The sequence below is a fragment of the Mesorhizobium sp. M0778 genome (assembly GCF_040320105.1).
Taxonomy (GTDB): Bacteria; Pseudomonadota; Alphaproteobacteria; order Rhizobiales; family Rhizobiaceae; genus Mesorhizobium.
On sequence record NZ_JAMYPA010000001.1, the window covers coordinates 1 to 111605 of the forward strand.

The window sequence follows — 111605 nt, forward strand, 5'->3', positions numbered from 1 at the left end:
GACGATGCTCATGGGTGCCTCCTGGAAGCGAGACCATGGAGCAAAGGACGTGCGGGCGTTGTGCGGAAAACCGCAAATGTTGTGCTGGATGCCGTAGACAGGCTGGCCGGACAGCACCCCCCTCTGGCCTGCCGGCCATCTCCCCCTCAGGTGGGGAGATTGGACGTCACTTCAGCTTTCGCCAATCTCCAAAGTTGTCGAGTGAGCTTTGCTTGCGAAGCTACCAATCTCCCCCCTTGAGGGGGAGATGGCCGGCAGGCCAGAGGGGGGTGGGCGGGAACTCAGCGTGGAGCGATTAACGCCGCTAGTGCCTCCTCATCACCTTCGGCGCGTGGCCATGCTCCTCCCGGAACGCGCGGGCAAAGCTCGACATCGAGGCGAAGCCGCAGGCCAGCGCCACGTCGCGCACCATCAGCGTCGAATGCGCCAGCAGGTCGGCGGCGCGCTTGAGGCGCAGACGGCGGTAGTAGCCGTTGGGCGAGATGCTGAGTTCGGAGCGGAAATTGCGTTCGAGCTTATCGGAGGAGACGCCGAGCTTGTTGGCCAGTTCCGCCATGCCGAGCCGCTCTTCGACCGCATCCTCCATGATGGCGATGGCCGACAGCACCAGTTCGTTCTGCACGCCGGTCCGCAGCCTGAGCGGCATCAGCTTGCGGTCGACGCTGGAGCGCAGCGGGCTGTGCACGAACCATTCGGCGACGCCGGCCGCAAGCTCGGCGCCATAATCGTTGGTGATGATCTCCAGCATCATGTCGAGACTGCCGACGCCGCCGGCCGAGGTGAAGCGCTTGCGGTCGATGACATAGAGATCGCGCCTGAGCTCGATATCCGGAAACGCTTCGATGAAAGCCCCCTGGCTGGTCCAGTGCAAGGTGCAGGCATGGCCGTCGAGCAGGCCGGCCCGAGCCAGGAAGAAGGCGGCATCCGCCACCGCGCCGATATGGGCGCCGCCGCGCAGGCTCCTGCGGATCCAGCTCACCGCATCGTGCGCGACGAGATGATCGGCATCGCCGCCCGAGCAGACGACGACACGATCGACCTTCGGCGCGTCATGGGCGGCAAAGCCGGGCTGGATGACGACGCCATTAGAAGCCTCGACCGGGCCTTCGGTGGCGCCGACGATTATCCAGCGATAGCAGTTCCGCTTCGCCAGCACGTTGGCGGCGCGGAGCGGCTCGATCACCGAGCTGAACGCCATCATCGGAAAGCCAGGGAAGACCAGGACGGCGAAGGTGAGAGGGGCTTCGCTTGCCGTCGGTTGGTTGCGTTGTCGGTTGTTCATAGCTTCCGGAGCCGGGAGGATCGGGTCGCTACAATTCAGGCAGAATTGGCCTGGGTCAACGGAATAGCGTGCGGGGCGCGACACAGAACAATTGTCGCTTGTCGGTGATCCTTCACCCCCCTCTGTCCTGCCGACGTCTCGCAAGGTTTCTTGTTACCGGGCTCAACTCGCCAGCGCCTGATCCAGATCCGCAATCAGATCGTCGCCATCCTCGATGCCGGCCGACAAGCGCACCAGCGAATCGGATATCCCGATCTCCGCGCGTTTTTTCGCCGGGATCGAGCCGTGCGTCATCAGTGCGGGGTGCTCGATCAGGCTTTCGACGCCGCCGAGGCTTTCGGCCAGCGTGAACAGTTGCGTGTGCTCGAGGAAGCGCTTGGTGCCGGCGAGGTCGCGGTCGAGCTCGATGGTGATCATGCCGCCGAAGGCGTGCATCTGCCGTCTGGCGATGGCGTGCTGCGGATGGCTGGGCAGGCCGGGATAGATAACACGGCGGATGTCGGGGCGGCTTTCCAGCCAGTGCGCGATCTTCTGGCCGTTCGACGAATGACGCTCCATCCTCAGCGCCAGCGTCTTCAGGCCGCGCAGCGCCAGGAAACTGTCGAATGGCCCGGAAATGGCGCCGATGGCGTTCTGCAGGAACTTCAGCCGATCGGCGAGATCCTTGTTGTCGCCGACCACGGCGACGCCGCCGACCATGTCGGAATGGCCGTTGAGGTATTTCGTCGTCGAGTGAACAACGATATCGATGCCGAGCTCCAGCGGCCGCTGCAGATAGGGGCTGCAGAAAGTGTTGTCGGCGACCGACAGCACGCCTTTGCGCCTGGCCAATGCCGCGACGCCTTCGAGATCGACGACACGCAGCAGTGGATTGGTCGGCGTCTCGACCCAGAGCAGCTTGGTTTCCGGGCGGATCGCCGCTTCGACCGCGGCAAGATCAGTGAAGTCAACGAAGTCGACCTGGAGGTTGGCCGAGCGCTTGCGCACCCGCTCAAGCAGCCGAAACGTGCCGCCATAGATGTCGTCGGTGGCGACGATGTGGGCGCCGGAATCGAGCAGTTCGAAAATAGTGGCGATCGCCGCCAGCCCCGAAGCGAAGGCGAAGGCGGCTGTGCCGCTTTCGAGGTCGGCCACAGCGCGCTCGAAGGCAAAGCGGGTCGGGTTCTGGCTGCGGGCATATTCAAAACCCTTGTGCACGCCCGGGCTCTGCTGGCCATAGGTCGAGGTCGCGTAGATCGGCACCATCACCGCGCCCGTCGTCGGGTCGTGGCTCTGGCCGCCATGGATGGTGCGCGTCGAGAAGGCGAGGCGGTTCCTGCCCGATACGGTGGCTTTGACGGTCATCGGGCGCGCCTCAGATGGTTGATCAGGTCGATACGGGTTATCAGGCCAATGAATTCGTCGCCATCGAAGACGATAGCGACCTCGTTGCGGTCGAACACCGGCAGCAGCGCATCCAGCGTCTGGCTGGCCTGCAGCGTGTGCAGGGTAGAGGTCATGGCCGTACTGACCGGGGCCTTGAAGCGGTCCCAGCGGCTGTCATAGGGGCCTTCGACCTTGGCCAGGATATCGCTTTCGTCGATGATGCCGACGAGCTTGCCCTCGTCCAGCACCGGCAGCTGCGAAACATCCGAGCGGCGCATGCGGCCATAGGCGTTGAGCAGGCTTTCGTCGGGGCCGACATACACGGTGTCGCCGGTGCGATGCGAGCGCATCACCAGATCGCGCAAATCGCCATGCTGCTCCTGCTCGGCAAGGCCCTGTTCGGCCAACCAGAAGTCGTCGAACACTTTCGACAGATACTTGTTGCCGCTGTCGCAGACGAAGGTGACGACGCGCTTCGGCACGGTCTGCTCGCGGCAATAGCGGAGCGCCGTCGAAAGCAGCGTGCCGGAAGACGAGCCGGCGAGGATGCCTTCCTTCGAAAGCAGGTCGCGCACCGCCAGCATGCTCTGCTTGTCGGGGATGGAATAGGCCTTCCTGACCAGCGACAGATCGGCATTGGGCGGGACGAAATCCTCGCCGATGCCTTCGACGGTCCAGCTTCCGGCCTCTACCATCTTGCCGGTCTTGATCAAAGGCGCCAGCACCGAGCCGACCGGATCGGCCAAAATCATCTCGGTCTTCGGCGAGACTTTCGCGAAATAGCGGCCGAGCCCGGTCAGCGTGCCGCCGGAGCCGACACCGACGACAACCGCGTCGACGTCGCCTTCGAGCTGTTGGAAGATTTCCGGTCCGGTCGTGGTTTCATGAGCCAGCGGATTGGCCGGGTTGGCGAACTGGTTGGCATAGAAGGCGCCGGGCAGCTCGACGGCGATCTTTTCGGCCATGTCCTGGTAATATTCGGCATGGCCCTTGCCGACATCGGAGCGCGTCATGCGCACTTCGGCGCCGAGCGCGCGCAAATGCTGGATTTTTTCGCGGGACATCTTGTCGGGAACGACGAGGATGATGCGGTAGCCCTTGGGGATGCCGACCTGGGCGAGGCCGAGACCGGTGTTGCCGGCGGTCGCCTCGACGATGGTGCCGCCGGGCTTCAGTCTGCCCTGTTTTTCGGCGGCGGCAATCATCGACAGCGCGATGCGGTCCTTGATCGAGCCGCCGGGATTCTGGCTTTCGAGCTTGATGAACAGCCGGCACTTGCCGATGTCGAATTTGGTCAGCTCGACGACCGGCGTCTGCCCGATCAGATCGAGAACCGAGGCATAGGGCGGGCGCAAGCGGGACGATGCGTCGTCCGGTGCCACGATCTTGTGCTTGCTCATGTCAGATGCTCCGTTGCCAGAATGAGCAACCGCCCTGGAAGACGGCAACCTACCGTCTTTTCCAGCCGTTTGCAGTTGTAAAGAAGATAGATCGTGCCAATCCGGCCGCCAGCAGGGGAATGGAATTTCGCGAAAGCTTCGCCAGCCTCGAGGCTGGGCAAAAGATTTGCAGAACCTGCTTAGGGTTCAGGCGATCGCGGCCTGGGCTTCGATCTCGATCAGAAAATCCGGATTACCGAGGCCGGCGACGCGCAGCACTTTGATGATCGGGGCACGCCGCGGTTTGCCCAGAAGGCCATCCAGGCGCCGAAGGCCGGCCCTATGTCCAGGTCGCCGGCGATATAGACCGAGAGGCTGACGAGGTCTTCAGGCTTTGCCCCACCGGCTTCGAGCACCTTTGCCAGGTTGGAGAGCGCCTAAGCGGTCTGCGCAGCGAGATCGTCCCTGGCGACGATCCGGCCTTGCGCGTCGACCCCATTCTGGCCGCCGACCAGCACGATGCGCGCGGATGGCGGCAGCGACACGCCTTGCGAATAGGCCGGGTTGCTGTGCATGCCCTCGGGGTTCAGCCTTTCGATGGTCACTGCGCTTTTCCTCCTCAGCGAAAACTATACCGCGGCCGCCTGGCCGTCCGTAGGGTCGCACGGCACAGAACGGCAATCGTGCGGCCGTTTCAACGCACCATCTCGTTCGTTGCCGCCGCTGATTCCGCCATGCTACCCGGCGCTGGTCGAACAGCAATGCAAGGAATGGCCGATGAAGATTCTTGCCTATGACAATTTCAAGCCCGGCGTCACGCTCGACGACCTGCGGCCTTATTTGCGCGACGAAGTGTCGAACGTCTGGCGGCTCTGGAAGGCGGGGATCGTGCGCGAGAATTATGCGCGCGGCGATATTGGCGGCGTCATCATCGTCTTCGAGCTCGACAGCGTCGCGGAAGCGCGGCGCTACACCGAGGACTTCCCGCTGTCCAAGGCCGGGCTGCTGGAATGGCACTTCATCGCCTTTGACGCGCCATTGCCGCTGGAATTCCTGTTCGACCCGACCGTCGACATCGCCAAGCCGTGGGACCGGACGGCGGCATGATCCGGTCGCGCGACGGGATCGAAATCCCGGCCAGCCTGGCTGAGTGGTGCGATCCGCGCCGCACGGCGCTGGTGGTCTACGACATGCAGGTCGGCATCTGCCGCCAGGTGGCCGGCGCCGCCACCATCGTCGAGCGCACCGGCACGGTGCTGGAAGCGGCGCGCGTGGCCGGAATGCGGGTGGCGTTCACGCGCCATCTGTCGCTGCCGCGCAAATGGATGGGCGCGACGCAGCTGCGCACCGCCATGGCCTGGCAGCGGCGCGACAGCCCCGACACAGTTGAGCCGTGGTTCCCGCGCGACGCCGAAGCGACGCGGATCGTGCCCGAGCTGGAACCCCGCGATGACGAGGCGGTGTTCGACAAGCTCACGATGTCGGCCTTCGATTCCACCGCGCTCGGCTTTGCCTTGCGCGATTGCGGCGTGCGCACGATAGCGCTCGCAGGCATCGCCATGGAGATCGGCATCGAGCCAACCGTTCGCCAGGCGACCGACAATGGCTTTGTCGCCGTGGTCATCGAGGATGCCTGTGGCTTCGGCAACCGCGAGGCGCGCGACCGCTCGATGGCGACGCTACGCTTCCTCGGCGAAGCCGTTGTCACCGATGTCGCCAGCTTCTGCAGCGCGCTTGCCGGACCGGGTTGAGGACAGTCGGCTTGCTAGAGCGATCCACCCTTTCACGCAAACGTCGAACCGCTCCATCGCTTTGTCTCGCAATTGCGGACAGAAAACCGCTCCGCGCTTCCCGGAATTGATCTAGGTGGCTGCGCTATCGGTGCGAAAACGCGCGCCCTCGGCGCGGCCATGCACGCTTCCCCAGTCGTAGAGCGCCTGGAGCGCGGCGGCGAGATCTTCACCGCGCCCGGTCAAGGCGTAGCGCCCCTTGCCGTCGGGCGACATCTCGAGCGTGACGAAGCCGATCTCGACAAGCTCGGCCAGGCGCTGCGTCAGCATCTTGTCCGAGAGCGAGGGGATCAGCCGGCGCAGGTCGGAATAGCGCATCGGCTGTTCCTTGACGTGCGCCAGGATCACCGTCTTCCATTTGCCGCCGAGCGCGTCGAGCGCGAACTCGACCGGGCAGCCGTAGAGTCTTCCGCGTTGGGTCATGCGCCATGGTAGGCAAGGCATGGTGACGACGGAAGCAGAATTCGCCCGGTCATCTGGCCAGGGGTCGCGGCTCACGGCCTCGCCGGCCACAAAATCCAGGGAGGAGAACGAAGATGAGCGTACGCGACGCCAATCCGGTCAACGCGCAACAGCCGAAACGTGTGGCGATCGTCATCGCCAACCCGGCTGTCTCGACCACCACGGGCTGGCCGGTCGGCTTCTGGCGGAGCTAGCTCCCGCACCCCTGGTTCGCCTTCACCGCGAGGTTATGCGGTCGAGATCTTTTCACCCAACGGCGGCGGTCTTGCATCCGAAATTGCGTCAAGACAAAGGGGGCCTTATCCGAGCAATCGCTTGCTTAGCCGCGCACACTGCACGCGAATATCGGGAATGGCGTCGATCTCGAAGAAGGTGCCGCGCGTCAGCGGCCCGACCGCCAAAATCTTGGCCGATACTGTGCCATCGCCGGCGATGACCTCGCAGTCCGCGGTCACATCGAGGCCGAGCCGCAGCGGATCCGGCCGTGCCAGCCCACGGTCGACCAGCGACCGCACCACGCTGTTCGAGGTGGTCGAGATATCCCTGGCGATGCCGGTGCAATCATAGATGCGGGCGACATCGAACCTTTCGAGGCGCTGCGTGTGGCGGGACTGGACCTCTACGGTGTAGCCTGCGGCGATGTCGACGATGCGGCCGGCGACAAGCCGGATGCGGCCGGCCTGCACCGCCTCCGTAACGCGGGCGTAGACTTGCGGCGCCATGCGATGGCGGTGGATGTCCCACCACGCCTTGGTGTGCTCGACAAAGCGGCGCTTGGCCGAGGACGGCCAGTTCTGCCAGATCTTCTGGTTGAAGGGCCTCAGACCGTCGACGACGTCGCGCCAGTCGATGCCGGCCTTCTGGTTTTCCCGGATCAGGTCGCGGAACCAGCCGACGAAATAGGAAAGCTGGGTGCCGAGCGGGATATCGGCAACGTCGAGCTTGATGGGATTGCCCTTGCGATGCGGCGAAGGCAGCAGGCCGCGCCGCGACACCGCGACGATCGCGCCGCGATGACCGCGCTGCTCGAGCGACAGAAAGGCATCGACCATGCTCAACCCCGTGCCCAGCACCAGGACTCGGGCTTCGGGGTCGAGCGCGCTGTCGGCCTCGGATCCCATCCTGATCGCGTGGCCCTGCCCCGCCCCCGGCTCCTCGTCATGGCCGGTCGCCAGCACGGCAAGATGCGCAACCACGCTGGTGCCGTTGGCCAGCGCCACCTCGACGCCGGACGCGGTCGGCGAGATCGACAGGCTCTCCTCGCGGATCAGGCGCAGCCGGCCCGTCTGCTGCTCACGCGCCTCGAGTTCGTCGAGCAGCTCCTTGAGATAGCGGGCGTAGACGCTGCGCGGCGCATAGACCGGTGCCTGTTCCGGCGTTGCCAGGCCGCGTTCAAGTAGCCAGCGCGAGAAATTGCCGGGATCGTCGGCATAGGCGCTCATGCCCAACGCGCTGACATTCAGCACATGGGCTGAGAGCAGCGTTGAATAGGCCATGCCTTGCCCAAAATGCGGGCGTTTTTCGACCAGGCTGACGCGGAGATCGGGATTGGGCGACTTCAGCAGATGCGCGGCAAGCACGACGCCGCTGGCGCCGCCACCGACAATGATGATCGAAGTTGGAATGATCGAATTTGCGCGTCCGGTCATGCGCGCACCAATTGTCTTGGGAGCCATTGGTTCCGGAATTCTCGGGTCAGGCTTTGTTGATTCAGGCCTGGATTTTCAACGGCACCGAAAGGTCTTCGTCGCCGGCGATGTCGCGCATCTCGGCGAGGCTGCGCTGGTCCAGCACCTCGGCGATGGCCTGCCGGACCTCCAGCATCAGATGTCGGACTTGGCATGTCGCCTCGTTGCAATCTTCGCAGCGCTGATACTGGGTGCGGCTGGCGCAAGGAATGGGGGCAAGTGGCCCGTCGAGCACGCGCACGACGTGCCCGACCTTGATCTCGTCCGCTGGGCGCGCCAGGCGATAACCGCCCTCCTTGCCCTTGCGGCTCTGGACGAAACCGGCATTGCGCAATTCGCCAAGGATGGCATCGAGGAACTTTTTCGGAATATTGTTTGCGCGGGCGATGTCGTTGACGAAGGCGAGCTGTCCAACCGGCAGGCGCGCCAGATGAACGAGCGCCTTGAGGCCGTACTTACCTTTTTTCGTGAGCATAACCCGAACGTTTCTCTGTCATGCGATGACCCAAGGCCATCGGTTGCGAAACGCCTGGCGTGCCTCCCCGCCGCGTCCAAGCTGTCACTACAGATAAATTCTAGTGACATGATATACAAGCCAAGAAACGTTGATTTTGTTTCGTTTTCAAGCCGCAATGGCCATTTTGGCCGGGGCTTGTGGCCCTACGAGCACAGGAGCCGCCGCCAATGGGACACCGGCAAACTGGCCGGCGACAGGAATGTCCCGACCGGCCGACAGCAGCTTCTGTCCCTGAATTTGAAGGCCAAAGCATGCCGCGCGCGGCAACAAGGAGGGTGGCGTCGCTCATCGTCCTCTCCAATCCTTCAATGTCCATAAGAATACTAGACTTAACCCCGAGCACAGGAAATTCACTTTCAATTGTTCGGCCGTTCGCAGCATGGATTTGCCGGTGACCGGGCCAAAACGGAAAATTCTTGTTTGCGGCTGATGGCGCAATCACCGGTCGCTCCAACGGACAGCGAAGCCAGAGGCGAGGTGGAGCCAAGAAGGCAATTGAGGTGCTGCGCCATTGTTCAAAGCAGCGACGCAGCGGAGACCCGAGGATCGATGCCGCTATACTGACCAATGAATGCAGATCCAATAGTGCGCGCCATTCCGTCTCTGTTTCGGCTGACCTGACCGTCAACAGACCTTAGGCCGAGGCCCGCTGCAGCCGCCATATCCGCCTTCGCGCCGCGCCACTGACGGCTTTTTTCTAACAAGACGGCAATGGTTGGAAGGATTTAACTCTACAAGCCTTATAGACTTAGCTGACTATGAGGGAGCGATCCGATTTTTCTCTTTTCAAGGAGCCTTTCATGTCCACTATTTCGCGACGCGTCGTTCTCCTGTCCTCGGCGGCTCTGGCTGGTGCCGGCTTTCTCGGCCCAGCCCATGCGAAGGACCTCAAGATCACTATCGGCTACCAGACGGTCGTCGAACCCTCGAAGGTGCCGCAGGCCGACGGCGCCTATGAGAGCGCGACCAAGGCGGCAATCGACTGGCGGAAATTTGATTCCGGCGCCGACGTGATCGCCGCCGTCGCTTCCGGTTCGGTCGACATCGGTTATGTCGGCTCGAGCCCGCTGGCGGCGGCGGCGAGCCGCGAGCTTCCCATCCAGACCATCTTCATTGTCGGGCTGATCGGCGAATCCGAGGCCCTTGTCGCCCGCAACGGCGCCGGCATCGAGAAGGTCGCCGACCTTGCCGGCAAGAAGGTGGCGGTACCCTTCGTCTCGACGACGCATTACAGCCTGCTTGCGGCGCTGAAGCATGAGGGTGTCGAGCCGAAGTCGGTCGATATTCTCAATCTGCGGCCACCGGAGATCGCGGCGGCATGGGCGCGCGGCGACATCGACGCCGCCTATGTCTGGGATCCGGCACTCGGCCAGATCAAGACGTCGGGCAAGGTCGTGCTGGATTCCTCGCAGGTCGCCGCCTGGGGCGCGCCGACTTTCGACGCCTGGATCGTGCGCACCGACTTCGCCGAAAGGAACCCGGAGGCGGTGCGCGACTTCGTCAAAATGACGGGCGCTGCCTATGCCGAATTCCTGGCCAAGCCGGATCAATGGTCGGTGTCCTCGCCGCAAGCGGCCAAGATCGCCAGGATCACCGGGGCCAAGCTCGAAGACGTGCCGCAACTGCTGAGGGGCTATGTCTTCCCGACGCTCGAGGAGCAGGCCTCGGACAAGTTCCTCGGTGGCGGCACGGTCAAGGCAGTCGAGGCGACGTCGGCCTTCCTCAAGGAGCAGGGCAAGATCGACGCCGTGCTGCCGGATTATTCGAAATACGTGTCGTCGAAATATGTCGGCGAGGCGCTTGCCTCGAATTAGCGACCGCTCAATGCGCGCGTCCTCCCTTCCCTGACGCGCGCGTTGCCTGCAGATTCAGAATATCGGCGACGCCACATGACGCATCTCCTGCTCGACAAAGTCTCGATTCATTATGAAGGCCAGCCGGCGCCGGCCGTCGAACGCGTGTCGATTGACGTCGCCAAGGATGACTTCGTTGTCCTGGTCGGCCGCTCCGGCTGCGGCAAGACCTCGCTGCTCAATGTCGCTGCGGGCCTGGTCGAGCCTGTGCGCGGCAGCGCCACGGTAGGCGGCAGGCCGATCACGGCGCCAGGCTCGGACCGCGCCGTCGTGTTCCAGAACGACGCGCTGTTTCCGTGGCTGACCGCGCGGGAAAATGTCGCCTTTGCGCTCAGGCTGCGCGGCGTCGGGCCAAGTGAACGGGCGCGGCGCGCCGATGCGCTGCTGGCGCTGGTGAAGCTCGACGGTGCCGGCGACAAGCGCATCTGGGAGCTTTCCGGGGGCATGCGCCAGCGCGTCGGCCTGGCCCGGGCGCTGGCGGCCGAGCCGCAATTCCTGCTGCTCGACGAGCCGCTGGGCGCGCTCGATGCGCTGACACGGGAACGCATGCAGACAACGCTGCTCGATCTGTGGACGGCAAGCAATGTCGGCGTGCTGATGGTGACGCACGGCATCGAGGAAGCGCTGGTGCTCGCAACCCGCATCATTGTGCTGGCTCCCGACCCTGGGCGGGTGGTGCGGAGTTTCGAAACCGGCTTCAGCCGGCGCTATGCAGCCGGCGAGGCCATTCGCAGCATCAAGGCCGATCCCGCCTTCGCCGCGGCGCGCGGCGAGCTGACCGATGCGATCTTCGAAGGAGAGGCAGCATGACCGTTACCTCCTATACCGAGCGGCCGCAGCGCTCCAAGGCCGACGACGGAGCCGACGCGCTGTCCGTGCCATGGTCGCGGTCGCGGCCGAGACGCAGCCGCGTTTCGGCCCGCATGGTCAGCGCGATCACTGTTCTGGTGGTGCTGGCGGCGTGGGCACTGTCGGCCCGCCTGCAATTGGTGTCGCCGGTTTTCCTGCCGTCGCCCGTGGCAGTCTGGAACAAATTTGTCGTCGTCGCCCGTGACGGCTTTGTCGACGCGACGCTGCTCCAGCATATCGCCGCCAGTCTGTGGCGGGTATTTGCAGCGCTGATCGCGGCCGTTTTCGTCGGCGTTCCCATCGGGCTGGCTATCGGCATCAGCATCATAGGGCGCGGCATCTTCGATCCGCTGCTCGAATTGCTGCGGCCGATCCCGCCGCTGGCCTATCTGCCACTAATCATTATCTGGTTCGGCATTGGCGAGCCGTCCAAGATCCTGGTGATTGCCATCGCCATGCTGGCGCCGGTCGCGCTGTCGACGGCATCGGGTGTTCGCGGCGTCTCGCAGGAACGCATCAATGCGGCACGCGCGCTTGGCGCGACCCGCACGCAGCTTGTCCGGCACGTGATCCTACCCAGCGCACTGCCCTCGATCCTGACCGGCCTGCGCATCGCGCTTGGCGCCGGCTGGTCGACGCTGGTTGCCGCCGAGCTGGTGGCGGCGACGCGCGGGCTCGGCTTCATGATCCAGTCCGCCGCCCAGTTCCTCGTCACCGACGTGGTGGTGATGGGCATACTGGTGATCGCGGCCATTGCCTTCGTGCTCGAATTCATCATCCGCAGGATCGAGCGGGTGCTCGTCCCGTGGGCGGGGCGGGAGTGACCGGATCGGAGACGTGACGATGCCCCATTCCACCGCTGTGCTGCTTGCGCGTTTCGGCCATTGGCTCCGCCTGATCAAGGCCGGAGACAAACAGCCGCCTGAGGACGAACGCAAAGCGCCGACGCCGGTGCATCTGGACGCGGAGCGCAACCGCTTACCGCCGCGCGACGAAAGTTTCTACTGGGGCTGGCAATACTGGTCGCGGTGACCGGCCGCCACAGGTCCGCTGTGCGCTGCTCTGGCGGGAGCCTGAGGATCGACGCCTGCTCAAACGCGCGAACGGTTCGCCCAGGCCAGGCCGGCCAAGCCAACCAGCGCGGTGACGATGCCGACATAGAGCCATTGCGACTGGCCGGTCATGAAGCTGCCGCCGATAAGGCCGATGCCTTGCAATGACCACAGCACGCCGATGGCGAGCACAATCAACGCCAGCAGATTTTTGATCAATCTCATTGCTAAAACTCCTTTCCAAGTCGATCATCGGCCGCGCTCCTGCCGGAATGGAACAGCGAAAGAAGCGGCCCGGTCAGGCCAACTTCTACTTAGATGCAAATCTCTGATCTTGTGCAAGACGTGCTGAGGTCGATGCGAAGATCATCAAAGAAGCTGTGCCTTGCTGCGGAAACTCTCTGACAAATTGTTTCGCACCGACTCCAAACGTGTAACATTGTCATGGAACCGACAGATCATTGCCGCATTTGCTGCCTCATTCGCCTCTAACCGCTGCGGGTCTGTCAACGGAGCCAGTCCCCAACACATGAACAAAAGCAACCAGACCGCGCTTGCCGCGGCCATGATCGCGGCTGGCCTGATGGTCGGCGCATCCACTGCCAGCGCCGCCGCTCAGTGCGGCCGTGCCTCCTGGTACTCACTGCATTCCAGAACCGCTTCCGGCGAACGCATGAACCCGTCGGCGCTGACCGCAGCGCATCGCAGCCTGCCGTTCGGCACCAAGCTGAAGGTGACCAACCGCAACAATGGCCGCAGCGTCGTCGTGCGGATCAACGATCGCGGCCCGTTTATCAGGGGCCGCGTGCTCGATCTGTCGAAGGGCGCCGCCAGCCAGCTCGGCTTCATCAGCTCGGGCCATACCGCCGTCTGCATGGCACGCGTCTAACAGTCAGAGCGCCAGGCCGGACACCTCCTCCGACGATCGCACCGATAGGCGTACCCTTGGCTACGCCTTCGCAGGTGCACATTGAGCCGGCTGTTGCCGTTGAAGGCGGATTCCCAACATCTTGGACGAAAGAATGAGCATAAATCACGCAAGTTGACGTATTGCATCGCAGCAAATTGTTGCTAACCTCCCGCAAGACAAGGCTCGGCGCTGCTCGTCGGCCCTTCGATCGCAGTCGGCAGCGGGGTTCTCGATGTTCTACCAGCTTTACGAACTGAACCATGCCGCCTTGCAGCCGGCCCGCCTCTATGCCGATGCGGTGCGCCTGTTCTACTCCAATCCGCTCAATCCGGTTTCACACACGTCCTGGGGCCGCTCGGTCGCGGCAACGGCCGAATTGTTCGAACGCACGACACGCCGCTACGGCAAGCCGCAATTCGGCCTGACCAAGACCGTGGTCGACTGGAAAACCGTCGAGGTCAGCGAACGCACCGTCTGGTCGCGGCCGTTCTGCAATCTGGTCCGTTTCGAGCGGGCTGTCCCGGCCGGGCGCCGGCCGGATCCGAAGCTGTTAATCGTCGCACCGATGTCGGGCCACTATGCGACGCTGTTGCGCGGCACGGCCGAGGCGATGCTGCCCTATGCGGACGTGCATATCACCGACTGGGTCGACGCCCGGATGGTGCCGCTTGCCGACGGCAGCTTCGACCTCGACGACTATGTCGACTACATTGTCGACATGCTGCATGCGCTGGGACCCGACACCCACGTGATGGCGGTGTGCCAGCCGTCGGTGCCGGTGCTGGCGGCGGTGGCGCTGATGGAAGCCAAGGGCGATCCTTTCGTGCCCTCGACGATGACGCTGATGGGCGGCCCGATCGACACGCGCCGCAACCCGACGGCGGTCAATTTGCTGGCCCAGGAAAAGGGCATCGACTGGTTCCGCGACAACGTCATCATGCGCGCGCCCTGGCCGGTGCCGGGCTTCGGCCGCGAGGTCTATCCCGGTTTCCTGCAGCTTTCGGGTTTCATGAGCATGAACCTGGATCGCCACATCATCGCCCACAAAGACTTCTTCATGCACCTGGTGAAGCATGACGGCGACAATGCCGAGAAGCACCGGGAATTCTATGACGAATACCTGGCGGTGATGGATCTGACGGCAGAATTCTACCTGCAGACCGTCGATACCGTCTTCGTCCGCCAGGCCTTGCCCAAGGGCGAAATGACGCATCGCGGTGTGGCGGTCGACCCTTCGGCGATCCGCAATGTCGCCCTGTTCACCGTCGAGGGCGAGAACGACGACATCTCCGGCCTTGGCCAGACCAAGGCGGCGCACGACCTCTGCATCAACATTCCGGCCGACAGGCACGCCCATTACATGCAGCCGGCGGTCGGCCATTACGGTGTGTTCAACGGCTCGCGCTTCCGCTCCGAAATCGTGCCGCGCATCGTCGATTTCATTACCAGCTACGGCCGCCAGAACCGTGTTGCGGTGAAGCCCAGGCTGGTCAGGACCGGCAAGAAATAGGCGACCAGCGATGATGCCCGTCAATCCGCATCAGGTCGGTCAATGCCAAAATCATCGGTTGGCGGGGCCGTGCGGCCGGTCGACCTGTTGCACAATAGTCGCGTTGGCGCCACGCAGGTAACCATGCCGCAAAAATCAATCCATCCTCATAATTGACACCGACTGTAAATACCCCTTAACGTTTCGTTAACAACAAGGGACAAGCGGGGACAATGATTTCCTCACCAATGGCGAGAACGCTACGCCTGTGCGCGCTGGCTGGACTTACTGTGGCGGCAGGTTGGGCCAGTTCGGCCTCGGCAGCCAGCCCGATGATAACAGGTGGTCCGACGTCGCAGCCGATCGGCCATTATGATTTCTGCAAGACCTACCCGTCGGAATGCTCGATCCGCCCGAAGGATCTGTCGCCCGCCAGCATGACCGGCTCGCTGTGGCGCAAGCTGCTCAGCGTCACGGTAAAGGTCAACGCCGCCGTCAAGCCTGAGAGCGACTTCGACATCTACGGCAAGGACGAGGTCTGGGCCTATCCCGACAAGGGTGTCGGCGACTGCGAGGACTATGTCCTGGAAAAGCGCCGTGAGCTGAACCGGCTGGGCGTCTCGTTTGCCGATCTGCTGATGACCGTCGTGCGCAAGCCGGATGGCGAAGGCCACGCCGTGCTGACGGTGCGCACCGACAAGGGCGACTACATCCTCGACAATCTGACCGACCAGGTCCGTTCCTGGGACCAGACCGGCTATCGTTTCCTCAAGCGGCAGGCGATCGACAATACCGGCCGTTGGGTCTCGATCCGCGGCGGCCAGCAGGTTCTGGTCGGCTCGGTCCAGTAACAAAGCAACTCATTTCGGCCGGTTCAGCGCGGCGCGGAGCGACGCAATGATGCGGCGAAGCTCGGCTTCGTCGAGCTTTTCGATGTTGTCGGCCAGGAGATTGGCAAGCTCGGTCGCCGCCGGGCTAAGGCCGGACGTGTCGAGCTTGACGCGCGGATGCGAGGTTTCGGCCAACCGCGCCAGTTCCTCGGCGTCGTCCCAAATGATGTTGAAATAGCCGATGATCTTCTGGATCAGCGTCCAGCTCGGCGCACCGCGGCGGCCGTGTTCGAGCGCCGAGAGATAGGCTGCGCTGACGCCGATCGCCTTGGCCATGTCCTTCTGGGTGACGCCGCGCTCGTTTCGCAGCACGCGAAGCTTTTCGCCGAACGGGGTCACGAGCACATCCTCACTGGCGCATCCTCATGGGCGCATCCTCAAGAGCGCGCCCGCCGCAGACGGACGTAAAGCGCGCCCGAGCCGCCATGATTGCGGGCGGCATGGTCGTGGCTGGAGACAAGGGGCCGGAAGGCGGGCGTCGACAGCCATGACGGCACGGCGCGTCGCAAGACGCCGTCGCCGCCCGACGAGGAGCCCTTGCCGGTGATTACCAGGACATAGCGGATGCCGCCGGCATGCGCCCGGTGCAGGAAGGAAAACAGCAGCGAATAGGCTTCGTCCTGGGTCAGGCCATGCAGGTCGACGCGGCCCTCGATCGGCAGCCGGCCCTTCGACAGCTTGTCCAGCGTCGGTTCGTCGAGTGCGTGGGAAACATGCTGCGCCTTCGGTTTCGCGGCTGCGGCAGCATTGCCCGCGACCTGTACTGGCGGCGGCGCCTGCCTGGTTTCGTCGATCTCCGGCCCAAGCTTGGGAATATCGACGGCGATCTTGCCCTTCAGCGGCTTTGCCGTGCGCGCCACCAGGTTCCACAGGACCCGGTCGTCCTCGCTCAGCCTGTCGATGCGCCGGGTCATCGGTCTGCTCCTGAAACCAGCGGCCGGGGGATCAGCGCATAAAAATCGGCGGCGTTGCGGATAACGCCGGCGATCTCGCCGGCCGCATCGCCCGACCCAGCGAACAGATCGCCGCGGGCCGGCCCGATGATCGCCGAGCCGGTGTCCTGTGCGATCATCAGCCGCCGGAACGGTTTTTCGTCGAAGGCGGTCAGCGACGGCGCATCGATATGGAAGGGCGTGCCGAACGTGTGCAGCAGCCGGTCGACGGCGATCGAGCGGCCGGGTGTCAGCGGCACCTTGGCGGCAGCGACCGGGCCGAGCTCCGGGTCGTCGACGCCCATCTCGCGGAAGAAGATGTAGGAGCGGTTGCGCCAAAGGATCTCGTCGACGCGCTCCGGACGCGCCTTGAGCCAGGCACGGATCGACTGCATCGTCACTTTTTCCAGCGGGATCTCGCCTTCGTCGCTCAGGATCTTGCCCGGTCCGGTAAAGCGCTGGCCGGATTTGGCGGCATAGGTGACGCGGCAAAGCTCCCCGTCGGTCATGTTGAGCCGCGCCGCGCCCTGCACGTGGATGAAGAAGGCATCGACCTTGTCGGCGAGCCAGGCGATTTCCAGGCCTTGTCCAGCGAGCGCGCCGCGTTCGATCTCGCCGCGGTCGAAATATTCGACCGGGTCGTTCGGCGCCGCACGAGCGAAGGCAAGATAAGGATCCATGCCGGAAGGACGATTGCCATCGTCGATGTCGACAAGGTCGGCCGGGCGGGTTAGCAACGGCACCGAAAATCGTCGCGTGCGCACCGGCGAGGCGTCGACCTCCGGCTCGTAGAAGCCGGTGACGAGGCCTGGGCCGCCGTTTTCCGCCCCTATATGGGCCGGCACAAAGTAGCGCTCGAAGAAGCTTCGGGCCTCCAACCGATTCGCCGGCGAAACGGTGCGCGCTGCGGCATAGGCTTCGGCAAAGGCGCCGAAATCGACGCCGAGCGCGCCGGAGCGGTAGGGTTTCGTCAGGACATGAAAGGCCGAGCGGCGAAAGGCGTCAAAGGCAGGGAGTTGGTCGTCCTCGTCCCAGCCCGGCAATTCGCCAAAGGACTTTTCGCTGAAGACTCGAGAAAGCGACACGACAGCCCCCGCCGCCGTCCAGTTCAGTCTTCTTCTTCGGTGGCGACGAGCTTCCAGTTCGGATCGCGCGAGCGCGCGTCACGAGCGAAGGTCCAGACGTCCTTGACCTCGGCGACGGTCTCGGGATCGCCGTCAATGACGGCGCCGGCCTTGTCGCGGGTCGCTGAAATCAGTTCGCTGACAATGCGCAGCGTGATGTGCGCCTCGCTGCCCTTCATCTCGGCCGAAACGATGTCGGCCTTGTCGATGCCGACGAAGGAGGACTGGATTTTTTCGGCTTTTGCCTCGCGGTCGCCGATGGCCGCGACAAAGCCGTCATAGACCTCGCGCGACAAAAGGTTCTTCAAGGTTTTGCGGTCGCCATCGGCGTAGGCCATGACGATCATCTCATAGGCCATCTTGGCGCCGTCGACGAAGGTCTTCGGGTCGAAGGTCGGATCATTGTCCTTGATCGCCCGCAGGCCCCGGTTGAGATCTGTGTCGGGCTTGGCAAAGGCGTCGATCGCCGTATAGGCATCGGCCGCCGGCTCTCCCGCCAGCCGCTTGCGCGGCAGCGAAACCACGTTCTCGGGTTTCTGGGCGGCATCCTTGTCGTTCTTGCGCCCTGCCGTATATGGATCGAAGGGCGGGCGTTCGTTGCCCGTGCGTCGGCCAAGCACGTTGCGCAGCTGGAAGAAGATCACCACCGCCGCAATCAGAAAGAAAATTGTGCCGAAGTCGAAGAAGCCCATATCTTGCGCCAATCAATCCCTGCTTTGGCCGGACCAGCGGCCAAGCAAGGGCCGCGATCACATAGCGTTCAGTATCCAAAGCATATAGAACGCATGGCGCAATCATTCAAATCAAAGGCAGCCATACCTATCTAACAGCTCTGGTGCCAGCGGCGATTGCTCGCCGGCCGGCAAAACATCGAAACGATCGGTCAAGATTTGCGTATCTCGCTGCTTCCCCTGTTTGTTCTTGCGCTTCCGCTGCTGGAGATAGCCGGTTTCGTCATTGTCGGCCGCCAGATCGGCGCGCTGGCGACGGTCGGGTTGGTGCTGGCCTCGAGCGTCGCCGGCGCCTTGCTCCTTCGACACCAGGGTTTTGGCGTCATGGCCAGGGTCCGTGCCGAAATGGATGCCGGCCACGATCCGAGCCGCCAGCTTGCGCACGGCGCCATGATCGTTCTGGCCGCGATCCTTTTGATCATCCCCGGCTTCATCTCGGATATTTTCGGCATTCTACTGTTCCTGCCACCGGTGCGCGATCTTGCCTGGCGGATGCTGAAAGGCCGCATCGTGCTGGCCACCGATTTCGGCGTTGGTTTGCGGGCAAGGCAACGCGGCAAGACCATCGATCTCGACGACGGCGACTATTCGCGCGCCGACGACCATGCGCGCGGGCCTGACTCTCCGTGGCGCCGCCTCAAGGACGAGTAGCCGCAAGGCAACCGGCGTCTTTTGCAAACTTGTCTTGTCGTGCCGGCCATGATAGCGAACGCCCGAATTTCAATCCGGTCAGCAACGCTGCCCAGGCAAAAGGATCACAGCTTATGGCCAGCAACGACGACGCCCCGACCGGCGCAGCCAACGGTAATGGAAATGCGGAGCAGCCTTCGCTCAACGTGCTTGCGCAATATGTGAAGGACCTGTCCTTCGAAAGCCCCGGCGCGCCAAACTCGCTGCGCGGCCGCGACAAGGCCCCCGGCATCGCCATCAACGTCAACGTCAACGCCAACCCGCTTTCGGACAAGCAGTTCGACGTCAATTTGACGCTGAATGCCAAGGCGTCGTTCGACCAGGAAGTGCTGTTCAATGTCGAACTGGTCTATGGCGGCGTCTTCTCCATCAGCGGCTTCCCGCAGGAGCACATGCTGCCGATACTGTTCATCGAATGCCCGCGGCTGCTGTTCCCGTTCGCCAGGCAGATCATTGCCGAGGCAACGCGCAATGGCGGCTTCCCGCCGCTGATGCTCGACCCGATCGATTTCGCGCAGATGTTCCAGCAGAAGCTGGCCGAGGACCAGGCCGCCGCCAAGGTCAAGGTGAGCTGAAGGCGTTTGTGTCTCGATAGCGTTTGAGAAACCCCGCCTTGCGCCGGGTTTTTTTATGAGCCGCTGGCGGGACAGTGCCCCCTCTGGCCTTCCGGCCATCTCCCCCTTAAGTGGGGAGATCGGAACTTCACGTCAGCCTTCGCCAATCCTTCATCGTCGCAGGAATGAGCGAGGCGCTGGGACTGCCAATCTTTCCCACTGAGGGGGAGATGCCAAGTGGTGGCTAAAAGGGCAGGACAGAGGGGGCGACGGATCACTCCGCTCAAAATCACTATGCCGCGGAACTCGCTTCCCGGCCGATGCGCAGCCAAAGCGCCTTTTCGCCGAGGCTGCCAACCATGCCCGCGTGTGCAGCGCGCTCGGCATCGGTCAGGCGCGAGGGCAAGGCGATGGGCCTGACGCCGATCGAAATGTCGATGTCGTCGACATTCTGTCGTCCGCCCGCCGGCGTCATGATGCTGTCGAGGATGAGGCTGGCCTGCTTGCCGCCGATAAGCTCGATATAGACCTCGGCCAGCAATTCCGAATCGAGCAACGCGCCGTGCTTGGTGCGACGGCCATTGTCGATGCCATAGCGGCGGCAGAGCGCGTCGAGCGAATTGGGACCCATTGGATGCTTGCGGCGCGCCAGCGCCAGCGTGTCGACGATCCGTCCGGGATCGATGGCCGGATGGCCAAGCCGGCCGAATTCGAGATTGAGGAAGCCGATGTCGAAGCCGGCATTATGGGCGACCAGCTTGGCGCCGTCGATGAAGGCCAGGAACTCCTCGGCGATCTCCATGAAAGTCGGCTTGCCTTGAAGATCGGCGGCGCTAATGCCGTGCACGGCCTGCGCCTCGTGATGAATCGGGCGGCCTTGTGGGTTGATGTATTTGTGGAAGGTGCGGCCGGTCGGAAAGCGGTTGACCAGCTCGATGCCGCCAAGCTCGATGACGCGGTCCTCGCGCGTGTCGAGGCCGGTGGTTTCCGTATCGAAGATGATCTCACGCATCGAATCAGTCCATTGGTTCCGCGTCATTCTAGCCGAATCACACCCGGAACAAAATGGCAACAAGTAATGTGGGCTGCAAGCCTCTTAACCCGGCCTGGCTGCTTTATCCCCGACTAGTTCGGCGACGATCGCATTGACAGCCGCGCGGGCGGCGTCAAAGCCCTGGCCGGTGTCGACGACGAAGTCGGCGCGCCGGCGCTTTTCGGCGTCGGGAACCTGCCTGGCCAGGATCGACGCAAACTTTTCCTCGCTCATGCCCGGGCGCGCCAGCACGCGGGCGCGCTGGATCTCGGCCGGCGCGGTGACGACCACAACCTTGTCGACGCGATCGCGGCCGCCGGTCTCGAACAGCAGCGGTATATCGAGCACGGCAAGTGGCGCGCCGGCGGCACGATTTTGCGCCAGAAAGGCATCGGCGTCGGCACGGACCAGCGGATGGATGATCGCTTCCAGCCGTTTCAGCGCGGCGGCATCGCCGAGCACCCGTTCGGCCAACTTTGTGCGATCGACCGCACCGGATCGGGTGGTCCCGGGAAAGACCACCTCGACCATTGGGGCGGCCTTGCCGGCATAGAGGCGATGCACCGCCTCGTCGGAATCATGGACCGGCACGCCGGCCTCGGCAAACATCTTTGCCGTGGTCGACTTGCCCATGCCGATCGATCCGGTGAGGCCGAGCACGATCATGGCTTCGCGCCGATATCGGCAATGATCATTTGCCGCAGTTCGGCGGTGACCTGCGGCCTGGTGCCGAACCAGCGCTCGAAGCCGGGCACCGCCTGGTGCAGCAGCATGCCGAGCCCATCGACGGTCTTGAGGCCGCGCGCGCTGGCTGCGGCGAGCAACGGCGTTTCCAGCGGAACATAGACGATGTCGGTGACGATGGCGCGGTCGGGCAGTCTGCCCGGATCGGCGGACAGGCCTTCATTGCCATGCATGCCGAGCGCTGACGTGTTGACCAGCAGGCCGGCATCTTCGAGCAATTCACCGGCCGCCGCCATGCCATGGGCGGAGACGCCGGCACCGAAGCGGTCGCGCAGCTCCTGCGCCCTCGCAAGCGTCCGGTTCACGATGCGGATATCGTTGACGCCGCGCTGCTTTAGCGCATGGATGACCGCGCGAGCGGCACCGCCGGCACCGAGCACAACGGCCGGGCCGTCGGCCGCCCAACCCGGTGCATACTCGTCCAGATTGGCGGCAAAGCCATGGGCATCGGTATTGCCGCCCCACAATTCGCCATCCTCAAACCACAGTGTGTTGACCGCACCGATTTGTTCGGCCGCGTCGTCGCGGCGCGCCGCCAATGCGAAGGCGGCCTCCTTGTGCGGGATGGTGACGTTGCCGCCGCTATAGCCTTGTGCCTGCAGCGTTTGCAGGAATTCGGCAAACGCTTCTGGCGCAACGTCAATGGCCTCGTAGACGCCGTCGATGCCGTATTTCGCCAGCCAGTAGCCGTGGATCTTCGGTGACCTGGAATGGCCGATCGGGTGGCCGGTGACGAAGGCTTTTTTCGAGGCCTCAGCCATCGATCGCCCCGAGCTCACGCAGCTTGGCCAGCACCGGCAAAAGCGGCAGGCCAACAATGGTGAAGTAGTCGCCCTCGATCTTTTCGAACAGCTGGATGCCCTCGCCTTCGATCTGGTAGGCACCAACGCTGGACAACGCCTTGGCGCCGACGCGCGCCAGATGGCGGCCGATGAAGGCCGGATCGAGCTTGCGCATGGTCAGGCTGGCGATGCCGACATGCCGCCACAGAACCTGGCCGTCACGGGCCAGCACGACGGCACTGTTGAGCTGATGCGTCTTGCCCGACAACGCCAACAGATGACGGCGCGCGCCTTCCATGTCGGCCGGCTTGTGGAACAGCTCGTCGCCGAGCGACAGCGTCTGGTCGCAGCCGAGCACCAGGGCGCCGGGCTTGCGCTCACTGACTTCGGTGGCCTTGGCCTCGGCAAGCACTAGGGCGACGTCCTCCGGCGACACGCCGCTATTTTGCAGCGGCGCCTCCAGCGCACGTTCGTCGACAGAAGCCGGAACCGCTTCGACCACAACGCCGGCATTGACAAGCAGCGCCTTGCGGAACGGGCTGCCCGAGGCAAGGATGATTTTTTCGGCCATTTTTTTCGCCCGTTTTCTGGCGCTCACTAGGGTGTGTCGAGATTCAGGCAGGCCGCGCCGAGAGTGGTGGCTTCCGAGAACCGGAGCGGAGTGTACTTAAAGTACGTGAGCACCGGAAGCGCGGGAAGCCGCCGTTTGCAGGCCGGCATCACCTGAATATCACACGCCCTAGCGCGTCTTGCCGCGCAGGGCAACGATAGCCGCCGCGGTCTCCTCGATCGAACGGCGGCTGACGTCGATCATCGGCCAGCCATGCCGTGTGCAGATCTGGCGGGCGTAGGCGAGCTCTTCGGCGATCGCGGCGCGGTCGACGTAATCGGTCGGCTCGTAGGCGCTGTTGCCGAGAACGCGGTTCTGCCGGACCTGGGAGATGCGCTCGGCAGTGGCGATCAGGCCGACGATCAGTGGCCTCCTGGCGTAGACCAGGCTTTCCGGCACCGGCACGCCGAGCACGATCGGGATGTTGGCGGTCTTGATGCCGCGATTGGCGAGATAGATGCTGGTCGGCGTCTTCGAGGTGCGTGAGATGCCGACAAGCACGATATCGGCATCGTCCATATTGGCCGGCAGCTGGCCGTCATCATGCTCCATGGTGAAATTAAGCGCGTCGATGCGGCGAAAATATTCGGCGTCCAGCACATGCTGGGCGCCGACGCGGCGGCCGGCCGGCGTGCCGAGATAGGACTGGAACACCGTGAGCACCGGCTCCAGTACCGAGACGCAAGGCAGGCCCATCGCCGCGCAGCGTTCATCGATGCCACGGGCAAGCTTCTGGTCGACGACGGTGTAGAGGATGATGCCCGGCTCCTCCTCGATGTCCTCGAACACTTTCGTTACCTGCTTTTCGGTGCGGATGAGCGGGTAGATGTGTTCGATGGCGCGCGCATCCTTGTATTGCGCGGAAGCGGCGCGGCCGGCGGCCAGCAGCGTTTCGCCGGTGGCGTCGGAAATCAGGTGAAGGTGAAAGAAGCTCTGCGGTTTGTTCACAGGATACATTCCAGGCTGTGGGCCGATGTGGATAAGCCGGGCGGAAAACTCGGCCACCGCCAAACGACTGTATCAGATGCCGGTTTGTCCACAATTCGATGTGCTGTCGGCTTCTTCGGGCGGTTGGGGACAAGTCCGGGGACTGAGCTTTTTGCCTTCGCTTCATCCACAGGGGCAAGTTCCTTGGCCTGGCGGCAACGCATTGACTCCAGTCGGAAATTCCCGGCTTTCCACAAAGTTATGCAATCCCGTTGGAGAAGCGCGCGACAATATGCTGGCTGGTCTTTTCCAGGGCAAAGCGGGACAGGAGACAACCACCACAACCAACAGACTCTTAGAATCATAAGATTCCTAAAAATAGTATATTTAATTATAGGGAAGCCTGGAAAGGCGAGCGCTCAATGCCTCAAGACCGGATCGTGCTGGACGTGTTGAGAGGCAAGGCAGCGTTTCCGCCGCCGCTCTGGGTGATGCGCCAGGCCGGCCGCTATCTGCCGGAATACCGGGAGACGAGGAGACGGGCCGGATCGTTCCTCGATCTTTGCTACGACCCGGATCTCGCCGTCGAAGTGACGCTGCAGCCGATCGAACGCTTCGGCTTCGACGCATCGATCCTGTTTTCCGATATCCTTGTCGTGCCGCATGCACTCGGCCGCGACGTGCGCTTTGAAGAAGGACGCGGCCCGCTGCTGACGCCGATCTCGGCTGCGGAGATCGAGGCTCTCGACGGCGAAATGTTTCACGTGAATCTCGAGCCGGTCTACGAGACGGTGCGGCGGCTGCGCGCCAGACTGCCTGATGAAACGACGCTGATCGGCTTCTGCGGTGCGCCCTGGACGGTGGCGACCTACATGATTACCGGCCATGGTACGCCCGACCAGGCGCCGGCCAGGCTGTTCGCCTATCGCGAGCCGGCGGCCTTTCTTCGGCTCCTGAAAGTGCTTGCCGATCATTCGGCTGCCTATCTGATCCGGCAGATCGAAGCCGGCGCCGACGTGGTGCAGATCTTTGATTCGTGGTCCGGCGTGCTCGACGAAGCGTCTTTCGAGTTGTTCTGCGTCCAGCCGGTGGCCGAGATTGTCCGGCAGGTGAAGGCTGTCCATCCCGACGTTCCGATCATCGGCTTTCCCAAAGGCGCCGGAGATCACTACCGGAGCTATCGCCAGACGACCGGCGTGACCGGGCTGGGCCTCGACTGGACCGTGCCATTGTCGACTGCGAAGGAATTGCAGCGTGACGGCGCCGTGCAAGGCAATCTCGATCCGCTGCGGCTGGTGGCGGGCGGCAAGGCGCTTGCCGACGGCGTAGGGGCGATCCTGAAGGCGTTAGGGGACCGGCCGCTGATCTTCAACCTCGGCCATGGCATCACGCCGGAGACGCCGCTCGCGCATGTTGAGCAGATGGTCAAACTGGTGCGGAGCGCGTCGTGACGATGATGGGCGCAGACAATGCGAACAGCACGAACAGCGGTAGCGGGGCGATGCGCCGCGCGGCAATCGCGATCGCCATTTTCCTCGTGCTGGCCGGGCTGCTGTTTCTCTTCGGGCCCGATGATTTCTATCCCTGGGCAAAGGCGATCCATGTGATTGCCGTCATCTCCTGGATGGCGGGCATGCTCTATCTGCCGCGCTTGCTGGTCTATCATGCCGATGCCGAAAAAGGCTCCGTCCAGTCGGAGACCTTCAAGGTGATGGAGCGCCGCCTGCTGCGCGGCATCATCAATCCGGCGATGGTGATCACCTGGGCGTTCGGCCTGTGGCTCGCCTGGAAAGGCTTTGGTTTTCAAGGCGGCTGGCTGCATGCCAAGATCGCTGCGGTGGTTGGCCTGTCGGCCGTGCATGGCTATCTCGCCGGCGCCGTCCGGAAATTTGCCGAAGACCGCAATGAAAAACCGGCAAGGCACTGGCGGATCGTCAATGAGATCCCCACATTGCTGATGATCGTCATCGTCGTCCTGGTTATCGTGAAACCATTCTGACGTATTCGGTGCCCGCAAAAGGCGGCTTGCTCTTTCACCCGACCGACGATAAAAGACGGGTCTTCCTTCCCGTCATGCGCCGCCCGTCATCGCTTTCGGCCGCGCCCGGCATTTGTCGCATCCCGCCGATATTTTTCCCAAAGCTCATTCAGAGTCCGTCCATGCAAGAAATGAAACTCACCGAGTTCAAGAACAAGAAACCACCAGAGCTGATCGCCTATGCGGAATCGCTCGAGGTCGAGAACGCCAGCGTCATGCGCAAGCAGGAGCTGATGTTCGCGATCCTGAAGAAGCTGGCGGCACAGGATATCGAGATCATCGGCGACGGCGTCGTCGAAGTGCTGCAGGACGGCTTTGGCTTTCTGCGCTCGGCCAACGCAAATTATCTGCCAGGTCCCGACGACATCTATATTTCACCCTCGCAGATCCGGCGGTTTTCGCTGAAGACCGGCGATACGGTTGAAGGCCCTATCCGCAGCCCGAAAGAGGGCGAGCGCTATTTCGCGCTGCTCAAGGTCAACACAATCAATTTCGACGATCCGGAAAAAATCCGCCACAAGATCCACTTTGACAACCTGACGCCGCTCTATCCGACCAAGCGGCTGAAGATGGAGATCGACAATCCGACCACCAAGGACATCTCGCCGCGCGTGATCGACCTGGTCGCGCCGATCGGCAAGGGGCAGCGTGCGTTGATCAATGCGCAGCCGCGCACCGGCAAGACGGTTCTCATGCAGAACATCGCCCACTCGATCACCGCCAACCATCCGGAATGCTATCTGATCGTGCTTCTGATCGACGAGCGGCCGGAGGAGGTTACCGACATGCAGCGCTCGGTGAAGGGCGAGGTGATCTCGTCGACCTTCGACGAGCCGGCGGTACGCCATGTCCAGGTTGCCGAGATGGTGATCGAAAAGGCCAAGCGCCTGGTCGAGCACGGTCGCGACGTGGTGATCCTGCTGGATTCGATCACGCGTCTCGGTCGCGCCTACAACACCGTCGTGCCGTCATCCGGCAAGGTGCTGACCGGCGGTGTCGACGCCAACGCGCTGCAGCGGCCAAAGCGCTTCTTCGGCGCCGCCCGCAACATCGAGGAAGGCGGCTCGCTGACCATCATCGCCACCGCGCTGATCGACACCGGCAGCCGTATGGACGAAGTCATCTTCGAAGAGTTCAAGGGCACCGGCAACTGCGAAATCCAACTCGACCGCAAGGTGGCCGACAAGCGCATCTATCCGGCCATGGACATATTGAAGTCCGGCACCCGCAAGGAAGACCTGCTGGTTTCCAAGCAGGATCTGCAGAAGATCTTCGTGCTGCGCCGCATCCTGGCACCGATGGGAACAACCGACGCCATCGAGTTCCTGATCGACAAGCTCAAGCAGACCAAGACGAATGCGGACTTCTTCGATTCGATGAATACGTAGGGTTGGGGGCTGGCCGTTGCCTTCGTCATCCTCGGGCTTGGCCCGAGGATCCATGCCGTGAGCTCTACCGGAGAAAGCAGCGGAGCAGAATTTGCGCCGTTGCAGCGCGCGAAAGTCACGGCATGGATCCTATGGTCTGCGCTGCGTCGCTTCGCTCCTTGCTTCGCCATAGGATTACGAATCCTATCTTCGGCGCAATAACCCTTCCAGCTCTTCAGCTTCCGTTACCACCGGCAGGCAGACCTGCCCCGTGCACAGCCAGGCGCCGGGCTCGGCCGTTGGCGGCAGGACGCCGCCCGGCAAGGCCGGCAGGTTTGTCGCCGAGCCAACAGGCACGACGATGTCCACCCGACGTGGGTCCGGATTTCGATTCGCAACCGGAACAAGCCTTGGATTCTCGGGTTTATCCACGATCACTAGTTTCAGCGGTTCGAGCGCCAGGGCACAGGCATTGACGATTCCTGCCTGGCCATAGGGCTGGTGCTCCGCCCGCCCGGCCGCATGCTCGGCGACTGTCCAGGCTTTTTCCCAGAGTTCGAGATCGCGGGTCAGCGACGACAATCGGACCATGGCTTCGATGATCTGCCCAGTGGCGGAAGGAATGGCCTCGTCGACATCGCCGCGGATGCGGATCGGCACATCCGTGCTGTTCGATGCGGTCAGATAGTAGCCGGTCTTGTCGCTGTCCCGGTGCCAGAGATCGAGTTGCTCAATGAAGTTCCCGGCGCGATCGATATAGTCGGGATTGCCGGTCGCCTCGAACAGCGAGACCGCCGCATTGGTCATGGCGGCATAGTCGCTCGAAAGAGCCGGGAACAGCCTCTTTGCGCCGAGCATGGAATGCGACAGACGGTTATCGCGCCCGGCAGCCGCAATGGCGGCAAAGGCCGCTGCCGCCGCTACGATCCAGTCGGATCGGCCAAGCGATCGCCCGACCTCTGCAAGCGCTGCGATCATCAGACCATTCCAGTCGGTCAGTGCCTTGCCGTCACGCCCTGGCCGGATGCGCTGTGCCCTCGCCGCGAGCAATTTTTCTTTCAGCGGGACGAGCTGTTGGCGGTCGATCACACTTTGCGTCTGCTGGGCTTCTGTCTGGCGGATGATCGGCTTGCCCTCCCAGCCGTGCGGGTCGGCAAGTGTGAAGTAGTTGAAAAACAATGCTGATTCGTCATCAAGGGCAAGCTCGACCTCATCCTTGCTCCAGGTATAGAACAGCCCTTCTTCCCCTTCGCTGTCGGCATCGAGACTGGCAGCGAAGGCACCGCCCTCGACCCGCATTTCGCGCAACAGCCAGGCAATCGTCTCTTCGATTCGCAACCGGAACAATTCCTTGCCAGTTGACGCATAGGCCCAATTGCACAGCCGGACGAGTTGGGCATTGTCGTAGAGCATCTTTTCGAAATGCGGCACCAGCCATTCGGCGTCGGTCGAGTAGCGACTGAGGCCACCGCCGACATGGTCGTAGATGCCGCCGGCCAGCATCTTTTCGAGGCTGAGGAGAACGGCGTCACGATGGGCTGCGGTGCTGTCGCGCAGCCAGGACAGCCAGAGGCTCTGCATGAACGGCGCGTTGGGGAATTTGGGTGCGCCGCGCAGGCCGCCCAGCTCGCGGTCGATCATGCCGTCAATGCCGTTGGCGAGCTTCGCTAGCGTGTCGCTGTCGAGTACGGCCTTGGCATGGCTGCCCGCCAGCCGCGCCTCGACATGCGTAGTCAAACCGTCGGCGCTTTGGTTAACGCTTTCTTTCTTCTCCCGCCAAGCCTTGTCGACCGCCTCCAGCACCTGGACGAAGCCCGGGCGCCCGTAGCGGGCTTCGCGAGGGAAGTATGTGCCGCCCCAGAACGGCTTGCCGTCCGGCGTCAGGAACATGGTCAGCGGCCATCCGCCCTGCTCGCCCATCGAGGACAGCGCCGCCATGTAGATCTGGTCGATGTCGGGGCGCTCCTCGCGGTCGACCTTGATATTGACGAAGAGACGGTTCATGACGGCGGCGACGCCGTCGTTCTCGAAGCTCTCATGCGCCATGACGTGGCACCAGTGGCAGGCAGCGTAGCCGACTGACAGCAGGATCGGACGCTGCAGCGCCTGTGCTTCGGCCAGAGCGGCAGGCGACCATGGCCGCCAGTGCACCGGATTGCCGCTGTGCTGCTGCAGATAGGGACTGGCCTCTTCGGCAAGCAGGTTTTGTGCAGGCAATGTCACGGCGCAACTCGTTGGTGGATTGAACAGGCATAGCTAGGGCGCTTCGGCAGAGCGGGCAAATGATTTCAAAAGACTCCATCGTGGCACTGTCGAGCGGGCGCCTGCCGGCCGGCATTGCGGTGATCCGAATTTCGGGGCCGCAGAGTCGATTCGTAGTCGAAACGATTGCCGGATCGGCCGTGCCGAACCGCGTTGCTAGCTATCGCAAGTTACGGGCGCCGGACGGATCGGTGCTGGACAGCGGCCTGGTCGTCTTCTTTGCCGGTCCCGACAGTTTTACCGGCGAGGACGTTGCCGAGTTCCATGTGCATGGCGGACGCGCCGTCGTGGCGAAGATGCTGGAAACGATCACCTCCTTCGACGGCGTCAGGCATGCCGAGCCGGGTGAATTCACCCGCCGCGCCTTTGTCAACGGCAAGCTCGATCTGGTCGAAACCGAGGCGCTGGCCGATCTCATCAATGCCGAAACCGAGGCGCAGCGGCGCTTTGCCGTGCACAATGCCGAAGGCGTGCAGAGCGAACTCTATCTGGGCTGGCGCCGACGGCTGATCCACGCCCGCGCGATGATCGAGGCCGAGATCGATTTTGCCGACGAGGACGACGTGCCGGGTTCGGTCGCCGACACAGTCTGGTCCGACGTGCGGGCCATGATCGCCGAGATCGAGCGCCATGTCGCCGGCTTCCGCGCTGCCGAAATCATTCGCGACGGGTTCGAAGTCGTCATCCTCGGTGCGCCGAATGCCGGCAAATCCAGCCTGTTCAACGCTCTGGCGCGGCGCGAGGCGGCGATCGTCACCGATGAGCCGGGCACGACCCGCGACTTGCTGGAGGTGGTGCTGGACCTCGAAGGGGTGCGGGTCCGGGTAACCGACACCGCCGGTCTGCGCGAGGCGCCCGGCAAGATCGAGGCGATCGGCATCGAGAAGGCCAGGGCCAAGGCGCACAGTGCGGACCTGCTGTTGCTGCTTGAGGAGATGGCTGAGCCAATGGCGATCGGTGTGCTGCCGGGCGCCATTCCGGCGCTGAGGGTCGGAACGAAGGTTGATCTTCTGAGGGCCAAATCACCCTCGCCTGCGGCGCACTACGATATCGCTATCTCGACGCAGGACGGCACGGGAGTGGCCGAATTGCTGGACGAGATCGGGCGGCACGCCGCAGCGCAGATCGGCCAGGCCGGCGATATCCTGCCGTCGCGGCTGCGGCACGTCGAGCTGCTCAATGAGACGAAACGCTTCCTGCTTGCGGCAGCGGCAAGTAGTGACCGCGGACAGGAATTGCGCGCCGAGGAACTGCGCCTGGCGGCGGATCGGCTCGGACGGATCGTCGGCGCGGTCGATGTCGAGGATATGCTCGACGTGATCTTTTCGCAATTCTGTATCGGCAAGTGACTCACGTGAAACATTGGGAAGAATACGCCCCAGTGATTCACGTGAAACGCTGGGCGGTCAGTGGGGGCATTGTTTCACGTGAAACGATTCGCTGTGCAAATGTCGCAGGTGCTGCAGGTTGAGGGGGTTAGGTGCGGCCCTCGCCTTCTCCCCCTGTGGGAGAAGGTGGCCGAGCGAAGCTCGGTTGGATGAGCGGTGTTCCAGCTTGGCACCGACGGTGCTCCGTCCAGCACCCCTCAACCGTCTTGGCGCCGCGCGCCAATCCACCTTCTCCCACAACAAGGGGAGAAGGAAGACAGGGCAGCGCCGGGCGTTCTCTATCTGCAATGGTCAGCGCAGTTATGCGCCTGAAGCCTCTCTGTTCTTGACAGCTCGTCCGGGCGGGCACATGTGTCGGCAGATTTGAATCGGAAGATACAGATGACCAATCGCTATGATGTGGTTGTGGTGGGTGGCGGCCATGCTGGGTGCGAGGCGGCCAGTGCTGCCGCGCGTGCCGGCGCCAGAACCGCGCTGGTGACGCTGCGCTTCGACACGATCGGTGTGATGTCCTGCAACCCGGCGATTGGCGGCCTCGGCAAAGGCCATCTGGTTCGCGAGATCGATGCCATGGACGGGCTGATGGGGCGCGTCGCCGATGCGGCCGGCATCCAGTTCCGTCTGCTCAACCGTCGTAAGGGGCCAGCGGTCCGCGGTCCGCGGACGCAAGCCGACAGGAAGCTCTATCGGCTCGCCATGCAGGCGGCAATCCGGCAGCAGGCCGGCCTCGATGTCATTGAAGGCGAGGTGCTGGACTTCGACATCAATGACGGGGAAATCGACGATGGGCGCATCGCGGCGGTGCTGCTGGCGGATGGAAGCTGGCTCGCCTGTGGCGCCGTGGTGCTGACGACCGGCACCTTTCTGCGCGGGCTGATTCATATTGGCGAGAAGAAAATCGTCGCCGGCCGCATGAACGAGCAAGCGAGCATCGGCCTGTCGGCGACGATGAGCCGCGCCGGCGTCAGGCTCGGGCGGCTGAAGACCGGCACGCCGCCGCGGCTGGACGGCAGGACGATCGATTGGGCGTCGCTTGAGAGCCAGGCGGCGGATGAAGATCCCGTGCCGTTCTCGCTGCTCACCGACCGCATCGAAAACCCGCAGATCCATTGCGGGATTACGCGCACGACCAATGTCACGCATGAGCTGATTCGCGCCAATCTTGGCCGCTCGGCTATGTATTCGGGGTCAATCGAAGGCGTCGGGCCGCGTTATTGCCCGTCCATCGAAGACAAGATCGTCAAGTTCGGTGACCGCGAAGGCCACCAGATTTTTCTGGAGCCAGAAGGGCTCGACGACGACACGGTGTACCCGAACGGCATCTCGACCTCGCTGCCCGAGGACGTACAGCTCGACATCCTGAAAACCATTCCGGGGCTGGAGCGGGCAACAATGCTGCAGCCCGGCTATGCCATCGAATATGACCATGTCGACCCACGCGAACTCAAGCCGACGCTGGAAACCAAGCGGATCGCCGGGCTTTACCTCGCCGGCCAGATCAACGGAACCACCGGCTACGAGGAGGCTGGCGCGCAAGGGCTGCTTGCCGGCTTGAATGCAGCGCGCAAGGCGTCGGCGAGCGCTGAAATCGTGCTGAGCCGCACCGAAGCCTATATCGGGGTGATGATCGACGATTTGACCAGCCGCGGCATCGCCGAACCCTACCGGATGTTCACCTCGCGGGCCGAGTTCCGGCTATCGCTGCGGGCCGACAACGCCGATGAGCGGCTGACGCCGCTGGCGATGAGACTAGGGATCGCCTCGCCGGGGCGGATGCAGCGGTTCAACAATGTCGTGCAAGACCTTGATAAGGCGCGGCAGCTCGCCCTCGGCACCACGATGACCCCGAATGAGGCGGCGCGCCATGGGCTCGAGATCAACCGGGACGGCGTACGCCGCTCGGCCTATGAGTTGCTGGCCTATCCCGGCGTCGACATCGCCTGGCTGGGGCGCATCGAACCTGCTTTTGGCGCTATCGACGCCAAAACGGCCGAACGTCTTGAAACGGAAGCCAAATATTCCGTCTATCTCGACCGCCAGCAGGCCGACGTCTCGCAAATCAGGCATGAGGAGAGCCGGCTTATTCCCGAGTCGCTCGACTTTGCTTCTGTTCCCGGCCTGTCCAATGAGTTGAAGCAGAAGATGCTGGCACGCCAGCCGCGTTCCATCGCTGACGCGCAGCGTATGGAAGGCATGACGCCGGCGGCGCTGGCGATTATCGTCGCGCATGTCCGCAACGCCGAGGCGGCCGCGCGAAAGCAGGTCGCGTGAGCGCTGCGTCCTGGGCGAACCTGCAACAGGCAGCAGGCCCGGTTTCACGTGAAACATTCGGTCGTCTGGTCGAGTTCGAGGCCGTCTTCCAGAAATGGAATCGCCGGATCAATCTAGCCGCGCAATCGACGCAGGACGATGTCTGGCGCCGCCACATCCTCGACAGCGCGCAGCTGGCGCGAATCAAACCGGACGCGAAGCGCTGGGTCGATCTCGGCTCCGGCGGCGGTTTTCCCGGGCTTGTGCTGGCCTTTCTGCTGGTCGAGCGTGAAGGGGCCAGCATCGACCTGGTTGAAAGCAACCGGAAAAAAGCATCGTTCCTGCAAGCGGTCGTCGGACAGTTCAGCCTGCCTGCCAAGGTCATCGCGCGGCGCATAGACGACAGCTATCCTCTTGTTCCTGCACCACAAATCGTCACGGCCAGGGCGCTTGCGTCGTTGCCGACCTTGCTCGACTTGGCGGCGCCGTGGCTGACGAAGGGCGCGCGCGGCCTGTTTCACAAAGGCCGGGATTACCGCGCCGAAGTGGCAGAAAGCGCTCAACGATGGTCTTTCGATCTGGTAGAACATACCAGTGTAACCGACGCGCAGGGCGTCGTTCTCGAAATATCCGACTTGCGACAGCACCCTGGCTAGTGACCGGCGACCCCGAATGAATTTCTGGCATAGACCCATGATGAAGAACGGCCCCCGAATCATCACCGTCGCCAACCAGAAGGGTGGCGTCGGCAAGACGACGACGGCCATCAATCTGGCCACCGCGCTGGCCGCCATAGGCGAACAGGTGCTGATCGTCGATCTCGATCCGCAGGGCAACGCCAGCACCGGGCTTGGCATCGACCGGCGCGACCGCACCGTCTCCTCCTATGATGTGCTGACCGGCGAACTCGACCTGGAAGCGGCGGCGATCCCGACGGCGGTGCCCGGCCTGTCGATCGTGCCGTCGACACTCGACCTGCTCGGCATCGAGATGGAAATCGCCTCGGCGCCGGATCGGGTGCTGCGGCTGCGCAATGCGCTGCGGGCTTCGGCCGAGCGTTCGGCCAATTTCGGCTATGTGCTGATCGACTGCCCGCCCTCGCTCAATCTGCTGACGCTGAACTCGATGGCCGCGGCCGATTCGGTGCTGGTGCCGCTACAGTGCGAGTTTTTCGCGCTGGAGGGCCTGAGCCAGCTTTTGGAAACGGTCGAGCAGGTGCGCCGTTCGATCAACCCCGATCTGACGATCCAGGGCATCGTGCTGACGATGTTCGACGGGCGCAACAATCTCGCCAACCAGGTGGTGCAGGATGTGCGGGCGCATATGGGCGATAAGGTCTATGAAACCGTCATCCCGCGCAATGTCCGCGTTTCCGAGGCGCCGTCCTATGGCAAACCGGCGATTCTCTACGACCTCAAATGCTCGGGCAGCCAGGCCTATCTGCAGCTTGCTTCGGAAGTGATCCGCCGCGAGCGCAAATTGCGTGCCGCCTAACAGTAGCCAACAAGCGATTCGATACCGAAACGATCTGGACGGACGATGAACGAAGACCCTTCGAGAAAGAGACTGGGCCGGGGATTGGCGGCCCTGATCGGCGAAATCGATCGCCCGGCGGCACCGGAAAAGCCGGGGCTGGCGGCCGACGGCAAGGTGCCGATCGAGTTCCTCAGCCCTAACCCGAAAAACCCGCGGCGGCATTTTGGCGACGCCGACCTGACCGACCTCGCCCAGTCGATCCGCGAACACGGCGTGGTGCAGCCGGTGGTGGCGCGGCCGTCGAAAACCCAAACGGGCCGCTACGAGATTATCGCCGGCGAGCGTCGTTGGCGTGCGGCGCAACGCGCCGGGCTGACCGAAATCCCGATCATTGTGCGCGATGTCAACGATCGCACGGCGCTCGAACTGGCGATCATCGAAAACGTCCAGCGCACCGACCTCAACCCGGTCGAGGAAGCGCTGGGCTACCAGCAGCTGATCGACGACCACGGCTATACCCAGGCCGATCTCGGCCAGGTGATCGGCAAGAGCCGCAGCCATGTCGCCAACACGCTGAGGCTGCTCAAGCTGCCCGACGTCATTCGCGACATGCTGGTCGATGGGGCGCTGTCGGCCGGCCACGCCCGTACCTTGGTGACGGCCGACGACCCGGCCGGGCTCGCCAAGCGGATCATCGATGAGGGGCTTTCGGTGCGCCAGGCCGAGGCGCTGGCGCAGATGCCGGTCGGCGCGCCGGCGGCAAAACGCCAACCCGCCGCACCGCCGCAAAAGGATGCCGACACACTGGCGCTGGAGCGGCAGATGACCAGTACGATCGGCATGATCGTCACGATCGAGCACAACCAGCGCGGCGGCGTGATCAGCGTCGCCTACCGGACGCTGGAGCAGCTTGACGAGCTTTGCCGAAGGCTGAAGCGGGAGTAGGTAGGTTGCCAAAATGCCCGGGATCTTTAGCCGGCAAATAAATTTTTGTCCTAAGACTTGGCAGTTCCGTCTTCTAATAGGAGAACAACCGCGCCGGTGATTGGCGAAATCGCTCGAAGTGGTTAATCTCCCCCCTTGAGGGGGAGGTGGCCGGCAGGCCAGAAGGGGTCGTCTCACATCAAGCGCCCACGTCGTCTGTCGTCGCGGAAGGCGCTGGCGTTCCACGCGCTGTGACCCCTCTGTCGCCTCGGCGACATCTCCCCCTCAAGGGGGGAGCTCAGGTGCGCTGCGCCAGCCTTGCGCTTTCCACGGCAATGCCGAGCAGCGCCTGCCGTGCCAGCGCGATCGACAGATCGGGCCGCCGGCGCGTTTGCAGCACCGCCGTCTGCAAGCGGGTCAGGGCGCGGCCGAGCGCCTCGCTGCTCCAGCGTTCGAGGGCTTTCTCGACCAGCTTGCGCCTGGAGAAAAACACCGGCGGGCGCGCCGCGGCTACGACCGAAGCGGCATTGCGGCCGCCGGCGTCCATCAGGCCGCGCATCGCCTGGATCGTCTGCAACTGCCGCATCGCCGATGAAAGCACCAGGAAGGGCTGGCCGCCAGACTGGCAATGGCGGGTGAAGGCGCTGTCGAAGTCGGCGATCCTGCCTTCGAGCAGGGCGTCGACGGCCGCATCGAAGGAGAGGCCGGAGACATCGCCGGATGTCGCCTTGACGTCGTCGAGGCCGATTTCGGCCTGGCCATGCGCATAAAGCACCAGCTTTTCGATCTCGCCGCGCGAGGCCAGCCGGTCGCCGCCGAGGTTGCGGCGCAGCGCCTGCCGCGCCTCCAGCGTCATCGACATGCCAGCCTTGCGCAGTTCGTCGTCGATGACCGTGTCAATGTCCCTGGCCTCATCGGCGTAGCAAGGCAGAGCCATGGCATTGTCCGCCGCCTCCACCACGCCGCGCAGGCCGACGCCCTTCTTCAGGTCACCGGCCTCGATCAGGATAATGGCATCGCGCGGCGGCTCGGCGGTCAGCGCCCTGACGTCGTCGGCAAGCGCCTTCTGAGCGCCGGCATTGCGCACCCATAGCAGGCGCCGCTCCGAAAACATCGGCACGGTGTGCGCCTCGTCGAGCAGGCGGCCCTCGTCGCGATCGACCTCCGATCCGTCCAGCCTGACCACCGAGAACGGATCGTCGAGCGGCAGGCCGGTCCTGGCGGCAAAGGCCTTTGCCCGCTCGGCGACCAGCCCGCGATCGGGACCGTAAAGCAGCACGATCGAGACGCGCGGATCCGGCTTCGCGAGCCATGAATCGACCTCGTATGCTTTCTTCTGTGCCATGGTGTTGTGGTTAGCATGGCGAGAGCTCCGGGTGAACCACAGGCGCCGGCCTGCTAGTTCTTGTCCTCGGGGGATTGCAGGATGCTATCAGGCTTGAACGAAGTATCGGCAGCACCGAGGCGTTCATAGTCCGTCATTGCCGCGTCAAGCGATTTGTCTTTCTCGACCGACCACAAAGTCACTGAGGCCAGATAATTTGTGAAGGCGTTCTGCTCTCTTGCGAAAATGGCGGCCAAACGCGAGTCGTTTTGGAAAAAGCGATCGAGTTCCTGTTTGATTGCAACGTCATTCTTCGCCAGCGACCGTATAGCCCATACAGCCGATGCCACCGTCATCACACGCATCATGTCTTTTGATGCCTGGCTCTTGGGGCACCCATATTTCCGGCATGCAGCGACAATCATGATATTCTCGGGGCGACCTGGAGCCACCGCACCCGCGAATTTCCCCATAACAAGGCCGATGCGGATTGCGTCCGCCGCGATGCCGTCACGGCTGGTTCGAAGATTTTCCAGAATATGATCTATGTAGGACAAGTCTCCTGTCGCCATATAGGCGCCAAGCAGCAGATCATTGTCCAACGGGACAAAGAGGGGTGTCAACGTTTTCAAAGGCATGGCACCGGGGGATGCTGCATCCTCCAGCTTTCGGCTCGACGCGAAACGCCGCGCTTCGTCCGTGAGACCAGCCTTGTGCAGAGCGGCCAGATAAAGGTCAGCCGCGCGATCGGAGGGCACGCCATCCAGCAGTTTTCGTCGCATCTCCGGCGAGCCGTCGAACAATGCAGCGAAAAACCCGGTTATCGTTCCGTTTTCAGCGCTGGACGGAGCTTGATCCAAGGTTGTGATAAGCCGGTCAATGCAGGCAGCATCCCTCGTGCGATAGTACGTGCCGATGCAATCGTCCGACTGAGCGAAAGCTGGTCGACCGGATCCAACCAGAAAAGCTACAATCGCCAAAGCGACGACGGCCCTCGATCTGCCTTGCATTCCCGCCTCTCTCACAACGATGCCGTCAGGATAAGGTCCTGAATGGTAGGCGCAACTTGAATCGCTGGATGTGCGGGCTCGTCAAAGGCAAGCTCACCCCGGGACATATCGTCTGTTGCGGCAATCGTCGGCAAATTTCTGCTAAGTTGCGTGCTGCCGTCCAACATCGACAAGAAATTTCGCAGACACATCTTCATCTTGTGCGCGGCAGGCTGCATCGGCGGGAGCCGAAGGACCGAAGCCCTGCCCGACGAATTGGCACTGGTCCGGCGGTGTGCAAATATCGCGCCGGGCAACAGTGGAGGACCGAGATCATGGCCGATGCCGGAATGTTGCGCTTCCATGTTCCGGAGCCGGAGGTGCGGCCGGGCGGCACGCCGGATTTTTCAGACGTGACCATCCCCAAGGCCGGCTCGGTGCCGCGCCCCGAGATCGACGTCGATCCGCGCACCATCCGCGATCTGGCGTTCTCGATCATTCGTGTGCTCAACCGCGCCGGCGAGGCGGTCGGGCCGTGGGCCGGCCTGCTTTCCGACGAGGAACTGCTGGAGGGGCTGCGCCATATGGTGACGCTGCGCAGCTTCGATGCGCGCATGCAGATGGCGCAGCGCCAGGGCAAGACCTCCTTCTACATGCAGCATCTCGGCGAAGAGGCGGTGAGCTGCGCCTTCCGCAAGGCGCTGGCGCCGGGCGACATGAATTTTCCGACCTATCGGCAGGCTGGGCTGCTCATCGCCGACGGCTATCCGATGGTCACGATGATGAACCAGATCTATTCGAACGAGGCCGATCCGCTGAAAGGCCGACAGCTGCCGATCATGTACTCGTCGAAGGAGCACGGCTTCTTCTCGATCTCCGGCAACCTGGCAACGCAGTACATCCAGGCAGTCGGCTGGGCGATGGCTTCGGCGATCAGCAATGACCAGAAGATCGCCGCCGCCTGGATCGGCGACGGCTCGACCGCCGAGTCCGACTTCCATTCGGCGCTGGTGTTCGCCTCGACCTACAAGGCGCCGGTCGTGCTCAACGTCGTCAACAACCAGTGGGCGATTTCGACCTTCCAGGGCATCGCCCGGGGCGGCTCCGGCACTTTTGCTGCCCGCGGACTGGGCTTCGGCATCCCGTCGCTGCGCGTCGACGGCAATGACTATCTCGCCGTCCATGCGGTGGCCAAATGGGCGGCGGAGCGGGCGCGCAACAATCTCGGGCCGACGCTGGTCGAATATGTCACTTACCGCGTCGGCGCCCATTCCAGCTCCGATGACCCGTCGGCCTACCGGCCGAAGGCCGAGTCCGACGCCTGGCCGCTCGGCGACCCGATCGTCAGGCTGAAGAACCACCTCATCCAGCGCGGCGTCTGGTCGGACGAACGCCACGCCCAGGCCGAGGCGGAAATCCTCGACACGGTGATTTCGGCGCAGCGGGAGGCCGAGCGCCACGGCACGCTGCATGCCGGCGGCAAGCCCTCGGCGCGCGATATGTTCGAGGGCGTCTATGCCGAGATGCCGCCGCACCTCAGGCGCCAGCGCCAGCAGGCGGGAGTCTGACCATGCCGCGACGGACCATGATCGAGGCAATCCGCGACGCCATGGACGTGTCGATGGCGCGCGACGGGCGTGTCATCGTCTTCGGCGAAGATGTCGGCTTCTTCGGCGGCGTCTTCCGCTGTACGCAAGGCCTGCAGGCGAAATACGGCAAGAGCCGCTGCTTCGATGCGCCGATCAGCGAATCCGGCATTGTCGGCGCGGCCATCGGCATGGCCGCCTACGGGCTGAAGCCTTGCGTCGAGGTGCAGTTTGCCGACTATGTTTATCCGGCCTATGACCAGATCGTCTCGGAAGCGGCGCGGCTGCGCTATCGATCGAACGGCGACTTCACCTGCCCGATCGTGGTCAGGATGCCCACCGGCGGCGGCATTTTTGGTGGCCAGACCCACAGCCAGAGCCCGGAGGCGCTGTTCACCCACGTCTCCGGGCTGAAAGTCGTGGTGCCCTCGAACCCGCATGACGCCAAGGGCTTGCTGATCGCCGCGATAGAGGATCCCGACCCAGTGATCTTCCTGGAACCGAAGCGGCTTTATAACGGACCCTTCGACGGTCATCACGAGCGGCCGGTAACACCATGGTCGAAACACGAGCTTGGCGAAGTCGCCGACGGCCATTACACGGTGCCGCTCGGCAAGGCGGTGATCCGCAGACAGGGCGCTGCGGTCACCGTACTTGCCTACGGCACGATGGTCTATGTCGCCCAGGCGGCGGCCGAGGAGACCGGCATCGATGCCGAGATCATCGATCTGAGAACGCTGCTGCCGCTCGACCTCGAGACGATCGTCGCCTCGGTCAGCAAGACCGGGCGCTGCGTGGTCGTGCACGAGGCGACGCTGACATCGGGGTTCGGCGCCGAACTTTCGGCGCTGGTTCAGGAGAACTGCTTCCACCATCTGGAGGCGCCGGTGGCGCGGGTCACCGGCTGGGACACGCCCTATCCGCATGCGCAGGAGTGGGACTATTTTCCCGGTCCTGCGCGGCTAGGCCGCGCGCTCGTCGAAACGATGGAAGCCTGAGGGGGAAGACGATGGGCGAATATGTCATCAAGCTACCCGATGTCGGTGAAGGCGTCGCCGAGGCCGAGCTGGTCGAATGGCAGGTCAAGGTCGGCGATCTCGTGCGCGAGGACGCCGTGCTGGCCGCTGTGATGACCGACAAGGCAACGGTCGAGATTCCCTCGCCCGTCGATGGTGAGATCCTCTGGCTGGGTGCGGAGATCGGCGACACGGTGGCGATCGGCTCGCCCATCGTGCGCCTGAAGGTGGCCGGCGAGGGTAACGTCAAGCCGCCACGGGACGTTGAGGCGGGCGCCAAGCGTACCCCCACCCCTAACCTTGCCGGGGCGAGCCACGGGTCTCGCCCGTCCTTCGGACCCCCACAAGGGGGAGGGGGACGAGCTTCGGCTCCCAAGGCCGACGCCAAACCAGTCCCACCTCCGTCAGGAAGCGCTTCTGTGCGCGAAAGTGAGCCGGCAACGGAATTCCCCTCCGGCGGGGGTACTGCGCCGATCTCCGGCGCGCGGCGTCCGGAGGGCGAAAAGCCGCTGGCCTCGCCGGCCGTCCGCCTCAGGGCGAAAGAGGCCGGCATCGACCTGCGGCAAATTGTGGGGAGCGGCCCGGCCGGCCGTATCCAGCATGAGGACATCGAAGCTTTCCTGGCGCGCGGACCCGGGCCCGCCAAGATCTCCGGGCTTGTCCGCAACGAGGCGGTCGAGGATATCAAAATAGTCGGGCTCAGGCGAAAGATCGCCGAGAAGATGACGCTGGCCAAATCGCGCATCCCGCACATCACCTATGTCGAAGAGATCGACGTCACCGCGCTCGAGGATTTGCGCGCCGCGCTCAACAAGGAGAAGCGGCCGGGCGCGGACAGGCCGAAGCTGACGCTGCTGCCGTTTCTGATGCGGGCGATGGTCAAGGCGATCGCCGACCAGCCAAACCTCAACGCGCTGTTCGACGACGAGGCGGGCATAATCCACCAGCATGGCGGGGTCCATATCGGCATCGCCGCGCAGACCCCGTCGGGGCTGGTGGTGCCGGTGGTCAAGCACGCCGAGGCGCGCGACATCTGGGATTGCGCAGCCGAGGTTGTCAGGCTGGCTGAGGCGGCAAAATCCGGCACGGCGACGCGCGACGAGCTCTCTGGATCGACCATCACCATCACTTCGCTCGGGGCCATGGGCGGTGTGGCGACGACGCCTGTGATCAATCATCCGGAAGTGGCGATCCTCGGCGTCAACAAGATGATGATGCGGCCGGTGTGGGACGGCACCCAGTTCATCCCGCGCAAGATGATGAACCTGTCCTCCAGCTTCGACCACCGCGTCATCGACGGCTGGGACGCTGCGGTGTTCATCCAGCGGATAAAGGCGCTGCTGGAAACGCCAGCGCTGATTTTTGTGGATTGAGGAGATGAATAGAGGATCGCAGGGGCGCAGGATGAGAGCAGTAGCGATCCTTCGCGCCCCCCTCTGCCCTACCGGGCATCTCCCCCTCAAGGGGGGAGATTGGCCGTCATCCCGCCTTTCGCCAATCTCCAGCTTTGCAGGACTAAGCCGAGCGCGAAAGCTGCCAATCTCCCCCCTTGAGGGGGAGATGTCCAGTAGGACAGAGGGGGGTGCTGTCCCGCCGGCTCGTCGAACTAAGGTGCCATGATGAAGGAAATCTCCTGCAAGCTGCTCGTCATCGGCGCCGGTCCCGGCGGCTATGTCTGCGCCATCCGCGCCGGGCAGCTTGGCATCGACACGGTTATCGTCGAGTTCGGTAAACCGGGCGGCACCTGTCTCAATGTCGGCTGCATCCCGTCCAAGGCGCTGATCCATGCGGCCGAAGAGTTCGAAAAGGCGTCGCACTTGGCCGGCGGCAAGAGCCCGCTCGGCATTTCAATCGCAACACCATCGATTGATCTCGAAACGACCATCGCCTGGAAGGACGGCATCGTTAGCCGGCTTAACAGCGGCGTTGCCGGCCTGTTGAAGAAGGCCGGGGTCAAGACCGTGCACGGCTGGGCGAAATTCCGTGACGGCAAGACCGTCGAGGTCCAGACCGAAACCGGGATGCAGGTGGTCCGCGCCGAGACGGTGGTGATCGCCACGGGCTCGGCGTCGGTCGAATTGCCGTCGCTGCCCTTCGGTGGCCTGGTGATCTCGTCCACCGAAGCGCTGGCGCTGAGCGAAGTGCCGGAAAGGCTTGCCGTCGTCGGTGGCGGCTACATCGGGCTGGAGCTCGGCATCGCCTTCGCGAAGATGGGCGCCAGGGTGACCGTGGTCGAGGCTTTGCCGCGCGTACTGGCGCAATATGATGCCGAACTGACCCGGCCGGTCGTGAAGCGGCTCGCCGAGCTCGGTATCGAGGTGCTTGTGGGCGCCAAGGCCAAGGGGTTGTCGACCAAGGGCGATGCGCTGCTGGTCGAGACGAAGGACGGCAAGAATGCCAAGATCGTTGCCGACAGGATTCTGGTCACCGTCGGGCGCAAGCCGGTGGTCGAAGACTGGGGGCTGGAGCAGATCGATCTCGACATGGCGGGAAAATTCATCCGCATCGACGACCAGTGCCGCACCTCGATGCGCGGCATCTTTGCCGTTGGCGACGTCACCGGCGAGCCGATGCTGGCGCACCGGGCGATGGCGCAAGGCGAAATGGTCGCCGAGATCGTCGCCGGCCACAAGTGCAGCTGGGACAAACGCTGCATTCCCGCTATCTGCTTCACCGATCCGGAGCTGATCACCGCAGGCCTGTCGCCGGAGGAGGCAAAGGGGCTCGGCGGCGAAATCAAGGTCGGATTGTTCCCCTTCGCCGCCAATGGCCGGGCGATGACGAAGATGGGTGAGGAGGGCTTTGTCCGGGTCGTTGCCCGCGCCGACAACCATCTGGTGCTCGGCATCCAGGCGGTCGGCCAAGGCGTGTCGGAACTGTCGACGGCCTTCGGCCTGGCCCTGGAAATGGGCGCGCGTCTGGAGGACATTGCCGGCACCATCCACGCCCACCCGACGCAAGGGGAGGGTTTTCAGGAAGCGGCGCTGAAGGCGCTCGGGCGGGCGGTGCATATTTGAGGGCAGGGTGATCTCCCCTCTTGAGGGCGAGATAGCCGGCAGGCCAGAGGGGGTCGGTTCGACTGGATTCGACCTCCCTTACGACAGTCGGAGGTTAGCGCTCTACGCGAGGCGACCCCCTCTGTCGCCTTCGCCGACATCTCCCCCCTCAAGGGGGGAGATTACGCAGCTCAACCCGCCAGTCGGCTAACCATCTCGTGCTGCGCGTAGGCGCGGCCGAAGCGGTTGGCCAGGAAGGCGTCGAGCGCGATGTCCTCCTGCTTGATGAAGCCCTTTGCCGGCAAGGTGCCATCGGCCAGCATGTCGAGCACGGCGCAGATGGCGGAGGCAGTGGTGATCTGGATGGCGCTGCGTACCGTATCGCCGACACGCCTGGCGTAGATCTTGTTGGCGTAGGTCTCCTGCAGCAGGCGGCCGTTCTTGCGGCCGCTGACGGTGACGAAGACGATGACGACGTCCTGCAGCGTCGCCGGCAGGGCGCTTTCGAAAATGTCCTTCAGCACGTCGCGGCGGTGGCGCAGGCCGAGGTCGTTGAGCAGCGCCTTCATAATCGCGGCGTGGCCGGGGTAGCGGATGGTGCGGTAGTTCAGCGTCCGCACCTTGCCTTTCAGCGTTTCGGCCAGCGTGCCCAGCCCGCCCGAGGTGTTGAATGCCTCGTAGCTGACGCCGTCGAGCGAGAATTCTTCACGCTCTTCCAGCGGCGGCACTTCGACCAGCTCGCCTTCGACGATCGCCTCACAAGGCTCGCAATATTCGTTGATGACGCCGTCGGTGCTCCAGGTCAGATTGTAGTTCAGCGCATTCGACGGGTATTGCGGCAGCGCGCCAACCCGCATGCGCACGCTTTCCAGCGTGTCGAAGCGGCTGGCGAGATCGTTGGCAACGATCGAGATGAAGCCCGGCGCCAGCCCGCATTGCGGGATGAAGGCGCTGTTGCCGGAGCGCGCCAATTCCTTGACGCGCCTGGTGCTGACGACGTCCTCTGTCAGATCGAGATAGTGCACGCCGGCGCTGGCCGCCGCTTCGGCGATGCGCGTGGTCAGATGGAAGGGCGCAGCGCTGAGCACCGCGAACTTGCCGGCCAGGGCGGCTTCGAGGGTGCCGACGGCCTCGATGTCGAGTTCCAGCGTCTCTACGCCGGCCGGCAGTTCGGCCGCGCCGAGCTGCGCAGCCGAGCGGTCGACCAGGGTGACATGGTAGTCGCCCGTGGATGCCAGCATCTCGGCTATGGTCGAGCCGATCTTGCCGGCGCCGACGACGATGATTTCCTTCATGACCGGTCCCTCGCACCAATATTAAATAGACGGCTAGAATCGCAGCTTGCCTGTCGAAAGGAAGCGTGGGATTGTGCAAAACGCAGTCTCTGTTTGATCAATGCGCCGGCAAGGTTCGTCGAAATGCTTAGTGATGCCGACCAGGCGCTGCTTTCCCTGCTGCGCATCAATGCACGCGCCTCGACCGCCGAACTGGCGCGGCGGCTGGGCGTCTCACGGACGACGGTGCAGAGCCGGATCGAGCGGCTGGAGCAGCGCGGCACCATCACCGGCTACGGCGTCAGGCTTTCGCCGGATTACGAACAGGGACTGGTGCGGGCGCATGTCCTGCTCACCGTCACGCCCAAGCTTGCGGACAAGGTGGTGCGCAGCCTGCAGGCGCTGCCGCCGGTGCGGACGCTGCATTCGGTCAGCGGCAATTTCGACATGATCGTCATCGTCGAGGCGCCGTCGATCAGGGATCTCGACACGCTTCTCGACCAGATCGGCGCCATGGACGGGGTCGAGCGGACGTCGTCGTCGATCATCCTGTCGACGCGGATCGATCGCTGAGCGGGCTGGTGTCGCGGGTCAAGACGCTGGCGGGACAGCGCCCCCCTCTGCCCTGCCGGGCATCTCCCCCTTTTGGGGGGAGATCGGCAGCTTCGCTGGCAGCGCACCTTTTGCAAGGTCGGTGGTTGGCGAAATCAGTGATGACGGCCAATCTCCCTCCTTGTGGGGGAGATGCCAAGTAGTGGGAAAGAGGGCAGGACAGAGGGGGGCGCGAAGGGTCACCGAGCGTGGTGACCAAGCTGGCGCTCCCGCAGCAAAGCGATATAGCTTCCAAAATGTTGGATGAGAACCGCGGTGGCAGGCATAAGGGCGGTTACGCAAGATTTCCAGAGGAGGCCTCCTTGCCCAAGCAGTGTTTCGGAAAATCCCATGTGCCGTTGTCGCCGGCGGTCAGGGCCGGCGATTTCGTCTATGTCTCCGGCCAGGTGCCGGTCGGCGGCGACGGGCTGGTGGTCAAGGGCGGCATCGCCGAGCAGACCGAACAGGTGCTGTCGAACATCAAGGCGGCACTGGCGCTGGCCGGCTGCACGCTGGACGATGTGATCAAGACCACGGTCTGGCTCGAGGACGCGCGCGACTTCGGCATCTTCAACACGGTCTATGCCCGGCATTTCCCGAAAGATCCGCCGGCACGCACGACTGTGGAGTCACGGCTTATGATCGACATCAAGATCGAGGTCGAAGCCGTCGCCTACAGGCCGGCCTGACGGAAAAGCGGAGACAGGCGCAATGCAATTCGATCTCCTGATAAAAGGCGGCCGCCTCATCGATCCGGCGTCCGGCCTCGACGCACAACGCGATCTGGCGATTGCCGACGGCCGTATCGCCGCGATCGACACCGAAATCCCCTTCGAACGTGCAGCCCGCGTCATCGACGCCACGGGCTCCATCGTCGCGCCCGGCCTGATCGACCTGCACAGCCATGTCTATTGGGGCGGCACGTCGCTCGGCGTCGATGCCGACCGGCTTGCGGCGAAGAGCGGCACCACCACCTTCATCGATGCCGGAAGCGCCGGCGCCGGCAATTTCCTCGGCTTTCGCCGCCACGTCATAGAGCGCTCGAAAGTCCGCATCCTGGCCTACGTCAACATTTCCTTTGCCGGCATATTCGGCTTCTCGCAGACCGTGGCGGTCGGCGAGTGCAGCGACCTCCGGCTCTGCGAACCGCGCGAAACGGCGGCGGCGGCGCGCGAGCACGCGGACGTGGTTGTCGGTGTCAAGGTCCGCTCGGGTCGCCATGCCGGTGGCACCAGCGGCATCGCGCCGGTCGATCTCGCGCTCGAAGCCGCCGACAAGGCCGGCCTGCCGCTGATGGCGCATATAGACGAGCCGCCGCCCGGCCGCTCGGAAGTGCTGCCGCGGCTGCGCAAGGGCGACATCCTCACCCACTGCTTCCGGCCGTTTCCCAACGCGCCGGTCTTCGCCTCGGGGGCGGTGCGGCCGGATATGCGGCTGGCGCGCGAGCGCGGCGTCATCTTCGACCTCGGCCACGGCATGGGCTCGTTCGATTTCGAGGTGGCCAAAGCGATGCTCAGCGAGGGTCTGGCGCCGGACGTGATCAGCAGCGACGTGCATCTCTACTGCGTCGACGGGCCGGCCTTCGACATCCTGGTCTGCATGTCGAAACTGCTGGCGCTCGGCATGCCACTGGTCGAGGTGCTGCGCGCCGCAACGCAGCGGCCAGCGGAAGCGATCGCCAGGCCAGATCTCGGCAGGCTGGCGATTGGCGTGGTCGGTGACGTCGCGGTGCTGCGTCTGCGTCCAGGCCACTTCACCTTTGTCGATTCGGTCGGCGCCTCGCTGGTCGCCGAGCAAAGGCTGGTCTCGGCCGGCATCGTGGTCGGCGGCACCTGGTGGCCGAACGAGGCGGTGGACGATCTCGGCGAGACCGAACGCTTCGAAGCGCATGCGCACGACACGCATGTCGAGGTGGCGAGCCGGCATTTCGGACATAGCCACGATTGACGGCGATGTGGCTCCCCTTCTCCCCTTGTGGGAGAAGGTGTCGCCGAAGGCGACGGATGAGGGGTGCTCCAGCTTGGCACCCACGGCGATCCGTCCAACACCCCTCAACCGTCTCGGCGCTACGCGCCGATCCACCTTCTCCCACAAGGGGAGAAGGGAAAGGCGGCCCTATCGCACCGGCGCTCCATAGACTGGCGTCGGAATGCCTTCCATGCGCGCCTTGATCTGCAGCGCCACGAATTTTGAATAGAAGCGCGACAGCGCAAGATTGCCGCCGTGGAACCACAGCGCTTCCTGCGCTGTCGGCTTCCACATGTTGCGCAACTCGCCTTGCCACGGACCCGGGTCGCCTTTCACGCCCGAGCCAATCCCCCAGCACGGCCCGACCTTGTCGGCGACTTCGCGCGAAACGATCGCCGCCACTGTCTCGTTCATCGAGAGATAGCCGGTGCAGGCGATGATTGCGTCGGCCGCCAGTTCCGTGCCGTCGTCGAAGAGGATGCCTGTCGGCGTCAGCGACTTGATCCCGACGCCGCTACGGATGCCGATCTCGCCGTCGATGATCAGATCGCAGGCGCCGACGTCGATGTAGAAGCCCGAGCCGGTGCGGTAGGCCTTCATCAGGAGCCCAGTCTCGTCGTCGCCGAAATCGATGGCGAAGCCGGCGCTGCGCAAGCGGTCGTAGAAGGCAGCATCGCGCGCCTTGATGACGTCGTAAAGCGCCCGCTGGCCTTGCGGCAGCAGCGCGAACGGCGTCGAGGCGACGATCATGTCGGCCTTTTCAGTGGTGATGCCGCGGGCCAGCGCCTTTTCCGAGAAGATCTCGAAGCCGATCTCCATCAGCGTGTCCGACTTGACCACCGTCGTCGGCGACCGCTGGACCATGGTCACCTCGGCGCCGCTCTCCCAGAGATCGACGCCGACGTCATGGCCGGAACTTGCCGCGCCGATGACGGCGACCCTTTTGCCGCGGAATTTCTCGCCGCTGGAATACTGGCTGGAATGCAGGATCTCGCCGTTGAAGACCTCGGCGCCCGGCAGGTCGATGCGCCTGGGCGGGCCATAAGCACCGGTCGCGAAGACGATGTGCTTCGGCTTCAGCGTGATGCGCTCGCCGGCGCGGTCGAGCTCGACCGTCCAGACCTTTTCGGTCTCGTCATAGGAGGCACTGACGCATGTCGTGGAGGTCCAGTAATTGAGCTCCATGACGCGCGTATACATCTCCAGCCAGTCGCCCATCTTGTCCTTGGGCGTGAACACCGGCCAGTTCTCGGGAAACGGGATGTAGGGCAGATGGTCGTACCAGACCGGGTCGTGCAGCACGAGCGAGCGATAGCGCTTGCGCCAGGAATCGCCGGCCTGGGCGTTCTTCTCGATGACGATGGCCGGCACGCCGAGCTGCCCGAGCCGCGCCCCCAGCATGATGCCGCCCTGGCCGCCGCCGATGACCAGGCAATAGGGCTGCCGGCTAGCGCCGAGGTCACGCGCCTCGCGGCGCCTCGCCTCCAGCCAGGTCTCGCGTTCCGGGTCGGCCTTGTGGCGGACGCCCAGAGGCCGCGCCGGGCCCTTGCGCTCTTCAAACCCCTTGAGATCGGTGATCGCCGTAAACAGCGTCCGGCACTTGCCGTCCCTGAGGCGCATGATGCCTTGGCCCCACGCCGATGACGTCTCGAAAGAAAACCAGGCCTCGATGGTGCCTTCGTCCGAAGTCGCTTCGCCGCTGAGCTGCCATTGAGCAGGCCTTGTGGTTGCCAGCGTCGCCGCCAGCATCTCGCGGATCGCGGCCGCCCCCTCCATCGTCTTGATGTTCCAGGTGAAGGTCAAAAGATCGCGCCAGTAGCAGTCCTCGACGAACAGATTGGTTGCGGCCTCGACGTCGCCTGCTTCGAGCGCTCGCGCAAACGAACCGAGCCAGGTGGCCGCCTGTTTCGACGGTGAGATGTCGAGCATCTATCCTCCTCGTCGACCAAGAGTGCCAGAAGCCGCGCAAAATTCGGTAGGGCCAGTACAAAATTCAGAAGGGATCGTAGCCATCTACTCCCGTTATAACGGCTCCTCGGCGGTTGCCAGGTGGGACCATGATTTCCGTGCCGTTGTCAAATCTGACCCGAACCGTGTCCTCCAAGGCTACTTCTACAAGTCGCGTTCCGACCAAAGCCCAGATTAAGCTTAAATCGCCGCTACGGTTATCCGGTTTTATCCAGACGTCAGGCCCTCCGTCGTAGGCCACCTTGAATAAAGTCCAGAGTTGGACGGTAACGCCAGCAAACTCCAAGTGCACTGAGTCGTTCTCGAGAAGCACTCTGATCAGCTCGTTTCCAACCCACGAGTCACGCATAGCGCATCTTCTAGCAACCTTTCTCCCTGCTGTCAGGCCCGCGCGCGGGCCTGATCCGAACCGCTATCCAGCCATGCAAGATCGTCCGGCGAAAGTGAGATGTCGAGCGCCTGGAGGCTGTCTTCCAATTCGTCGAGCGAGCGGGGCCCGATCAGCGGGACGGACGGGAAGGGCTGCGCCAGGACGTAGGCGAGCGCGACGTGGATCGGGCTTTTGCCCAGCCGCTTGGCGAGCTCGATGGCACGGTCGCGACGGCCGAAATTCTTGTCCGAGTACCAGACCCGGACCAACTCCTCATTGTCGCGCCGGTCGCGGCCGGCGCGGTCGGTGAAGAAGCCGCGCCCCTGGCTCGACCAGGCGAAATTCGGCATCTGCCGGGCGGTGAGCCAGGCCTTCCACGCGTCGCTGGAGGAGGTGACACAGCCTGCCCAGATCGGCTCCAGCATCTCGGCCAAGGAGAAATTGTTGGAAAGCGCGCCGGGCTTCTGCTTGCCGGTGCGCTCGGCATAGGCAATCGCCTCGTCCATGCGTTCCATCGTCCAGTTCGAGCCGCCGAACGGACCGCGGATGCGGCCGGCCTTGACCTCGCGGTCCATCGCATCGACGAATTCGTCGACCGGCACGTCCGGATTGTCGCGGTGCATGAAATAAACGTCGATATGGTCGGTCTGCAGCCGCTCGAGTGACTGGGTGAGCTGCTTGCCGATGACGTCGGGATAGCAGAGCGGCGAGTGCGCGCCCTTGCCGATGACCACGGATTGCTCGCGCACGCCGCGGTTTTTCAGCCAGTGGCCAAGCAGGGTCTCGGTATAGCCGGAACCGTAGACGAAGGCCGTGTCGAACAGATTGCCGCCGGCCTCGAAATAGGCGTCGAGCAGGATGGCGCCCGACGAAAAGGTGCGGAAATCCTCGAAGCCGAGCGCCAGGCACGAGGCCCGCCGCGGCAGGCCCGGAATGCTGCGCTTGGGGATGGCGGTCCCGCCGGAGCGCAGCTTCCGTCCGGAGATCGTGTTGACGCGCTTTGCCGGTTTCTCGATGTCGTATTCGAGCCCGATCGCGGCACGCCATTTGTCGAGCACGCGCAGATTGCCGAGACTGTCGGCCCAGCCCATGCCGGGCCAGGCGAACTCCTGCTTCCCGCCGAGAATGGCCTCGCCGGCGGCGTCGACCTCGAACGCGTAAAGCCAGCCGTCCTCCTTGACCTCGACCACCTCGGTGTAACCCGGACGGATGATGCGGATTTCGCCGGTGCCGCCTTGCTGGCCGCCGGCATACCAGAAATCCGCGACCTCGATGCGGCCTTTGCTGCCGAGAATGCGCAAGACATTGTCCTGAGCGAGCGAGATGCTGCAGGAGACTTCCGCGACGATGCCGCCCGGAAAATGCAACAGCGCCGACGCCCATTCGTCGACACCGGATTGGCCGAGATGCGCAGTACCCACCACTTTGTCCGGCTCGGCGAAGGGCTTTCCCGCCGCGGCGCCGGCAATCAGCCGCGCCATCGACACGGGATAGCCGCCGACATCGAGGATGCCGCCGCCGGCAAGATCCTTGGCGTAAAGCCGGTGCTCCGGCATGAAGCCCGGCATGGCGAAGCCGAAGCTGGATTTGATCATCTTGATCTCGCCGATCGCGCCGGCACTGATCAGCTCGACCAGCTTGGCCGTCTGCGGATGCAGCCGGTACATGAAGGCTTCGCCGAGAAAGGTGCCGGCCTTTCGCGCCGCATGGATCATCGCGTCGGCCTCGAAGGCGGTCAGGCCAAGCGGCTTTTCGCAAAGCACATGCTTTCCGGCCTCGGCTGCCTTGATCGCCCATTCGGCATGGCTCGGATGCGGCGTCGAAATATAGATCGCGTCGACATCCGGATCGCCAAGCAAAGCCTCGTAGCCGTCGAGGATGCGGGCGCCGGGGAAAGCCTCGGTGAGCCCGGCCTTGCCGGGATTGCGCGCCCCTAAGGCGACCAAGGTGCCGGTGCGCGAATGGGCGACGCCGCCGGCAAAGGCCTTGGCGATGTTGCCGGGCCCGAGAATGCCCCAGCGAATTTTTTCTGGTTTGGAAGTCATGTCAAATCTCCGTGGGGTGGCCGCGAGCAATCGCGATCGGACAAAAGAAAGATGGGTTAGCGAATGCGTGCGCCGGTGGCGTCGAAGAGAAGCGAGCGGTCGGCCTTGATCGACACCACCAGGTCGTCGCCGTTGGCGCGATGCCGCGAGGCCTCGCGCTCGATGATCAGTTCTTCGCGCCCGCCCCCGGTCCCGGAATTGGCATAGACATAGCTCACCGATCCCAAGTGCTCGGCGACGTCGGCCTTGAGGGTAAGGTCGCAATCGCCTTGGCCGGCGTCGAAGAAATGCTCCGGCCGCACGCCGAGCACGACATCGCCGCCTATCGCAGGCAAGGCATCGGAAAGCGGCTTGCGCAGTCGCACGCCGCGATGGTTGACCAGCTCCACGATCGCCGCGCTGTTGTCGGTTCCGACCACTTTCGCCGCCAGAAAATTCATCTTCGGCGAGCCGACGAAGCCGGCAACGAAGCGGTTGGCGGGGTCGTCGTAGAGATCGAGCGGCGCGCCGATCTGCTCGATATTACCGGCGTTGAGCACGACGATCCTGTCGGCCAGCGTCATCGCCTCGGTCTGGTCGTGCGTCACATAGACCATGGTAACGCCAAGCTCCTTGTGAAGGCGCGATATCTCGACGCGCATCTGCACCCGGAGCTCGGCATCGAGATTGCTGAGCGGTTCGTCGAACAGGAACACTTGCGGCTCGCGCACGATGGCGCGGCCGATGGCGACGCGCTGGCGCTGGCCGCCCGACAATTGCCGCGGCCGCCGCTTCATCAGCTCGGCGATGCGCAGGATTTCGGAAGCCCGCTTCACCCGCCGCTCGGTATCTGCCTTGGGGTTGCCGGTCATTCTCAGGCCGAAGCTCAGATTCTGCTCAACCGTCATGTGCGGATAGAGCGCGTAGGACTGGAACACCATGGCGATGCCGCGATCGGCCGCCTCGACGTCGTTCACCACCTTGCCGCCAATGGCGATCTCGCCGTCGCTGATGTCCTCGAGCCCGGCGATCATCCGGAGCAGCGTGGACTTGCCGCAGCCGGAAGGGCCGACGAAGACGACGAATTCGCCGTCATCGATATCGATATTGGCGCCGTGGACGATCTCGAAGACGCCGAAGCGCTTGATGACGTTTTTGAGTGTGACTGCCGCCATGCTGATCCTTACTTGATAGCGCCGGCGGCGATGCCGGCGACGAAATGGCGCTGCAGAAGCACGAACACGACGAGCATTGGCGCCGTCAGCATCACCGCGCCCGCCATGATGCCGCCCCAGGACACCTTGGTGAGACCGATCAGCGTGCCGAGCGCCACGGGCGCGGTCATTGCGCCCGGCTTGGAATTGATCAGCAGCGGCCAGAGATAGTTGTTCCAGGAGGCAAGGAACAGGATGATGGCGAGCGCTGCCAGCATCGGCCGCGCCAGAGGCAGTGCGACGAACAGGAATATCCGCCATTCCTTGACGCCCTCGACCTTGGCGGCGTCGAACAGTTCGTGCGGCATCATCGAAAAGCTCTGCCGCATGAAGAGCACGCCCAGCGAATTGAACAGCGGCGGCACGATCAGCGCCACCCAGGTGTTGGCGAGCTTGAAGTCGCGCGCCACCATGATGAATTGCGGGATCAGCACGACCGCATAGGGCAGCGTGATGGTGCCGAAGATGATGGCGACGACCATGCCCTTGCCGAAGAAGTTGTAACGCGCCAGCGCCCAGCCGGCCATCGAGGTCAGCATCACCGACAGGAAGGTGTAGGTCACCGCCACCGAGACGGAGATGCCGATGGCACCGATGAAATTGGTGCCGCGCTGCAGATTGCTGACATTGTCGAGGAAATTGCCGTGCGGCAAAAGCTCGATGTCGGGGCTGAAGATGCCGTTGTCGGGCATCGTGGAAAAGACCACCATCATCCACAGCGGAAACAGCCAGACCAGCGCCAGCGGCGTCAGGAACAGATGCAGCGCGATGCTGCGGCCCAATCTGGCCTGGGAACGGCCGACCCGGGAATGGCTGATTGGGGAGCGCGAGGTCATTTCGGTTCCCTCGTCAGCCATATCTGCACCAGCGAAATGGCAATCGCCAGTCCGGCCATGGTGTAGGCGATGGCCGAAGCGTAGCCGAAATTGAGCGACCGGAAGCCTTGGCGATAAAGCAGCAGCCCGAGCGTTTCGGTGCCGCCGCCCGGCCCGCCGCGCTCGGTGATTAGGAAGGGCTCGGTGAACAGCTGCATGGTGCCGATGATCGACAGCACGGCGCAGAACACGATGATCGGCTTGAGCAGCGGCAGCGTGATGTAGAAGAACTGTTTGACCTTGCTGACCCGGTCCAGGGTCGCCGCCTCGTAAACATCCTCGGGGATGGACTGCAGGCCGGCGAGCAGGATGATGGCGTTGTAGCCGGCCCAGCGCCACGTCACCGCCATCATGATGACCGCCATCGCCGGGGTGACGTTGGTAAACCAGTCGACGTTGGGCAGGCCGATGCTGTTCAGCAATTTGTTGATGATGCCGTAGTCCAGATTGAACATCAGCCGGAAAACCGCCGAATAGGCGACCTCGCCGACCACGACCGGCGCGAAGAAGGCAAAGCGGAACAGGCCACGCGCCTTGAGCAGCGGCGAGTTCAAAAGCACCGCCATCACAATCGCTAGCGAAATCATCACCGGCACCTGGATGACAAGGATCAGCAATGTGTTCTTCAAGGCATTGAAGAAGGCCGGATCGCCGATCAGCCGGCCCCAGTTGAAGGTCGGCGCGAACCGCCACGGCACGGTGCGCGTCGCCTGGAACGAGATCAGGAAGGAATCGATGATCGGCCACAGCCAGAAGATCGAGAAGATCAGCAGATAGGGCGCAAGGAAGCGATACGCCGTGGCGTTCTGGTAGCGCATCGTTCTCCTCCTTTCTGCTTTCGCCTGCTGGGGCGCGCGGTGTTGATGTTTCAGGTGATGCGGCGCCGCAAACGGCGGCTTGTTCGAAGGCCGGTGCCGCCCCTCATCCGCCTGCCGGCACCTTCTCCCCGTAAGTGACGGGGAGAAGGGGCTGGGCCGCAACGCTGGTGACCCCCTCTCCCCGTTCTTCACGGGGAGAGGGTAAGGGTGAGGGGCAGCGCAAGCGCCCGGTAACTGACTCTGGGATCATTCCGTGTCAGATCACGACTTGACCGGCAGGCCGGTCGCCGCGGCGATCTGGCTTGCGGCATCGTCGAGCGCTGCCTTGGCGTCGGGATAGCCCCCGGCCAGATATTTGGTCTGCACCGCGCGGATGATGATTTCGGCGTCGCTCTGGAACGGCGTACCGCGGCTGGGGACGACCTTGGGCAGGGTGCCGAGGATGTCCTTCCACACGGCTTGGCCACCCCAATAGGGCAGGCCCTCGGAGACATAAGGGTCGTTGAGCGCCGAAATCAGCGACGGCACCAGGCCGAAGCCTTTCAGCATGGTGATCTGGCCCTCATTCGTCCCTAGCGTGTATTTCAGATAGGCGTAGGCGGCTTCCTTGTTCTTCGACACCGAGGTGATGGCGAGCGAGGAGCCGCCGAGATTGGCGGCGCGCGGACCGTCGGCGGTCAGGCTCGGCATCAAATAGACGCCCCATTTGCCTGTCCCATCGGGCGATTCGGTGCGCACAGTGCCTTCATACCAGCCGCCATACATCTGCGTGGCGACCTTGCCGGCGGTGTTGTTGGTGATCTTGGTGCTCCAGTCGGCAGAGGAAATGATGCCGGCGTCCTTCATCTCCTTGATCTTGGTCATGGCATCGACGCATTTGGGCTGGTTGACCGTGATCGATTGACCATCGGCGGAGAAGTAGGCGCAGCCCTGCTCGTTGGAGATCATGCGGAAGAATTCGGAATCGCCGTTGAAATCGGCGTTGGTCATCGTGACGCCGGGATTGGCGGCCTGGATCTTCTTGGCGGCAGCGATGAAATCGTCCCAGGTCCTGATCGAGGACGGATCGACGCCGGCCTTCTCGTAGAAGTCGCGTCGGTAGAACATCGCCACCGGCCCCGAATCCCACGGCATCGCATAGGCCTTGTCGTCCACCTCGAGCTCGGTGCGCTTGAAGGCGGGGAATTTTGCCTGGTCTTCCGCGGTGTAGCCGAGCGTGTGCAGGTCGACGAAGCAATCCGGGAACTGGCTCCAGTAGTTTTCCGCTTCGCCGTTCTCGATCGTCACGATGTCCGGCAGGCCCTCGCCACCGGCGGCACAGCCGGCGATCGACTTGTCGTAGGTCGGCTGGTTGCCGAGGTCCTCGACCGTGACCTTGATGTCGGGAAACTGCTTGTTGAAGCCCGCTATGGTGGCCTTCAGCGACGAAGCGGCGATATTCCAGCTCCAGATCGTGATTTCACCGGACTGCGCAAAGGCCGGGCTGGAGCCCAAGGCAAGCGCGAGCGCGGCGCAGGTCAATTTTATGCGCATTGAAATCCTCCCATTTCAGTTGCTCTCTGTTTGCGAGCGTGGCTAGACTAGGCCTCGGGAAAGCCTTGTCCGCGACAAAGGGAATAAGAAATGAGCGGAAAGTAAGATGCCGGAAAGGCCGTTTTACCAGCCTGGCGCCAGCAGCGTGGAGGGCCTGCCGCTGCTGCTGCAGATGTTTCACACCCAGCCCCTGGTGATGCTCAAGCCGCATTGGCACGCCCAGGTCGAGGTGAATTTCATCGTGCGCGGGGCCGTGCATTACCGCATGGACGGGCACGAGCTTTCGCTCTCTGCTGGCGACATGTGTCTGTTCTGGGGCGGCCTGCCGCACCAGATGGACGAAGCCTCCGACGATGCCATCTATGCCGGCGCGCATCTGCCGCTGGTGCATTTCTTCCGGCTGCATTTGCCGGTCGACGTCCGCAACAGGCTGATGACGGGCGCGACGCTGGTAACCGACGCCACCGACCGGTCGGACGACCACAATTTCGAGCGCTGGAACCGCTATGCCCGCTCCGGCGACCCGGTCAAGGCCGAGCATGCCGTCAACGAGCTTTTGCTGCGGCTGGAGCGGGTGCGCTTCGAGCCTTACCGGCTCGCCCCCGAAACCCCGGTCGAACAGGAGATAGGCAGTCCCTTCGATCAGCAATCGCTGCGCAATGTCGGGCGCATGTGCGACTTCATCGCCGAGAATTTCCTCTACGAGATCGATTGCGTCGACATCGCCGCGGCGGCCGACATCCATCCCAAATACGCCATGAGCATCTTCAAGAAATCGACCGGCATGACGCTCAACGAATATGTGAATCTGCTGCGCCTCAGCTACGCGCAGGCGCTGCTGATGCATCAGGATGCCAATGTACTGCGCGTCGCCATGGAATCGGGCTTCGGCTCGCTCAGCGCCTTCAACAAATCGTTCCGCAAGCTTGCCGGCATGTCGCCGTCGGATTTCCGCAGGGGCGTGGCCGGCGCCAGGTAAGGACACCGGCTGGATTCAGCCTATAGTCCCCAGGCGCCTCGGCAAGCGGTTCATCGGCAGCGGCCCGTTCGCGGTGATCAGGAACTGGTCTTCGAGATTGAAGCTGGCGAGACCGTCGATGTAGAGCGGGATCTCGAATGCCAGCACCATGCCGGCTTCGATCACGACATCGCTGTCGGCCGAGATGAACGGCCATTGCTCGGAAAACACGGAATGGCCGACGCTGTGGCCGAAATGGCCGCGGCGATAGGAACGCAGGCCCTGGCGCGCCAGGCTTTCGCTGGCGGCGCGATGCACGCCGGCGAACGGCTTTCCGGGCATAAGCGCGGCAAGCCCATCGGCGAAGGCGCGCTCGGCTATCGCATGCAATTCGGCCTGTTCGGGCGACGGCGGCCCGAAGGTGAAATTCCGCGACATGTCCGAAGCATAGCCGTTCACGCTGCAGACCATGTCGGCCTTCAGCGGATCGCCGGCGGCGGCGACCGCATCGGCGCTTTTTGGGCGAGCGCCCAGCGTGACGTATTCGGCCGTCGCGATTTGTTGCGATAACCCGGCGGCTGCATCGGCGATGCCTTGCCGGTAGAGCGCGACCAGATCCGACTGACGCATGCCGACCGCTGCATGCTGCTGCAGCCGCGACAGGCCGGCTTCCGACAGGACGATGCCCTGCTGCAGAAGGTCGATCTCGCTTTGCGATTTGATTGCCCGCAGCCTGTCGAGGATCGGCGAGCCGTTGACCAGGGCCGTGCCGGGCAACATCGCCTGCATCGCGGACAAATCGCTGGCCGAGACAAAATCCAGCTCGATGCCGAGCCTTGCACGCTCCAGCCCGAATTCGGCGAGCATCGTCTTCAGCTCGCGGACAGAGCGGGCAAGCTCAAAGGTCGCTGGACGTGCAAAACCGGGGGCGCGGCCAACCAGGCCGGCCTCGATGCGCTGCGCAACGGGCCGGCCGGCCGTCGCCGGCTCAAGCGACGCGGATTCGATCCAGATCGGATGCGTGCGCACCACGGCATCCGCCACCGCTGCCCGGAGCTGGGCAGCCTGGAAATCGGCAACCACTACGCCGATCGGCAGGTCGTCTCGTCTCGGGATGACCACGAAACCGGCGCCGGCCCGGCGGAACAGGCCGGCCGGGCCGATCCAGGCGCCGGTGGCATATTGGAATGCCTCAGGCTCGCAAAGCACCAATGCCTCGATATTGGCACGCTGCATCAGGTCTGTTGCGCGTTCTCGGTCGACAAAGCCCGTCACGGGATCTCCTCGCATGCAATCGAATCCGACGCCGATGCGGCGGCGTTTGGCCTCAGCGTAGCTTCAGGGCCGCTGTGGAGCAGCTTTTTTCTGGAAGCGCTGTTGACCTGCCGACCCTAAAAGCGCGTTGCGTTCGACCGGCCTCATGCGACGCGCTTCAGGTTCTTGTTTCATGCATGTCGGTGTCGCAAAACCGCTGCACAGTTTTGCGCGACATGCATCAAAGGCCTTGAGAGTTCGAACGCCAGGCGGGGAAACGAAAAAAAGCCGCGGCGAACCACGGCTTTCAACGCGACAAGTTGTCAGTTTCGAATGCTTACTCGGTTTCGTCAGAGGTGTCGTCGGCAGTGTTTGCCGCGTCTTTCGCGGCCTTCCTATCCAGCGCTGCCTGCAAGGCCAGGGTGGCCTGCGGTGAGGCCGGTGTCGTGGCAACGACCGCCATTGCATGAGCAACTCCGGTCGTCGACTTGTCCTTGGCCGCGGCCGAGGTGGCGGCTCCGTGTCCCTGCGAGCCGGCCCCAGCCGAGTTTCCGCCGTTGCCGTGGCTGCCGCCATTGCCGTTCCCGCCGCCATTGCCGCCGGGGGCAGCGAGGACCGGAGACGCGACAAGGGTGAGAGCGGCCGCCGCTGCGAATAGATAGGTGCGCGTTTTCATAATTCCTCCTTCGAGTGGCCCTCCCGCCAGGATGGGTTCCAGTGAGAAACGTGAGGACTTTCCAAAGTGGAGCCCGCTGTCCAACAAGTTCCGTTCAAATAGAGCATTCTGCAAGACGGACCTTGGTCCGAGGACGACACGCAAAAGTCCTGAATTCTATCTGCAGCGTACTTGGCGCGACCGCAGCGCCTGCTGGCAAGTGCGTCCTGTGCCGCCCAAATGCGAAAAAGCCGCGGCGGACCGCGGCTTTTCGATGCTTGATTTCCCTTGAGAGAAACTGGAGCGGGTGAAGCGATTCGAACGCTCGACCCCAACCTTGGCAAGGTTGTGCTCTACCCCTGAGCTACACCCGCTCGCGCGGCTTTCGGGCCGCAAGCCGCGCCTATATGGCTGAAGAGCGCGGCGATTGCAACAGGGAATTCGCAGGCTTTTTGCTTCGCCGGCAATGCGGACAAGCCGTCCCGCGACACGTCGCAAGGCAATCACCCCTGCATTGCGCGACGGGCTTGTCTTGGCCGCATCATTGGCCGTAAACGGCGTAGGCCGAACAAGCCGTTGAAAGCGGGCCATCAGAAGAAAGACCGATGCCGAAGACCGAAGCCGACCTTTTCGCCTTTCTTGCCGGACTCGGGATCGAGGTATCGACACAGCGGCATCCGCCGCTGTTCACTGTCGCCGATTCGCAGGTGCTGCGCGGCGAGATCGCCGGCGGCCACACCAAGAACCTGTTCCTCAAGGACAAGAAAGATAATTTCTTCCTGGTCAGCGTCGGCGAGGAGGCGGTGGTCGATCTAAAGCAGATCCATCATCTGATCGGCGCCGCGGGCCGCGTGTCTTTCGGCCGGCCGGAGATGCTGATAGAGCTTCTCGGCGTCGTCCCGGGCGCGGTCACCGTTTTCGGGCTGATCAACGACACGGAGCGAAGGGTCAAGGTCGTTCTCGACGAGGAGCTGATGAGCCATGCTGTGGTCAACGCCCACCCGCTGACCAATGAGGCGACGACTTCCATCGCCGCCACGGACCTGGTCAAATTCGTCGAGGCAACCGGACATGATGCTGTTATCTTGAAAGTCTCGGCATGATCGCCACATGGGTGACTGAGACCGGGGTGACTGAGACCGGGGTGACTGAAACCGGGTTCTGAAGAAGGATGTTGCGCCCGTCCCTTGGCCGGCGGCGCGACCGAAAGGGCGACGAGATGAGCGATAGCAACCCCTTTGGCGGGCCATTTGGCAGCAATGGCGGTCAGTATGCCACCACCGTGCAGTATGGCGGCACCGATGCCGCGCGTGAGAAGGTCGCACTTGCGGAGGTGCCGGCCGACGTCATCAGGGACACCACGACCGCTGGATTTGCCGCCGACGTCATCCAGGAATCGCGCCGCCAGCCGGTGCTGGTCGATTTCTGGGCGCCATGGTGCGGCCCCTGCAAGCAATTGACCCCGCTGCTGGAAAAGGCGGTGAAAGCCGCCGGCGGCAAGGTCAAGCTGGTCAAGATGAACATCGACGACCATCCATCGATCGCCGGCCAGCTCGGCATCCAGTCGATACCGGCGGTCATTGCCTTCAAGGACGGCCAGCCGGTCGACGGCTTCATGGGCGCCATTCCCGAGAGCCAGATCACGCAATTCATCCAGAAGGTCGGCGGCAAGGATGGTGGCGCACCGCAAGTGGCCGAGGCGCTGGCCGCGGCCGCCGAGGCGCGCGAGGCCGGTGACGTGCAGACCGCGGCCGACATCTACGACGCTATCCTGGAACAGGCGCCGGAGACGATCGAGGCGATCGCCGGCTTGGGCGATCTGCTGTTCGAGGCCGGCGATACCGAAGGTGCCGATGCGATGCTGGCGCGGGCGCCGGAGGCAAAGAAGGATGCGCCGCAGCTCGCCGCGCTGCGCGCCAAGATGGCGCTCGCCGCGCAAGCAGCAGTGCTCGGCAATCCGGCGGAACTGGAACGGCGGCTGGCCGAAAATCCCGGGGATCACCAGGCGCGGTTCGAGCTTGCGATGATCCAGAACGCCAAGGGTGATCGCATGGCGGCGGCCGACAATCTGCTGGCGATCATCAAGGCCGACCGCTCGTGGAACGACGATGGCGCCAGAACCCAGTTGCTGCAGCTCTTCGAGGCATGGGGCATGACCGACGAGGCAACGCTGTCGGCACGGCGCAAACTGTCGTCGCTGCTGTTTTCCTGAGCCGGCGCAGACTGTTTTGTCCGGCGGGCTTGCGGTCGGCGGCGGCTGCGCCAGATTAGGTTTTCGGACGGCATTCGATTTCGGGTTTCCGGTGTCGCGCCTTGTGCCGGCCGGGAGGAGACGGGTTTGGTGCGCTTCCTGACGAAGCGATCGGAGGATTGAGGTGCAGGCGGGAAACGCGCATTACCGACTCGCTGCGGACTTACCGTCGACCATGCCGATCTTTCCGCTTGAGGGCGCATTGCTGCTGCCGGGAGGCCGCATGCCGCTCAACATCTTCGAGCCGCGCTATCTGCAGATGGTCGATGAGGCGATAGCCGGGGCGCGGCTGATCGGCATGATCCAGCCCAGCCTCGACGGTGCGCTGCGTCCCGACGGCGAGCCGGAACTCTGCAATGTCGGCTGTGCCGGGCGCATCATCGCGCTGTCCGAGAGCGGCGACGGTCGTTATCTGATTTCGCTGCAGGGCGTGTGCCGGTTCCGCATTGTCCAGGAACTCACCGTCAGGACGCCGTTTCGCCAGTGCCGGTTGGCACCCTTTCTCACCGATCTCGACGACGACCAGGCGGAAGCCGAGATCGACCGGCCGGCGCTGCTCAAAGCGTTTCGCGCCTATCTGCAGGCCAACGATCTGGAGGCCGACTGGGAAAGCGTCAGCCGCGCCGAAAACGCCATGCTGGTCAACGCGCTGTCGATGATGGCGCCCTACGGGCCGGCCGAGAAACAGGCGCTGCTCGAAGCGGCCGATCTAAAGACACGTGCCGAAACGCTGATCGCCATCACCGAAATGGCGCTGGCGCGCGACAATGAGGATTTCGGTTCGAGTTTGCAGTAGGCTCTTGCCTTCTCCCCTTGTGGGAGAAGGTGGATCGGCGCGTAGCGCCGAGACGGTTGAGGGGTGCTGGACGGAGTGCCGTCGGTGCCAAGCTGGAACACCCCTCATCCGACCGAGATTCGCTCGGCCACCTTCTCCTACAAGGGGAGAAGGGAAGTCCGCGCGCGAAACCCCGAAGCGGTTGCCTTGTGGAAGGACGGATCGAATGGCGGATGGACGTGACGGGAACAGGACTGTCGATCCCAAGCTGCTGGAACTGCTGGCCTGCCCGCTGACCAAGGGGCCGCTTGCCTGGGATCCGGAGCGCGGCGAGCTTGTCTCGCGGGTGGCAAAGCTTGCCTATCCGGTGCGGGACGGCATTCCTATCATGCTGCCATCGGAGGCGCGGGTCATCGCCATAGACGATGCCATGCCACCGCCGCGCCTGGGTGGCTCGGAATAAGGGCCGCTCCGCAGCGATCCTTCGCGCGCCCCTCTGTCCTGCCGTCATCAAATTCCGCACCGCAGCAACGCTCTGACGAAGACAGGGGGCCTATTGAAAATTGCGTCCCTTGGGCATGACCTTCTCCGCCTTTCCCAATAATTCCGTTTGCGCGATGCTGCCCGGCCGAGCCTCGTCTGTACGGCTCGAAGGCTCAGGTCCTGCCTCTTCCAGCAGCACCGACAGCCACGGCGTCAGATCCTCGACCTTCTCGGCGACGATATGGATGACGTCCGATTCCGATTGCAGCTTGCCGGTGACGCGGATGAGACGTGCGCCCATGACGATGGGGCGGAAGCGGTCGAAAGTCCTTTCCCAGAAAATGATGTTGGCGACCGCATTCTCGTCTTCCAGCGTCAGGAAAATCGCCTTGCCATTGCCCGGCCGCTGCCGCACCAGCACGAGGCCGGCGACCGAAACGCGCCGGCCGTCCCGCACCTGGCCGAGCCGCGCATTGGGCGTGACGCCGGACCGATCCAGCCTTTGACGCAGGAAGGCGACCGGGTGCGCCTTCAGCGACAGGCCGAGCGAGCGGTAGTCGTGGACGACGTGCTCGCCGAGCGGCATTGTCGGGAGCCGGGTTTCAGGCTCGAGATCGCGCAAGCGGATCGCCGGCTGATCGAACAGCGGCAGCTTTTCGGCGGCACTCTTGCCGTCGAGCGCGCGGACCGCCCATAGAGCGTCGCGGCGGTTCAATCCAAGCGAGCGGAAGGCGTCGGCCTGCGCCAGCTTTTCGATCTCGTCGACGTTGAGGCCCGAGCGCAGCCAGACATCGCGCACGGATGTGTAGCCGTCGCCGCGCCTCACCACAAATGCTTCCATGCGCTCCTTCGACAGGCCTTTGACCTGGCGAAAGCCAAGCCGGACGGCATGGCTGGTCCGGATGACACCGCGCATTTGAACATGGCGGTCGAGAATGCGGGCCGGATCGAAAGGCGATTGCTCCAAGGCGCAATCCCAGCCGGAAAAGTTGACGTCGACCTCTCGGATCTCGACGCCATGATCATGCGCGTCGCGGACAAGCTGAGCCGGCTGGTAAAAACCCATCGGCTGGGAATTCAGAATCGCGGCGCAGAACACGTCGGGATAGAAGGTCTTGAACCAGCAGGAGGCATAGACCAGCAGGGCGAAGGAGGCGGCATGGCTTTCGGGAAAGCCGTATTCGCCAAAGCCCTCGATCTGCTTGAAGCAACGCTCGGCGAAGTCTTTTTCGTAGCCCTTGGCAACCATGCCGTCGACCATCCTCTTGCGGTAATTGCCGATCGTGCCGGTGCGCTTGAAGGTGGCCATGGCGCGGCGCAATTCATCGGCCTCGCCCGGCCTGAAGCCGCCGGCAACGATGGCAATCTTCATTGCCTGTTCCTGGAACAGCGGCACGCCCAGCGTCCTGCCGAGTATTTTTTCCAGTTCCGGCTTCGGGTATTCGGGCTTTTCCTTGCCTTGCCGGCGGCGCAGATAAGGGTGGACCATGTCACCCTGGATCGGGCCGGGCCGCACGATTGCCACCTCGATGACGAGATCGTAGAAGTTTTTCGGCCGCAGCCGCGGCAGCATCGACATCTGCGCGCGCGATTCGATCTGGAAGACGCCGATCGTGTCGGCGCGGCAGATCATGTCGTAGACATGTTTGTCCTCGGCCGGGAGAGTGGCCAACACATAGGGTTGGCCATATGCGTCCCGCGCCTCGGGATAATGATCCTGGAGCAGGGTGAAGGCGCGCTGCAGGCAGGTCAGCATGCCGAGCGCCAGCACGTCCACTTTAAGGATTTTCACCGCGTCGAGGTCGTCCTTGTCCCACTCGACCATCTTGCGCTCGTCCATCGCCGTCTTGACGATGGGTACGATCTCGTCGAGCCGGTCCCTTGTGATGACGAAACCGCCGACATGCTGCGACAAATGGCGGGGAAAGCCCATGATCTCGTTGGCGCATTCGATCACATGCCTTGTCGAGGGATCGGTCTGATCGAGGCCGCCGGCTTTTGTCTCCTTTTCGCCGAGCTCCGAGGTCGACCAGCCCCAGATCGAACTGGACAGCGCGCTCCGGACGTCGTCCGACAGGCCCATCGCCTTGGCCACTTCGCGCACCGCAGAGCGGCCGCGGTAGCTGACGACGGCGGCGGCCAGCGCGGTGCGCTTGGTGCTGTATTTGGAATAGATGTACTGGATGACCTCCTCGCGCTTTTCATGCTCGAAATCGACATCGATGTCGGGCGGCTCGTTTCTTTCTTCGGAAATGAAGCGCTCGAAAAGCGTGTCGATCTTGTCCGGGCCAACTTCGGTGATGCCGATGCAGAAGCAGACGATCGAGTTGGCGGCGGAGCCGCGCCCCTGGCAGAGAATGTTCTGGCTGCGGGCGAATTTGACGATGTCGTAGACAGTCAGGAAATAGCGCGCGTAGTTCAGGCGCTCGATCAGAGCGAGCTCCTCCTCGATGCGCTGCGTCACAAAAGCGGGCACGCCCGAGGGGTAGCGGATGGCGGCCCCCTCCTTGGCCAGCCTTTCCAGCTCGGCCTGTGGCCCGAGGCCCGATTCCGTCGGCTCGTCGGGGTAGTTGTATTGCAGGTCACTGAGCGAGAAGCTCAGCTCGCCGGCAAAACGCAGCGTTTCCGCCAGCGCTTGCGGATGCCTGCGGAAAAGCCGTGCCATCTCCAGCGGTAGCTTTAAATGACGCTCGGCATTGGCCGCCAGTTCCAGCCCCACCTCGGCGACGGGCACATTGAGGCGGATCGCCGTCAGCACGTCCTGCAGCGGGCGCCGTTCCGACGTATGGTAGAGCACATCGTTGGTCGCCATCAGCGGGATGCCGGCCAGTTCGGCCATCGCCGCCGCCTGCTCGATACGGAAGCGGTCGCTGCCGCGGTAATCCGGCGAAACCGCAAACCGCAGGCTTTCGCCGAAGCGATCCGTGAGCCGGCTAAGCACAGCAAGGCTATCGGCCGCGCCCGTCGACACATCCGGCAGGATGGCCAGCGACAAGAGATCGCCCCATTCGAGAAGATCGCTTTGTTTGAGAAGCGTTGCTCCCTTTTCGTTTTCGTCGCGCAAATTGGCCTGCGTCAGCATGCGGCAGAGATGGCCCCAGCCCTTGCGGTTCTGCGGGTAAGCGAGAATGTCCGGCGTGCCGTCGCAAAATACCAGGCGGCAGCCGGGATGATAGGAAACACCCTCCACCTTGGCCTGCTGCCAGGCGCGCACGACGCCCGCCACCGTATTGCGGTCGGCGAGCCCGATCGCTGAAAACCCCATGAATTTCGCCGCGACCACCAGCTCCTCCGGTTTCGAGGCGCCGCGCAGGAACGAGAAGTTCGACTGGATGCCGAATTCGGCATAGGGAACGGCTGTCAGCGCATTCATGCGAAGACTCCATGCATGAACCAGCGCGGAGCGGGCTGCGAGGCGCCGTAGAGGCCTTGGCGGTAAAGCCAGTAACGGCGGCCGTCGGCATCCTCGATGCGGAAATAGTCCCGGGTCGGCGCATCTTCCCGTCCCGCCGCCTCTCGCCACCATTCAGGCGCAATGCGCTCCGGCCCTTCGGCGCGCGCGACCCGGTAGAGCGCGCGCCGCCAGCGGAAGTTCAAAGGTGGGCCTTCCGGCATTTCGGTGGCCGGCACCTCGATCGGCTCGGGCGAACGGAAAAGCCGGATCGGCCGTTCCGGCTGGAAGACGGTCGTGGGAGCATCCTTCACCTTGTCCGGCTGCTTCGGCGGCGAGCTTCTCTGCGGCGCTTCGGCGAAGGGAATGGCGGCGACGGCGCGCTCCGGCAGATGGCTCTCGACGGCGACCGGCTTCAAGACCGCGCCTTCGCCGAGCCGGGCGCGGATGCGGTCGGCAAAAAGCGCGATGTCGGCGCCCCCGTCGTTCGTCTCGCCGGCAAGGTCTGCCTGCTGCATGTCGAAGGCGGCGGCGGTCAGCACCGAGAGGCGCACGAGATCGAAACCATAGCCGGCGTCGATATCCTGTTCGAGCGCGGCAAGCCTTTCGTGAAACAATTTCTGGATCAGCAGCGGCTCGCGCAAAGGTCGCGAGGTGCCGACGGCGATGCGGCTGACGCCGCCATCGACGCGAAAGAGCAGCAGCGCCAGCCGCCTTGCGCCCTCGCCGCGACGCTCGAGGTCCTTCTTCAATGTGGCCGCCAGCATGCCTGTCAGCTGCTCGATGTCCTCGGTCAGCATGATCGGCTCGGCGAGGTGGCGTTCGACCGAAAGCGGCGCGACCGGCAGGCGCGGCGACACGGCTTCGTCGAGGCGGCCGAGCGCCTGGTCGAGGCGCAATAGCAGCGATGCGCCGAAGCGGCGGGCCAGCGGCGCGCGCGGTGCCGCCATGACGGCGCCCGCCGTGCGCAGGCCGACGCTTTCGAGGCTGGCGCGGACCTCTGGATCGATGCGCAGTGCCGCCAACGGCAAGGGCGCGAGAAGCGCTTCCTCCTCACCATCGGGAACGATGCGGTCGCCGGCAAACCGCGCCGCCGCCCAGGCCGAGCCCGGCGTGGCGGCAAGCCCGGCGCGGACATCGAAGCCCTGATGGAAAAAACGCGACAGGATGTCGTCCAGCATCGAGCGTTCGCCGCCGAAAAGATGGGTGCAGCCGGTGACGTCGAGATAGAGGCCATCGGCCCCGTCGAGCGCCACCAGCGGGGTATAGCGGTCGCACCAGTCGGCGAGGCCTTCGAGCAGGCGCCGGTCGGCTTCCGGATCGGCCTCCACGATGTCGATCGAGGGATGCATGGCGCGTGCATCGGCTATGCCCATGCCGCGTTTCAGGTTAAGCGCTTCGGCCCGCTCGTCGAGGGCGGCGATGCGCTGGGCGTTCCGGTCGCGGTGACTGATCACCAGCGGCAGGTGATCCGACGGCCGGGAACGCCAGGACCGCCCCAGGCGCTGCCGCAGGATCCTCTCGGCGGCGAGATGTGGAAACCACAGGGACAGGATTCTTTGCCCATTCCTCGCCCCGTCTTTCTTCGAATATGCGTTCATCGGGGTTCCACTCCAGTGTGAATTTTCCGGGCAAGGCAGTGCGGCTCTTGCCGATGGTGATGGTGAAGGCGGGCCGGCCGATCGAGCCGGCGAGCGGCCCGGCGATCGTCTCGCGCGCTGCCGCCGGTGCCGCCGACAGGATGAGGCGGACGGGCGCTGCCGTCGGCTCGGGCTCGCCGGCCTGGCGCAGCAGGAAAAGCGGCCGGCCGGCACTCTGCGCCCGGGCGTGCAGCCGCCGCGTCGCGGTGAGATCCAGCCGCTGCGGGTTGCCACGGATTTCGAGGATGACTGCGGCCAGCGCCGTCATCCTGGCGGCCTCCTCGGCGACCCACAGCGCATCGAGCAGCCTTGGCGCCTCGGAAAACAGCAATTGCTCCGGCTCGATGCCGAAGAAGGCGTGAAGCCCCCCGGCATAGGGAAAGCCGGCCTCGCGGAAAACCTCGGATGTGCCGATCCACAGCACCGGCAGTCGCGGCCCCTGGCTGAGGATCAGGCTGATGAGCGACAGGACAAAACCGGCGACTGCTCCGGCATCGCGGGTCGCGGCGCCATGAAACTCGCTCAGCGCCGCCTTCGGCAGGCCGCCGCTCAGCGCAGCATCGAGGCGCTCGGCACCGGTGCGCAAAAACGCATCGGGCGGCGCCACGGCGAGGCCGCGACGGACAATCGTCAGATTCCGAGCGGGTGTCGGATTCCGAGAGGATGCCAGACTCTGGCGAGGCACATCCGCGTCAAACGACGAACCGGCCGGCGCTTCCAGGCGCTCGGACAAGGTCCCTTCGATCTTCGCGATCTGGCGGCGCAGGGCAAAAACAGTCTCCCGCGCCACGGCGCTTGTCGCCATGACGGTCAGCTTCCACTCACAATTGTTCCTGTTATGTTCCTATAGATTCCAGAGGGCGGCCAAAGAGTCAAGCGGAGTCATGGGGAATTTATTCCTGCCTTGATGGCATGGTCCGGGCGCTCCAGCCCGACCATTTGCCGAGTCCGGCCCGAAAGCCTATATGCCGGGATCAAAGGACAAAGCATGGCTCGCATCTACCAAACACGCATCTGGCACGACCAGCTTTCGCCAACGATGGAGGAAATCGAGCTCCTGGCGCTGGAGGCCTATGCCCATCTGCCGGAGGAGTTTCGCAAGCTGACCGGCGAGATCGTCATTCAGATCGCCGAATTCCCGACCGACGAGATCATGGACGACCTTTCGCTGGAAACGCCCTTCGACCTGCTCGGCCTGTTCGAGGGGCGCGGTATCGCCGAGCGCTGGAATCCGCAGACCGGCGAAGGCCCGAACCGGATCACGCTCTACCGCCGCGCCATCCTCGACTACTGGGCCGAGAACGAGGAGACGCTGGGCGACATCGTCACCCATGTGCTGATCCATGAGATCGGTCACCATTTCGGCCTGTCGGACGATGATATGGAGAAGATCGAAGAGGCAGCGGAGTGACGTCGTTTTGACTGGAGAGCGCAGCGTTCCTTCGCGCCAGCGTCCAGAAGTGTCCCGCATTCGCGGGCACCCGAAGCGATGTCAGCGCTACCAGTCGCTGAGCTTGGTGTCGGGGCCGTATTCCTGGCCTTCGATGTCCTTCACCACCGCCTGGCCGCAGCGCATGGTCTTGGCATTCTTGTCATAGGCATAGGTCGGCGAGCCGAACAGGTGCCAGCCCTTGTTGAGCGCCGCCGTCACCTTGTGGCAGAAGCTGGCGTCGTCCGGGCCGGACAAAAAGCGGTAGAGTTTCATTTTCAATCCCGTCGTGAGTTGCAATCATGCGCGAACAGCGGCGGCCTTCGCCAGCAGTTTTTCGGCCTGCGCCAGATGCAGCCGCTCGACCATCTTTCCGTTCAGCGCAATCACCGCCTTGCCGGTATTTTCGGCAAGCGCGAAGGCATCCTTGATCGCGCCCGCCTCGGCTATCGCTTCAGGCGACGGCGCAAAGGCCCGGTTTGCGGCCTCGATCTGGGCCGGATGGATCAGCGATTTGCCGTCGAAGCCCATGGCGGCCGCTTCCGTGCACTCGCGCGCAAACCCGTCCATATCGCTAAAATCATTGAAGACGCCGTCGAGCAGGTCGAGGCTGCCGGCGCGCGCGGCGAGCACCATCTGCATCAGCCACGGCACGAGATAGCGCCGGTCGGGCGTGGTGAGAATTCCGGTGTCCTTGACCAGATCATTCGTTCCGGCAACGAAACAAACCAGTCGAGAGGCTGGGTCGCGGCCAAGCTCGGCGATCGGGCCGATGTTGAGCAGCGCCTTGGGTGTCTCCATCATCGCCCATAGCTTGACCTCGTCCGGCGCAAAATTGTCGTCGAGAACGTCACCGGCCTCGAGAATGTCGCGCGGCGTGTCGACCTTGGGCAGCAGGATGGCGTCGGGAGCGCATTTTGCCGCAGCCAGCAGATCGTCGGCGCCCCATTCGCTCGACAGCGCATTGATGCGCACAACCATCTCGCAGCGCCGGTTGGAACGGCCGGCGAAAATCCGCGCCAGTTTTTCGCGCGCGGAAAGCTTGTCGGTCGGGGCGACGGCGTCCTCGAGATCGATGACGACGGCATCGCAGGCCAGCGACCGGATCTTGGCCAATGCCTTGTCGTTCGAAGCCGGGACGTAAAGCACCGAGCGGCGCGGGCGGGAGGGTTCGGCAGTCATGTCCGATCTATGCCGCCTGCAGACGGCCGAGGCAAGCCGTGCATAAAAACTGCACGCAATTTCGGAAAATCTCCTCGTCTCCGCCCCGCTTGCCACCCGACAGAATGCGACAAGGGCGGCATGCAAGAGCAAACAAATTGCCGTTGGTCCCTGCCGTACCGGCTTCGCCGCGACAGCTGGTGGCTTGTCGATCCGCCCCCGGCAAACCTCCTCCCTTTCGTCCGCAAATCCCCGCCCAGATATTCCGGCCGCATCAAAGCGGCCGAGAAAGCCCGATCATGACAGCGTTCCTCACGCCGGCGCCGAGCTATTGCAGCCGCTTCGGCGTTGCCGTCCTGCTCGTCGCGCTGGCCGATTTTTTCTTCTATAGCCAACCGGCCGGCATCACGCTTTTCCTGTTCGGCGTTGCGATTGCCACCACGAGCATGGCTGTCCATCCTCTCGGCTCCTTCAATGATGGCAGGCCCTGGTTCAAGCCAGTTGCGCTGCTTGTGGCGCTGCTGCCGGTCGCGGAAAATGTCAGTGCGCTCTCCGTCTCGATCGGGCTGGCGGCGCTGGCCGTCTTCGCGCTTTCGCTGGCCGGGCGGTTGAAGCAGGGGGTTGCCCGCATTGCCGGCCAACTCTCGCTATTCCTGCTTGCAACGCCCTTTCGGTTCGTCCTGGATTTCTTTCGCTGGCGCAAGGCGGCCCGGCAGCTTGGCCGACGGCGCGTGCGCCTTGCGACGATTGCCGTCTGGGTCATGCCGCTAAGCCTCGGCGCGGTGTTTCTCGCGCTGTTCGGCGCCGCCAATCCGGTCGTCGAATACTGGCTGTCGCTGATCGACCTAATGGCACTGCTCGAGCTCATCCAGCTGCCGCGTCTCGCCTTCTGGCTGTTCGTGCTGGTCGGCGTCTGGGCCTTTCTGCGCCCGCGCCTACCGCGCTTTCTCCGCTCCATTCCGCGTGTGCTGTCGCCTGTGCCTGTCGGCCGGGCGACGACAAAACCCGCCAAGGCGATCGAGGACATCATCTTCGGCAAAGCCGCGATTCTTCGTGCGCTGGTCGTCTTCAACATCCTTTTCGCGATGCAGACCGCGCTCGACGCCACCTATCTGTGGGGCGGCATCGCGCTTCCCGACGGGCTGACCTACGCCGCCTATGCGCATCGCGGCGCCTATCCCTTGATCATCACAGCGCTGCTCGCAGCCGGCTTCGTCCTGGCGGCGCTGCGGCCGGGCAGCACGACCTCCAGCGATCCGCTCATCCGCCGGCTGGTCTACGTCTGGGTGGCGCAGAACATCGTGCTGGTCATCTCGTCGATCCTGCGGCTCGACCTCTATATCGGCATCTACGCGCTGACCTACTGGCGCATCGCCGCCTTCGTCTGGATGGGACTGGTGGCGGCGGGCCTTGCCCTGATCATCGCCCGCATCGCGTTCGAAAAATCCAATGAATGGCTGCTTTCCGCCCATCTTCTGACGCTTTCAATGACGCTCTATGCCTGCTGCTTCGTCAACTTCGCGGCGCTGATCGCCAACTACAATGTCGAGCACTCATTCGAAATGACCGGCCAAGGCACCGAACTCGATTTCTGGTATCTGCGTACGCTCGGTCCCAGCGCCTGGCCGGCGCTCGACCGTTTCCTCGTACCGCGAACTCGCCCGTTTGCTTGGGCAGGACGAGGCCCGCTACCGCGCCGGCCTAGAAAACTGGCGCGCCTGGAGCTTTCGCGACTGGCGGCGCCTTCGTGCTCTCGACACACGTATCCCGTTCGTGGTTCCTCCGATGTCCGAACCCTTCATGCCGGGCCGCTGATTTGATGCCGCACCACATACTGGTCGCCGACGACGATCCGCACATTCGCGAAATCATCTGCTTCGCGCTCGAAAAGGCCGGCATGAAGACGCTGGCGGTGCCGGACGGCGCGGCTGCCTTGCAGGCGATCGAACGCCGCGCGCCCGATCTCGTCGTGCTCGACATCGGCATGCCGGAAATGGACGGGCTGGAAGTGTGCCGGCGGCTGCGCCACACATCCGACGTGCCGGTGCTGTTCCTGTCCGCGCGGGATGAAGAGATCGACCGCATCCTCGGGCTGGAAATGGGCGGCGACGACTATGTCACCAAGCCGTTCAGCCCGCGCGAGCTGGTCGCCCGCGTCAACGTCATCCTGCGCCGCGCCCGGCCTGCGCCCGAACATGCCGACGATCGGCAATTCTCGCATGGCAGACTGGCCTTAGTGCCGGCAAGCCATACAGCCAGCTTCGACGGCAAGCCGCTGGTGCTGACGGGCATCGAATTCGCGATCCTGAAAGGGTTTTTGGCGCGTCCCGCGCATGTGCTCGGCCGCGACATGGTGATGGCTAATGCCTATGCTGCCAATATCCACGTCGCCGACCGCACCGTCGACAGCCATGTCCGCAACATCCGCGCCAAGCTGGCGGCGGTCGGCTGCGTCGATGCAATCGAGACCGTGCATGGCGTCGGCTTCCGGCTCGGCAAATGCGGCGCGTGAGCGCCCAAGAACGGATTGGCAGCAAATGGCGGCCACGGCTTGCCACGGTCGTCATTGCCATCCTGATCATGGTGATGGCACTGCCGCTGGCCGGCCTGTTCTTCTTCCGGCTGTACGAGAACCAGCTGATCCGCCAGACCGAGGCCGAGCTGATCGCGCAAGGTGCCGCCCTTGCCGCGATCTATGCGCTAGAGGTCCGTGAGGCCGGCCTTGCCCCGGAAAAGCTCGGCACACCCATGCCTCCACCCAGTACAAGGGATCGGGCTTCTGCCTACCAGCCGATCGAACCGCGCCTCGATCTTGCGTCCGACAGGATACTGCCGACCCGGCCCGCGGCCACGGCGGCCAGCGTCGATCCTGCCTTCGCGGCAATCGGCGCGCGGCTGTCGGGCATTCTTGCCGAGACGCAGAAAACCACGCTGGCCGGCTTTCGGCTGCTCGATCCCAGCGGCGTGGTCATTGCCGGCCGCGAGGAGGCCGGCCTGTCGCTCGCCGCGGTCGAAGAGGTTCGCGCCGCGCTTGCCGGCCGCTACGCCAGCGCGCTCAGGCTGCGGGTTCCCGACCAGCCATCGCCGCCGCTCTATTCGGTCAGCCGCGGCACCAAAGTCCGCGTCTTCGTCGCCATACCAGTTGCGGTCTCCGGCAAGGTCGCCGGCGTGGTCTATCTGTCGCGGACGCCGAACAACATCGTCAAGCATCTCTTTGGCGAGCGCGGCAAGGTGGCGCTGGCGGCAATCGCCATCCTCGGCGGCACGCTGCTGATCGGGCTGGTCTTCCTGCGCACCGTCAGCCGGCCGATCTATGCACTGATCGAGCGCACCGAGCGCATCGCCGCCGGCGACCGTGAGGCGATCAGGTCGCTTGATCACCACGGCACGCGCGAAATGGCGGCGCTCTCCGCGGCCTTCCTCGACATGGCCGAAAAGCTGCATGCGCGCTCCGACAGCATCCAGACCTTCGCCACCCACGTCTCGCACGAACTCAAATCGCCGCTGACGGCGATCCAGGGGGCAGCCGAACTGCTGCGCGATTCGGGCGGCGCGATGGACGAGGCCGAGCGGCGGCGTTTTTCAGACAATATCGTCACCGATGCCGGCCGGCTCAATCTGCTGGTGCGCCGCCTGCTTGACCTTGCGCGTGCCGAAAATCTCGAGCCCAGCGGCCAAGGCACATCACTCGCTCCGGCACTGGCGCTGCTGCCGGCCGACCACAGGCTGGCGGTGCGCCTCGAGGCGGGCGCCGATATCGGCCTGCGCATATCGGCCGAAAACGCCGCGATCGTGTTGGCCAATCTCATCGACAATTCGGCGCGACACGGCGCGACGCTGGTCTCGGTCACGGCAGCAAGCGCGGACGGCAAGGCCACCATTGTGGTGGACGATGACGGCGCCGGCATTTCGCCCAGCAACCGAGGCCGCATCTTCGAGCCGTTCTTCACCACGCGCCGCGATTCCGGCGGCACCGGCATGGGCCTCGGCATCGTGCTGGCCCTCCTGAAAGCGCATGATGGCACGATCCGGCTGGTTGACTCGGCGAGCGGCACGCGCTTCGAGATCATCCTGCCGGCGGCGTGACTCGGCGGTTCAGACCGGAAGGGCGAAAAAGGTGCATTACGACATCATCATCATCGGCGGAGCCATCGTCGGCTCCTCGGTCGCCTATTATCTGCGCGAGGAAGGGTTTTCGGGCCCGATCGCGGTTGTCGAGCGCGACCCGCAATTTTCCCATGCGGCGACAACGCTGTCCTGCGCCTCCATCCGCCAGCAGTTCTCGATCCCTGAAAACATCCGGCTGTCGCAGTTCACGCTGAAACTGTTCCGGCGGTTGAAGGAAGAATTCGGGGCGGACGCCGATATCGGCTTTCGCGAAGGCGGCTATCTGATCCTTGCCGGCGAAAACGGGCTGCCTATCCTGCAGGCCAACCACGAGGCGCAGATGGCCGAGGGCGCCGACATCGTGCTCGAGGATGCCGAGGCGCTTGTTCGTCGGTTTCCGTGGCTATCGGCCGAGGGTATCACTGCCGGGGCCTACGGCCGCAGCGGCGAGGGCTGGTTCGACGCGCATGCGATGCTGATGCTGTTCCGCAAGGCGCTGCGGACGAAGGATATCGACTTCATCACGGCGTCGGTGACCGGCATCGAGCGGCAAGGCGGCCGCGTCACCGGTGTGACCCTCGAAAATGGCGAGCGGCTTGAGGCCGGCATCGTCGTCAATGCTGCCGGGCCGAATGCCGGCAAGGTGGCAGCAATGGCCGGGCTGGCGCTGCCGGTGGAGCCGCGCAAGCGCAATGTCTTCGTCTTCGAGGCGCGCGAAAAATATGACGACATGCCGCTGCTGGTCGACCCGAGCGGCATCTATGTCCGGCCGGAAGGTTCGGTCTACATCACCGGCGGCGCCGAGCCGGAAGAGGGCGAAGGCCCCGCCGACCCCACAGATTTCGAACCCGACTGGCCGCTGTTCGAAGAGGTGATCTGGCCGGTGCTGGCGACCCGTATTCCGGCCTTCGAGGCGATCAAGCCGACGCGCGCCTGGGTCGGCCATTACGACTACAACACGCTCGACCAGAACGCGGTGATCGGTTCGCATCCCGAGGTCGGCAATTTCTTCTTCGCCAACGGTTTTTCCGGCCACGGCTTGCAGCAGGCGCCGGCGGTCGGCAAAGCGCTGGCCGAACTGATCGTCCATGGCGGCTATCGCACGGTGGATTGCTCGGCGTTTGGGTATAGCCGAGTCGCTGAGGGGCGGGCGTTTCGTGAATTGAACGTGATTTGAGGGAAGGCCGCCCAGAATAAGCCGCTCTGTCGAGTTCCCGCCCTCCCCTCTGTCCTGCCGGACAGAGGGGAGGCTGCCCCGCCGATATCAAAAGTCCGCACGCTAGTAGTCAAAACCTGACGCTTGGTACCCGAAACGGAATACCGCTGCCGACTCATTTCGGACATCTAGGGCAGATACTTAAAGAGCCATGGAAAGCAGGAATTTGGCTTGACCTCCACTAGTTGGAAGGCACTTTCAGTGTTGATGTTCGCAATTATCCCATTCTCTGGATGCAGCAACGACCCTGAGTCACCGGAGAACAAACGTATATACTCTGTTCTCCAGCATCAGGAGTTTGAATTACGTCAGCAGAATAATCGTGCCAATTATTTTTTTGGCAAGCGAGTAATGGATACTGAAATCAATACTATCGCCTTCCCTCTCGCCGGTGAGGCGAAGGCTATGTAGTGTTTTATGCCACGCCCGAAGAGGGTGGGTTAATTCTGTCGGTTCCGCAGCAATATGACGATATCAGTCTGACGAAGCAGACGCTTGAAGCCATCGTTGATAAAGGCCTCATCTCAAAGCCGCTTGAAATTCACCTTGCGTCACGCGCGCACTGAGCGCTTTGCCAAAAAGTACATGGTAGCGTCCGCTTTCCACCCTGAGCGGGCTTACGGCCCCGGAACCAAGCGTCAGATTTCGACCACTAGTGGTTAAGTTCTAACGCTTGGTACCCGATCGTGAGCGCGGCCACATCGCGAGCGCTCCTTCTCCTACAGGCAGAAATGTCTGACGCCATCTGGCCGCAAATGTTATCTCTAGCGATCCGTCCTCGATCGAAGAAGGATGCAGTCAGTGGATGACTGGAGAATCGGGAATATCTGGATAACCAGAATTCTGGAGATGTGCGACCCTCTGCGGACGCCGTCGGAATGGTTTCCCGACTGCACCGATGAAGCGCTCGAACCGCATCTTCATTGGCTCACGCCGCGATTAATATCGCCTGCAACCGGCCGGCTTATTCTTCCCATCCAGAGTTTTCTTGTTCGTACCGGACACCACACCATTCTGGTCGACAGTTGCGTCGGCAACGATAAGACGTTCGCATACTTCCCCCATTGGCATCGCCGCAATGACGGCACCTTTTTGGAGCGCCTGGCAAATGCAGGTGTTGCTTCCGAGCAGATCGACTATGTGCTGTGCACCCATCTTCATGTCGACCATTGCGGTTGGAACACACGATTGGTGGACGGGCGTTGGGTACCGACATTCCCGAACGCCCGCTACATCATGGCGCGGCGCGAGTTCGAGGCCGCACAGGCGGCCTCCGGTGATGACGAAGATCGGACCTATGAGGACAATGTGTTGCCAATCGTCGAGGCTGGTCGGGCTGTGCTGTCGATATGGATTATGAACTCGATGGCGAAGTGTGGCTGGAACCGACGCCGGGCCACACCCCGGGGCACGTAGCCATCGGCCTGAAATCTCGAGGCGTAGGGGCAGTGTTTTCCGGCGATCTCATGCATTGGCCGATGCAATGCATATACCCTGACTGGAGCTTTCGGTACGACACGGACCCTGACCAGGCACGTCGGACGAGATGGGCATTCCTGGAGGCTTGCTCGGACAATGGCCGCATCGTAATGACGTCGCATTTTCCCTTGCCGTCGGTGGGAACCATCTCGCGACGCCAGTCATCATTCTGGTTCGAGGATCAGCAGCCGCCGTAATCGCCGAGGACGCCGACTGGGCGATCGCCCTCGGCCACCCGCACTTGTCGAAGCGCCGCTCAAGCGCGGCGTCTTCACTCGGTGGTCGACCTCCAGGGCGGCAATCTACCCCTTCCTCGCCGAGCACAACCAGCAGCCCAGACCCTTCATCTGGACCGCCGACCCCGACAGGATCGCCGCCGCGGTCAAACGCGGGCACCAAACGTTAGATTCGATCCACTAGCTGGCAAGGCAACGCGTCAGCGCTTGCGGTCGAACCAGAACGCGTCGGACACGCGCTTCATGCCGATGCGCTCATAAAAGCCGACGGCGTCGGGCATGGAAATCAGGCTTATGGCAACGGAAGGCCCGAGTTGCCGGCGCGCTTCATCAAGCAGGCCCTTGCCGATGCCGAGCCCTTGCGCCGATTTGCAAACGGCGAGCTCGGAAACGAAACAGACCCACGAGAAATCGGTAACACCGCGGGCAACACCGACCAGCGGCTTCCCTTCTGTATCGAGACGCGCGGTGAGCACCAAATTGGCCCCTGACAGCATCGCGTTCAATCGGGTGTCGTCATCGACGGGGCGATTGGCGCCGAGGCCGGATTCCACCAGAACGCGGCGGAACTCGGCGATGCCGAGACCCGGTTCGCTGGCGTAGAGGACCTTGGATCGCGTTGTCATGTCGACAAAAGTGCACCATGGGCCGGTGGTTTTGAAGCTGTTTTGTACCGATCTTGCGTTTCGATCGACGACGGAGGTCCAAAAACAGCCGCCTTTTATTTGCCCGCGGCTTTGTGTAAACCGGGCGCCAGCAATTTCCCGCAACAAGAAGAAGACGGGCAAGGACATGGAAAAATTCACCAAGCTCACCGGCGTCGCCGCGCCGATGCCGATCGTCAATGTCGACACCGACATGATCATCCCCAAGGATTATCTCAAGACGATCAAGCGCACCGGACTCGGCACCGGCCTGTTCGCCGAAATGCGCTACAAGGACGATGGTTCGGAAAACCCGGACTTCGTGCTCAACAAGCCGGCCTACCGCAAGGCGCAGATCCTGGTCGCCGGCGATAATTTCGGCTGCGGCTCGAGCCGGGAACATGCGCCGTGGGCGCTGCTCGATTTCGGCATCCGTTGCGTCATCTCGACCTCGTTCGCCGACATTTTCTACAACAATTGCTTCAAGAACGGCATCCTGCCGATCACCGTCAGCCCGGAAGATCTTGAGAAACTGATGGACGATGCTTCGCGCGGTTCGAACGCGACGCTGTCGGTCGATCTGGAGGCCAAGGAAATCCGTGGGCCTGACGGCGGCGTGGTCAAGTTCGACCTCGACGAGTTCAAGCGCCATTGCCTGCTCAACGGGCTCGACGATATCGGCCTGACCATGGAAAAAGCCGGCGCCATCGCTTCGTTCGAGAAGAGGAACGCCGCTGAGCGCCCCTGGGCCTGAGCGGTACGATGCCCCGCCCGCGACAGGCCGGGTTCGTGGCGGCTGAACGGAGGGACAGTCATGACACGTTCGCTTCTTGTCGGGGCCTGCGCGCTGGCGTGGATTCTGATGCCGGTGGCTGGCGCGCATGCACAGACCGACATGGTGCTCGTGCCGGCTGACGATGCGCCCGGCAGGGCCGCCGACCAGGGCGCGTTGAGCAATGCGGCCCTAGCCGACAATGACAAACAGGCGCCGATCCCGTTCGAGGGCGGCCAACTGACCATCACCCAGGAGGAAGAGTACGGGGAACGGGTGCTCGCCTTCGACGGCAAGGAACTGGCGCGCAATTACGACGTCTTCTTCGACAAGATCGTCGAGGTCGGCGGCGTCAAGGTGGCGCTGGTCGATGTCGGCGACGGCGGCAATCAATGCGGCCCGGCCAAGGTGATCGTGTGGAAGCCGGAAGGCGGCACGATCCAGACGGTCACGGTCGAGCAGGATGAATGCGGCGCACCGCCGGCCGCGATCTCCGACAGCGCCATCTATTTCGTACCCTATCTTTTGCCGGGCGATTCCAAGCCGGCGCTGCAATGGTCGCCGACGGCCGGGCTGACGACCTCGGGCAATCTCACCTATATGCCGGAGCCGGGCACCGACTGGAAGGACGTCGATCCGTCGAAATACGACAACGTCATCGATGCCTTTCACAACGAGGCTGTCTACAGGCTAGCCGAGACGCTGCTCGGCAAGGACATGCCCGACATGGCGACTAGCCTGCTGGTCGGCGGCGGAACTGAGAAGACCGCTTCGGGCGCCTTTTTTGCCAGCGGCTGCGTGCCGCATGATTGCGGCGGCAATGACGGCTTCATGGCGGTCGACCCGGTCAAGCACAAGCTCTATTTCGCCCGCCGCGGCGACAAGCCCGAGCCGGACGCGTGGCCAGCGGTGAGTACATGGCCGGCCGACGTCAAGGAAGCGCTGGACAAGGCGCTGGGGTCGGCGAATTAGGTACTTTTGCAAAGCGCAGTGACCACCACGCCTTGGACGAGAGGGCTTTGTCGAGGCGGGAGACTCATAACAACCGTCAGTTCTATCTGGCCCATGGCGGGATCGGCTCGTTCCCTGCAAGATATCCGCGACGATTTGCGGAGGACCCATGCGAAAACTGATCTCCACCGGTTCGCCCTTCGAAAAGACCGCCGGCTATTCGCGCGCCGTGGTGCAGGGCGACTGGTGTTTCGTGTCCGGAACGACCGGCTACGATTATGCGACCATGTCGATGCCGGAGACCGTGGAGGCACAAACGCGCAATTGCCTGACGACGATCGCCAAGGCGTTGCGAGATGGCGGCTTCGAAATGGCTGACGTGGTGCGGGCACATTACTACATCACCGATGCGGCTTTCGTAGATGTGGTGTTCCCGATCCTCGGCGAGGCGTTTGGCGAGATCAGGCCGGCAGCAACGATGATCGTGTGCCAGCTCAACAAGCCGGAAATGAAGGTCGAGATCGAGGTGACGGCGCTGCGGCGCACAGCCTGATGCCTGTCACGGTTGCGACAACGACACGGTTAGCACGAGGATCGGCCCATGGTGAAGGTCAGACGCATCGTTGCAAACATAGACACGCAGGATATCGCGGCGGCAAAACCCTTCTATCAGGATGTGCTCGGCCTCGATCTCAAGATGGATATGGGCTGGATCGCTACCTATGGCTCGCAAGAGACGATGTCCGTGCAGGTCAGTTTCATGGCCGAAGGGGGATCAGGAACGCTGGTGCCGGACATCTCTATCGAAGTCGACGACGTCGATGCCTCGCTTGAAAGCATGAGGACGGCCGGCTTTATCATCGAGTACGGTCCGGCAGACGAACCCTGGGGCGTGCGGCGCTTCTTCGTGCGCGACCCGTTCGGCAGGCTGGTGAATATCCTTTCGCATCTGTAGACGTTTTGTCTTGAGCATCGGATTTTCCCAAAACCGGTTGCCACTTTTGGGTCCGATGCTCTGAACCGCAGGCTTGCGCGTCGGTCGCTTGGCGTTTAGCAAGGCCGCGTTCATGCGCTAAAATAATCGGGACGGTTCTCATGGCTTCGAAAAATCTTCTCCTGCTTGCCGGCGATGGCATCGGCCCCGAGGCGATGGCCGAGGTGAAGAAGCTGATCGCCGCGATGAACGACAAGCTCGGCAGCGATTTCGTCACCGATGAGGGCCTTGTCGGCGGCTGCGCTTACGACGCACATGGCGCGGCAATTTCCGATGCCGACATGGCCAAGGCAATGGCGGCGGACGCGGTGCTGTTTGGCGCCGTCGGCGGACCGAAATGGGATGCCGTGCCTTACGAGGTGCGCCCGGAGGCGGGTCTGCTGCGGCTGCGCAAGGACATGGAGCTGTTCGCCAATCTTCGACCCGCCATTTGCTATCCGGCGCTGGCGGCGTCCTCCTCGCTCAAGCAGGAGGTGGTCGAGGGGCTCGATATCCTCATCGTGCGCGAGCTCACCGGCGGCGTCTATTTCGGTGAGCCGAAGCAGATCATCGATCTCGGCAACGGCCAGAAGCGCGGTATCGACACCCAGGTCTACGATACTTTCGAGATCGAGCGCATTTCGGGCGTTGCCTTCGAATTGGCACGCACGCGCAAGAACCACGTCACCTCGATGGAAAAGCGCAATGTGATGAAATCGGGCGTGCTGTGGAACGAGGTCGTCAGCCAGACGCAAAAGGCCAGGTATGCCGACGTCAAGCTCGACCATATGCTCGCCGATGCCGGCGGCATGCAGCTGGTGCGCTGGCCCAAGCAGTTCGATGTCATCGTCACCGACAATCTGTTCGGCGACATGCTGTCCGACATCGCCGCCATGCTGACCGGCTCGATCGGCATGCTGCCGTCGGCCTCGCTCGGCGCGCCGGATGCGAAGACAAAAAAGCGCAAGGCGCTCTACGAGCCGGTGCATGGCTCGGCGCCCGACATCGCCGGCAAGGGCATCGCCAATCCGATCGCCATGATCGCCTCCTTCGCCATGTGCATGCGCTATTCCTTCGGCATGGTGACTGAAGCCGACAAGCTCGAAGGTGCGATCGCCGCCGTGCTCGACGACGGCCTGCGCACCAGGGATATTCATTCGCCGGGGATGACCGAGGTCGGCACCGCTGAGATGGGCGACGCGATCATCGCCAAGTTCCTGGGCTGATCCTGTGTAGGTCGACGTCCGCTGGGCGACTGCCGCCGATGCGGCGGCACTCCCGCGGTTAGATTTGGACACCCGCCGGCACCGGACCCCACTGGTTTTCACGCGGCTGGGTCGGGATCAGCGCAAAGATCAGGATGATCACGGTGCCGAAGGTCGGGATCAGGAAAAGCAGGAAGAGCCAGCCGGTCAGGCCGATATCGTGCAGGCGGCGCACGTTGAGCCCGAACCACGGCAGGGCTGTCGCCAGCAGGAAGAGGCCGCAAAGGCCGACCGTCACTGCCGGCAATTCACTGTTGTCGAGATTGCCCATGGCGTCGTCGATGAAGACGCCGAATCCTATCGCCACGATCAGCGCGATCGTCCAGAACAGGCAATAGCCCCAATATTCCTTGCGGCGGGCACGGCCGGCGAAGTTGAAATAATTTTCGGTCAGGCCACGCGAGAAGTAGCTCCACAGGCCGGTGGATTCGGCGGTTTGATTTTCAGCGGAACGGCCGAAATGTTGCGGCTGACGTGCCGCGGGCGCATTGCCGGCCTGAGATGGGGCGGCGGTTGCAGCGGAGGCACGGGCGGGTGCACTGGCAGGTTGGGCGTGGATCGAAAAAACATCGCGTGCCCGTCCGCCAGCCGGCTGGAATTCGACGGTCGTGCCTCCGGCAACCGACGCTTGGCGGCGCAAGTCCTCGCGCGCGAAGCTGTAGCGGTTGCCATCGGCCCCGGTAATGAAACCGAAGGCCTGGTCCTCGTCATAGTGAAGAACTTCGCCGCGCATGTCCTGCCCACCCCATTGCCCTGCCCCAGACTGTGCAAAGTTCCGGTAGACCGCAAGGGGCGTGCGCGAAATGGAAGGGGCAGGCTATTCACCCCGGCCGTTTCTTCGATTTCTTGTGTTTCGCCGGTCCGCCTTCGAATCTCGCCTTGGCCGGTTTGCCGGCCCAGGGCTTTGCCTCGAATGCCGGGCGCTGGTCAGCCGGTGCGCGCTTCTCGAATTTGGGCGTGTTCTGATCGAATGTCCGCTTGCCGCGGTGGGGCTTCTTGTCGGGGCGCGGCTCCTGATAGCCGGCCCGCGACAGATCGGGCGTGCCGTCCAGCCGCTTGACCGCAATGTTGCCCTGCAGCTTGCGGTCGGGGCCGATCGCGGCGAGGAAGCGCTCGGCCCAGTCCGCCGCGATCTGCACGAAGGTTTCTTCCGGCTGCATCTTGATGGCGCCGATCTCGCGCTTGGAGATGCCGCCTGTCCGGCACAGCATCGGGATCAGCCAGCGCGGCTCGGCATTCTGCCGGCGTCCGACCGACAGCGAGAACCAGACGCTGTCGCCGAAATCGTCGCGGCGGCTCGGTGCCTCGTCCCGGCGCGCAAATTTTTCGCCCGACGGCGTGAACGGTGCGACGTCGAGAAGGTCCTCCGGCGCCGAGCGGCTGGAGCGGCACATCCGTACGAAGGCTGCGGCGACCTGTTCCGGCCCGTGCTGATCGAGAAGCGCCTGGACGAAGCCGCGCTCCTCATCCTTCATAGGCTCGCTGAGGACCGGGTCGGCGAGAATGCGCTCGTCATCGCGCCGTATCACGTCGTCGGCCGAGGGCGGGCTCGCCCAGGTCGCCGCAAGGCCGGCACTTTGCAGCAGCCGCTCGGTGCGCTTGCGGGCATTGTTCGGCACGATCAGCGCGCTGACGCCCTTGCGCCCCGCCCGTCCCGTTCGCCCGCTTCGGTGCAGAAGCGTCTCCGGGTTGGTCGGCAAGTCGGCATGGATCACCAGCTCGAGGTTGGGCAGGTCGATGCCACGCGCCGCGACGTCAGTGGCGATGCAGACCTTGGCGCGGCCGTCGCGCATCGCCTGCAGCGCGTGGCTGCGCTCGTTCTGGCTCAGCTCGCCGGACAGTGCCACGACGGAAAAGTTGCGGTTGTTGAAGCGCGCTGTCAGGTGATTGACGGCGGCACGCGTGTTGCAGAACACCAGCGCGTTCTTCGCCTCATAGTACCGCAGCACGTTGATGATGGCGTTTTCGCGGTCGGCCTGCGCGACGCCCAGCGCCCGGTATTCGATGTCGAGATGCTGCTTCTCCTCGCCCGAGGCCGAGATGCGCACGGCATCGCGCTGGTAGCCCTTGGCCAGCGTGGCGATGGAGCGCGGCACGGTCGCGGAAAACATCAACGTGCGGCGCTCGGCAGGGGCGGCGTCGAGGATGAATTCCAGGTCCTCGCGAAAGCCGAGATCGAGCATCTCGTCGGCCTCGTCGAGCACGACTGCCTTGAGCGCCGACATGTCGAGAGAATTGCGGGTGATGTGGTCGCGCAGGCGGCCGGGCGTGCCGACGACGATATGGGCGCCACGCTCCAGCGCGCGTCGCTCGGTGCGCATGTCCATGCCGCCGACGCAGGACGACACCGTGGCGCCTGTCAGCTCGTAGAGCCATTCCAGCTCGCGCGTCACCTGCAGGGCCAGCTCCCGCGTCGGCGCCACGGCCAGCGCCAGGGGTGCCGCCGCGTGGGAAAAGCGCTCCGCGCCGTCGAGCAGCGTCGGCGCCAAGGCCAGTCCGAAAGCGACGGTCTTGCCGGAGCCGGTCTGGGCTGAAACCAGCGCATCGGCCTGACCGAGCTCAAGAACCGCTTTCTGCACCGGTGTCAGCTCGACATAGCCGCGTTTTTCCAGCGCCTTTGCCAGCACGGGGACAATAGCTTCGAAGTTGGACATATGCTTCTTTCGAAATTCGGATTCTTAAATGCCCGGCGACGGGTCTGATGTCGGCAAGCGCCACGACGGGCGCCACGAGCCAAACGATGCCCGTTCGTACTTCGTGCCGCCCTCGTTGTACAGGGCGGGCGATCCGCCTGGTTGCGATTGACTCCTTACGCAAACCGCGTAAAAGCCGGCACCGAACGGGATAGTTTTCGATGCGCGGCCTTTTGATGGCGCTTCTTGCCTTCGACATCCCCGGCCCCAATGCGAACCATTGGGCCGGACGTCTCGGTGCGCCTTTCCGTTCCAGCAAAACCACGTTCTTGGTCAAAAAAACCGGTAAAACGACCAACAAAACGGTCTGATTCCCTTGGCCTAACCACCCTCTCCCGGGTCCGGCCCGGGGTGAAACCCGCATTGGCCGGCGGGTTTTCTCCAGAAACCGAGCGGAGAGGGACAGGAGATTTCGATGAGTTTCAAGGTTGCGATCGTCGGCGCCACGGGCAATGTGGGCCGGGAAATGCTCAACATACTGGAAGAGCGCGGCTTTCCGGTGAGCGAGGTGGTGGCGCTGGCCTCGCGGCGCAGCCAGGGCACGGAAGTGTCGTTCGGCGACCGCACGCTGAAGGTCCGGACGCTCGACCAATATGATTTTTCCGACACCGACATCTGCATCATGTCGGCCGGCGGCAACGTCTCCAAGGAATGGTCGCCGAAGATCGGCAAGCAGGGCTGCGTCGTCATCGATAATTCATCGGCCTTCCGCTACGACCAGGACGTGCCGCTGATCGTTCCCGAAGTGAACCCGGATGCGATTTCGCTGTTCACACGCAAGAACATCATTGCCAACCCGAACTGCTCGACGGCGCAGCTGGTCGTGGCGCTGAAGCCGCTGCATGACTTCGCCACCATAAAGCGCGTCGTCGTCGCCACCTACCAGTCGGTCTCCGGCGCCGGTAAGGAAGGCATGGACGAACTGTTCACGCAGACGCGGGCGGTGTTCGTCGCCGATTCCGTCGACGTCAAGAAGTTCACCAAGCGCATCGCCTTCAACGTCATCCCGCATATCGACGTCTTCCTCGACGACGGCTTCACCAAGGAAGAATGGAAGATGGTGGCCGAGACCAAGAAGATGCTCGATCCCAAGATCAAGCTGACGGCGACCTGCGTGCGGGTGCCGGTGTTCATCGGCCATTCGGAAGCGGTCAACATCGAGTTCGAGAAGCCGATCACCGCCGATGAGGCGCGCGAGATCCTGCGCGAGGCGCCGGGCTGCCAGGTCATCGACAAGCGCGAGGACGGCGGCTACATCACGCCGCTGGAATCGGCTGGCGAGGACGCCACCTTCATCTCGCGCATCCGCGAGGATTCGACCATCGACAACGGCCTGTCGATGTGGATCGTCTCCGACAATCTGCGCAAAGGCGCGGCACTCAACGCGGTTCAGATCGCGGAGCTGCTGGTCGAGCGCGGGCTGATCCAGCCAAAGAAGAAGGCGGCATAACTTCTCGCTCACGGGCCGCATCGCCGCTTCGCGGCTGGCCCTCCGCGGGGGCGCCGGACGGCCGGCGGCCCGCGGTCGCAGGCTTGTGAGATGAGCATTGCGACTAAAATCGCGCTGCGTCCGGCTAACGGGTCGGACGCAGGCGCAATTGCCAGGATCATGCGCGCAGCGCTTTCGTCGTTCGACTGGATGCCGGTCCTGCATACACCGGATGAGGATATGGCCTTCATCAGCGGCACCGTGCTGGCGCAGCAGCACGTGACGGTCGCCGAAATCGACGCGGCCATTGTTGGCTTTGTCGCCGTTGCAGGAGAATGGGTCGAGCAGCTCTATCTGGATCCTGCCTGGACTGGCCAAGGCATCGGCGCCCGGCTGCTGACACAAGCAACCGCGAATTTGCCGGTTGTGAAATTGCATTGCTTTCAGTCGAACTCAGGCGCTCGGCGCTTCTACGAGCGCCATGGCTTTCGCGCGGAAGCTTTGGGCAACGGCACGAACAATGAAGAGCGATTGCCCGACATTTTGTACGTCCGAAGGCATTGATCCTTATCGTGCGGCGTCCGCAGCGAGTTTCTGCAAAACATCCAGCGCCTCCTCCGCCCGGTCGGCGGGCACGAACAGGTGATCGTGGTAGAAGGCCGAGACCGGATTGACGCCGATGCCGGCGGTGGCCAGCCGCGCGGTGATGGCGGCGAGGAAGCCGACCGCTTCCAGCGACGAATGGACGTTCAGCGTCAGCATCCGGCAGCGGAACACGGTTTTCAGGCCAGCGGTCTTGGCCTGGTCTTCAAGCACGATCAGCGTCATGCCCTCGTGCTCGCGAAACAGCATTACCGGATCGAGCTGGTCGGGAACGGCCGCATCAGGTGGCAACGTGGTGAAGACATGAACGCCGGCAAGCAACTCCGGCGTCATTGCCGCCAGCAACTTTTTCAGGTCGGTCTCTCCGGCCATCGCTTACTTTCGTTGTGCGATTAGGCGGCTGCTGCCGTCGCTTACTTTCGTTGTGCGATTAGGCGGCTGCTGCCGTCGAGCGCTCGGGAGATACCCTTACGGATTTCCAATAACGCCCTCCACCTCACCTCGCAAGGTGGACTTGGCCAGGTTGGTTGCTGGCTGAACTTGCACATCCAAGGTCGCCGTCCCCGGAGTGAAAAAGCACTGGAGGCATGTCGGATGGCCGTCATGGGACGCGTCCTTGGTTCGAGCTGGCAGAAAAGCCAGTGCTCGCAACGACCGGAGGGAACATCAATGACCAAGTCTCAGGCAGCATCCGTCTCACCGCGCGCCCTCTGGGCCGGTCGCGTGCTCAGCGCCGTCATCGTGCTGTTCATGATCTTCGACGGCGTCATCAAGCTACCGCCGCTCGAAATCGTCACCCAGACCATGGTGCAGCTCGGCTGGCCAGCCGATGCCAATGTCTCGCGCATGCTCGGCATCATTGGATTGGTCTCGACAGCACTTTATGTACTGCCGCGCACCTCGGTGCTCGGCGCCATCCTGCTCACCGCCTATCTCGGCGGCGCCATCGCCACGCATGTGCGTATCGGCAGCCCTTTGTTCTCGCATATGCTGTTCGGCGTCTACCTCGGCGCCATCCTCTGGGGCGGCCTGTATCTGCGCGATCCAAGGGTGCGCGCGCTGATCCCGTTCAGCCAATAGCAGCGACTTCCAAAGCCGTTCGATGGCGGCCACGCCGCCAGAGAGGGCGCTGTCTGCCGCCGCCTTTCTTCTCTTTGGATCAAATCGAGCGCCGCCCGGTCTGCTGCCGATCTTCTTCTTTGGATCAAATTGGCTGGTTGCGAGTTAGGGGGCGCAGCGGCGAGGACGGCACCCTGTTGGAGAGGAACGACAATGAAAAAGGTGATGATCTTGATGGCCCTGCTGGTGCCGCTCGGTGCCTGCTCCCGTACTGAGCAAGGCGCGGCCGTTGGTGGCCTGGGCGGTGCGGCGGTCGGCGCCGCAGTGGCCGGCAACCCGACCAAGGGCGCGGTGATCGGCGGTGCGGCCGGCGCCTTGGCCGGTGCGCTGATCGGCCGTGCCAGCGAAAGCGGCCAGTGCCGTTATCGCGATCGCAATGGCCGTGTCTACGTTGCGAGTTGCCCGGAAGGCTATTGATCGGGCCGCATCATACGGATGGACAGCAAAACGGCGGGCAAAGGCCCGCCGTTTTGTGACTGGTCAGCCGTTTTGTGAAGGGCAATCGATGACTTATTCGGCGCTGGCGGCTTCCGCCTCGGCCGGCGCGGCGGAAGCGGCGGCAACAGCGGCTGCAGCTTCCTCCTGCGCCTTCTTCAGCAGGGCTGCGCGCTCTTGCGCCTTCTTGCCGGGCTCGGCCTTCTTCGGGTTGGCGCGGGCTTCGCGCTTGGCGAGGGCGGCCTCGTCGAGGAAGCGCAGCACGCGGTCGGTCGGCTGGGCGCCGTGCGACAGCCAATGCTTGACGCGCTCGGCGTCAACCTTGACGCGTTCGCCGTCCTTGGGCAGCAGCGGGTTCCACGAGCCAAGCGACTCGATGAAACGGCCGTCGCGCGGCGAACGGGCATCGGCGACGACGACGTGGTAATAGGGACGCTTCTTCGAGCCCGCACGGGCCAGTCGGATTTTCAGTGGCATTTCTTTTCTCCTAAAAAGCTCTGATTTGGTTGATCGGTTGGTGGCTGGTCCTCAGCCGGTTTTCGTTATGCCGTTGGATGCGGCGATCTGCTCGTGATGGCGGATCACTTCGCGGACGACGAAGTTCAGGAATTTTTCCGCGAAATCCGGGTCGAGATGGGCGTCCTTCGCCAGTTGGCGAAGACGGGCGATCTGCTGCTGCTCGCGTGCCGGATCGGCAGGCGGCAGGCCATGCTCCGCCTTCAGCACGCCGACCGCCTTGGTGCAGCGGAAGCGCTCGGCCAGCATGTGGATCAGCGCCGCGTCGATGTTGTCGATCGAGGCGCGATAATTGACCAGCGCCGCGCGCGCGTCAGCCATGTCCTTTTCTTCGTTCATGGCGCCCTCATTTCTTCTTGCCGAGGCCAGGCAGCCCGCCGCCGGATCCCGGCAAACCAGGGAGCTTCATGCCGCCGGGCAAGCCAGGCAGGCCACCGCCAGCGGGAAAGCCGCCGGGCAGGCCCTTCATGCCGCCGAGCCCGGCCGCCTGTGCCTGCTTCTGCAAGGCCTCGAGCTGCTTGGGGTCCATCTTGGACAGATCGGGCATGCCGCCGCCCATCATGCCGCCTTGGCCGCCCATGCCGGGCATCATGCCGCCGAGCCCCATCTTGGAAGCGAGGCCGCCCATCATGCCGCGCATCAGGCCGCCACCTTTGCCCTTGCCGCCCATCGCCTTCATCATGTCGGCCATGCCGCGATGCATCTTCAACAGCTTGTTGATTTCGGCCGCGTCGGTGCCCGAGCCGGCGGCGATGCGCTTCTTGCGCGAGTGCTTCAGAATATCGGGATTGGCGCGCTCGGCCTTGGTCATCGACGAGATGATGGCGAGCTGGCGGCCGAACATCTTGTCGTCGAGACCGGCGGCGGCCATCTGGTCCTTCATCTTGCCCATGCCCGGCATCATGCCCATGATGCCGCCCATGCCACCCATTTTCGACATTTGCTGAAGCTGGCCGGCGAGGTCGTTCAGGTCGAACTTGCCCGACTGCATCTTCTTGGCCATCGCCGCCGCCTGCTCGGCGTCGATGTTCTCGGCTGCCTTTTCGACGAGGCTGACGATGTCGCCCATGCCGAGGATGCGGTCGGCGATGCGCTTGGGGTGGAATTCCTCCAGCGCGTCCATTTTTTCGCCGATGCCGATCAGCTTGATCGGCTTGCCGGTGACGGCGCGCATCGAGAGTGCTGCGCCACCGCGACCGTCGCCGTCCATGCGGGTCAGCACGAGGCCGGTGATGCCAACACGCTCATCGAAGCTTTTCGCCAGATTGACGGCGTCCTGGCCGGTCAGCGAATCGGCAACCAGCAGGATCTCGTGCGGCGACGACACCTTCTTGATGTCGGCCATCTCGACCATCAACGGCTCGTCGATGTGCGTACGGCCGGCGGTGTCGAGGATGACGATGTCGTGGCCGCCGAGCTTTGCCGCCTGCACGGCGCGGCGGGCGATGTCGACTGGCGTCTGGCCGGCGACGATCGGCAGCGTCGCGACCTTGACCTGCTCGCCGAGCTGACGGAGCTGCTCTTGCGCGGCGGGACGCCGCGTGTCGAGCGAGGCCATCAAGACCTTCTTGTTCTGGCGCTCGGCCAACCGCTTGGCGATCTTGGCCGAGGTCGTCGTCTTGCCGGAACCTTGCAGGCCGACCATCATGATGACGACCGGAGCCGGCGCATTGAGGTCGATGGCGACGCCCTCGGCGCCGAGCATCTCGACCAGCTCGTCATGGACGATCTTGACGACCATCTGGCCGGGCTTGATCGACTTGACCACGGCGGCGCCGACGGCCTTCTCGCGCACCTTGTCGGTGAAGGAACGCACCACTTCCAGCGCCACGTCGGCCTCGAGCAGCGCGCGGCGCACCTCGCGCAGCGCCGCCGAGACATCCGCCTCCGACAAGGCGCCGCGGCCGGTGAGGCCGTTCAGGATCGAACCAAGACGTTCCTGTAGCGATTCAAACATTCTTTTTCCTTTTCCCTGGCACCCGGATGATGCCCGAGAGGTAATGCGTTCGCGCCAGCTGTCCAAGCAAAAGCCGGTCCGGGCAAAAGCCCAAAGCCAAAAAGCACCCGGGGGCGCACAGCGCTGCCGGGTGTTGGCCTCCGGGATCGATTTACAGCACTTCACCTCAAAGAGGTTTCGGCGTCCCGGTCGGTTTGCTCGGAGGAATACTCGTCGCGGAATTTCGCGGCGTGTAGACAGGAAATCGGCCGCGGAGTCAAGCTTTGGTCAGGCTTTGCGCCAAATATGCTCAGGACAACCAGGCAAGGCGCATCAGCGCACGCTGCTGGCGCGCGCCATATCCGGCTCGACCTTCAGCGGGGAGCGCGGATGCAAAAGCAGCAGAACGGTCAACAGGCTGCTGACGATGCCGATCGCGGCGATGAGGACGGCGTCTGAAGTCGTCCAGCCGGCGGCTTCGAGCGGCTTGGCGTTGAACAGGGCGAAGGAATTATAGCTTTGCTGGTGCGAAATCAGCAGGAAGCCGGTCAGATTGTTGCCGAGATGGGCGCCGAAGCCGGCACCGAGATTGCCGGTTGCATAGACCAGAAGCGTCAGCAGCAGCGCAAAGGCGGCGATCGAGGCCAGCACGCAGGCATTGATCGCGGCGCTCGAGCCTGGGCTCCAATGTAGCGAGGTGAACAGCAATCCCGGCAGCAGCGCCCAGATGAAAGGGTTCTGGAACCGGCTCGCCAGGCCCCTGAGCAGATAACCGCGAAACAGCATCTCCTCCGACGAGGTCTGCAGAAAGGTCAGCGCAGCGATCGGGATCAGGAACAAAAGCCACGAGGACAGGCCGATCGTACCGCGCGCAATATCGGGCTGCAGGCCGTAAAGCAGGATCTCGGAAAGCAGCGAGGTGATCAGCACGGCGGCCAGCCCTTTCAGGAACCCCGACCATGAAATGCGCCGGCTGACGCCGATCAGGGCCGTCAGCTTCTCGCGATGGATCCAGCGCATGGCAGCCCAAAGGCCGAGCCAGATTCCGGCAAACGAAGCCAGCGCCGCGAGGATGCCCGCTGGAGAGGCCATGAAATCCTGCACCGCTCCTCCACCTGGCGGGGCGGTGCCAGACGACGCCTGCCAAACGGCAAAGGCATAGGTGCCGCCGAACAGCACGGCGGCAGTGATTCCGAGCCAGAACAGGATGACGACGACCGTTCCAAGCAGAAGGCGCGGCAAAGTGGTCTTCTCGTTGGCGGTGTGCCGGTACTGTTGGAAGGCGGTCGGGTCGATCGTCACGCGGGCTCGCTGGCTGGTGCTTCGGCTCGCATGATCTAGAGCATCGGACGCAAAAGTGGAAACCGGTATTGCAGCGGCAATGCCGGCTTGTGGCAATGTCGGGGTGTGAGCGGCCGCCATTACAGGGCGACCGCCCTGTTTTGCGCGTCAGCGCACGACGTACACGATACGCCGGCTGCTCGGATCGACCAGCGCCGGCTGGCCGTTCACATAGACGTAGCGATAATCATAATCGGGTATCTCGCGCAGCTCGACGGTGTCGGGCAACATCGCGCCGGTAACCACCTCGCCTTCGAGATAGACCGGATCGAGCCGGTTCGTTTCGACATAGGTGCGGATTTCCGCCGGCGGCCGCCGGATGGGCTCGATCGCCTCGCCGGCAACGATCGCTCCGGTATAGCTGTCGGAATATTCGGCGCTATCGGCAGGCGGTGTCACAACGGCAATGTCGGCGCCGGCCGGACGCTGTGTCAGGACCACACGGCTGCCGCCGAAATCGGCCGTCACATAGTCGGAATAGACCCAGCCTTGGCCGTTGGCCTCGGCGATGGTGCACCATTTGCTGTTGGCGATGCAGCCGTCGAGCGTCGCCGACTGGCCGGCCGCGAGTACCCCGATGACCGGATATTGCGGGCCGGGGCCGGCGCGTACATTGAGATCGGTGATGGCCGAGACGGCGGTTTCGGCCAAAGCAGAGCCCGACATCGCTATGAGCGCTCCGGCCACCGCCGGAAACAATATGCATTTCATGGTTTTCTCTCCGTTTCACAGTCCCTCGGGACCGAAAACGAAGCAAAGCGGCATGCGTTCCGGCTAAAAAGCCTCCGCCGGCTCACGATTTGTTCCAATAGTTTTCGGCAGGTCAGTCAAAAGCTCGTGAACAAAAGCAAGCTTTTGCGCCGCCACGTCGGAGATTACGAAGGGATACAGATCGGGCAGGCCCATGCAGCGGTTGATCGAGTTGGAAGCTTCCGACAGCACCAGCCAGCGGTCGAGGATCTTTTCGAAAGGCTCCGGCCTGGTGGCGGGTTCCGATGGTGCCGGCTGCAGCTCGCCGCCGGTATCGGCGCGCGGCAGCTCGTTGGCTTCGACGGTCTCCAGCCGGCCGAGCGGGAAATTCAGCGCATGCACCATCTCCAGCGTGTCGGTGATGTGCATGTGATGCGCCCATGTCTCGGCCCAGTCCTCCCACGGGTGCGACGTCGCATAGGCCGAGATATGGCGCTGCTGCCAGTCGGGCGGCGCGCCATCGGCGTAATAGGTCTTCAGCGCTTGTTCGTAGCCGGCGCGTTCGTCGCCGAACAAAGCGCGAAAACCGGCAAGCTTTTGCGGATCGTCACGGATCAGGCGGTCCCAATAGTAATGGCCGAGCTCATGGCGGAAATGGCCGAGCAGCGTGCGGTAGTTCTCGCCCATCTCGACGCGCCGCCGCTCGCGCTCAGCCGAGTCCGCCTCGGCGACGTTGAGCGTGATCAGGCCGTTGTCATGGCCGGTCAGGATACGCTCGCCACCGGGACCGCCACCGATAGGATCGGCAAGAAAATCGAAAGCGAGGCCGATCTCGTCGCCGGGATTCTGCTTGGATGCGACCGGCAGGCCGAAGGCGAGCAGCGAATAGACGGCACGCTTCTTTGCCGCCTCGACACGGATCCAGCGGCGGCGATTGCCGTCGACCGACAGATCCGGGATCAGCTGGTTCAGCGTGCAGGCGCGGCAGAAGGCGTGGCCAGGCTCCGCCATCCAGTTGCAGGCGCATTCGTCGGCGTTGGTGCATTGGAAGATGTCGTCGATGCCGGACAGCACAAAACGCGCATGCTCGGGATCATAGAGCACGAGGCTGGCGCAGTTCAGGCATTGCGCGTTCTCGAAATAGAGACGGTGGCCGCAATGCGGGCAGTCGAAAAGCTTCATTGGCGTCTCAAATCATTCGAAATGCGGAGGACGAGGCGAACAGGACAAGGCCAAACGCCTGTCACCGGCCCACGTTCCTGCCGGCCGATGCTATTTTGCCGCAAGCTGGGCCACGACCTCCCTGGCCACTGCCTCGCCCGACAATCTGGCGCCGCCGCAGGTCTGCATCAGCGGACCGGCCAAATGCTCGCCGGCGAAGAAGATCTTTTCCGCCACCGGCTGCATCAGCGTGGCGCGCGCTTGCGAGCGGCCGGGCCGCGCCGCCGCATAGGCGCCGCGCACAAACCGCTCAGCGCCCCAATTGGTCATCATTGCGCGTCCGACATGCTTTCGTACGTCGCCGCCAAAGATGCCGCAGAGCCGGTCGACGACGAAGTCGATGCCGGCCGCCTCGCCCGCCGCCGACATCTCCCAAGCGAAATCGCCGCCGACGAAACCGACCATCAAATCGAAGTCGAAGGGAAAGCAGAGGAAGTAGATGTCGTGCCGGGCCAGCCGCTCGATCAGCAAATCGTCGAACGGCTCCAAGCCAAGCCTCGTGCCGGATATTTCGACCGGCAGCTTGGTCAGCATGCCCATCGGCAGATCGAAGAAGGCAGCGAAATGCCCATCGGGGAGTGCGGGCGAGAACGCAATCTCCTCGAAGGCGAGCACTGCCGGCGAGGCGGTGACGATGACAGCCTTGGCGCGGATGGTACCGCGATCCGTGACGCAGGCTACGCCCGGCCCATCCCAGAGGATCTTGCGCACCGGCGTCGACAGCTCCACCGGCACGTCGGCGCCGAAGCGCGCAACCAGCGTGCCGAAGCCTTCCCTGGTGAAATAGTTCGGATCGAGATCGGCGGCGGCCTGAAAGTCGCGGATCGATATCTCGTCCTCGTCGGCGCCGAAATCCATCGGCCCCGCGAAGGTTGCGGCGGCGCGCGGCGCGTGGCCTTTGGCGAGCAATGCCGAAAGGCGGTCATCGTCGCCTTCCCTCACCTGACGTGCCGCCACCAGTTCGAGCAGTCTTGCGTCGGCCACCTTCATCGCGGCCTCTTCGGCTTCGCTTGCCTTTCGCTCGCGGTAGTAGAGATGATCGACATTCATGTCGTGGTGATGAAGCGTCCAGGCGGCGGCTTTCGCCTCGGGAAAGTAGGGATTGCGGTCTGCCGCATGCAGCCAGGCGCAGCCGATGTCGAACGGCACGCCGAAATGCTGGTCGCTGGTCCAGGCGCGGCCGCCGACGCGGTTCATCGCTTCTAACAATTTGAAGGAAAAACCGGCGGCGCGCAGGGTCTTGGCAGCCGAAAGTCCGGCCGAACCGGCGCCGACGATCACGACATCAACGTCTTTCATGCTTATTCTGTCCCCGCCACAATAATTACTTGATCGTAGGCAAATTCCCGGGCATCCGCCAGTGTGGTGGATTTGAAGTTCCTGCTGTATTGAGTGCATCGGCGCAGCGCCGGGACAGTGACAAGCAGGTGTTTCGCTGGCAAATTCGCAATTGGGAACGTGATTCAGGCAACCAGGAGAGCAGCATGGCATTTCTTGCCAAGGGGAAGATGTTTGTAGTGGCCACGGTGGTGGCGGTGCTTGCGCTGGCGACGGGCGCGCAGGCGGCGGCCAGTTGTGGCAAAAACGGCGCCGGCTTCGAGGCGTGGAAACCGGAGTTTGCCGCGGAGGCCAAGGCCGACGGTGTCGGCTCGAAGGGTCTGGCCGCTCTGGCTCGCGCAACCTACGCGACAAAGACGATCTCCGTCGACCGCGCCATCCATAAGGCTTTCAGCGGCTCGGTCGAAGCTTTCATGAAGCGCCGTGGCGCGTCCGCGATCATTGCCAGGGGCCGTGCGCTGAAGAAGGCCAATGCGGCGCTGTTCGACAAGATCGAACGGAATTACGGCGTGTCGCCGGGTGTGTTGATCGCCATCTGGGGTATGGAGACGGGCTTCGGTTCCGCCATGGGCAACCAGAATACGGTCTCTGCCATTTTAACGCTCGCCTATGATTGCCGCCGTCCGGAGTTCTTCTATCCCCATGCCATTGCAGCCCTGAAGCTGGTCGATCGCGGAGCGTTGAGCGCCTCGTCGGTCGGTGCCGCACATGGCGAGATCGGCCACACGCAGTTCCTGCCCGGAAATGTTTTGACGTATGGCGTCGGCAACAAAAATCTGCGCGACAAGAGCACTGCGTTGGCTTCCACGGCCAACTTCCTCAAGGGCCATGGTTGGCGGGCCGGAGCGAGCGCGCAGGCGAATATGGGCGCAATCGCTGGCTGGAATTCCGCTAGCGTCTATCAACAGGCCATCGCCCGCATGGCCACAGCCATCGATGCCGACTGACAGAAATCTCTATTCGATAGAATGATTCGACAGAAAGCCCGGCCATGCGCCGGGCTTTCTATTTCACGTCGAGCGCGTAGGAGCAGCCGGCGAGAACCTTGCCGGGATGTGAATTAACGGTTGAGACATTGAGCGCAATGTGCGTGGAAAATGTCATGCCGTCGGCTTCCTCGCTGCTTTCGACGAGCACCTTCTCGCCAAGGAATTTGTCCGGTGTCGAGATTTGCGCTGTGACGCCGAGCGCTCGAGCGAGATCGGGCGCGGAAACATCGTCAAACACCGCCATCGGCCCGGTCGCGGTAAGGACGACGGCCGCCGTTTCGCGCCCGAAGACGCCGACCGTGGCCGGCAGCTCGTATTGCCTGAGGAAAGGATTGCCGGCGGTGACTTCCTTCCAGCCAAGTTTTTCCGCCGCGCCGGGCTCACCGCTCAGCCACAAGGCGAATCCGTTATAGGCCGGCACGTCGGCCCTGCATTCAATCAGCGCGGCGAGGTCGAGCGAGGTGGGATCGAATTCCTCCGCTCCGGCTGCTGCCAGGCCCGCCAGCAACATCAGCGGAAGTCGCGTGGCGCGTCGCAAACTAACCATCGCCGACCTGTCACTTGCCTTTGATGACCTTCCAGATGTCGGTGGATTGGTCGAGCTGAAGGCTGTTTATGTCGGAGAAGCCAATTCGGCCGCTGCGCACCGCATCGCCCAAGCGCCGGCAGAAGAGGCTCGGCATGCGTTCCTGAGAAACGCCCATGAAGGCTGCGATCTCATGTTTGAACGTAATGGTCCATGTAGCGACAGCGGCGATGCATCCCGCCTGGGGATCCTTCTTCGTGATGTCCTGTCCGGTCTGGCAGCCCGCCAGAATGCCGATCATCGCCGTCAAAATCAAAAGACCAAGTCGCATTATTACAGCCCCATTGCCCAAAAAAACAATTGGACAATCCGGCCATGAGGTCAAGCAAGAAAAGCTCTGCAGCTGTCATTAGAAACAACTACATTAGCTCACTAAGAGTATGGATCCAGGCTAAGCAGGATTTTCATGAATATATACTTAGCCTTTACGACCACGCGCCGCCAGCGTGCGCAGCCTCAGCGCATTGAGGCGGATGAAACCTTCGGCATCTTTCTGGTCGTAGGCGCCGCGGTCGTCCTCGAAGGTGACCAGCGCGTCGGAATAGAGCGTCTTCCTCGACTTGCGGCCGGTGACAATGACGTTGCCCTTGTAGAGCTTCAGCCGCACGATGCCTTCGACGTCTTCCTGGCTGTTGTCGATCATCGCCTGCAGCATCAGCCGCTCGGGCGCGAACCAGAAGCCGTTATAGATCAGCTCGGCATAACGCGGCATGAACTCGTCCTTGAGATGGGCGGCACCGCGGTCCAGCGTGATCGATTCGATCGCCCGGTGGGCCGATATCAGGATGGTGCCGCCGGGGGTCTCGTAGACGCCGCGCGATTTCATGCCGACGAAACGGTTCTCGACCAGATCGAGCCGGCCGATGCCATTGTCGCGGCCGAGATCGTTCAGCGCCGCCAGCATCGTTGCCGGCGACAGTTTCTTGCCGTTGAGCGCGACGGGATCGCCCTTGAGGAATTCGATTTCGATCTCTGTGACCTCATCCGGCGCATCCATCGGCGAGATGGTGCGCTGGTGGACGAATTCCGGCGGCTCGCTCCACGGGTCTTCCAGCACCTTGCCCTCGGAGGAGGAATGCAGCAGGTTGGCGTCGACCGAGAACGGCGCATCGCCCTTCTTGTCCTTCGGCACCGGAATCTGGTGCTGCTCGGCGAAATTGATCAGATCGGTGCGCGACTTGAACGACCAGTCGCGCCAGGGCGCGATGACCTTGATGTCGGGGTTGAGCGCATAGGCCGAGAGTTCGAAACGCACCTGATCGTTGCCCTTGCCGGTGGCGCCATGGGCGATCGCATCGGCGCCGGTCTCCCTGGCGATCTCGACAAGATGTTTCGAGATCAGTGGCCGGGCGATCGAGGTGCCGAGCAGATAGGTGCCTTCATAGACAGCGTTGGCGCGGAACATCGGAAAGACGAAATCGGATACGAACTCCTCGCGGACATCGACGATGCGAATATCCTTGATGCCCATCATCTCGGCCTTGCGCCTAGCCGGCTCCAGTTCGCCACCCTGGCCTAGATCGGCGGTGAAGGTCACGACCTCGGCGCCGAGCTCGGTCTGCAGCCATTTCAGGATGATCGAGGTGTCAAGGCCGCCAGAATAGGCGAGCACGACTTTCTTGACGGCTTTTGCTTTCGACATGGTGGGCGGTTCCGCGACAGGATTCTTGCGGGCGAGGTATCACGGCGTTTCGGGGCTGCGCAAGGGAGGAACAGGCGCCTGGGAGCCGCAAGCGCTGGACCAGACGCCGTGGCGGCGAGATGCTGGCGTCGGCGAGGCGCCTGCGCTATAGGCTGCGCCTTCTTGTCCGAGGCCGCCAATGTCCTTCATTCCCGACAACGCTACGCTTATCCAATTCGCCATCGCGACGGTGATCCTGGCGATTACGCCTGGGCCGGACATGACGCTGTTCGTGTCGCGCACGCTGAGCCAGGGCCGCGCCACCGGCTTCGCCTCGATGGCCGGCGCGCTGTGCGGCACGCTGATCCACACCACGTTGGTGGTGGTCGGCGTCTCGGCGCTGATCGTCGCCTCGCCGATGGCGTTCTTCGTGCTGAAGATTTTCGGCGCCGGCTATCTGGTCTTCCTGGCCTGGCAGGCGATCACAAAAGGGTCGGCGTTTTCACCGGAGAAGAAGAGCGGGCCGCAGATATCGCTGGTTCGCAGCTGGGCGGCGGGGCTCGGCGTCAATCTGCTCAATCCGAAGATCATCCTGTTCTTCATGACCTTCCTGCCGCAATTCGTCTCCGCGCATGATCCCAATGCGCCGGGAAAGCTGTTCTTCCTCGGCGCGATGTTCGTCGTGCTGTCGGTCCCGGTGACAGCGCCGATGGTGCTGGCGGCGGAAAAATTCTCGGCGGCGATGAAAGCCAGCCCGCGCGTGACGCGCGTCGTCGACTATCTGTTTGCCGGAGTTTTTTCGGCCTTCGCGCTCAAGATCCTGACGGCCCAGGCGAAATAGGGCGTCCGATTTGACGCCAGCTCCCAGCCGAGCGGCCGGCGCTCAGCCAGTAGAAAATACCGCCGACCATGCCGCAGCCGATCACCGCCAGCATGACGCTTGTGTTGGTAACCTCGAAATTGGCGTCGTTCGTCTGGTGGACGAAGCCGAGGAAGACCGCCGCCACCGCCGCGCCCGCCAGTGCATAGAACAGCCAGTCGCGCCGGCCGAGGATTTCGGAAACCAGGATGGCGATCGCCGCCGGCATGAAAGCGAAATAGGCGACGAACAGCGCGACGAAGGGGACGGAAAAATAGAGGGAAGCCGTCGCCGCCGGCGGTGCCTGCTCCGGCGTGTAGCCCAGGGACGCCAGAAACATGATATTGAGAAATGCGCTGGCCGCCAGCGAGGCGACGCCATAACCGATCAGGATGACGGCGAAGCGGATCAGATAGGCGACGACGCGATTCACGCCTCGCCGTGCCCTGCGATCATCATCGCTTCCAGCGCCAGCCGGTCGACTTTGCGCATGCGCTCGGAGTCCGATTTGAGCTGGCCGCAGGCGGCGAGGATGTCGCGGCCGCGCGGCGTGCGGATCGGCGAGGCATAGCCGGCATTGTTGATGTAGTCGGCGAATTTCTCGATCGTCTCCCAGTCCGAGCACTGGTAGTTGGTGCCCGGCCACGGATTGAACGGGATCAGATTGATCTTGGCCGGGATGCCCTTGAGCAGCTTGATCAGCGCCTTGGCGTCCTCGATGGAATCATTGACGTCCTTTAGCATCACATATTCGAAGGTGATGCGCTTGGCGTTGGACAGGCCGGGATAGGCACGGCAGGCAGCGATCAGCTCGTTGAGCGGATACTTCTTGTTGATCGGTACCAAAAGGTCACGCAGATCGTCATTGGTAGCGTGCAGCGAGATTGCCAGCATGACGCCGATCTCTTCGCCGGTGCGGAAGATTTCGGGCACGACGCCCGAGGTCGACAGCGTGATGCGCCTCTTCGACAGGGAAAGCCCGTCGCCGTCGGATGCAATCAGCAGCGCCTTCTTCACCGCCTCGAAATTGTAGAGCGGCTCACCCATGCCCATCATGACGACGTTGGACACTTTCCGGCCCTCGGCCGGCACGATGGCGCCGTCGGGCGTGTCGCGGTCGGGGAAATCGCCGAGCCGGTCGCGAGCTGTCAAAAGCTGGGCGAGGATTTCTTCCGCCGTCAGGTTGCGCACCAGCTTTTGCGTGCCGGTGTGGCAGAAGGAGCAGGTCAGGGTGCAGCCGACCTGCGAGGAGATGCAGAGCGTGCCGCGGCCTTCTTCGGGAATGTAGACGGTCTCGATCTCGACCGGCCGGCCGGCGCCGCGCGGCGGAAAGCGGAACAGCCATTTGCGCGTGCCGTCGGAGGAAATCTGCTCCTCGACGATCTCGGGCCTGGCAACGGTGAAATGCCTGTCCAGTGCGGCGCGCAAATCCTTGGAGATGTTGAACATGCCGGCAAAATCGGAAACGCCGCGCACATAGATCCAGTGCCAGAGCTGCTGGGCGCGCATCTTCGCCTGGCGCTCCGGCACGATGCCGGCGGCGACGAGGGCGGCCCCGAGTTCGGCGCGCGTCAAGCCGATCAGCGACGGCTTTTCAGGCGTCGTGCGGGTGCGCAACGCGTCACGCGCGCCTTCGGCGGTAAGATCGAATGAAAGGGTCATTGTTGCGCCAATATAAGCGATTTGCGGCCGATTACAGCATCGTGCCCGAAATGAAGCGCGGCGCATAGCACAGGTTGATGGCGGAGTCATGCAGGGGGTTCTTCCTTCTCCCCTTGTGGGAGAAGGTGGCCGAGCGAAGCTCGGTCGGATGAGGGGTGTTCCAGCTTGGCATCCCCTGCACTCCGTCCAGCACCCCTCAACCCTCTTGGCGCTGCGCGCCAATCCACCTTCTCCCACAAGGAGAGAAGGCAAGACCGCACGAACGCTGGTTCTTTACGTCGCTGTGTTAGGTGGTGAACGTCCCGGACGAGGACTTTACTTGCACTTGGCGATCGAGGCCAGCGCCGCCGAGATGCCCTTCAGCGAGAAGACGTAGGTGGTGGTATTGCCGCGGCCGGACTTGGCTGACACCTTCATGTCGGTGCCGGTCTTCATCGCGGCGATCAGCACCGGCTCCTCGGCGGCGTTCTCGACCCAGGCCGACTTGCCGCGCGTGAACATCGAAAAAGACTTCTTGTCGATGGTGACGGTGGCCTTGGAACCTTCCTGGAAGGTATAGCCGGCGATGAATTGCGGCTCGTAGGACACTTGCTGCCCCGGCCGCTGGCTGACGAAGAAGAACATGTCGCCATGATCGAGCGTCGGCGGCTGCTTGTCGGTTGGCACGGTCAGGACATAGCAGACCTTGCCGCCGCCCGACGCCTGGTAGCTGTAGGTGCCCCAGGCATTGTGCTGGCCGATCTTGGTTGCCGACTGCGCCAGCGCGGGCGCCGTCAAGGCCACCAGGGCCAGGCTGGAAACTATAGCAATCAATCCGCGCATCGCTTTTCCCGTATTCCACTGGTGCGGCGGCAGGCCGGCTCGGCGTCCTGCCCGTCGCTTCATTTTGATTTAATCTGGGTTACCAAACGGTGAATTTCCCCTGAGAAAAGGATGTTCACGCCAGGAAACCGCCGCCGTCTTCGCGCTGCCGCTTGAAAAAGCGGCTGGCGCAATGTCCCTGCCGCGACTTGGAGGCCACGAAAACGGCAAGAGTTTGACTTTTCAAGCAGCTAGGTCTTGCAGCGATTCTCGCTTTTCTGAGAGCTACGTGACGAATTTCCCGCCAGGCGGTATATGTCTGCGTTCGGCTCCACGGCACTCGGCCAGGGTGCCCTCCTTGGCGGCTTACGGGAGATTTGGCCATGGCCATTTCCGAGACAGTTCTGATCCTGGCGGGCGGCACAGTCGTCCTGGCGATCGTGTTCGGCATTCGTGTCGCCGTCCGCGCGGTGGCCAGCGGCGCGGTGCCCCGGTCGGATGGCGGAGAGGTGGCGGGCGGACCGGGCGCGCCCGACGTGGCGGGGGTCATTGCGCTGCCGCCTTTGATCTTCCTCGGCTTCCTGGCGGCGGCAACCGTGCTCGAGGTGCTCGCGCCGCTCCCGGTCATGGCCGGGCAGGCCCTCGCCCGCTATCTGGCCGGCGCCGTGCTCGCGGTGTGCGGCTTCGTGCTCATCTTTATGGCGGCGGGCCGCTTTCAGGCCGCTGGAACCAACATACCACCGACCTTGCCAACGACGGCGCTGGTCGTCGACGGTATCTATCGGTGGACCAGAAATCCGTTCTATCTGGGAGCGACCCTTATCTATCTGGGCCTCGGTGTCGCGGCCGGAAGTCTTTGGGGTATCGCGCTCGTCATTCCCTTGCTGTGGGTGATCAATACGGGCGTCATCGCGCCGGAAGAGCGTTATCTCGAGCGTAAGTTCGGAGACGCCTATCGCGCCTACAAGACGCGGGTGCGGCGGTGGCTTTGACGGCCGGAAAGTCGGTTCCCGCGCGATTTTTTGCGCCGTACCGGCTCAGCTCTTGTCGGCGATGGCCTGCCTGGCGGCGAGCCGGTGCGCCGGCGTGATGTGGGCGCTGACGGTTGTGATCGCCGCGGTCAGCACAGCGATGTCGTCGGTGAAGCCAAGCCCAAAGATGAAATCGGGGATGACGTCCGTCGGCAGCACGAAATAGCCGAGCGCAGCCAGCAATGTGCCCTTGGCGCGCAGCGGCGTCTTCTTGTCCATGGCGCAGTAATAGGCGGCGACCACCTCCTCCATGAACGGGATCTGCCGGGCAGCCTTCTTCGCCGTACGCCAGAACTTTTCGCGCACTTCGCTCTCATTGCCCAGCTTGCTGCCGAGGCCGAAGAAATCAAAACCGGATTTTTGCGCCATCAACCTCTCCTTGCCGCCGTCGTGTGACTTCACGCGTGACCGCGAGGCAAAATGTGGTGAAAGCCGAACCTCGCTGCAAGGTGCAGATAACGTCAGGTGCCGAAATAGCGGTTCATCTTCCTGGCCAGATCGAAATCTAGCGCGGTCAGGCCGCCGGCGTCGTGTGTGTTGAGGGTCACGTTTACCGTCTTGTAGACGTTCGACCAGTCGGGGTGGTGGTCCATCTTCTCCGCCGCCAACGCCACGCGGGTCATGAAGGCAAAGGCTTCCGAGAAATTCTTGAAAGTGAAGCTGCGGCTGATCGAACCACCATCCTTGGCCAGCGACCAGCCGTCGAGGCCGGCAAGTTCGGCGCTGATCGCCTCTTTTGCTAGTTTCTCCCTGGCCATGTCCGTCTACCGCATGATCCGCGAAGCGTCGGCGGCGCCGGCCAAACGGCTGGCGACGCGGTTGTCGGCACCTGAAAGCGGCCAAGCCTCCTCGACGACGTAAGGCCCGCCGCCGACCGAGTCGCGCGACGACATCAGCACGAAGCGGCCGACCCGGAACGGCAGCGTCGAAAAATTGCCGCGCGCCGACAGATACTGGGCGACGTCGAGCGGGCTAGCATTGCGCAGGCGGGCCAGCGTCACATGCGGCATGAACTTGCGCGGGTCGGCCGGGATGCCGAGCCGCTGGCAGATGCGCTCGATTTCGCTTTGCAGAGCGGAAAGATCGGGCGAAGCGGCGACCCCGGCCCACACCGCATGCGGCTTCTTCTGGCCGAAGGCGCCGACGCCGGACAGCGTCAGCGGGAAGGACGGGCGGTGAACGCGGTCGAGCGCGTTGGCGATTTCGTCGGCGACATGGCCCTCGACATCGCCAATGAAGCGCAGCGTCAGATGATAGTTTTCGACGTCGATCCAGCGGGCTCCGGGCAGGCCGCCCCTGAGCAGGGACAGCGAAAGAGCGGCATCACGCGGTATTTCGAGGGCGGTAAAAAGACGCGGCATGGCAAGCCTCCTGTCCTCGAATCGAACTCTTGCCCCTAGCGAATCATCGATATTCAAACGGGGCAAGGGGTTTGTTGGTCGCAGGCCTGCCTAAAAGCTTCCCCCGCGGAAGGTGTTGCGGCGGCGAACCCTCGCCTTCAGGAATTGCCCCGGATCGCTTCAATGGTCTTCTCCACGCTGGGCAGGATACCCTCGACGATGCGGTCGACGCCTCGGGCGTTTGGATGAAGACCGTCTTCGAGCTGCAGGACGGATTGGCCGGCGATGCCCTCGAGAAAGAAAGGATAGAGCGGCACGCCGTATTTTTCAGCCAGTCTCGGAAAGGTCGCGTTGAAGGCCCTCTGGTAATCGGCGCCGAGATTCGGCGCCGCGCGCATCCCGGCCAGCAACACGGCGATCTTGCGCTGCTTCAGCTTTGCCAGCATGGCGTCCAGGTTCTTTTCCGCTATGGCGGGCGAAACGCCGCGCAGCATGTCGTTGGCGCCGAGCTCCAGGATGACCAGCTGCGTGCCGTCCGGCACCGACCAGTCGAGCCGCGACAGGCCGCCGCTCGTCGTATCGCCGGAAACGCCGGCATTGGCGACCGTGACATCGTAGCCCTTGGCGCGAAGCGCGGCCTGCAGCTTTTCGGTGAACCCCTGACCCGGCCCAAGGCCATAACCCGCCATCAAGCTGTCGCCGAAGCAAACGATGGTGAAGGGCTCGGCGCGCGCCGACGAAATGGCGCTGCAGATCGCGAGGAAAAGGGCGAAGGCTGCGGCAAAAGTGTGTTTGAAAGCCATGCGGCAGGCCCCATATGACCAGGAACATCTGTTGGCGAAGGCAGGTTTTCGTCTTTGTCGAGCATCGGATGCTCTAGCCCTCTTTCCCCCATATAGGACGATTTGATTTTGGAAGAAGCCGTCATTTCGCTGAAAGACGTATCGCTGACGCTCGGCGAAGGCGCATCCTCGGTGCATGTGCTGAAGGGCGTCAGCCTTGATGTGGCGAGCGGCGAAGCGACAGGCATCGTTGGACCTTCGGGTTCGGGAAAGTCGACATTGCTGATGGTTTTGGCCGGGCTTGAAAGGGTCGATTCGGGTGCGGTACGAATTGCCGGCGAGCTGCTCAACGGCAAAAGCGAAGACCATATCGCATCGTTTCGAGGGCGAAACATCGGCATCGTGTTCCAGTCGTTCCACCTCATCCCCAATATGACGGCGCTGGAAAACGTCGCCGTCCCGCTTGAGCTTGCCGGCCATGCCGATCCGTTCGGCGTGGCGGCGCGCGAACTGGCGGCGGTCGGCCTTAGCGATCGCATCACCCATTATCCCGGCGAATTGTCTGGCGGCGAGCAGCAGCGCGTGGCGATCGCCCGGGCGCTGGCGCCGTCGCCACGCATCCTGATCGCCGACGAGCCGACCGGCAATCTCGACCAGGCGACGGGACGGCACGTCGCCGACCTGCTGTTCGCCAAGGCGGCCGAACGCGGCATGACGCTGGTGCTGGTCACGCATGACCCGGTGCTCGCGGCGCGCTGCTCGCGCCAGGTGTCGATGCGGTCGGGGCTGATCGAGGACGCATCCAAGCCGGCCTCCAGGGCCGGCAAGGTGACCGCCTGATGCCGCTGTCGCAAACGCTGAGGCTGGCCTTCAAGTTCTCGCTGCGCGAAATGCGCGGCGGGCTGTCCGGTTTCCTGATCTTCCTTGCCTGCATTGCGCTCGGCGTCGCGGCAATCGGCGGCGTCAATTCGGTGGCGCAGGCGATTTCCGCCGGTGTTGCCGACCAGGGTCAGACGCTGCTCGGCGGCGATCTCCGCTTCCAGATCAACCAGCGCGATCCGACCAGAGCCGAACGCAGCTTCCTCGGCCGGCTTGGCACGGTTTCGCACAGCGCCAACATGCGCTCGATGGCGAGGCTCGAGGACGGCTCCGACCAGGCGCTGGTCGAGGCCAAGGCGGTCGACGGCGCCTATCCGCTCTATGGCGCGCTGGAGACCCAGCCGGTGCTGTCGCGAGAGGATTTGTTCGGCGAAAAATCCGGTGTCTTCGGCGCCGCCGCCCCGGACCTTCTGTTCGAGCGGCTGAACCTTGGCATCGGTGACCGGTTGAAGCTCGGCAGCGCGACATTCGAGCTGCGCGCCAAGCTGGTCAACGAGCCAGATGCGGTGTCGGATGGCTTCGGTTTTGCGCCGCGGCTGATGGTGTCGACCGACGGGCTTGCCGCTTCAGGCCTGATCCAGCCGGGCAGCCTGGTCGAGAACGCCTATAAGGTCCGCCTGCCCGGCGGCACCACTGAAGTACAGATCAAGGCGATCCAGGAGCAGGCCGCGAAAGAGTTCCCGCAGGCCGGCTGGTCGATCCGCACGCGCAGCAACGCAGCGCCGGCGCTGTCCTCGAACATCGAGCGGTTCTCGCAATTCCTGACGTTGGTCGGGCTGACGGCGCTGGTGGTCGGCGGCGTCGGCGTGGCCAATGCGGTGCGTGCCTATCTCGACGGCAAGCGCGGCGTCATCGCCACCTTCAAGAGCCTGGGGGCTTCGGGCGGGTTCGTCTTTGCCGTCTACCTGGTGCAGATCCTGATGATTGCCGCCCTCGGTATCACGCTGGGCCTTGTGCTTGGCGCGCTGATGCCGTTCGCGGCCAGCGCGGCACTCCAGTCGGTTATTCCGGTGCCGGCGGAAGGTGGGTTCTATCCCGGCGCCCTCGGCATGGCAGCGCTGTTCGGGCTGCTGGTGACGCTGGCCTTCGCCCTGCTGCCGCTCGGCCGTGCTCGCGACGTGCCAGCGACGGCGCTGTTTCGCGAAATGGGTTTTGAGGGCCGCGGTTTTCCCCGCCCGCTCTATGTCGCCGCGGCAATGGCCATCGCGCTGCTGCTCGCGGTGCTGGCGATCCTGTTTTCCGGCGACCGCCGTATTGCCTCGATCTTCGTCGGCGCCACGGTCTTTTCGTTCCTGGTGCTGCGTGTCGTCGGTACGCTGGTGCAGTGGGCGGCGAAGAGAAGTCCGCGTGTGCGCTCGACGGCGCTCAGGCTCGCCATCGGCAACATCCATCGGCCTGGCGCCTTGACGCCGTCCGTGGTGCTGTCGCTGGGTCTCGGGCTGACGCTCCTGGTGACGCTGGCGCTGATCGATGGCAATCTCAGGCGGCAGATTTCCGGCAGCCTGCCGGAACGGGCGCCGAACTTCTTCTTCGTCGATATCCAGAGCGGCGACGTCGATGCCTTCTCCGCGCTGGTCGGCAAAGAGGCGCCGCAGGGCACGCTGATCAAGGTGCCGATGCTGCGCGGCCGTGTGATGGCGCTCAACGGCGTCGATGTCGACAAGGTCAAGGTTCCGGCCGAAGGCGCCTGGGTGCTGCGCGGCGACCGTGGGCTGACCTATGACGCACAATTGCCGGAGAATGCAACGCTGACCGAGGGCAGCTGGTGGCCGGGGAATTATTCCGGCGAACCGCTGGTCTCGTTTTCCGCCGAGGAGGGCAAGGAGATCGGGCTGAAGCTCGGCGACACCATCACCGTCAACGTGCTCGGCCGCAATATCACGGCCAAGATCGCCAATTTCCGCCAGGTCGAATGGGAAACCATGGGCATCAATTTCGTCATGGTGTTCTCGCCCAACACATTCGCCGGGGCGCCGCATGGCTGGTTGGCGACGCTGACCGAGACGAATGCGTCGGCGGCCGACGACGCGCATCTTCTCAATGCCGTCACCCGGGCTTTTCCCGCGGTGACGACGGTCAGGGTCAAGGACGCGCTCGACATTGTCAACCGGCTGGTGGTGCAGCTCGGCACCGCGATCAGGGCCGCGGCGGGCGTGGCGTTGATCGCCTCGGTGCTGGTGCTGGCCGGGGCGCTCGCCGCCGGCAACCGGGCCCGCATCCACGACGCGGTGGTGCTGAAGACCCTGGGTGCGACCAGGAAAACGCTGATCGCGGCCTTTTCGCTGGAATACATGCTGATCGGCCTTGCGACCGCGATCTTCGCGCTGGCGGCGGGCGGTGTGGCGGCGTGGTACGTCGTCGCGCGCATCATGACGCTGCCATCGCACTTCATGCCCGAGGTAGCCGTGGCGACCATCGGCTTTTCACTGGTGGTCACGGTGGGTATCGGCCTGGCCGGCACGTGGCGGGTGCTGGGCCACAAGGCGGCGCCGGTGCTGCGGAATCTTTGAGCCAGAGCCGGTTTTGATTAAATCTCGTTAATGTTTCGACCGGCAAGGCCAATAAAACCGGATCTCCGGCACTTCACGGAGCATTACGTCCGGTTACGGTCTTGTCCTTTACGCCAAGAACCATCATATTTCGGCGCAGGCATGCTGGAGCCCCGCCAGCGGCGCCTGGGTTCAAAAGGACCTGACACCGGACGGGGCAGAAGCAATATGAGGATTTCCATGGCTGATCCCGTTCGCAATTATCAGACGCGCGCCGTGCCCGGCGCCGGCGTCGATGCTGCCATCGACCAGGGCCTGCGCGCCTACATGATCAAAGTCTACAACCTGATGGGGCTTGGCCTCCTCATCACCGGCCTTGCCGCGGTCGGCACAATCATGCTGGCCACCACCAGCGATCCCGCCTCGGCGGTTGCCACGTTGCCAAGCGGCGAGATGCTGACCTCGTTCGGCTACGCGATCTTCGGCTCGCCGCTGAAATGGCTGGTGATCTTTGCCCCGCTGGCAGCGGTGATGTTCCTGTCGTTCCGGGTCCAATCGATGAGCGTTTCGGCGGCGCAGACGACGTTCTGGGTTTACGCCGGCCTTGTCGGCCTGTCGCTGTCGTCGATCTTCCTGGTCTACACCACCGCCAGTATCTCGCAGACCTTCTTCGCCACCGCCGCCGCGTTTGGCGGGCTGTCGCTCTACGGCTACACGACCAAGCGCGACCTTTCCGCGTTCGGCTCGTTCCTGGTCATGGGCCTGGTCGGCCTGATCATCGCGATGGTGATCAACATCTTCCTGCAGTCGTCGGCGCTTTCCTTCGCCGTTTCGGCGATCGGCGTGCTGATCTTCGCAGGCCTCACCGCCTATGACACGCAGAACATCAAGGAGATGTATTTCGAGGGTGACGAGACTGATGTCGCCGGCCGCAAGGCGATCATGGGCGCGCTGAGGCTCTATCTCGACTTCATCAACCTGTTCATGTTCCTGCTGCAGTTCATGGGCGACCGTCGCTAGTACGGCGTTCTTTGTTGACCATGATCTGTTCCGAAAACCGGTTTCCACTTTTCGGGATCATGGTCTGACTCCAGCGAGTTTGGAAAGGGCGGCCCAATGGCCGCCCTTTTCTTTGTGCCGGCTCTTGCTGTGATATAGGGCAGATGAACGACGTGCATAAATTATGAGCAGCATCACCTTGCGGGCCGCGACGTCGGCCGATCTCGACCGGATCACGGAAATCTATGCCGACGCGGTGACAAACGGCACGGCGAGCTATGAACTCGACCCGCCAAGTCGTATCGAGATGGGAGCGCGCTTCGACAGTTTGGTAGCGGGTGGCTTTCCCTATCTCGTGGCGGAAAAAGGCGGCATTGTGCTCGGCTATGCCTATGCCGGCGCTTTCCGGCCGCGCCCGGCATACCGCTTCGTGGTTGAGGATTCCGTCTATGTCGCGCCCGACGCCAAGGGGCAGGGCGTCGGGCTGCTCCTGATGCAAAGGCTGATCGAGGCAGCCAAGGCGGCGGGCTTTCGCCAGATCATCGCGGTGATTGGCGATGGCCGGCCCGACAGCGCCTCGGTGCGGTTGCACGAGAAGCTCGGCTTTCACCATTCCGGCCGCCTGGAAGGCAAGCACGGACGCTGGCTGGACACGATGTTCATGCAACTGCCGATCAACGGTGGAGCGTCGGTCCCGCCCGATCCGCAATCGCTGCCCGAGCGGAAGTTCCGCAAACAAAAATAAGGGGTTACGCCTCGACCAGCTTCAGCGTTCGGTCGAACACGCCAAGCACCCGGCCGAGTTCCTGGCCACGCTTGAGGATGCGTCCGCCGGCGGCGATGACGGCGAATGCGCCTTGCCGGCGCGCCAGCTTCGGATCCTTGACGATCTGGAAAAGCGGCACTTCGCTGGTGCGACGGAAGACGGAAAAAACGGCGCGGTCGGTGAGATGGTCAATAGCATAGTCGCGCCATTCATTGGCGGCGACCATACGGCCGTAGAGCCTGAGGATCTGGTCCAGTTCGCGGCGGTCGAACCGCACCGGCTGGTCGAGGCGTTCGTGTCTTGCCTCGTGCAGCGGGATCAATATTGCGGATGCGTCCCCATCCTCCGTCCCGCTGCTGCGATCAGTCATGCCTGGATCCTCGCAATGAATCGTACGCCGACCAAAGTTGGCGCTTTCGTTGCCGAATTGCAAGGCCCGGCCGGGCAACGGCAGCACCGCGCGGTTTCTCCAACGTCCAGTCACGTTTGCGAAACGCCTGTTGGAATTGGTGATGCTTCGCCACAATCCTGCCTTTTTTTATCCGTGCTCATGCCCCAATGTCCGACGAATTTACCGGCGTTGCCTGAGACGGTTCGGTCCGGCACCGGCTCGTAAACCCCAAGCCCCCCGCCCACGGGTCTGCGTCGGATCGAACCAACCTCGGTCTTTCCTTGGAAAGATCGGGTGCGACGATCCCAAAACCTAAATGACCGGCGTCAGAAGCAAGCTGACGCCGGTTTTTTATTGGCTGGAGCCGTGGCGGCGCGATCCATCCGGATAGGCTGTCGTCGGAGGCTTGAGCGCGGCTATCCCTTCTCCCCTTGTTGTGGAAGAAGGTGGATCGGCGCGCAGCGCCGAGACAGATGAGGGGTGTTGGACGGAGTGAGGCGTTGGCGTTCCCTGGAACACCCTCATCCGTCGCCTTCGGCGACACCTTCTCCCACAAGGGAGAAGGGAGAGCGCTCCATCTAAGGCTTGCGGATAAAGGCTGCACCCAGGATCGGACCGGGCACGCCGTCCTTGCCGACCGACTGCAGCAGCACGGCGCAGCCGCCCTTCTTGGCGATCTCGCTCATCGGCAGTTCGTAGCGCTGCGCCTTGCCGTGCCACATGCCGGCGGTCTGGATGCTGGAGACGGCGTTCCAGTAGGTCATGCTGCGGCCGGTGTTTTCACCCTTGCCGATCTTGATCGTCTGCGGCGGGTTGAAATAGACGATGACGACATGCGCGTCGGCGGGGCCGGTCACGGCGTCGCCGGCATCGATCATGACGCGATCGCTGGTCCGGCTGACCTTGATGCCGACGCGCATGCCTTCGCCGACCCTCTCCATGCGGGCCAGCGCGCCGTCGACTTCCTTGCGGCTGGCGCCATTGACATGGCTGCGGCCGTTGATGACGGCTTGCGGGGTGTAGACGGAACGGCTGCCGAAGGCGCGCATATACTCATATTGCCGCTCGGTATTTTCCTTGCGGCTCAGCGTATCCTGCCAGCCGAGGTAATCCCAATAGTCGACATGATAGGCGAGCGCGACGATGTTCTCCTTGGCGGCGAGCTCGGCGAAGAATTCGTCGGCCGGCGGACAGGAATTACATCCCTGGCTGGTGAAGAGCTCGACGACGCCTAATGGCTTGTCGGCCTGCTCGGCGAAGGCGCTTCCGGCAAACGCCGAGAGAGCCAGCGCAACGGCCGCAAGCCGCAATGGTCTTCGAGATGACATGGCCGTTCCGATCCCGCCGGTGATGCCGGCTTTGTTCTGATTGTCGAAATATGTGGCAGAAGCGGCAGTCAACGGGAAGTCACGTTGCGGTGAAATTTTGCCGTTGCAACCGCTGGCAAGGGCGCAATAGGTGGACGCGCACTTCACGATGGAAGCGATTCGGGCGGCAATCAGCATGTGGCAATCTCTCCTGGCGCCGGTCGACCTCTATTGCGAA

The 111605-nt window shown here is 63.4% G+C and carries 113 protein-coding genes, 1 tRNA gene and 1 pseudogene (1 of these 115 running past the window's edge); 58 read left to right on the forward strand and 57 right to left on the reverse strand.

Features of this window, described 5'->3' with window-relative positions:
- Positions 1–304: 304 nt before the first annotated feature.
- The 4 genes from NKI22_RS00005 to NKI22_RS00020 all read right to left on the reverse strand — a co-directional run bounded on the left by NKI22_RS00005 (position 305) and on the right by NKI22_RS00020 (position 4631).
- A complete protein-coding gene (locus NKI22_RS00005; protein WP_352481347.1) occupies positions 305–1282 on the reverse strand; it encodes a GlxA family transcriptional regulator in 978 nt (325 codons plus the stop codon).
- A 162-nt stretch (positions 1283–1444) separates the two neighbouring features.
- A complete protein-coding gene (locus NKI22_RS00010; protein WP_352481346.1) occupies positions 1445–2626 on the reverse strand; it encodes a cystathionine gamma-synthase in 1182 nt (393 codons plus the stop codon).
- Entirely contained in the window at positions 2623–4047 is a 1425-nt protein-coding gene (locus NKI22_RS00015; RefSeq protein ID WP_352481345.1) for a pyridoxal-phosphate dependent enzyme, read from the reverse strand. Before NKI22_RS00015 ends, NKI22_RS00010 begins: the two co-directional genes overlap by 4 nt.
- Positions 4048–4463: 416 nt before the next feature.
- Complete coding sequence (locus tag NKI22_RS00020; RefSeq protein ID WP_352481344.1) at positions 4464–4631, reverse strand: hypothetical protein; 168 nt, start codon at positions 4629–4631, stop codon at positions 4464–4466.
- A 172-nt stretch (positions 4632–4803) separates the two neighbouring features.
- Between NKI22_RS00020 and NKI22_RS00025 the strand changes: the two genes are divergently transcribed.
- Entirely contained in the window at positions 4804–5133 is a 330-nt protein-coding gene (locus NKI22_RS00025) for a hypothetical protein (RefSeq protein WP_023718782.1), read from the forward strand.
- The gene (locus tag NKI22_RS00030) at positions 5130–5777 is read left to right on the forward strand and encodes a cysteine hydrolase family protein (protein ID WP_352481343.1); all 648 of its coding nucleotides are present in this window, start codon (positions 5130–5132) and stop codon (positions 5775–5777) included. The genes NKI22_RS00025 and NKI22_RS00030 overlap by 4 nt, the downstream gene beginning before the upstream one ends.
- A 111-nt stretch (positions 5778–5888) precedes the next feature.
- Here the strand turns inward: NKI22_RS00030 and NKI22_RS00035 are convergent, their stop codons facing one another.
- From NKI22_RS00035 to NKI22_RS00045, 3 genes are all read right to left on the reverse strand, one after another.
- Positions 5889–6239 (reverse strand): winged helix-turn-helix transcriptional regulator, encoded by a 351-nt coding sequence (locus tag NKI22_RS00035; RefSeq protein ID WP_352815922.1) that lies wholly within the window; start codon positions 6237–6239, stop codon positions 5889–5891.
- A 338-nt stretch (positions 6240–6577) separates the two neighbouring features.
- Positions 6578–7927, reverse strand: a complete 1350-nt coding sequence (locus tag NKI22_RS00040) for an FAD/NAD(P)-binding protein (RefSeq protein ID WP_352481341.1) — start codon at positions 7925–7927, stop codon at positions 6578–6580.
- A 61-nt stretch (positions 7928–7988) separates the two neighbouring features.
- Positions 7989–8441 (reverse strand): RrF2 family transcriptional regulator, encoded by a 453-nt coding sequence (locus NKI22_RS00045; RefSeq protein WP_352592220.1) that lies wholly within the window; start codon positions 8439–8441, stop codon positions 7989–7991.
- Between the two features lie 842 nt (positions 8442–9283).
- Between NKI22_RS00045 and tauA the strand changes: the two genes are divergently transcribed.
- From tauA to NKI22_RS00065, 4 genes are all read left to right on the forward strand, one after another.
- Positions 9284–10297: a taurine ABC transporter substrate-binding protein gene (gene tauA, locus NKI22_RS00050; protein ID WP_352495419.1), complete on the forward strand. Its 1014-nt coding sequence runs from the start codon at positions 9284–9286 to the stop codon at positions 10295–10297.
- Positions 10298–10372: 75 nt separating this feature from the next.
- Positions 10373–11146, forward strand: coding sequence for a taurine ABC transporter ATP-binding protein (locus NKI22_RS00055; RefSeq protein WP_352481338.1), 774 nt, complete (start codon positions 10373–10375; stop codon positions 11144–11146).
- Positions 11143–12009 (forward strand): ABC transporter permease subunit, encoded by an 867-nt coding sequence (locus NKI22_RS00060; RefSeq protein WP_352481337.1) that lies wholly within the window; start codon positions 11143–11145, stop codon positions 12007–12009. The genes NKI22_RS00055 and NKI22_RS00060 overlap by 4 nt, the downstream gene beginning before the upstream one ends.
- Before the next feature lie 19 nt (positions 12010–12028).
- Entirely contained in the window at positions 12029–12217 is a 189-nt protein-coding gene (locus NKI22_RS00065; RefSeq protein WP_023718773.1) for a hypothetical protein, read from the forward strand.
- 59 nt (positions 12218–12276) lie between these two features.
- Here the strand turns inward: NKI22_RS00065 and NKI22_RS00070 are convergent, their stop codons facing one another.
- Complete coding sequence (locus tag NKI22_RS00070; protein WP_023718772.1) at positions 12277–12462, reverse strand: hypothetical protein; 186 nt, start codon at positions 12460–12462, stop codon at positions 12277–12279.
- 304 nt (positions 12463–12766) lie between these two features.
- Between NKI22_RS00070 and NKI22_RS00075 the strand changes: the two genes are divergently transcribed.
- The 3 genes from NKI22_RS00075 to NKI22_RS00085 all read left to right on the forward strand — a co-directional run bounded on the left by NKI22_RS00075 (position 12767) and on the right by NKI22_RS00085 (position 15487).
- On the forward strand, positions 12767–13126 hold the full coding sequence (locus tag NKI22_RS00075; RefSeq protein ID WP_352481336.1) for a septal ring lytic transglycosylase RlpA family protein: 360 nt from the start codon (positions 12767–12769) through the stop codon (positions 13124–13126).
- A 253-nt stretch (positions 13127–13379) separates the two neighbouring features.
- Positions 13380–14657, forward strand: a complete 1278-nt coding sequence (locus tag NKI22_RS00080; RefSeq protein WP_352815924.1) for a polyhydroxyalkanoate depolymerase — start codon at positions 13380–13382, stop codon at positions 14655–14657.
- 212 nt (positions 14658–14869) lie between these two features.
- The gene (locus NKI22_RS00085) at positions 14870–15487 is read left to right on the forward strand and encodes a transglutaminase-like cysteine peptidase (RefSeq protein WP_023718769.1); all 618 of its coding nucleotides are present in this window, start codon (positions 14870–14872) and stop codon (positions 15485–15487) included.
- A gap of 9 nt (positions 15488–15496) precedes the next feature.
- Here NKI22_RS00085 and NKI22_RS00090 read toward each other — a convergent pair whose 3' ends face one another.
- Genes NKI22_RS00090 through NKI22_RS00105 form a run of 4 tightly spaced genes read right to left on the reverse strand, consistent with a single transcriptional unit; the run spans position 15497 to position 18274 of the window.
- Entirely contained in the window at positions 15497–15865 is a 369-nt protein-coding gene (locus NKI22_RS00090; protein ID WP_023718768.1) for a helix-turn-helix domain-containing protein, read from the reverse strand.
- A gap of 38 nt (positions 15866–15903) precedes the next feature.
- The gene (locus NKI22_RS00095) at positions 15904–16440 is read right to left on the reverse strand and encodes a Smr/MutS family protein (RefSeq protein WP_352815926.1); all 537 of its coding nucleotides are present in this window, start codon (positions 16438–16440) and stop codon (positions 15904–15906) included.
- Positions 16437–17543 carry a murein transglycosylase A gene (mltA, locus tag NKI22_RS00100; RefSeq protein WP_352815928.1) on the reverse strand — a complete coding sequence of 369 codons (1107 nt, stop codon included), beginning with the start codon at positions 17541–17543 and terminating at the stop codon, positions 16437–16439. The genes NKI22_RS00095 and mltA overlap by 4 nt, the downstream gene beginning before the upstream one ends.
- A gap of 23 nt (positions 17544–17566) precedes the next feature.
- Positions 17567–18274 (reverse strand): Tim44/TimA family putative adaptor protein, encoded by a 708-nt coding sequence (locus NKI22_RS00105; protein ID WP_023718765.1) that lies wholly within the window; start codon positions 18272–18274, stop codon positions 17567–17569.
- Between the two features lie 198 nt (positions 18275–18472).
- Here NKI22_RS00105 and NKI22_RS00110 point away from each other — a divergent pair, with 198 nt between their 5' ends.
- Positions 18473–18964: an FxsA family protein gene (locus NKI22_RS00110; RefSeq protein ID WP_023718764.1), complete on the forward strand. Its 492-nt coding sequence runs from the start codon at positions 18473–18475 to the stop codon at positions 18962–18964.
- Positions 18965–19077: 113 nt separating this feature from the next.
- Positions 19078–19578 carry a protein-export chaperone SecB gene (secB, locus tag NKI22_RS00115; protein ID WP_023718763.1) on the forward strand — a complete coding sequence of 167 codons (501 nt, stop codon included), beginning with the start codon at positions 19078–19080 and terminating at the stop codon, positions 19576–19578.
- 271 nt (positions 19579–19849) lie between these two features.
- Here secB and dnaQ read toward each other — a convergent pair whose 3' ends face one another.
- The 5 genes from dnaQ to NKI22_RS00140 all read right to left on the reverse strand — a co-directional run bounded on the left by dnaQ (position 19850) and on the right by NKI22_RS00140 (position 23674).
- Positions 19850–20569, reverse strand: a complete 720-nt coding sequence (dnaQ, locus tag NKI22_RS00120) for a DNA polymerase III subunit epsilon (RefSeq protein WP_023718762.1) — start codon at positions 20567–20569, stop codon at positions 19850–19852.
- Positions 20570–20653: 84 nt separating this feature from the next.
- The gene (gene coaE / locus NKI22_RS00125) at positions 20654–21256 is read right to left on the reverse strand and encodes a dephospho-CoA kinase (protein WP_023718761.1); all 603 of its coding nucleotides are present in this window, start codon (positions 21254–21256) and stop codon (positions 20654–20656) included.
- Positions 21253–22095, reverse strand: a complete 843-nt coding sequence (locus NKI22_RS00130; protein WP_023718760.1) for a shikimate dehydrogenase — start codon at positions 22093–22095, stop codon at positions 21253–21255. The genes coaE and NKI22_RS00130 overlap by 4 nt, the downstream gene beginning before the upstream one ends.
- The gene (locus NKI22_RS00135; RefSeq protein WP_023718759.1) at positions 22088–22687 is read right to left on the reverse strand and encodes a Maf-like protein; all 600 of its coding nucleotides are present in this window, start codon (positions 22685–22687) and stop codon (positions 22088–22090) included. Before NKI22_RS00135 ends, NKI22_RS00130 begins: the two co-directional genes overlap by 8 nt.
- Positions 22688–22855: 168 nt before the next feature.
- Positions 22856–23674 (reverse strand): pyruvate, water dikinase regulatory protein, encoded by an 819-nt coding sequence (locus tag NKI22_RS00140; RefSeq protein ID WP_023718758.1) that lies wholly within the window; start codon positions 23672–23674, stop codon positions 22856–22858.
- Between the two features lie 401 nt (positions 23675–24075).
- On the opposite strand from NKI22_RS00140, the gene hemE reads away from it, so the two are divergent.
- From hemE to rho, 3 genes are all read left to right on the forward strand, one after another.
- Positions 24076–25104, forward strand: coding sequence for a uroporphyrinogen decarboxylase (hemE, locus tag NKI22_RS00145; protein ID WP_352958130.1), 1029 nt, complete (start codon positions 24076–24078; stop codon positions 25102–25104).
- Between the two features lie 5 nt (positions 25105–25109).
- The gene (gene hemJ, locus NKI22_RS00150; protein ID WP_352815954.1) at positions 25110–25652 is read left to right on the forward strand and encodes a protoporphyrinogen oxidase HemJ; all 543 of its coding nucleotides are present in this window, start codon (positions 25110–25112) and stop codon (positions 25650–25652) included.
- Between the two features lie 161 nt (positions 25653–25813).
- On the forward strand, positions 25814–27079 hold the full coding sequence (gene rho, locus NKI22_RS00155; protein ID WP_023718755.1) for a transcription termination factor Rho: 1266 nt from the start codon (positions 25814–25816) through the stop codon (positions 27077–27079).
- A 183-nt stretch (positions 27080–27262) separates the two neighbouring features.
- On the opposite strand, the gene NKI22_RS00160 is transcribed toward rho, so the two are convergent.
- Positions 27263–29281, reverse strand: a complete 2019-nt coding sequence (locus NKI22_RS00160) for a thioredoxin domain-containing protein (RefSeq protein ID WP_352815934.1) — start codon at positions 29279–29281, stop codon at positions 27263–27265.
- 59 nt (positions 29282–29340) lie between these two features.
- On the opposite strand from NKI22_RS00160, the gene mnmE reads away from it, so the two are divergent.
- From mnmE to NKI22_RS00185, 5 genes are all read left to right on the forward strand, one after another.
- A complete protein-coding gene (mnmE, locus tag NKI22_RS00165; RefSeq protein WP_352937282.1) occupies positions 29341–30669 on the forward strand; it encodes a tRNA uridine-5-carboxymethylaminomethyl(34) synthesis GTPase MnmE in 1329 nt (442 codons plus the stop codon).
- 420 nt (positions 30670–31089) lie between these two features.
- Entirely contained in the window at positions 31090–32979 is a 1890-nt protein-coding gene (gene mnmG, locus NKI22_RS00170) for a tRNA uridine-5-carboxymethylaminomethyl(34) synthesis enzyme MnmG (protein ID WP_352815938.1), read from the forward strand.
- Positions 32976–33614: a 16S rRNA (guanine(527)-N(7))-methyltransferase RsmG gene (rsmG, locus tag NKI22_RS00175; RefSeq protein WP_352815940.1), complete on the forward strand. Its 639-nt coding sequence runs from the start codon at positions 32976–32978 to the stop codon at positions 33612–33614. Before mnmG ends, rsmG begins: the two co-directional genes overlap by 4 nt.
- 37 nt (positions 33615–33651) lie before the next feature.
- Positions 33652–34452, forward strand: a complete 801-nt coding sequence (locus tag NKI22_RS00180; RefSeq protein WP_084642633.1) for a ParA family protein — start codon at positions 33652–33654, stop codon at positions 34450–34452.
- Positions 34453–34497: 45 nt separating this feature from the next.
- Positions 34498–35379, forward strand: a complete 882-nt coding sequence (locus tag NKI22_RS00185) for a ParB/RepB/Spo0J family partition protein (protein ID WP_023718749.1) — start codon at positions 34498–34500, stop codon at positions 35377–35379.
- 277 nt (positions 35380–35656) lie between these two features.
- Here the strand turns inward: NKI22_RS00185 and holA are convergent, their stop codons facing one another.
- Together holA and NKI22_RS00195 are read right to left on the reverse strand one after the other, a co-directional pair.
- Positions 35657–36703, reverse strand: a complete 1047-nt coding sequence (gene holA, locus NKI22_RS00190) for a DNA polymerase III subunit delta (RefSeq protein WP_352815942.1) — start codon at positions 36701–36703, stop codon at positions 35657–35659.
- Positions 36704–36756: 53 nt separating this feature from the next.
- On the reverse strand, positions 36757–37692 hold the full coding sequence (locus tag NKI22_RS00195) for a hypothetical protein (RefSeq protein ID WP_352815944.1): 936 nt from the start codon (positions 37690–37692) through the stop codon (positions 36757–36759).
- A 314-nt stretch (positions 37693–38006) separates the two neighbouring features.
- Between NKI22_RS00195 and NKI22_RS00200 the strand changes: the two genes are divergently transcribed.
- The 4 genes from NKI22_RS00200 (at position 38007) to lpdA (ending at position 43290) form a co-directional block, all read left to right on the forward strand.
- On the forward strand, positions 38007–39239 hold the full coding sequence (locus NKI22_RS00200; RefSeq protein ID WP_023718744.1) for a 3-methyl-2-oxobutanoate dehydrogenase (2-methylpropanoyl-transferring) subunit alpha: 1233 nt from the start codon (positions 38007–38009) through the stop codon (positions 39237–39239).
- A gap of 2 nt (positions 39240–39241) precedes the next feature.
- Positions 39242–40255, forward strand: coding sequence for an alpha-ketoacid dehydrogenase subunit beta (locus NKI22_RS00205; protein WP_352481321.1), 1014 nt, complete (start codon positions 39242–39244; stop codon positions 40253–40255).
- An 11-nt stretch (positions 40256–40266) separates the two neighbouring features.
- Entirely contained in the window at positions 40267–41646 is a 1380-nt protein-coding gene (locus NKI22_RS00210; RefSeq protein WP_352481320.1) for a dihydrolipoamide acetyltransferase family protein, read from the forward strand.
- Positions 41647–41892: 246 nt separating this feature from the next.
- Entirely contained in the window at positions 41893–43290 is a 1398-nt protein-coding gene (gene lpdA, locus NKI22_RS00215; protein ID WP_023718741.1) for a dihydrolipoyl dehydrogenase, read from the forward strand.
- Positions 43291–43460: 170 nt separating this feature from the next.
- Here lpdA and NKI22_RS00220 read toward each other — a convergent pair whose 3' ends face one another.
- Positions 43461–44564, reverse strand: a complete 1104-nt coding sequence (locus NKI22_RS00220; protein ID WP_352587965.1) for a saccharopine dehydrogenase family protein — start codon at positions 44562–44564, stop codon at positions 43461–43463.
- A 123-nt stretch (positions 44565–44687) separates the two neighbouring features.
- Between NKI22_RS00220 and NKI22_RS00225 the strand changes: the two genes are divergently transcribed.
- From NKI22_RS00225 to NKI22_RS00235, 3 genes are all read left to right on the forward strand, one after another.
- Complete coding sequence (locus NKI22_RS00225; RefSeq protein ID WP_352587968.1) at positions 44688–45116, forward strand: Lrp/AsnC family transcriptional regulator; 429 nt, start codon at positions 44688–44690, stop codon at positions 45114–45116.
- Between the two features lie 341 nt (positions 45117–45457).
- Complete coding sequence (locus tag NKI22_RS00230; protein ID WP_352815950.1) at positions 45458–45823, forward strand: RidA family protein; 366 nt, start codon at positions 45458–45460, stop codon at positions 45821–45823.
- A 22-nt stretch (positions 45824–45845) separates the two neighbouring features.
- A complete protein-coding gene (locus NKI22_RS00235; protein ID WP_352815952.1) occupies positions 45846–47081 on the forward strand; it encodes an amidohydrolase/deacetylase family metallohydrolase in 1236 nt (411 codons plus the stop codon).
- 168 nt (positions 47082–47249) lie between these two features.
- On the opposite strand, the gene NKI22_RS00240 is transcribed toward NKI22_RS00235, so the two are convergent.
- From NKI22_RS00240 to NKI22_RS00265, 6 genes are all read right to left on the reverse strand, one after another.
- Entirely contained in the window at positions 47250–49031 is a 1782-nt protein-coding gene (locus NKI22_RS00240; protein WP_352852430.1) for an NAD(P)-binding domain-containing protein, read from the reverse strand.
- Between the two features lie 420 nt (positions 49032–49451).
- Positions 49452–51485 (reverse strand): aldo/keto reductase, encoded by a 2034-nt coding sequence (locus NKI22_RS00245; protein WP_352496004.1) that lies wholly within the window; start codon positions 51483–51485, stop codon positions 49452–49454.
- 56 nt (positions 51486–51541) lie between these two features.
- Complete coding sequence (locus tag NKI22_RS00250; RefSeq protein ID WP_352481104.1) at positions 51542–52639, reverse strand: ABC transporter ATP-binding protein; 1098 nt, start codon at positions 52637–52639, stop codon at positions 51542–51544.
- A gap of 8 nt (positions 52640–52647) precedes the next feature.
- Positions 52648–53514 (reverse strand): carbohydrate ABC transporter permease, encoded by an 867-nt coding sequence (locus NKI22_RS00255; RefSeq protein WP_352481103.1) that lies wholly within the window; start codon positions 53512–53514, stop codon positions 52648–52650.
- Positions 53511–54371, reverse strand: a complete 861-nt coding sequence (locus NKI22_RS00260) for a carbohydrate ABC transporter permease (RefSeq protein ID WP_352481102.1) — start codon at positions 54369–54371, stop codon at positions 53511–53513. Before NKI22_RS00260 ends, NKI22_RS00255 begins: the two co-directional genes overlap by 4 nt.
- Positions 54372–54632: 261 nt before the next feature.
- A complete protein-coding gene (locus tag NKI22_RS00265) occupies positions 54633–55904 on the reverse strand; it encodes an extracellular solute-binding protein (RefSeq protein ID WP_352817211.1) in 1272 nt (423 codons plus the stop codon).
- A 106-nt stretch (positions 55905–56010) separates the two neighbouring features.
- On the opposite strand from NKI22_RS00265, the gene NKI22_RS00270 reads away from it, so the two are divergent.
- Positions 56011–56883, forward strand: a complete 873-nt coding sequence (locus NKI22_RS00270; RefSeq protein ID WP_023720574.1) for a helix-turn-helix domain-containing protein — start codon at positions 56011–56013, stop codon at positions 56881–56883.
- A 15-nt stretch (positions 56884–56898) separates the two neighbouring features.
- Here the strand turns inward: NKI22_RS00270 and NKI22_RS00275 are convergent, their stop codons facing one another.
- The 3 genes from NKI22_RS00275 to NKI22_RS00285 all read right to left on the reverse strand — a co-directional run bounded on the left by NKI22_RS00275 (position 56899) and on the right by NKI22_RS00285 (position 59145).
- Complete coding sequence (locus NKI22_RS00275; protein WP_352937286.1) at positions 56899–58137, reverse strand: M24 family metallopeptidase; 1239 nt, start codon at positions 58135–58137, stop codon at positions 56899–56901.
- A gap of 316 nt (positions 58138–58453) precedes the next feature.
- Positions 58454–58792 (reverse strand): hypothetical protein, encoded by a 339-nt coding sequence (locus tag NKI22_RS00280; RefSeq protein ID WP_023720576.1) that lies wholly within the window; start codon positions 58790–58792, stop codon positions 58454–58456.
- A gap of 278 nt (positions 58793–59070) precedes the next feature.
- Positions 59071–59145, reverse strand: a tRNA-Gly gene (locus tag NKI22_RS00285).
- A 231-nt stretch (positions 59146–59376) separates the two neighbouring features.
- Here NKI22_RS00285 and NKI22_RS00290 point away from each other — a divergent pair.
- From NKI22_RS00290 to NKI22_RS00305, 4 genes are all read left to right on the forward strand, one after another.
- Positions 59377–59874 (forward strand): prolyl-tRNA synthetase associated domain-containing protein, encoded by a 498-nt coding sequence (locus NKI22_RS00290; protein ID WP_023720577.1) that lies wholly within the window; start codon positions 59377–59379, stop codon positions 59872–59874.
- Between the two features lie 116 nt (positions 59875–59990).
- Positions 59991–60983 carry a thioredoxin gene (trxA, locus tag NKI22_RS00295; protein ID WP_023720578.1) on the forward strand — a complete coding sequence of 331 codons (993 nt, stop codon included), beginning with the start codon at positions 59991–59993 and terminating at the stop codon, positions 60981–60983.
- 163 nt (positions 60984–61146) lie between these two features.
- Positions 61147–61818, forward strand: a complete 672-nt coding sequence (locus tag NKI22_RS00300) for an LON peptidase substrate-binding domain-containing protein (protein ID WP_023720579.1) — start codon at positions 61147–61149, stop codon at positions 61816–61818.
- A gap of 205 nt (positions 61819–62023) precedes the next feature.
- The gene (locus tag NKI22_RS00305) at positions 62024–62260 is read left to right on the forward strand and encodes a Trm112 family protein (RefSeq protein WP_023720580.1); all 237 of its coding nucleotides are present in this window, start codon (positions 62024–62026) and stop codon (positions 62258–62260) included.
- Between the two features lie 90 nt (positions 62261–62350).
- Here the strand turns inward: NKI22_RS00305 and NKI22_RS00310 are convergent, their stop codons facing one another.
- The 3 genes from NKI22_RS00310 to NKI22_RS00320 are packed head-to-tail and all read right to left on the reverse strand — an operon-like array spanning position 62351 to position 68116.
- Entirely contained in the window at positions 62351–65653 is a 3303-nt protein-coding gene (locus NKI22_RS00310; protein ID WP_023720581.1) for an error-prone DNA polymerase, read from the reverse strand.
- The gene (locus NKI22_RS00315; protein WP_352481095.1) at positions 65650–67128 is read right to left on the reverse strand and encodes a DUF6504 family protein; all 1479 of its coding nucleotides are present in this window, start codon (positions 67126–67128) and stop codon (positions 65650–65652) included. Before NKI22_RS00315 ends, NKI22_RS00310 begins: the two co-directional genes overlap by 4 nt.
- Positions 67061–68116 (reverse strand): ImuA family protein, encoded by a 1056-nt coding sequence (locus NKI22_RS00320; protein WP_352481094.1) that lies wholly within the window; start codon positions 68114–68116, stop codon positions 67061–67063. Before NKI22_RS00320 ends, NKI22_RS00315 begins: the two co-directional genes overlap by 68 nt.
- 183 nt (positions 68117–68299) lie before the next feature.
- Here NKI22_RS00320 and NKI22_RS00325 point away from each other — a divergent pair, with 183 nt between their 5' ends.
- Complete coding sequence (locus NKI22_RS00325; protein ID WP_023721935.1) at positions 68300–68722, forward strand: metallopeptidase family protein; 423 nt, start codon at positions 68300–68302, stop codon at positions 68720–68722.
- An 87-nt stretch (positions 68723–68809) separates the two neighbouring features.
- Here NKI22_RS00325 and NKI22_RS00330 read toward each other — a convergent pair whose 3' ends face one another.
- Positions 68810–69016, reverse strand: coding sequence for a DUF1737 domain-containing protein (locus NKI22_RS00330; RefSeq protein WP_023721934.1), 207 nt, complete (start codon positions 69014–69016; stop codon positions 68810–68812).
- Between the two features lie 24 nt (positions 69017–69040).
- On the reverse strand, positions 69041–69922 hold the full coding sequence (locus tag NKI22_RS00335) for an HpcH/HpaI aldolase/citrate lyase family protein (protein WP_352481093.1): 882 nt from the start codon (positions 69920–69922) through the stop codon (positions 69041–69043).
- A 278-nt stretch (positions 69923–70200) separates the two neighbouring features.
- Between NKI22_RS00335 and NKI22_RS00340 the strand changes: the two genes are divergently transcribed.
- The 7 genes and pseudogenes from NKI22_RS00340 to NKI22_RS00370 all read left to right on the forward strand — a co-directional run.
- Positions 70201–71721 (forward strand): DUF4153 domain-containing protein, encoded by a 1521-nt coding sequence (locus tag NKI22_RS00340; RefSeq protein ID WP_352817220.1) that lies wholly within the window; start codon positions 70201–70203, stop codon positions 71719–71721.
- Positions 71721–72413: a response regulator transcription factor gene (locus NKI22_RS00345; protein ID WP_352481091.1), complete on the forward strand. Its 693-nt coding sequence runs from the start codon at positions 71721–71723 to the stop codon at positions 72411–72413. Before NKI22_RS00340 ends, NKI22_RS00345 begins: the two co-directional genes overlap by 1 nt.
- Positions 72401–73987 carry an ATP-binding protein gene (locus NKI22_RS00350; RefSeq protein WP_023721930.1) on the forward strand — a complete coding sequence of 529 codons (1587 nt, stop codon included), beginning with the start codon at positions 72401–72403 and terminating at the stop codon, positions 73985–73987. The genes NKI22_RS00345 and NKI22_RS00350 overlap by 13 nt, the downstream gene beginning before the upstream one ends.
- Before the next feature lie 31 nt (positions 73988–74018).
- The gene (locus NKI22_RS00355) at positions 74019–75185 is read left to right on the forward strand and encodes an NAD(P)/FAD-dependent oxidoreductase (protein ID WP_023721929.1); all 1167 of its coding nucleotides are present in this window, start codon (positions 74019–74021) and stop codon (positions 75183–75185) included.
- Positions 75186–75634: 449 nt separating this feature from the next.
- The gene (locus tag NKI22_RS00360) at positions 75635–75790 is read left to right on the forward strand and encodes a hypothetical protein (RefSeq protein WP_023721927.1); all 156 of its coding nucleotides are present in this window, start codon (positions 75635–75637) and stop codon (positions 75788–75790) included.
- Positions 75791–76025: 235 nt separating this feature from the next.
- Entirely contained in the window at positions 76026–76640 is a 615-nt protein-coding gene (locus NKI22_RS00365; RefSeq protein WP_352817225.1) for an MBL fold metallo-hydrolase, read from the forward strand.
- Between the two features lie 318 nt (positions 76641–76958).
- Positions 76959–77123, forward strand: a pseudogene (locus tag NKI22_RS00370) (IS630 family transposase); the annotation flags it as partial.
- A gap of 16 nt (positions 77124–77139) precedes the next feature.
- Here the strand turns inward: NKI22_RS00370 and NKI22_RS00375 are convergent.
- On the reverse strand, positions 77140–77565 hold the full coding sequence (locus tag NKI22_RS00375) for a GNAT family N-acetyltransferase (protein ID WP_023721925.1): 426 nt from the start codon (positions 77563–77565) through the stop codon (positions 77140–77142).
- Positions 77566–77731: 166 nt separating this feature from the next.
- Here NKI22_RS00375 and leuD point away from each other — a divergent pair, with 166 nt between their 5' ends.
- The 5 genes from leuD to leuB all read left to right on the forward strand — a co-directional run bounded on the left by leuD (position 77732) and on the right by leuB (position 81505).
- A complete protein-coding gene (gene leuD, locus NKI22_RS00380; RefSeq protein WP_023721924.1) occupies positions 77732–78337 on the forward strand; it encodes a 3-isopropylmalate dehydratase small subunit in 606 nt (201 codons plus the stop codon).
- A gap of 60 nt (positions 78338–78397) precedes the next feature.
- Positions 78398–79327, forward strand: a complete 930-nt coding sequence (locus NKI22_RS00385) for an Ivy family c-type lysozyme inhibitor (protein WP_023721923.1) — start codon at positions 78398–78400, stop codon at positions 79325–79327.
- 148 nt (positions 79328–79475) lie between these two features.
- Complete coding sequence (locus NKI22_RS00390) at positions 79476–79859, forward strand: RidA family protein (RefSeq protein ID WP_023721922.1); 384 nt, start codon at positions 79476–79478, stop codon at positions 79857–79859.
- Positions 79860–79910: 51 nt separating this feature from the next.
- A complete protein-coding gene (locus tag NKI22_RS00395) occupies positions 79911–80261 on the forward strand; it encodes a VOC family protein (RefSeq protein ID WP_352817306.1) in 351 nt (116 codons plus the stop codon).
- 140 nt (positions 80262–80401) lie between these two features.
- Positions 80402–81505 (forward strand): 3-isopropylmalate dehydrogenase, encoded by a 1104-nt coding sequence (gene leuB / locus NKI22_RS00400; RefSeq protein WP_352495996.1) that lies wholly within the window; start codon positions 80402–80404, stop codon positions 81503–81505.
- Between the two features lie 58 nt (positions 81506–81563).
- Here leuB and NKI22_RS00405 read toward each other — a convergent pair whose 3' ends face one another.
- Both NKI22_RS00405 and NKI22_RS00410 read right to left on the reverse strand, forming a co-directional pair.
- Positions 81564–82277 (reverse strand): DUF805 domain-containing protein, encoded by a 714-nt coding sequence (locus NKI22_RS00405; RefSeq protein ID WP_352481083.1) that lies wholly within the window; start codon positions 82275–82277, stop codon positions 81564–81566.
- 88 nt (positions 82278–82365) lie between these two features.
- Positions 82366–84198 (reverse strand): DEAD/DEAH box helicase, encoded by a 1833-nt coding sequence (locus NKI22_RS00410; protein ID WP_352817229.1) that lies wholly within the window; start codon positions 84196–84198, stop codon positions 82366–82368.
- Between the two features lie 200 nt (positions 84199–84398).
- Here NKI22_RS00410 and NKI22_RS00415 point away from each other — a divergent pair, with 200 nt between their 5' ends.
- The 3 genes from NKI22_RS00415 to NKI22_RS00425 all read left to right on the forward strand — a co-directional run bounded on the left by NKI22_RS00415 (position 84399) and on the right by NKI22_RS00425 (position 86230).
- Entirely contained in the window at positions 84399–84548 is a 150-nt protein-coding gene (locus NKI22_RS00415) for a hypothetical protein (protein ID WP_352817231.1), read from the forward strand.
- 104 nt (positions 84549–84652) lie between these two features.
- Positions 84653–85687, forward strand: a complete 1035-nt coding sequence (locus NKI22_RS00420) for an aspartate-semialdehyde dehydrogenase (protein WP_023721916.1) — start codon at positions 84653–84655, stop codon at positions 85685–85687.
- Between the two features lie 159 nt (positions 85688–85846).
- On the forward strand, positions 85847–86230 hold the full coding sequence (locus tag NKI22_RS00425) for a GNAT family N-acetyltransferase (protein ID WP_352516117.1): 384 nt from the start codon (positions 85847–85849) through the stop codon (positions 86228–86230).
- A gap of 3 nt (positions 86231–86233) precedes the next feature.
- Here the strand turns inward: NKI22_RS00425 and NKI22_RS00430 are convergent, their stop codons facing one another.
- Positions 86234–86641: an ACT domain-containing protein gene (locus NKI22_RS00430; protein ID WP_352481080.1), complete on the reverse strand. Its 408-nt coding sequence runs from the start codon at positions 86639–86641 to the stop codon at positions 86234–86236.
- A gap of 297 nt (positions 86642–86938) precedes the next feature.
- Between NKI22_RS00430 and NKI22_RS00435 the strand changes: the two genes are divergently transcribed.
- Positions 86939–87349, forward strand: coding sequence for a DoxX family protein (locus NKI22_RS00435; RefSeq protein ID WP_023721914.1), 411 nt, complete (start codon positions 86939–86941; stop codon positions 87347–87349).
- Between the two features lie 192 nt (positions 87350–87541).
- On the forward strand, positions 87542–87805 hold the full coding sequence (locus NKI22_RS00440) for a YMGG-like glycine zipper-containing protein (protein WP_023680734.1): 264 nt from the start codon (positions 87542–87544) through the stop codon (positions 87803–87805).
- Positions 87806–87898: 93 nt separating this feature from the next.
- On the opposite strand, the gene rpsP is transcribed toward NKI22_RS00440, so the two are convergent.
- The 7 genes from rpsP to NKI22_RS00475 all read right to left on the reverse strand — a co-directional run bounded on the left by rpsP (position 87899) and on the right by NKI22_RS00475 (position 94826).
- Positions 87899–88300, reverse strand: coding sequence for a 30S ribosomal protein S16 (gene rpsP / locus NKI22_RS00445; RefSeq protein WP_352817235.1), 402 nt, complete (start codon positions 88298–88300; stop codon positions 87899–87901).
- Between the two features lie 51 nt (positions 88301–88351).
- Positions 88352–88678, reverse strand: coding sequence for a chorismate mutase (locus NKI22_RS00450; RefSeq protein ID WP_023721912.1), 327 nt, complete (start codon positions 88676–88678; stop codon positions 88352–88354).
- A 7-nt stretch (positions 88679–88685) separates the two neighbouring features.
- Positions 88686–90296, reverse strand: coding sequence for a signal recognition particle protein (gene ffh, locus NKI22_RS00455; protein ID WP_023721911.1), 1611 nt, complete (start codon positions 90294–90296; stop codon positions 88686–88688).
- A 312-nt stretch (positions 90297–90608) separates the two neighbouring features.
- Complete coding sequence (locus tag NKI22_RS00460) at positions 90609–91577, reverse strand: CPBP family intramembrane glutamic endopeptidase (RefSeq protein WP_023721910.1); 969 nt, start codon at positions 91575–91577, stop codon at positions 90609–90611.
- Between the two features lie 147 nt (positions 91578–91724).
- Positions 91725–92327: a DUF1236 domain-containing protein gene (locus NKI22_RS00465; RefSeq protein WP_352817238.1), complete on the reverse strand. Its 603-nt coding sequence runs from the start codon at positions 92325–92327 to the stop codon at positions 91725–91727.
- A gap of 63 nt (positions 92328–92390) precedes the next feature.
- Entirely contained in the window at positions 92391–93488 is a 1098-nt protein-coding gene (locus NKI22_RS00470; RefSeq protein WP_352481078.1) for a zinc-binding metallopeptidase family protein, read from the reverse strand.
- A 90-nt stretch (positions 93489–93578) separates the two neighbouring features.
- Positions 93579–94826, reverse strand: coding sequence for a flavin monoamine oxidase family protein (locus NKI22_RS00475; RefSeq protein ID WP_352495992.1), 1248 nt, complete (start codon positions 94824–94826; stop codon positions 93579–93581).
- A 185-nt stretch (positions 94827–95011) separates the two neighbouring features.
- Here NKI22_RS00475 and NKI22_RS00480 point away from each other — a divergent pair, with 185 nt between their 5' ends.
- A complete protein-coding gene (locus tag NKI22_RS00480; protein WP_023721906.1) occupies positions 95012–95812 on the forward strand; it encodes a lytic murein transglycosylase in 801 nt (266 codons plus the stop codon).
- Between the two features lie 58 nt (positions 95813–95870).
- On the opposite strand, the gene NKI22_RS00485 is transcribed toward NKI22_RS00480, so the two are convergent.
- Positions 95871–96365, reverse strand: coding sequence for a hypothetical protein (locus NKI22_RS00485; protein WP_352495991.1), 495 nt, complete (start codon positions 96363–96365; stop codon positions 95871–95873).
- Between the two features lie 13 nt (positions 96366–96378).
- Here NKI22_RS00485 and NKI22_RS00490 point away from each other — a divergent pair, with 13 nt between their 5' ends.
- Positions 96379–96759 carry a hypothetical protein gene (locus tag NKI22_RS00490; protein ID WP_352516116.1) on the forward strand — a complete coding sequence of 127 codons (381 nt, stop codon included), beginning with the start codon at positions 96379–96381 and terminating at the stop codon, positions 96757–96759.
- Between the two features lie 99 nt (positions 96760–96858).
- Here the strand turns inward: NKI22_RS00490 and NKI22_RS00495 are convergent, their stop codons facing one another.
- Positions 96859–98082 carry an argininosuccinate synthase gene (locus tag NKI22_RS00495; protein ID WP_352481074.1) on the reverse strand — a complete coding sequence of 408 codons (1224 nt, stop codon included), beginning with the start codon at positions 98080–98082 and terminating at the stop codon, positions 96859–96861.
- 178 nt (positions 98083–98260) lie between these two features.
- Here NKI22_RS00495 and NKI22_RS00500 point away from each other — a divergent pair, with 178 nt between their 5' ends.
- Positions 98261–98902 (forward strand): LysE family translocator, encoded by a 642-nt coding sequence (locus NKI22_RS00500; protein ID WP_023721902.1) that lies wholly within the window; start codon positions 98261–98263, stop codon positions 98900–98902.
- Here the strand turns inward: NKI22_RS00500 and NKI22_RS00505 are convergent.
- The 3 genes from NKI22_RS00505 to NKI22_RS00515 all read right to left on the reverse strand — a co-directional run bounded on the left by NKI22_RS00505 (position 98874) and on the right by NKI22_RS00515 (position 101404).
- The gene (locus tag NKI22_RS00505; protein WP_023721901.1) at positions 98874–99353 is read right to left on the reverse strand and encodes a hypothetical protein; all 480 of its coding nucleotides are present in this window, start codon (positions 99351–99353) and stop codon (positions 98874–98876) included. The genes NKI22_RS00500 and NKI22_RS00505 overlap by 29 nt on opposite strands.
- Positions 99350–100582, reverse strand: a complete 1233-nt coding sequence (rlmN, locus tag NKI22_RS00510) for a dual-specificity RNA methyltransferase RlmN (protein ID WP_352481073.1) — start codon at positions 100580–100582, stop codon at positions 99350–99352. The genes NKI22_RS00505 and rlmN overlap by 4 nt, the downstream gene beginning before the upstream one ends.
- A 315-nt stretch (positions 100583–100897) precedes the next feature.
- Positions 100898–101404 (reverse strand): invasion associated locus B family protein, encoded by a 507-nt coding sequence (locus tag NKI22_RS00515; RefSeq protein ID WP_023721899.1) that lies wholly within the window; start codon positions 101402–101404, stop codon positions 100898–100900.
- A gap of 362 nt (positions 101405–101766) precedes the next feature.
- Between NKI22_RS00515 and NKI22_RS00520 the strand changes: the two genes are divergently transcribed.
- Positions 101767–102375: a methyltransferase family protein gene (locus NKI22_RS00520; RefSeq protein ID WP_352817241.1), complete on the forward strand. Its 609-nt coding sequence runs from the start codon at positions 101767–101769 to the stop codon at positions 102373–102375.
- Positions 102376–102420: 45 nt separating this feature from the next.
- Here NKI22_RS00520 and NKI22_RS00525 read toward each other — a convergent pair whose 3' ends face one another.
- The 4 genes from NKI22_RS00525 to NKI22_RS00540 all read right to left on the reverse strand — a co-directional run bounded on the left by NKI22_RS00525 (position 102421) and on the right by NKI22_RS00540 (position 104557).
- Positions 102421–102783, reverse strand: a complete 363-nt coding sequence (locus NKI22_RS00525) for a YkvA family protein (RefSeq protein ID WP_023721897.1) — start codon at positions 102781–102783, stop codon at positions 102421–102423.
- A gap of 92 nt (positions 102784–102875) precedes the next feature.
- Positions 102876–103172, reverse strand: a complete 297-nt coding sequence (locus tag NKI22_RS00530; protein WP_023721896.1) for a 4a-hydroxytetrahydrobiopterin dehydratase — start codon at positions 103170–103172, stop codon at positions 102876–102878.
- Positions 103173–103178: 6 nt separating this feature from the next.
- Positions 103179–103775 (reverse strand): RNA 2',3'-cyclic phosphodiesterase, encoded by a 597-nt coding sequence (gene thpR, locus NKI22_RS00535; RefSeq protein ID WP_352481070.1) that lies wholly within the window; start codon positions 103773–103775, stop codon positions 103179–103181.
- Positions 103776–103912: 137 nt separating this feature from the next.
- The gene (locus NKI22_RS00540; protein WP_352958137.1) at positions 103913–104557 is read right to left on the reverse strand and encodes an arylesterase; all 645 of its coding nucleotides are present in this window, start codon (positions 104555–104557) and stop codon (positions 103913–103915) included.
- Positions 104558–104665: 108 nt separating this feature from the next.
- Between NKI22_RS00540 and NKI22_RS00545 the strand changes: the two genes are divergently transcribed.
- The 4 genes from NKI22_RS00545 (at position 104666) to NKI22_RS00560 (ending at position 109648) form a co-directional block, all read left to right on the forward strand.
- Complete coding sequence (locus NKI22_RS00545) at positions 104666–105376, forward strand: ABC transporter ATP-binding protein (protein ID WP_352817245.1); 711 nt, start codon at positions 104666–104668, stop codon at positions 105374–105376.
- Positions 105376–107925, forward strand: coding sequence for an ABC transporter permease (locus NKI22_RS00550; protein WP_352481069.1), 2550 nt, complete (start codon positions 105376–105378; stop codon positions 107923–107925). Before NKI22_RS00545 ends, NKI22_RS00550 begins: the two co-directional genes overlap by 1 nt.
- 219 nt (positions 107926–108144) lie before the next feature.
- Positions 108145–108924 (forward strand): Bax inhibitor-1/YccA family protein, encoded by a 780-nt coding sequence (locus tag NKI22_RS00555; protein WP_254817871.1) that lies wholly within the window; start codon positions 108145–108147, stop codon positions 108922–108924.
- 163 nt (positions 108925–109087) lie between these two features.
- On the forward strand, positions 109088–109648 hold the full coding sequence (locus NKI22_RS00560) for a GNAT family N-acetyltransferase (RefSeq protein WP_352958139.1): 561 nt from the start codon (positions 109088–109090) through the stop codon (positions 109646–109648).
- Between the two features lie 4 nt (positions 109649–109652).
- Here NKI22_RS00560 and NKI22_RS00565 read toward each other — a convergent pair whose 3' ends face one another.
- Entirely contained in the window at positions 109653–110039 is a 387-nt protein-coding gene (locus tag NKI22_RS00565) for a DUF2794 domain-containing protein (protein ID WP_023721889.1), read from the reverse strand.
- 599 nt (positions 110040–110638) lie between these two features.
- A complete protein-coding gene (locus tag NKI22_RS00570) occupies positions 110639–111388 on the reverse strand; it encodes a DUF1223 domain-containing protein (protein ID WP_023721888.1) in 750 nt (249 codons plus the stop codon).
- A 175-nt stretch (positions 111389–111563) separates the two neighbouring features.
- Between NKI22_RS00570 and NKI22_RS00575 the strand changes: the two genes are divergently transcribed.
- On the forward strand, positions 111564–111605 hold the start of the coding sequence (locus tag NKI22_RS00575) for a ceramidase domain-containing protein (protein WP_023721887.1). It continues 621 nt past the right edge of the window; 42 of the gene's 663 nt are visible here — the first part of the coding sequence; it begins with the start codon at positions 111564–111566; the stop codon falls past the right edge of the window.

Coding starts and splice junctions, on each gene's coding strand:
- rho (WP_023718755.1), top strand. CDS start 25,814: ATGCAAGAAATGAAACTCACCGAGTTCAAGAACAAGAAACCACCAGAG.
- NKI22_RS00185 (WP_023718749.1), top strand. CDS start 34,498: ATGAACGAAGACCCTTCGAGAAAGAGACTGGGCCGGGGATTGGCGGCC.
- NKI22_RS00515 (WP_023721899.1), bottom strand. CDS start 101,404: ATGCGCGGATTGATTGCTATAGTTTCCAGCCTGGCCCTGGTGGCCTTG.
- NKI22_RS00055 (WP_352481338.1), top strand. CDS start 10,373: ATGACGCATCTCCTGCTCGACAAAGTCTCGATTCATTATGAAGGCCAG.
- NKI22_RS00320 (WP_352481094.1), bottom strand. CDS start 68,116: ATGGCGACAAGCGCCGTGGCGCGGGAGACTGTTTTTGCCCTGCGCCGC.
- NKI22_RS00045 (WP_352592220.1), bottom strand. CDS start 8,441: ATGCTCACGAAAAAAGGTAAGTACGGCCTCAAGGCGCTCGTTCATCTG.
- leuD (WP_023721924.1), top strand. CDS start 77,732: ATGGAAAAATTCACCAAGCTCACCGGCGTCGCCGCGCCGATGCCGATC.
- NKI22_RS00480 (WP_023721906.1), top strand. CDS start 95,012: ATGGCATTTCTTGCCAAGGGGAAGATGTTTGTAGTGGCCACGGTGGTG.
- NKI22_RS00200 (WP_023718744.1), top strand. CDS start 38,007: ATGGCCGATGCCGGAATGTTGCGCTTCCATGTTCCGGAGCCGGAGGTG.
- NKI22_RS00325 (WP_023721935.1), top strand. CDS start 68,300: ATGGCTCGCATCTACCAAACACGCATCTGGCACGACCAGCTTTCGCCA.
- NKI22_RS00060 (WP_352481337.1), top strand. CDS start 11,143: ATGACCGTTACCTCCTATACCGAGCGGCCGCAGCGCTCCAAGGCCGAC.
- NKI22_RS00265 (WP_352817211.1), bottom strand. CDS start 55,904: ATGCGCATAAAATTGACCTGCGCCGCGCTCGCGCTTGCCTTGGGCTCC.
- NKI22_RS00420 (WP_023721916.1), top strand. CDS start 84,653: ATGAGTTTCAAGGTTGCGATCGTCGGCGCCACGGGCAATGTGGGCCGG.
- NKI22_RS00080 (WP_352815924.1), top strand. CDS start 13,380: ATGTTCTACCAGCTTTACGAACTGAACCATGCCGCCTTGCAGCCGGCC.
- NKI22_RS00390 (WP_023721922.1), top strand. CDS start 79,476: ATGCGAAAACTGATCTCCACCGGTTCGCCCTTCGAAAAGACCGCCGGC.
- NKI22_RS00345 (WP_352481091.1), top strand. CDS start 71,721: ATGCCGCACCACATACTGGTCGCCGACGACGATCCGCACATTCGCGAA.
- NKI22_RS00330 (WP_023721934.1), bottom strand. CDS start 69,016: ATGAAACTCTACCGCTTTTTGTCCGGCCCGGACGACGCCAGCTTCTGC.
- NKI22_RS00065 (WP_023718773.1), top strand. CDS start 12,029: ATGCCCCATTCCACCGCTGTGCTGCTTGCGCGTTTCGGCCATTGGCTC.
- dnaQ (WP_023718762.1), bottom strand. CDS start 20,569: ATGCGTGAGATCATCTTCGATACGGAAACCACCGGCCTCGACACGCGC.
- NKI22_RS00560 (WP_352958139.1), top strand. CDS start 109,088: ATGAGCAGCATCACCTTGCGGGCCGCGACGTCGGCCGATCTCGACCGG.
- hemE (WP_352958130.1), top strand. CDS start 24,076: ATGCCTCAAGACCGGATCGTGCTGGACGTGTTGAGAGGCAAGGCAGCG.
- NKI22_RS00465 (WP_352817238.1), bottom strand. CDS start 92,327: ATGAAATGCATATTGTTTCCGGCGGTGGCCGGAGCGCTCATAGCGATG.
- NKI22_RS00280 (WP_023720576.1), bottom strand. CDS start 58,792: ATGAAAACGCGCACCTATCTATTCGCAGCGGCGGCCGCTCTCACCCTT.
- NKI22_RS00085 (WP_023718769.1), top strand. CDS start 14,870: ATGATTTCCTCACCAATGGCGAGAACGCTACGCCTGTGCGCGCTGGCT.
- tauA (WP_352495419.1), top strand. CDS start 9,284: ATGTCCACTATTTCGCGACGCGTCGTTCTCCTGTCCTCGGCGGCTCTG.
- NKI22_RS00485 (WP_352495991.1), bottom strand. CDS start 96,365: ATGTTGCTGGCGGGCCTGGCAGCAGCCGGAGCGGAGGAATTCGATCCC.
- leuB (WP_352495996.1), top strand. CDS start 80,402: ATGGCTTCGAAAAATCTTCTCCTGCTTGCCGGCGATGGCATCGGCCCC.
- NKI22_RS00340 (WP_352817220.1), top strand. CDS start 70,201: ATGACAGCGTTCCTCACGCCGGCGCCGAGCTATTGCAGCCGCTTCGGC.
- NKI22_RS00010 (WP_352481346.1), bottom strand. CDS start 2,626: ATGACCGTCAAAGCCACCGTATCGGGCAGGAACCGCCTCGCCTTCTCG.
- NKI22_RS00210 (WP_352481320.1), top strand. CDS start 40,267: ATGGGCGAATATGTCATCAAGCTACCCGATGTCGGTGAAGGCGTCGCC.
- NKI22_RS00220 (WP_352587965.1), bottom strand. CDS start 44,564: ATGAAGGAAATCATCGTCGTCGGCGCCGGCAAGATCGGCTCGACCATA.
- NKI22_RS00070 (WP_023718772.1), bottom strand. CDS start 12,462: ATGAGATTGATCAAAAATCTGCTGGCGTTGATTGTGCTCGCCATCGGC.
- thpR (WP_352481070.1), bottom strand. CDS start 103,775: ATGCCGCGTCTTTTTACCGCCCTCGAAATACCGCGTGATGCCGCTCTT.
- NKI22_RS00290 (WP_023720577.1), top strand. CDS start 59,377: ATGCCGAAGACCGAAGCCGACCTTTTCGCCTTTCTTGCCGGACTCGGG.
- NKI22_RS00240 (WP_352852430.1), bottom strand. CDS start 49,031: ATGCTCGACATCTCACCGTCGAAACAGGCGGCCACCTGGCTCGGTTCG.
- NKI22_RS00525 (WP_023721897.1), bottom strand. CDS start 102,783: ATGGCGCAAAAATCCGGTTTTGATTTCTTCGGCCTCGGCAGCAAGCTG.
- NKI22_RS00425 (WP_352516117.1), top strand. CDS start 85,847: ATGCGCGCAGCGCTTTCGTCGTTCGACTGGATGCCGGTCCTGCATACA.
- NKI22_RS00435 (WP_023721914.1), top strand. CDS start 86,939: ATGACCAAGTCTCAGGCAGCATCCGTCTCACCGCGCGCCCTCTGGGCC.
- NKI22_RS00180 (WP_084642633.1), top strand. CDS start 33,652: ATGATGAAGAACGGCCCCCGAATCATCACCGTCGCCAACCAGAAGGGT.
- NKI22_RS00495 (WP_352481074.1), bottom strand. CDS start 98,082: ATGTCGAAAGCAAAAGCCGTCAAGAAAGTCGTGCTCGCCTATTCTGGC.
- hemJ (WP_352815954.1), top strand. CDS start 25,110: ATGGGCGCAGACAATGCGAACAGCACGAACAGCGGTAGCGGGGCGATG.
- NKI22_RS00030 (WP_352481343.1), top strand. CDS start 5,130: ATGATCCGGTCGCGCGACGGGATCGAAATCCCGGCCAGCCTGGCTGAG.
- NKI22_RS00410 (WP_352817229.1), bottom strand. CDS start 84,198: ATGTCCAACTTCGAAGCTATTGTCCCCGTGCTGGCAAAGGCGCTGGAA.
- lpdA (WP_023718741.1), top strand. CDS start 41,893: ATGAAGGAAATCTCCTGCAAGCTGCTCGTCATCGGCGCCGGTCCCGGC.
- NKI22_RS00235 (WP_352815952.1), top strand. CDS start 45,846: ATGCAATTCGATCTCCTGATAAAAGGCGGCCGCCTCATCGATCCGGCG.
- NKI22_RS00470 (WP_352481078.1), bottom strand. CDS start 93,488: ATGAAGCTTTTCGACTGCCCGCATTGCGGCCACCGTCTCTATTTCGAG.
- NKI22_RS00310 (WP_023720581.1), bottom strand. CDS start 65,653: ATGAATGCGCTGACAGCCGTTCCCTATGCCGAATTCGGCATCCAGTCG.
- NKI22_RS00225 (WP_352587968.1), top strand. CDS start 44,688: ATGCTTAGTGATGCCGACCAGGCGCTGCTTTCCCTGCTGCGCATCAAT.
- NKI22_RS00075 (WP_352481336.1), top strand. CDS start 12,767: ATGAACAAAAGCAACCAGACCGCGCTTGCCGCGGCCATGATCGCGGCT.
- NKI22_RS00205 (WP_352481321.1), top strand. CDS start 39,242: ATGCCGCGACGGACCATGATCGAGGCAATCCGCGACGCCATGGACGTG.
- NKI22_RS00570 (WP_023721888.1), bottom strand. CDS start 111,388: ATGTCATCTCGAAGACCATTGCGGCTTGCGGCCGTTGCGCTGGCTCTC.
- secB (WP_023718763.1), top strand. CDS start 19,078: ATGGCCAGCAACGACGACGCCCCGACCGGCGCAGCCAACGGTAATGGA.
- NKI22_RS00550 (WP_352481069.1), top strand. CDS start 105,376: ATGCCGCTGTCGCAAACGCTGAGGCTGGCCTTCAAGTTCTCGCTGCGC.
- ffh (WP_023721911.1), bottom strand. CDS start 90,296: ATGTTTGAATCGCTACAGGAACGTCTTGGTTCGATCCTGAACGGCCTC.
- NKI22_RS00530 (WP_023721896.1), bottom strand. CDS start 103,172: ATGGCCAGGGAGAAACTAGCAAAAGAGGCGATCAGCGCCGAACTTGCC.
- rlmN (WP_352481073.1), bottom strand. CDS start 100,582: ATGACCCTTTCATTCGATCTTACCGCCGAAGGCGCGCGTGACGCGTTG.
- NKI22_RS00500 (WP_023721902.1), top strand. CDS start 98,261: ATGTCCTTCATTCCCGACAACGCTACGCTTATCCAATTCGCCATCGCG.
- NKI22_RS00195 (WP_352815944.1), bottom strand. CDS start 37,692: ATGCAAGGCAGATCGAGGGCCGTCGTCGCTTTGGCGATTGTAGCTTTT.
- NKI22_RS00270 (WP_023720574.1), top strand. CDS start 56,011: ATGCCGGAAAGGCCGTTTTACCAGCCTGGCGCCAGCAGCGTGGAGGGC.
- NKI22_RS00105 (WP_023718765.1), bottom strand. CDS start 18,274: ATGGGCTTCTTCGACTTCGGCACAATTTTCTTTCTGATTGCGGCGGTG.
- NKI22_RS00520 (WP_352817241.1), top strand. CDS start 101,767: ATGGCCATTTCCGAGACAGTTCTGATCCTGGCGGGCGGCACAGTCGTC.
- NKI22_RS00555 (WP_254817871.1), top strand. CDS start 108,145: ATGGCTGATCCCGTTCGCAATTATCAGACGCGCGCCGTGCCCGGCGCC.
- NKI22_RS00245 (WP_352496004.1), bottom strand. CDS start 51,485: ATGACTTCCAAACCAGAAAAAATTCGCTGGGGCATTCTCGGGCCCGGC.
- NKI22_RS00035 (WP_352815922.1), bottom strand. CDS start 6,239: ATGACCCAACGCGGAAGACTCTACGGCTGCCCGGTCGAGTTCGCGCTC.
- NKI22_RS00305 (WP_023720580.1), top strand. CDS start 62,024: ATGGCGGATGGACGTGACGGGAACAGGACTGTCGATCCCAAGCTGCTG.
- NKI22_RS00475 (WP_352495992.1), bottom strand. CDS start 94,826: ATGAAAGACGTTGATGTCGTGATCGTCGGCGCCGGTTCGGCCGGACTT.
- NKI22_RS00130 (WP_023718760.1), bottom strand. CDS start 22,095: ATGGCTGAGGCCTCGAAAAAAGCCTTCGTCACCGGCCACCCGATCGGC.
- NKI22_RS00095 (WP_352815926.1), bottom strand. CDS start 16,440: ATGACCCGGCGCATCGACAGGCTGAGCGAGGACGACCGGGTCCTGTGG.
- NKI22_RS00450 (WP_023721912.1), bottom strand. CDS start 88,678: ATGAACGAAGAAAAGGACATGGCTGACGCGCGCGCGGCGCTGGTCAAT.
- NKI22_RS00565 (WP_023721889.1), bottom strand. CDS start 110,039: ATGACTGATCGCAGCAGCGGGACGGAGGATGGGGACGCATCCGCAATA.
- rpsP (WP_352817235.1), bottom strand. CDS start 88,300: ATGCCACTGAAAATCCGACTGGCCCGTGCGGGCTCGAAGAAGCGTCCC.
- NKI22_RS00250 (WP_352481104.1), bottom strand. CDS start 52,639: ATGGCGGCAGTCACACTCAAAAACGTCATCAAGCGCTTCGGCGTCTTC.
- NKI22_RS00385 (WP_023721923.1), top strand. CDS start 78,398: ATGACACGTTCGCTTCTTGTCGGGGCCTGCGCGCTGGCGTGGATTCTG.
- NKI22_RS00255 (WP_352481103.1), bottom strand. CDS start 53,514: ATGACCTCGCGCTCCCCAATCAGCCATTCCCGGGTCGGCCGTTCCCAG.
- trxA (WP_023720578.1), top strand. CDS start 59,991: ATGAGCGATAGCAACCCCTTTGGCGGGCCATTTGGCAGCAATGGCGGT.
- holA (WP_352815942.1), bottom strand. CDS start 36,703: ATGGCACAGAAGAAAGCATACGAGGTCGATTCATGGCTCGCGAAGCCG.
- NKI22_RS00350 (WP_023721930.1), top strand. CDS start 72,401: ATGCGGCGCGTGAGCGCCCAAGAACGGATTGGCAGCAAATGGCGGCCA.
- mnmE (WP_352937282.1), top strand. CDS start 29,341: ATGATTTCAAAAGACTCCATCGTGGCACTGTCGAGCGGGCGCCTGCCG.
- NKI22_RS00005 (WP_352481347.1), bottom strand. CDS start 1,282: ATGAACAACCGACAACGCAACCAACCGACGGCAAGCGAAGCCCCTCTC.
- NKI22_RS00375 (WP_023721925.1), bottom strand. CDS start 77,565: ATGACAACGCGATCCAAGGTCCTCTACGCCAGCGAACCGGGTCTCGGC.
- NKI22_RS00040 (WP_352481341.1), bottom strand. CDS start 7,927: ATGACCGGACGCGCAAATTCGATCATTCCAACTTCGATCATCATTGTC.
- NKI22_RS00025 (WP_023718782.1), top strand. CDS start 4,804: ATGAAGATTCTTGCCTATGACAATTTCAAGCCCGGCGTCACGCTCGAC.
- NKI22_RS00540 (WP_352958137.1), bottom strand. CDS start 104,557: ATGGCTTTCAAACACACTTTTGCCGCAGCCTTCGCCCTTTTCCTCGCG.
- mnmG (WP_352815938.1), top strand. CDS start 31,090: ATGACCAATCGCTATGATGTGGTTGTGGTGGGTGGCGGCCATGCTGGG.
- NKI22_RS00405 (WP_352481083.1), bottom strand. CDS start 82,277: ATGCGCGGCGAAGTTCTTCACTATGACGAGGACCAGGCCTTCGGTTTC.
- NKI22_RS00415 (WP_352817231.1), top strand. CDS start 84,399: ATGCGCGGCCTTTTGATGGCGCTTCTTGCCTTCGACATCCCCGGCCCC.
- NKI22_RS00430 (WP_352481080.1), bottom strand. CDS start 86,641: ATGGCCGGAGAGACCGACCTGAAAAAGTTGCTGGCGGCAATGACGCCG.
- coaE (WP_023718761.1), bottom strand. CDS start 21,256: ATGATCGTGCTCGGCCTCACCGGATCGATCGGCATGGGCAAGTCGACC.
- NKI22_RS00260 (WP_352481102.1), bottom strand. CDS start 54,371: ATGCGCTACCAGAACGCCACGGCGTATCGCTTCCTTGCGCCCTATCTG.
- NKI22_RS00135 (WP_023718759.1), bottom strand. CDS start 22,687: ATGGCCGAAAAAATCATCCTTGCCTCGGGCAGCCCGTTCCGCAAGGCG.
- NKI22_RS00015 (WP_352481345.1), bottom strand. CDS start 4,047: ATGAGCAAGCACAAGATCGTGGCACCGGACGACGCATCGTCCCGCTTG.
- NKI22_RS00335 (WP_352481093.1), bottom strand. CDS start 69,922: ATGACTGCCGAACCCTCCCGCCCGCGCCGCTCGGTGCTTTACGTCCCG.
- NKI22_RS00440 (WP_023680734.1), top strand. CDS start 87,542: ATGAAAAAGGTGATGATCTTGATGGCCCTGCTGGTGCCGCTCGGTGCC.